This is a genomic window from Buttiauxella izardii, assembly GCF_003601925.1.
Classification (GTDB): Bacteria; Pseudomonadota; Gammaproteobacteria; order Enterobacterales; family Enterobacteriaceae; genus Buttiauxella; species Buttiauxella izardii.
Window position 1 is genome coordinate 115,343 of sequence record NZ_QZWH01000006.1, and the last position, 109,327, is coordinate 224,669.

Sequence of the window (109,327 nt, forward strand, 5' to 3'; positions counted from 1 at the left end):
AATGGGCGTGACGAAAATTCGTTTCCCTGAACATTGCGGTATCGGCATCAAGCCGTGCTCCGAAGAAGGCACCAAACGCCTGGTTCGTGCAGCCATCGAATACGCAATCACCAACGACCGTGATTCCGTGACTCTGGTTCACAAAGGCAACATCATGAAATTCACCGAAGGTGCTTTCAAAGACTGGGGCTACCAACTGGCGCGTGAAGAGTTCGGCGGCGAGCTGATTGATGGCGGCCCATGGGTGAAACTGAAGAACCCAAATACCGGCAAAGAAATCGTTGTTAAAGACGTGATCGCTGATGCGTTCCTGCAACAAATCCTGCTGCGTCCGGCTGAATACGACGTTATCGCCTGTATGAACCTGAACGGTGACTACATTTCCGACGCCCTGGCCGCTCAGGTTGGCGGTATCGGTATCGCACCAGGCGCGAACATCGGTGACGAATGCGCACTGTTCGAAGCCACCCACGGCACCGCACCAAAGTATGCTGGCCAGGATAAAGTGAACCCAGGTTCAATTATTCTCTCCGCTGAAATGATGCTGCGTCATATGGAATGGTTCGAAGCGGCTGACTTAATTGTTAAAGGTATGGAAGGCGCGATTAACGCCAAAACCGTAACTTACGATTTCGAACGCCTGATGGACGGCGCTAAACTACTGAAATGTTCAGAGTTTGGCGACGCAATGATCGAACATATGTAATTAGCGATTTCGCTGATGCTAAAACGGGAGCCTGGTGCTCCCGTTTTTTATGCCTACCTAAAATCTCTTCCCCAAAACCTTCCCCAAAACTCTTCCCCAAAACCCCTGATTTTTTAACCCGTTTTTACCTCAACTATTGCCCAGTCTTTACCTCGGTCATCATTATATTTATCGGTCATTTTTCTTGTTCTGTGGCCAAGCAGTCGTTGTGTATCGATACCCTGATCCCGGTACACCCTTTCCGCTAAAGATCGTTGTTCGTGGAAGGTTGGGGCAGTACCTTCTTCCCAGGTTAATCCGCACTTTTCCCTGGCCTTTTTAAACGTCGTTGTTAGCGAACTAGCTGATACGCGATCCCCGCGAGTTGCCATTGAAGTAGAGTGACGAAAATGCACCAGGTATTTACTGACAACCGCATCACGGCAAACAGCAATGACCTCTCGTAATGTCATATTTATCTTTTCACATTTGATGCTTAAAGGGATCGCTACACGGCTGCCAGTTTTTTCCTGTGTTACATGCAGCATGTCGTCCCAGATATCGCTAAATTTCATATTCGTGATATCGCCAATACGTTGACCAGTTACTAAAGCAAGTAGCATTCCACTAATTAAATAAGGAGGATGGTTTTCTGCTTGTTTAAATATCGCCTGCCATTCTTCAAAGGAAAGGCGCTGGCGTGTGACTTTATTTCTAGGTTGTCTTGTTGCCTGTGCCGGGTTATATCCTGGTGGCACATGCCCCGCGTGCTGAGCCTCTTTGAAAACATCCACCATCACCAACCTCACAATCTGGGCCATTCTGTTGTGACCTTCAGATTTCACATTATCCGTAATTTCAGCGATATCCAGTGCGGTAATGTTTTTTAGGTATTGCATACCTGAATGCTCCCGGAAAAGCCTTACTGGTTTTATTTTTTGCTTATATGAATTTGGTCGAAGTTCATTAAGACTCACTCTCTCTTCCTGAATTTTTAGATATTTATCCAGCCACTCAGTGACAGTGATGCTTGTTCTATCCCCTTTAATTTTAGCAATACGCTCATTTATGCTCAGGATCTGCCGTGTTCTTTGTTCGGCAATGATGGTATTAGCTTCATTCGCTATTTGCTTTGCCTCTTCTTCATCAGTACCCAGGCTATGAAACTTTCCTGATGTTGGATGTTTATACTGCCAGTAAATCCGACCAGTACGTTTGTCGAGTTTGCAGTACAAATTAGGAATAGTAACTTTATGAGTTCTAGGTCTAGCAGCCATCGGCAATAATCCGTAAAAGTCTTGGGTTTGCGTTAGCAGGAACCTGATGCGGGGCCGCTACACCCACAAAACGGGCTTCACGATCTACCATCCAGCAATGACCAACTTTTATTGCTGGTGGGGCAATCATTTTACCCTTGGCGAACTTCTTCAAGATTCGCTCACTGGGCGCCTGCTCGCCAAATTCTTCTTTAGCCCATTCGAGTAAAGGGATCATTCGTGCCATAAGTCCTCCACAACACCCGGCTGCACCCGGGCTGAAATGATTAAATATCGGTACTGATGAGTAAAATATTATTAATTAGGGTCGTATATGGTCTGTAATTGTGAAATTTAATCGGAATGGCTCATGTATAAACCGTTATAAGTGTAATGGCTCACACATGAGCTTATTTGCGTGTAATCTGGTAGTTATGGTTCATTTGTGACACTTTTGGCGTTGATTTTATCGACGTCCACCTCAATGTCTGCTGCGCGAACGGCGTCAATTCCTGCACGCAGCCCAACTACCTTTTGATGCCACCGCTCATACTTGATTCCGTGCACCGCCAATGCCGCCATGACCTTCTCCAGTTGCACAACAACTCCATGCTCGCTGTGGAATTCAGACGGCAATTTAACTACAGAGATGCCCTCTATCTCCATTAGCCGCTCATCGTCTGTTGGGTCATCCGGCACCGTCCCAGCCGGGAGTGGTGGGGCTGCGTAGAGCATGATTTGACGGCGTGGGTCTGTATTTTTGTCCTGATTTTTCATGGATAGCATTGCTGCATAACCATCTCGTTCCAAGTCTCGCAGCTCTTCTGCATCAGTCCATGCCACCGCCTTCTTGCTCGCTTTCCTGTACGCCAGCAACTCACGCGCCATAGCTGCGGCATCACCGCATTGAACGTGGTCGGTGTCCGTGATTACAGTCAGCTCGCCATCACTCAGTGTCTGCTCTAATCCCATGCGATTGGTAGTCATAGATCCTCCGGTCCTTCTGGAATAGGTGCCCAATGGGTAATGTCGAGGTCTGTCATGCCTTCAATCTGGAATGACCATTCCCACTCGCCGGTTTCTACTTGACCAAGACCATACCAAAGAGAACGCCAGCCAATAATCCAGCCTTCCCCATTAGCGTCAAACAACAAAACATGCCGATTAGCAGGAGGAAGGCAATCACGCACGCTGTTACAGCCGCCTTCATCATCAAGCGCAATGACATCCAGCCAGGCCACACGACAGAGACGGCCGCCAAGAATTTCAGTGTGTCCGTTTACTGCCGGCTCTTTCCCGTCTTCAAACTCAACAACAAAAGTTACTTTTCCCATCTCACTCACTCCCTTCAACATTGCCGCCAACAGTCATCAGCCAGTTTCGAATTACCCGCCATTCGTCGTTTCGGTATGCGCTATGGACGTAAATAAACGGCTCGTTAAGGTTGTGTCCATTCTGTCGCAGGTAGTCTTTGCAACCATCTTCGGTGAAGCACGCGGTCACAAAGCGCTTGATAGACTTCATTGCGTAGCGAGAATATCCACGCGTACCCCTGCAACCCTTATGAAGTGCTTCAAGCCTTCTTGCTGTGCGGTCTTCAACTTCACCATCACCGCATTCCCACACCCACGCTATGCGGTCGTGGTCGAATTCCTCACTAACGACCATTTCTTCTTTCTGAAAAATAACAAAAACAGGGTGACTGGTTATTCGGTTATCTTGAGTTCGCAAGTTTTCAGCAATGCGAGCAAATTCATCAGGCAACTCAACACACTTCCGCTTCATCTCTGCTAGTTCATTGGATAGCTGCATCATGCCGTTGTGGTGGGGTGGTGCGTATGCAATATTTGGATGTGCCATTCTCTCGTCTATAGCAGCATCGAATTCGTTAGCATCCAACTCCACCAATCCATCCCATCCAATTAATCCCGGCTCGCTCTCATCACCAAAAGCATCCTTATCCCGTATAAATTGATACCGCATAGCGTTACGCTGCGCCTGCTCCAGCGCCGCTATTAGCGACTTTGCTTCATCCTCTTTCAGCACCACAGTGTCAAAACTTTCAGTCTGCTTTTTGACTCTGGCAATCAGCGCTTCTATTCCCTTATCCATTGCTGGCCTCCACTATCAGTATTTCGCGCTGGTTGCAGGTGCAAAGGCGAAGGTCATCAGCGATCCCGTACCAGCGAAGGAATTTGCGACCGTCACTCGAGATCGCTTTCCACATCTTTCCCGGATAAACCCCGGATGGCACTGAGCCCGAATATTCCGCAAGGGCGCTGAACGTTTGGTTATCCATAACGGCATGCTTACCATCAATAAGAATCCCTTCTGCAGTAGGCTGTTGCCAGTGGCGACCTAGTGGATCGGCCATCGGTGGAATATGCACGTCGATGTTATTGCCCATTGCCGGCACCCCTTGCTTCGCTTTTAAATGCCGCATTATCAACAGCAAGGTTAACTACCTGCAGTTTCAACGCATCGCGCTCTTTCGTGAGAGCTTTACGCAGTTCTAAAGATTCAGTTAGGGCAGTAAAAGTCACACTTAGCCTGGTGGCGACTTCACGCATTAATTTAGCTTCTGCTGGTGGCAGAGTAGGAACCGCGGCATAAGCAGCGGCGACCAAGTCTTTAACTTTCAGATGCTGGTGCATGCGCGAAGCTCCATCAATTCGTTGAAGCGGGTCATGAAGAGGCCATATGCCTGACCCGGGCGAAGTGGGTTAATAGAGAACTGGTCGGTTGGTGAAATCCCTTCCAGAATTGGCCAGGTAGAGCCGTCGTGAATATCGAGTTCGTGGCGTTCGGTTTCCAGCATAATCAGATCCGCATACTTCACTGGCTCACTCATCGCTTCCGGCAAACCGTATTTCTTGCGGATCACCGATTCCACGTAGTTCTCAATCTGGAGGTAGTCGGGCAGCATGCGCTTTAACGGGGAAGGTATGTCACACACATAGGCTTCATGGGCATCGTGAAGCAATGCCTCCAGCGCGAACTCTGGCGACACCAACAGGCTGGTGAGAACCGAATGCTGAGCAACTGAATAGAACTCAGGAAGATGCCCGGCGAATCGGCAGCAGTTAGAGAGCGCTGTTGCAATATCTTCAATGACAATGTCGTCAGGATTGATGTTCAGGAAGTTAATATGCTTCCCGGTTAAGGTCTGGATATAAGACATTAAATTCTCCACTAAATAAGAGCGCCACTGCACCGGCGCTGAATTTTGGTTGCACGAATCCCTTGCCCGGAGGCAATAATTTATTCTTGGGATTAGTTAAACTTCTTCTGGCTGTTCTTCTTTCTCAGGTTCTTTATAGGAAAGAAGCTTGCAAAGCTTATTGATCACACCAGTCATAATGAAGAGATCAATACCTGCCGCCTGGCGCCATACGAACGCTTTATCATCTTCGGCATTTGCATCGGAACTTTTGGTATCAATGCGGCGAAAGTGGAAGTTTTCGGTAAGAACGAAGCTGGCGCCGTCGCTATATAGCTCGATGCTATCAACGCTGAACCCACTATTTAGGCTCTCTTCTATTTCGGAAACCACTGAATGGTGATCTGCTGAATAACGGATAGTTTCTTTAGTCTCGGCCTTGCGTGAAAGCTGCATCACGCTACCAACCTCGAACCCATCAAAAGCTTCACTGTCGCCGGCAATGTAACTCTTGAGTCGAGTGGTCAGGCCGTTCTTCACATCGCTGATATGAATGGTCTTGGTTTCAATCGAGCCGACGACTTTAACCAGCATCGAGCACAGTACATTCGCGTAGTGCTTACTGGTTGTGTTAACCATCAATAGGTTTTCTTCAGCCTGGTACAGCGCATAGATCAGCGAAGTTTTCACGAAAGCTTGTTTGCAGAGGTCCACTTTTACAGTGTCGATAACCTGCTGCTTTTCGATCTTGGAAATGCGCGCACCAAAGCGGCCTTCGATTGAGGCAATGCGTTCCAGCACTGTCTTTTTAATAACTGGCTTTGGAATGATCTTCTCGTCGATACGAAGACAAATAGCGTAACCATTGACGATCGGGGTGACGATTTCGCCAGTAATTGGATTCTCTACAAAGCTGTAGCGAATGAATTCAGTGTCGCCAATTTCTGAGTAGGGCAATTCAGCAAGGTGCTGATTGATATTGTCCACGCCAGGCAATGTAGCTTTGTAGACGATGGCATTTTTCAGTTTTGAAACTTTCACGTTAGTTCTCCAGTAGCGGTTTCTGCACATCCGCGGTTTAGTAACTTCACATCACAGGTGAGAGCACTGAATGAGCCGCCGCCCTCAAACGCATGGATTGGGTTATGGGCCCGTCATGCGCCAGTGCTCTCGCCTGTAGTGTGAAAAAAAGCTGGCGGTCACCGCGACATCAACGGGAAACAAACGGGCCGCCAGAACAGGGATGATTCATATTGTTAGCGCCTGTCTTTTCAACACATCAGGCTCGGTGCATCCTGGTTATTCCCCAACAACAAGGATTCGGTTAATCTGGATATCCCCAACAATAAGAAGAGTTTTCATAGTGATCGCTGAATTTTCTGCGGCTCTTACAGCCCTCAAAGAGACTACTGGTCTCGTAAAAGTAATAAGTGATGCTAAAACGGATGCTGAAATTAAAGCGGCTACCTTTGAGCTACAGAACAAACTATTAGCTATTCAGTCTGACTGTTTCATCCTTGGTGATGCGATTCGATCTCGCGACGAAGAAGTAATGCTTCTCAAAGCAAAAGTTGCTGAGTTTGAAGAGTTTAAATCCCAAACAGAAGGTTATGTTCTTAATAATCTTGAATCTGGTACGTTTGTGTATTCTAAGAAACAGATCGTGGGCGATACTGAAACTACGGTGCATCTTTGCCCACAATGTTTTACCAAAAAGGTAATATCGATTCTTCAGCCAACTGGTGAGCCTGCGTATAACTCCCATACGAATAAGTATTATTTTCAATCTAGGTGCCACAGTTGCACCTCCTTATTTCCAATGAATGTTTCAGCTTACAAACCAGTTTGGTAAGCAGGGATATCCAGATTGTTAAAGAGCTAAGCGTCCAGTAGGGCGCTTTTTTGTTGCTTGCGAATCATCCCCATCTTCATACGCCTGGGGCGGCTACTTCGTGGGCGTCCTGCCTATTCGCTGCTGATGATGTGAATATACAAAATGTATTTTATAAATGCAATACAAATTGTATATTTCAACTTTGACTTGTTAACGTTTTGTATTTTAAGTATTTATTATTTAATATCGATAAGTTTATGGAATAAAAACATCGGAATGGCTAGGAATATGAGGAAGTTGTGAAAGCTGCGGAGTTGGTTAGTACGGGGCAATAAAAACCCGGCTCGGTAGCCGGGTTTTGAAGGGCGAAGGTGTCAACATGACAATTATGGAGTAGGGGTCCCTGTTATAGCTCCATAAATTTTATATATGGTAAATGCGATTGCAGGGATCCCCAACGCCCATTTGATAATGTCTAGTTTTGCATCGCCAAGAGATTTCTCGAACTTATGTTCTTGAATTTGCAGTGCGGCGTTTAATTTTATTTCTTGAGCCCCAAAGTGCTTATCAAGGGAACCTTGTTGAGATTTAATCGCATCTTTTACGTCGCGCAAATCTGAGCGCATTTGCTCGCGCCATTCCGACATTTCGCGACGCATCTCTGCCGCAACGGCACCAACTTCGGCTTTGTTTTGAGCTAGTTTTGCGTCTAGCTCTTCTCTTGAGATTGTCATTACATCCACCTCATGGGTTTCCTGATGCTTATCAATTGGACTTTCCAGTACGGTGTTAGTTCTTACAAACTCCAATATAGCAGCAGTTTCGGATACTGGTGGGATGGAGGCAGTTGTTACTTTTTCATGATAGGCAGGCATGAAAAAAGCGTCAACACTAGAATTTTCCAACTGACTTTCAGATGTAGAAATCCGAACCTTCGAAACGCTGGCTTCCATAACTTATTATTTCTTCTCAGAAGGAGTCAGCAAACTAGCATCTGTTACTGGAGCATTAAGTATCGCTTGCGCCATATTTCGCGCCATAGACATTGGCAAAGTAACACTTTGACCTGCCTCAAGATAAAGACCTGCAACGGCATCACGCGTTCCTGGTTCAGGCATGTTCGTATGAGCTAACATGTGGCGGCAAAAGGTAATTTTGCAATATTCATTGTCTCCAATCTTCATTCCTGCCGTGATGAAAACATCTGCAAAACTATCCACGTAATCTTTGGACTTAATGATATCTGTCATGAATCCCACCTGTGTAAATTTATGTTAGTTAGACAATATGTATTTTAAAACGAAATCAGCCACGATGCCGACACGAAGAAATATTAGGGTCACTGCTAAACCAGTCGCAGCTTGGTTTCCACCGCCACACCAATGGTTTTACAATTTCCGTTAACCGGAACCAGTGGCCAAGCCGGATTCAAACCTTTCAAATACTTCTGTCCACCATCAATGATTAGCTTCTTGAATGTTGCTTCATTGGAATCTGACAACTTCGCTATCACTAGGCTGCCATTTACCGGCTCTCGGCCTGTATCAAACAGAACGAATGTACCTTCTGGCACACTCAGGCCAACTGGAGCTGTCATTGAGTCACCTTCAACTTCCAGCCAGAAGGCATCTCCCTGAATATGGGCATCTGACTCAAGCCACAGGTCAATATCTTTCAGGGTGTACGGTTCACATGCCTCGCTCCAAGAACCGGCCTGTACACTACTGATTACCGGATATTTCTTTCCTGGAGAATAGGGGCCAACATACTCGACATCACCCTTAATGTTTTCATCAATGATCAATCCACCGGCACCAACAGAGAAATTTCGTTTACCAAGAAATTGAAGGATTTTCGATATCTCTCCGAGACTGGGCTCTCTCCGGGCATTCAGCCAATGACTAACTGCACCTTTCGTTATGCCAAGGTGTTCTGCTAATTGTTCCTGATTAACTCCCTGACTTTTCATCAAGGACTTAGCTAAATCGTACCATTTCATAGTCATACCTAAATGATACAAGTTGTATACCTATAATCGAGACACAAAACGTATAACATTCTTGTGCATTAAGAATACAAAATGTATATTTAACTGTGTTTACAGGAGAACAAAATGAATAACCTTCGAGCCATAAGAACCAAGTTAGGAATTACACAAGGTCATTTAGCAAATGCTCTTGGGGTAACAAATGGTGCAATTTGCCACTACGAAAATGGCAAAAGAAGCATGAATATCGATCAGTGTAGAACCATAGTTTTAGCTCTCAATAGTTTTGGAGCGGGTGTCAACATTGACGACGTATTTCCACCAAGCAAGCCTAACGAATCAACAGTAAAACCATAACTACCAAAGGAAAAACGAGATGGTAGACAACATCAACTCAGCAATTACCAGGATGTGCAAAGCATATCCGTCCGGAAGAGTGGGTATGGCAAAAGCCCTGGGTATGTCCATCGATCAGTTTCACAACCACATGTACCAGAAGGTTGGCAGTCGTTTCTTCTCCGTGAGTGAACTGGAACAGATGGAAGACTTATCTGGAACGTCGCTCCTGGCTGACTACTTTGCGAATCGCCGCGGAAAATTGCTGGTGGATATTCCAAAACCAGAGTCCCTCGATAACGTTGACTTGTTTCAGCATGAAATGCAGTTGAACGCAGTGAAAGGAAAATTGGACCAGGCGAAGTTCGCGGCGCTGGAAGACGGCGTAATTGATAGCAAAGAGAAGAAGACTTTATCGCAGATGTTCCACAACAGCATTCGCCATCAAATGCATGGATTCATGGGGTTTATGGCGCTGTATGGGGTGTCTGATGGGGCAGTAGATATGTTTGTTGCGTCGAGAAAAGATGACGCCCGCGAGTGTGCAGCTCCGGGCGTCTTGGCGTGTCGATTCAGTGGAGAACTTTAACGCATGAACAGTTTAACCAGAAACATGGGAACACCGCAAATCCGCTGCCGTTCAATGGCTGGTAGTGATGCAACCCCGTTCCTGTATGAAGCGAATTTACAGGGTGAGTGGGTGGCCATCAACTACCAGTTCGTAGCGTGGTTGGTAGAAGACACGAAGATTCGTCATGAGGCTGAGCAATGCAAGAGCTTGACCGAAAGTACCGAGACTGGCGAGGGAATATCGTCCGGGTTACCGGTTACGACAGGGAAAAGCAGCAAGTCATATTCAGACGTGAAGACTATGAGCATGACTGTATGCAGCCAGTTGAGCAATTCCGCGACAAATTCACAAGGGTTGAAGAATGACTACCAGTAGCCGGATATTCGATGTTGTTCAGGCCATGTCGGGCCAGAAGAACGTAATTATTATTCCGCGCCCATACCTTCAATTTTTTGGTGAAGATCAGCAGGCGTATCAACTCGCTGCTGTGCTGAATCAGCTTGTGTTCTGGTCGGGTTGCGGCGGTCGTGACGATGGTTGGTTCTACAAAACTCATGAGGAACTGGGCGAAGAAGTGGAATTGGGCAGGGACCAGATACGCCGTATCGTAACCAAGCTGGAAAGTAAGTACCTGGCGGGCGTTCTGGATACTGCTAATCGTCGCCTGAACAATGGTGACAAGGTTAAGCACTACCGCCTGGATGGTGACAAGCTTATTGAGCTTATCTTCCCGGTAAAAAAAGATGCGTGTCCGCCGAATGGGAACGGCGAAAGTGCCGAACCGGAACAGCAGAATCGCCACTCCGAAACGGCGGATGTGCCGTTTGATGGGAACGGCGAAGGTGCCGTTCCTATTCTCTATACAGATCTAAACACAGATCCAAACTTACAGATCATAAAACCCTCTTGTCAGCCGGCTTCGCCAGCAGACGGAGAAGAATTTATTGCTAAACGTTTAACCAGAGAAGCGACCGAAGTGGTTGAGCATCTCTCGAAACTGACTGGCGTCACGTTTGAACTGAGCGACAATAACCTGCAACACATTCGTGCCCGTCTTCGCAATGCCACAGCGACCAAGGATGAAATGCTGGTTGTGGTCGATCACCTAGTTGCATGCTGGCTGGGTACTAAGTTTGCACGCGGCTTAAATCCATCAAAGATTTTCTCTTCCGAAAAATTCTCTTCCAACCTGCTGGCGGCAAAAGCCTGGGACACTGCTGGTCGTCCTGCGTGTTCTAGCGAGCCAGCAACCGCCTCGAACGATTCACTGATTGATGTTACCGAACGTGATGCAGCTTATCGCCGATACATGAGTGGGACTATCTCCCAGACCAAACCAAGCGATCTGGAATTACGTGTCTGCAAAGCAGCTGGCGCGGCGAACCTGCGCAAGCAGAACTCAACGTTTGCAATCAGTCGTTGGAACAGTATCTGGAAAGAACAAGCGCAGCGTGGCAACCAAGGGGCAGCAGCATGATCAAAGGAATAACCACAGCAATCATTTGGTACATCGGTGAAAACCCCGGTGTGAGCTCAACAGCTATTTGCCATCAGTTTCCTGAGCAACGGCACTCAGTGACATCGGCACTCGTACGCCTGACTAAAAATGGCACGCTAAAAAGATCAAAGGACAGTATTTATCGCTACACACTGGCACCCGGCGTTGCGACCCCCGCACCTCCTGAAATGGAAGAAGTCATTGCTAATCCGCACAAACCTAATCGTCAGGCTGCGATCGTAAAGGCAATGACACTCGAGAGTAAGTGTCTCTATTATCGCGCAGCTACCGAATGGCAAAAGGCGTGGGACTTGACGGGCAACATGAGTGAACGCACAGAGATAACGAGAAGGATTAATCGATGTAATGCGAAAGCTTTTCATCCTGCTCAATGCAGTTATGCGGGAATTGCTATTGCGAGGTATGTCGGATGAGTAACAAATACAAGCTTATTTATGCTGATCCACCGTGGACTTATCGAGACAAGGCAGCAGATGGAAATCGTGGTGTAGGGTTCAAATACGACACCATGACACAACTGGACATTTGCCGCTTACCGGTATGGGAGTTGGCTGATCCTGAGTCTTGCCTGCTTGCTATGTGGTGGGTGCCAACTCAACCAACCGAGGCGCTTGAAGTTGTTCGGGCTTGGGGCTTTCGTTTCATGACAATGAAAGGGTTTACCTGGCACAAAACCAATAAGCATAAAGGGAATAGCTCTATTGGCATGGGGCATATGACAAGGGCGAATAGCGAAGATTGTTTGTTTGCAGTGCGAGGTAAATTACCGGAAAGATTTGATGCTTCCGTTTGTCAGCATATTACTGCGCCACGTATGGAGCACAGCGCTAAGCCACCAGAGATTCGTGACCTGTTGGTTCGACTGGTTGGTGATGTACCGCGAGTTGAGTTGTTTGCTCGATCAGAGACCTCAGGTTGGCATTCTTGGGGTAATCAATGCAGTAGCTCGTTCGATTTAATCACTGGAGGTATTCGTTGAAGCTAACACTTCCTTTTCCACCAAGCGTGAACACTTACTGGCGCGCGCCGAACAAGGGGCCGCTAATAGGGCGTCATCTTATTAGTGATAAAGGGCGTAAATTCCGAACAGAAGCGTTTGCTGCTGTGATGGAACAGCTACGCCGAAAACCAAAACCTCTTGATGGCGATTTGTCTGTCACCGTCATTCTCTTTCCACCTGATCGCCGCAATCGTGATCTGGATAACTACGGGAAAGCCCTGTTCGATGCTCTGACTCATGCTGGTGTCTGGCATGACGATTGCCAGATGAAGCGAATGCTTGTGGAGTGGGGACCAATAGTGCAGAAGGGAAGTGCTGAAGTAACGATACGAGCATTTATTAATCAGACCGAAACGGGTGCAGCTGTCGGTCAATAGTGGAGAGCGTATGAATCAGTCAATCAGCAGTATTCAGATATGCCATAAACCTCAATTGATGGCTTCTGGACCAACCATGTCCAGTCGGGAGATTTCCATCCTGGTGAAGAGTAAGCATGGAGATGTGAAACGTTCAGCAGAACGGTTAGTTGCTGTGGGAGTTTTAACCGCGCCGTTGGCGCAGTTCGATTTTGACCATAACGGCAACACTTATCAGGAATATCGCTTCAACAAACGTGACTCCCTCGTGCTGGTAGCTCGTCTTTCACCAGAATTTACAGCGGCAGTAGTCGATCGCTGGCAGGAACTGGAACAGGGAAACGCAATACCACAATCCTTGCCTGAGGCTTTGCGTCTTGCTGCGGATTTGGCTGAGCAGAAACTTCACCTAGAAAATCAGTTACTGATAGCTGCTCCCAAAGTTGAGTTTGTTAATCAGTACGTCGAAGCTAGTGGGGCGATCGGTTTTCGTCAGTTGGCAAAGCTGCTAAAGGCAAAGGAATATGAGCTGCGCACCTTCCTCGAGAAGCAAAAGATCATGTATCGATTATCTGGTGGCATGATGCCTTACAGCCAGCATATCGAGGCTGGTCGATTCACCGTGAAAACAGGCACCAGTGAAGTCAGCAATCATGCATTTACCCAGGCACGCTTTACACCAAAGGGCGTTAAGTGGATCGCTGGGTTGTGGGCTGAGCATCTGCAAATGGGTAATAACGGATGAGGGCTCTGTTAAGACCCGTAGTGGTCAAGGAATTGGGATTGGTATTACTCAAGCCAAGTAAAGAACTGCTTCCGTTATTCTCTGGGCGAGTGCTCATCGATTACGCACCCGAATATATGATTGAGTGGCCTTCTGGCGCTTTGCCTACGGCAATGCAGTGTCTCGGTGAGGATCCGGTTCTTGTACCATTCTTTGCTAATGAAAAGGTGATTCAGGCTGCTGGTGGAATTAATGGGTTGAAAGACTGGCTCAAACGTCAGCCAAGCGGATGCCAGTGGCCACACTCTGATTATCACCACAAAGAGCTGGTTGCGACTGAATTCCACCCTGGTGCTATTCGCCTGTGTTGGGGCTGTGATACCCAGCTTCATGATCATCACACCAAGCAGCTATCTGATATCGCCAAAGCAAACATCATCGCCTGGGTGATAGATAAAGCTCGCCAGAATCTTGGGTTCAGTAAAAGCCATGTCCTCACATTGCCTGAAATTTGCTGGTGGGCGACACAAAGGGATCTGGTAAGCGCGCTGCCGGAAGGCATGGCCCGTCGTGCGCTACGTATGCCACAGGATGCCATCCCATCAGTAAGCCGTGAATGCGACATCGTTCCAGAGTTACCGGCCACCAGCATTATCCAGGAAAAAGTGAAGCCGGTTCTCAAGCTGAAGGTTGATCCGGAAAGTCCAGGCACTCTTATGAAGCGCCCAAAACGCATTCGCCTGGAAAAACCAACATACCTTCAATGGGTAAAAACACAGCCATGTGAGGGATGCGGCTCACCAGCGGACGACCCACATCATTTAATAGGTTGGGGGCAGGGTGGGATGGGTACTAAGGCCCATGACGTTTTGTCTATTCCTCTTTGCCGTACATGCCATACAGAACTACATAACGACCCGGTGAAATTTGAGCAAAAGCATGGCTCACAACCGGCAATGATCATTCGAGTTATTGACCGGGCTTGCTCGCTCGGCGTGCTGGCGTAAGGGAGACAGTAAATGATTAATTCAACAGCAACAGGCAAAAGCAGTGAGATGGTTCGTTTACGTACGCTCGAGAGCATCTGGATTCAGGGAAAACTGCGGATGTGGGGGCGCTGGTCATTCATTGGCGGTGGCAGTGGTGGCAACATGTTTAACCAGCTTTTGGCTACAAAGACACTGACTAAAACAGCCATCAACGAAGCGCTACGCCGCATGAAGAAGTCCGGCATTACCAAGCCGGAGTTGGAATTCTTCTTGAAGGATATGCTGAACGGGAAGCACAAAAGCAACTTGGCGTTTTGTACTGACGAGGAAGCCTTAAAGATTGATGGGGTGATTGGCTCAGTGCTTGCCAAGGAAGGGAACTACAAATTACTTCGACTCCTAGAAGATCGCTATCAGCAGCGTAAGAGCAAAAAGGCTATGGCGCGGGAACTTCACTATAAACATCCAGAATGGTGTCTGAGAACATGCGAAACACGAATTGATGTCTGGTTAAATTTGGTCGAATCGATGCTTTACGCCTCAATGTGTGACGTATTCGATACAAATGCCGACAGATTTAGCTTGCAGTCTTGCGCGGAAACTGTTTGAATTGTGTTAAGCTCGGGACGTAAAAACGAACTGAGCACACAGCACACTTTGTCAGCGAAGACGCTATAAGCCGAGCGACAAGAGTGATAAATGAACCCGCCTGGTGCGGGTTCTTGTATTTATAGGCACCTGCTTCCACATACACTCATGATTGACATGGATCACGATTCCTATGAGTTAAACACGTAATTATTCACCGTTTGAATAATTGGGCTGTTGAGCATGAAATTAAAATTGAAGTGGCTTATCCGAAATTATCCTGATTTCGTTTGTAATTTCCCGTGGGCAGTAGGTGCATTCTGGTTTGTCGTTATAGAAGCTTTCCACCTAGGGCCTATTTATTTAAGTAATGGTTTTGAGTATGCCAACACTATTACGGAATCTGATTACAATTTTCATCTTTGGGAGCAGGGGCGCATACCATTTATCCCTTTAGTTGCATTTTGTTTCGTCGCGGTAATGATTCAACGAGAATTCCTTAAGAAGAAACGTGGTTGAATTTTCTTCACTAATTTAAAGGCTCACTTAGGTGGGCCTTTTTTATTCCCCTCATCTGAGAGGATACACAGCAAAGAGGGGGGGCTTGATGGCCGCTGATCCAATATCTAGTACCGGAGCAGCAACTGCATTAACTGGTGTCACATTCTTCGGGATTCTTTCTGGCCTTGATTACGGCGTGGTATTTGGTGCTTTCGCTGGTGCCGTTTACTACGTCGCTACTGCAGCAGACCTGACTACACCACGCCGCGTTGCTTACTTCCTCGTATCTTATATTGCCGGGGTACTTTGCGCGGGGCTGGTGGGTTCAAAGCTTGCAGTTGTGACGGGCTACAGCGACAAACCTCTTGATGCACTGGGTGCAGTAATTATCTCGGCGTTAGCCATTAAGATCCTCACTTTCTTCAACAACCAGGATTTAGCCGGGATGTTCTCGCGATTCAGAGGGGGGACCAATGGTAACAAGTGACCCAATTGCGACAGCAAACGCCCTGATCTGCGTCGTGATAGTTGGCGTGCTGATGCTCTACCGCAAGAAAGGGGCTCGTCATCGCCCCTGGATATCACACCTCGCTTATCTTGCTGTGCTGGTTTACGCCAGTGTTCCCATAGCCTATCTGTGTGGCATATACGCCGAATCACACTGGCTGGTGGCGTTGGTGAATCTCATTATTTGTATCGTGGTGCTGCGTTCCCGAGGGAATGTGGCTCGCCTGGTCGATGCTTTGAGGCTCCTATGACTAAAGACGAAATCTTTGAAGCCATACTCGGCAAAGAGGGCGGTTACGTCGATCACCCAGATGATAAAGGTGGCCCGACCCGCTGGGGTATCACTCAGGCAGTAGCCAGGGCACATGGTTATGCAGGCAGCATGAAAGACTTACCTCGCACGACAGCTTTGGAAATTCTCACTGCTGATTACTGGGCTGGCCCACGCTTCGACCAGGTAGCTTCACTTTCTCCCGCTATTGCCGCTGAGTTATGTGATACCGGCGTGAACATGGGCCCGTCAGTGCAGAGCAAATGGTTTCAGCGCTGGCTCAATGCCTACAACCAGCAGGGGCAGTTATACCCTGACTTAATTGCTGATGGTCAGATAGGCCCGCGAACAATCAGCGCGCTCAAATCATTTCTGGCGGCGCGTGGTAAAGATGGCGAGCAAGTCATGCTTAAGTCGATTAATTGCAGCCAGGGGCAACGTTATCTTGAACTGGCAGAGCAGCGCCCCGCTAACGAGTCGTTTGTTTATGGCTGGATGAGAGAGCGGGTGGGGTTATGACAATTGAAATGATTCTTGGCGCTATCGGGCTGGCGGTTGCAGCTATCGCTGGAGCATTCGGCATTGGTCATTCACGCGGCACCAGTAAAGCGGAAGCGGCAGCCGATAAACAGCGTACTGAAGAGAACGCTGCAGCAGTCGAAGCCGTTTCAAACCGTCGTGTGGAAGCAACAAAGGGGGCAAGTGATGTTCAGCAAGCTGTTAACCATATGCCTGATGACGATGTTGATCGCGAGCTGCGCGAAAACTTTACCCGCAAAACCTGAAGTCATCGACACATCGTGTGACTGGGTGAAGATCATCTACCTGACTGAGCACGATATTGAAGTGATGGGCAGGCAGACAAAGAAAGACATCCTTTCTCATAACAAATCATGGCAGGCGAACTGCCAGCAACAACCTGACAAGGCAAGCCAATGAGTGAAGCAAAACCGCAGGATGGTAGTACCGTAACTGGTTACCGTACTTTGTCCCATGGCGAAGTTGGCAAGATGAATCAGTTTAAGGAAATAAGCCGTCAATTTATTCGTTTGTTACGAGAACATGCGGATGCAACCCATACAGAAACCATGTCTCCAGACGAGCGTTTTGAGGCAATGGAGTGGATTCGCCAGGCTGATATGCTTATGAAGCAGGCTTGCATGGCTGCATGCCGATCTGTAACCAAGCCAGACATTGATTGCTAAGGCATTACAGCAGGCATTCAATGAGTGCCTGTGATAATGTCCTGCAAAATTTTCATGAGGCTACCTATGGAATACTATTTAATCAGACCTTGTAAGGACAACTCTAAGGCTACTAAAGAAGCTATTCTTAGAGGACTTGCGTTGGCAAAGTCAGAAAGTAAAAAGCTGATTTTGGTTGTGAGCGCATATAGCCAAGCGAGAGACTCATCGTGTTTAAGGGTGGCGCTCGGAGCCGCTAATTTTGCTGCGCTCAATAAAAATAGACGTGTGGTGATAGGCTCTGTTGATATTCATTTAATGACGACCAAGTCTATCTCTGAGGTCGGAATGGGCTTCCAGGGCGTCATAGTGTATTTGTGGCCTCAAGATAACATCCTCAGAACAATCACAACTGACCTTCCCAATATCAAGGCCATTTTGGCGCTTGAATGGAATCCTGAGTCTTTAGAGGGTTGGCGACGCGAAATGAATGGAACGCTTATTACCCTAGAGTAGTTATTAGCATCAGTTAGGCTATTCGCAGCCAAAGATCAGATTGATAATCGCTAGCTAAAAATAGTACTTACATGAAGCCACTGGCATTTGCTGGTGGCTTTTTTATTGGAGCTTATATGCCGCCACGCACACCAAAGGCTTGTCGTTCTCGTGGGTGCCGCAACACCACCACAGATTCAGATGGCTATTGTTCTCAGCATAAAGGTGAAAGCTGGAAGTCACACAAACCAGGACAATCGCGACAACAGCGTGGATATGGTCGCCAGTGGGATGTCATACGGCCTCGCATACTGAAGAGAGATAAAGGTTTGTGCCTGAACCACCTCCGGCAGGGCGTGGTGAAGCAGGCGTCATGCGTGGACCACATCATTGCTAAGGCTCATGGTGGCACCGATGATGATGCCAACCTTGAAAGCCTGTGCTGGCCATGCCATGCCGCGAAGACCGCACGGGAACGCCTCAAATGAGATCGGTTATCATCATGGTGCAATGTAGTAACTGTATGAAATCATTATCATTCGAATGATATTCATTCTCATTACCGAGAGGGGGGGGAGGTGAAATCTCTGCGCACGACCGCCTTCCGGACTGCCCGCCTCGTCGTATTTTTACACCCGCGAAAAATGAAATTAAAACTGGAGCGATGTTATGCCCGGAGTATCTGGTCGTTCCGGGCGTCGACCAAAGCCAACTGAACTGAAAAAGCTTGGTGGGAATGCCGGGAAGCGCGCCCTCAATAAAAATGAACCTGCATTTACGCCCATCACGGGAGTTGATCCACCTGAGTGGCTGGATGAGATAGCCAGCACGATGTGGCAGATGGCCGCGAAAGAGTTGTGTGCTCAAAAAGTTCTGTGTGCAACAGACCTTCATAACCTCGAACTTTTCTGTATTGCTTATTCCAACTTTCGGGCCGCGCAGGAAGTGGTGGCAGACAAAGGAATTGTGGTTACTGGCGCAACCGGTGGCCCAATAAAGAACCCTGCACTTACCGTTGTTAGCGAGGCGGGCCGACAGATGGCAACCTTCGGCGGCATGCTGGGACTTGATCCTGGAAGTCGTCAGCGCCTGACCGGGCCGCAAAAGAAAAACTCTGACAATCCGTTCAAAAACCTATGACCCGTAAATCCTATCCGAATGTTAATGCGGCAAATCAGTATGCCCGGGATGTTGTGCGCGGGAAGATTGTCGCCTGTCGGTATGTTATCGACGCCTGTCAGCGCCATATTGATGATCTGGCACAGGAGAAATTAAAGAAATTCCGGTACCGCTTTGATAAAGATATGGCTGAGAAGGCGGCAAAGTTTATTCAGTTGCTCCCTCATACCAAAGGGGAGTGGGCTTATAAGCGAATGCCAATCACGCTGGAGCCCTGGCAATTATTCATCATCTGCTGTGCCTTTGGTTGGGCGAAGAAAGGAACAAAGCTGCGGCGTTTCCGTGAGGTATATACGGAAATACCCCGTAAAAATGGCAAGTCTGCGATTTCAGCTGGCGTGGCGCTTTATTGTTTCGCTTGTGACGATGAGTTCGGCCCTGAGGTTTATTCCGGTGCGACGACTGAAAAGCAGGCCTGGGAGGTTTTCCGTCCTGCGCGCCTGATGTGCAAACGCACTCCGGCGCTCGTAGAAGCATTTGGCATTGAAGTTAACGCCTCGAATATGAACCGTCCGGAAGACGGCGCGCGGTTTGAACCGCTGATTGGTAATCCAGGTGATGGCTCATCCCCAAGCTGTGCCATTGTGGATGAATATCACGAGCATGATACAGACTCGCTCTATACAACGATGCTGACTGGTATGGGCGCGCGCAAGCAGCCGCTAATGTGGGCTATCACTACAGCTGGGTACAACATCGAAGGCCCTTGCTATGACAAGCGGCGCGAAGTTATCGAAATGCTGAATGGTACGGTGCCCAACGAAGAGCTGTTTGGCGTTATCTACACCGTTGATGAGGGTGACGACTGGACAGACCCGAAGGTACTGGCGAAAGCCAATCCGAATATGGGGATCTCGGTTTACAGCGACTTTCTTCTTAGTCAGCAGCAGCGCGCCATCAACAACGCGCGCCAGGCGGGCGTGTTTAAAACCAAGCACCTCAATATCTGGGTATCGGCGAAAGCGGCTTACTTCAACATGGTCAGCTGGCGCAACTGTGAAAATCCTCTTCTGACACTCGAGCAATTTGAGGGGCAGTCCTGCACGCTGGGATTTGACCTTGCACGCAAACTGGACCTTAACAGCCGGGTGAGGCTGTTTACCCGGGAAATTGACGGGAAAAAGCACTACTACTGCATTGCACCGAAATTTTGGGTGCCATATGACACTGTTTATAGCGCTGATACCAATGACCAGCGCACCGCTGAGCGCTTTCAAAAGTGGGTAACAACAGGCCATCTGACCCCAACGGATGGTGCGGAAGTGGATTACCGAGAAATACTTGAAGATACCAAGACGCTTAACAAGTCGAATCCGGTAGACGAAAGCGCGATTGATCCGCACGGGGCCACCGGTTTGTCGCATGAACTGGCAGATGAAGGGCTAAACCCGATAACCATCGTCCAGAACTACACCCACATGAGTGACCCCATGAAGGAACTGGAGGCGGCAATAGAATCAGGCCGCTTTCATCATGATGGTAATCCGATCATGACCTGGTGTATTGGCAACGTGATCGGCAAAACCCTGCCGGGTAACGATGATGTTGTCAGGCCGATTAAAGAAACCGCTGATGCAAAGATTGACGGCGCTGTTGCGCTGATTATGGCTATCGGGCGAGCAATGCTACACGAACCCGGTGACTTCCTATCATCTCTGGATCCTGACGAAGACCTCTTACTTTTATGAAATCACTGCTGACTGATGCCACTGGGCTCGCCGGATTTGGCCTGCTCACGGCAGGGTGTTACCTGCAATTTGGTCTGGCACCAGCGCTGATGTTTTCCGGCAGCCTGTTGCTGGTGGGCGCGCTGACTGCTGCCAGGAGGGGGAAACGTGCTATTTGAAGCCCTGTTTCGTAATGAACCACTGGAAAACCCGGCTACACCGTTGAGCGGTGAAACAGCAGATATGGACAGAATTTTTGGGAGTGATGTTCACGTCACACCGGAAACATCCATGAAACTGGCTGCGGTTTACGCCTGCATTTATGTGCTTTCCTCCAACCTGGCGCAAATGCCTCTGCATGTGATGCGCAAGACAAATAATCTCGTCGAACCGGCACGGGATCACCCGTTGTTTTACCTGATCCATGATGAGCCGAATATCTGGCAGACCAGCTATAAATGGCGTGAGCTGAAACAGCGTCACATTCTCGGCTGGGGTAATGGATATTCCTGGATAAAGCGGGATCGCCGCGGGCAGGTATCCAGTATTGACAGTTGTATGCCATGGGAAACCACGCTTCTGAAAACAGGTGGGCGTTATACCTACGGTGTTTATAACGAAGAAGGGGCGTTTGCAGTCAGCCCGGATGACATGATCCATATCCGTGCGCTGGGGAATAACCAGAAAATGGGACTCAGCCCGATTCTTCAGCATGCAGAAACGATTGGTATGGGGATGAGTGGCCAGAAATACACTGAGAGCTTTTTCGGTGGTAATGCCCGGCCAGCCGGCATTGTTTCAGTAAAAGGTGAGCTTAATAAAGATGGCTGGGCTCGCCTGAAGGAAATGTGGCAGAAAGCATCCCTGGCATTACGCAGCCAGGAAAACAAAACCATGCTTCTGCCTGCTGACCTCGATTACAAGGCGCTCACTGTTTCCCCTGTTGATGCTCAGCTTATCGATATGTTGAAAATCAACCGCTCGATGATTGCAGGTATTTTTAACGTTCCTGCACACATGATTAACGACCTGGAAAAAGCCACCTTCAGCAACATTACCCAACAGGCCATTCAGTTTGTGCGCTACAGCATGATGCCTTGGGTGGCGAACTGGGAGCAGGAGCTAAACCGTCGCTTGTTTACCCGGTCCGAACGCGCCGCCGGCTATTACATTCGCTTTAATCTGGCCGGGTTGTTGCGCGGCACACCGCAGGAACGCGCTCAGTTCTATCACTTCGCCATCACCGATGGCTGGATGAGTCGCAATGAGGCCCGTGCATTTGAAGACATGAACCCGGTTAAAGGTCTGGATGAAATGCTGGTGAGCGTCAATGCAGCCAATCCTGCGAACAGTTTTAACACCGATAAAACCAATGAGGATAAAACCGATGAGTGACCGCGAGACTCGCTGTTACAGCGGAGAAGTCCGTGCCGAGCAGCAGGGCGAACAGCCGACGCGCATTATCGGTTACGGCTCTGTTTTTAACAGCCGTTCAGAACCTCTCTGGGGATTCCGCGAAATCATTAAACCGGGCGCATTTGATGACGTACTGGGTGATGACGTTCGCGGCCTGTTTAACCATGATCCGAACTTTATTCTGGGGCGCAGCTCCTCTGGCACGCTGACAGTTGGCGTGGATGACAAAGGCCTGCGCTACGACATCAACGCACCAGATACCCAGACTATCCGTGATTTAGTGCTGGCACCAATGCTGCGGGGTGACATTAATCAATCGTCTTTCGCCTTTCGTGTCGCTCGTGATGGTGAGCACTGGTTTGAAGACGAAGAGGGGATCGTGATCCGCGAAATCTCTCGCTTCTCTCGTTTGTTTGATGTCAGTCCGGTTACTTACCCCGCGTATCAGGAGGCCGATTCTGGTGTCCGTTCAATGAAAGCCTGGCAGGAGGCGCGCGACAGCGGTGCGCTACAGAACGCCATTAACCAACGAATGGCGCGAGAGCGCCTGCTGACCCTTCTTAATGTGTAAGGAAAATCGATGAAACTGCACGAACTGAAGCAAAAACGAAATACTATCGCCACTGATATGCGCGCACTGCATGACAAAATCGGTGATGTCACCTGGACCGATGAACAGCGCACTGACTGGAACAAAGCTAAAACTGAGCTGGATGCGCTGGACGAGCGTATCGGTCGCGAAGAAGAATTGCGCCGCCAGGATCAGAACTATATTGACGAAAATGAGAAGGAAAATCGTCATCAGCAAATCAAAGATCCAGCCAATCCGAACGCAAAAACTGACGAACGGCGCGCGGCTGCGTTTGACCGCCTTCTGCGCCACGGCTTTTCCGAACTGACATCTGAAGAGCGTCAGGCCGTCAAAGAACTGCGAGCTCAGGGCACGACACCTGACGATAAAGGTGGTTATACAGTACCGACCCAAATGCGTAATACCATCATCGACTCAATGAAAGTCTATGGCGGGATCGCAAGCGTTGCTCAGATTCTGAATACTTCTAATGGTCAGGATATCTCCTGGTCAACTTCAGACGGTACCGCTGAAGAAGGCGAACTGCTCGCAGAAAATGCAGCAGCCTCTGAGGGGGATGTCACGTTCGGTACTGCTATTCTGGGTGCCAAAAAACTGTCATCTAAAATCATTCGAGTGTCCAACGAACTGCTGCAGGACAGCGGCGTTGATATTGAGGCATACCTTGCTGGTCGTATCGCGCAGCGAATCGGGCGTGGTGAAGCTAAATATCTCGTGCAGGGTACGGGTGCCGGGACGCCTCAGCAGCCTAAGGGGCTTGCAGCTTCTGTAACGGGTACAACGTCCAGTTCAGCTGCTGCAGCCTTTAACTGGAAGGATATGAACGCGCTGATTCACTCACTTGATCCGGCATACCGCGGCGGACCATCGTTCCGTTGGGCGTTCAATGACGCAACGCTGGCGAACATTGAGCAAATGGAAGATACACAGGGGCGCCCACTTTGGTTGCCTGATATCACCGGGGGCACGCCAGCGACAGTTCTGGGGATCCCGTATGTTATCGATCAGGCCATCGAGAACGCTGCTGCCAGCAAGAAATTCATCTACCTTGGGGACTTTAACCGCTTCATCGTTCGCCGCGTGGCTTACATGACACTTAAACGCCTGGTAGAGCGTTATGCAGAATACGATCAGACCGCCTTCCTGGCATTCCATCGCTTTGACTGTGTGCTGGAAGATACCGCAGCGATTAAAGCGCTGGTGGGTAAAGCGCCTTAATTACCCTTGATTTGAATCCTGCCGCGAAAGCGGTTTTTTTATGCCCGTCATCTGGCGGGCATGGAGTTCCCCATGCTTGTGACGCTTCAGGAATTAAAAAGACAGCTTAAGCTGGAGGACGATTTTACCGAAGAGGATGAGCTACTGAATCTGCTGGGTGGCGCCGTTCAGACCCGGACGGAAACCTTTCTGAATCGCAAGCTTTATGCAGCTACCGAAGCGGTGCCTGAGGCTGATCCTGACGGTCTTAAGTTACCGGAGGACGTGAAGCTGGGCATGCTGATGTTAGCGACCCACTTTTACGAAAACCGCTCTTCAGTATCAGAGGTTGATCAGCTTGAAATGCCGCTGTCATATAAGTGGCTGGTGGGACCCTACAGGTTTATTCCGCTATGAAACTTCGCCAGGCGCAAACCAGCGCGACCTACATTTTACCCGATCCCGGAGAGCTGGACACGCGGGTAACCATTCGCATGCGGGTAGATCAGCCAGCGGCAGATTTTGGTACCACCCCTGAGTATCCGGTGAAATATCCAGTCTGGGCGAAGGTACGGCAAACGAGCGCCACAACCCTGCAGGAAACGGCGCAGACAGATAATGCCATTACGCATTACATCACTGTCCGCTGGCGCAGGGGAATTACTTCGGATTATGAGGTGGTGATGGGGGCGACGGTATTGCGCGTCAGGCGCTCAAGAGACCTGAATAATAAGCGGCGTTTCTTGTTACTTGAATGTACCGAGCTGGGTGAATTGACGGAAAACGCAGGAGGTGGCAGTAATGGCGACACCCTTTTTTCACGTTGATTTTCAGCAACCCAATGAAATGCGATTCAACCGCGCGCGCGTTCGTCGGGCTTTTATCCGCATAGGACAGGTGCACATGCGTGATGCACGCCGCCTGGTGATGCGGCGTGGCCGTTCAGAGCCCGGTGACAATCCGGGGTTTCAGACTGGTCGACTGGCTCGTTCAATTGGTTTCATGGTGCCGAAGGCCAGTAAGCGACGCCCTGGTTTTATGACACGCATTGCGCCCAACCAACGTAACGGTCAGGGAAACCGGATGATCAACGGCGACTTTTATCCGGCATTTCTGTTCTACGGCGTGCGCGGCGGGGCGAAACGTAAGCGTGGCCACCATCGTGGTGCCTCCGGTGGTAGCGGCTGGCGGCTGACTCCGCGTAATAACTTCATGGTTGAAACGCTGAATAAAAACAGCTCCTGGACCCGCTATTTCCTTGCCCGTGAATTGCGGCAATCACTTAAACCGGAGAAACGGCGTTAATGAAACTCACCCCCATAATTGCCACGCTCCGTACACGTTGCCCGTATTTTCAGAATCGGGTGGCGGGTGCTGCGCAATTCAAAAACCTCCCTGATGCAGGGAAGCTACTTTTACCTGCTGCGTATGTCGTTCCCGGGGATGATGTGCCTGGCGAACAGAAGAGCCAGACCGACTACTGGCAGGATCTGAAAGAAGGTTTTTCAGTCATTGTGATGGTCAGTAATGGGCGTGACGAGCTGGGCCAGTTTGCGGCCTACGATGTTGTTCATGGAGTCAGGCAGATGTTATTTAAAGCACTGCTGGGCTGGAATCCTGAGCCACGTGGAGAGCCTATTTGCTATGACGGCGGAACCCTGCTGGATTTAAACCGACATGAACTTATCTACCAGTTCGATTTTGTGGTCGATAACGAGCTGAGCGAAGACGATACCCGCCAGCAGGATGATTTGGCTGAACTGGACGAGTTCAAATCGCTGTCAATAGATGTTGACTTTATTGAACCTGGTCACGGTCCGGATGGCGTCATTGAGCACCACACAGAGATAAAACTCACCACCTGAGAGGCAACATGCTTGTAAAACCTAAAGACGGGCGATCAGTTCCTGATCCTGCCCGCGGTGACCTTTTGCCTGACTCCGGGCGAAACGTTGAAGAAAGTCAGTACTGGTACCGTCGCGAACAGGACGGAGATATTGAAATTATTCAGCCCGAAAAAAAGGCTGAGTCTGCTAAAGAGGCGAAGGATAAATGACAGTTTCATTTAATGGCATTCCGTCCGATATCCGTGTTCCGCTGTTTTATGCAGAGATGGATAACAGCGCAGCCAACACCGCACAAACCAGTGCACCATCATTGTTGATTGGACACGTTAATGCGGGGGCGGCTATTGCCACCAATCAACTGATTTTGATGCCCAGTCCGGATTATGCAGTCCGCCAATGTGGCGCTGGCAGCCAGCTTGCTCGTATGGTTGAAGCTTACCGACAAACTGACCCATTCGGCGAGTTGTGGGTCATTGCAGTCCCTGATACCGCAGGTACGGCGGCGACGTTCACCCTGACTGTTACCGGGTCAGCTGCGGCTTCGGGTGTCATCAGTCTTTATGTTGGTCGCCGGCGCATTCAGGTCAATGTCACCACTGGCGATGCACTGGCGGTTATCGCAACGAGTATTGCCAGTGCCATCACGGCGGACGGGCAGACGCCATTTACTGCCACTGCGGCCGCAGGTGTGGTGACACTGACCGCGCGCCATAAAGGCACATGGGCAAACGACATCCCCGTTTCGCTGAACTACTACGGTTTCAGTGGCGGTGAAACGTTGCCGGCAGGTGTCAATGTTGTTATTGCCAACGGAACGGCTGGCGCGGGCGCACCTGCGCTGACCGCAACAATTGCCGCAATGGGCGATGAACCATTTGATTACATCGGCCATCCGTATAACGACACCGCATCCGTCAATACTTTCACGCTCGAGATGAATGACTCTTCCGGTCGCTGGAGCTGGCTTCGTCAGATTTACGGCCATGTTTATACGGCAAAAATTGCTGCAGTGTCTGACCTGGTGACAGTGGGCGACATGTTCAACGACCAGCATCTCACTCTGGCGGGCTACGAAAAAACAGTTCAGTCATGTCCGGATGAACTGGCAGCCAGCCGGACAGCTCGCGCGGCGGTATTCCTGCGTATCGATCCGGCGCGTCCCACACAAACGGGCGAACTGGTCGGAATGCTTCCACCACCAACGGGCAAGCGTTTCATTAAAACGGAACAACAAAGCCTGCTGACCCATGGTATTGCGACGGCCTACACCGAAGGTGGTGTGCTACGCGTTCAGCGCGATATCACCACCTATAAAAAGAATGCCTTTGGCGTTGCAGATAACAGTTATCTCGACAGTGAAACGCTTCATACCAGTGCTTATGTGCTGCGCCGTCTGCGTACGGTGATTACCAGCAAATACGGGCGCCATAAACTGGCAAATGACGGTACCCGCTTTGGTCCCGGGCAGGCGATTGTTACGCCAGCAGTGATTAAAGGCGAGTTGCTGGCGACGTATCGCCAGATGGAGCGAGAAGGGATTGTCGAAAACTACGATCTGTTCAAGCAGCATCTTATTGTTGAACGTGATGCGAATAACCCGAGCCGCATCAACGTGCTTTACCCACCGGATTACGTCAACCAGCTGCGTGTGTTCGCGCTGCTTAATCAGTTCCGTCTTCAGTACCAGGAGGAGACAGCATAATGGCTAAGATTGCCGGCACCTGTTATTTCAAAATTGATGGTCTGCAGTTGTCGCTGACCGGTGGGATTGAAGTGCCAATGAACACGAAGATCAACGACGATGTTCTTGGTCTGGATGGCTCAGTGGATCGTAAAGAAACTCATCGCGCGCCATACACCAAAGGCACCTTCAAAGTGCCGAAAGGTTTTCCTGTCAGCAAAATCATTGATTCAGACCAGATGACGATCACCTCAGAACTGGCAAACGGCATGACTTATGTTCTGTCGCAAGCTTGGTTACATGGCGAAGCCAACCATAACGGTGAAGAAGGTACCGTTGATCTGGAATTCCACGGCGAAGAAGGAGATTACCAGTAATGCCAGAACTCGAACTGAAAAAGCCCATCATTGCGCATGGTGAAACGCTGTCTGTACTGGAGTTTGATGAGCCAACCGGGAAGGATGTGCGCGAACTCGGTTATCCCTATCAAATGAACCAGGACGAATCAGTAAAACTGCTGGCGCATGTCATCTCAAAATATATCGTGCGCCTGGCAAAAATCCCACAAAGCTCGGTTGACCAGATGTCTCCTGGTGATCTCAACAGTGCTGCCTGGCTGGTGGCTGGTTTTTTCCTCCAGGCCTGACAGCGGAATATCTCACCGACCGCTTTTTCGATTGCGCCAGATACTGGCGCATCAACCCTTTTGAATTGTTGAACATGCCTGTCAGCGAGATACCTCTGCTGGTTAGTCAGGCAAACAGAATAGAGCAGGAGAAGCACACCAATGGCTGAGTTCGAATTGAAAGCTCTCATAACTGGCGTCGATAAATTATCGCCAGCGCTTTCACGAATGCAGAAAAACATTCGTGGGTTTAAGAAGCAAACCGAAGAGGCGTCAAAAGGGGGGCTTGCATTAGCGGGAGGGCTTGCCGCTGGGCTAACTGTGTCCATGCGTGCGTATGCAGATCAGGAGAATGCGGCAGTTGGTCTTAAAGTCGCCATGATGCAAGCCAATGGCGAAGTGGGAAGTAGTTTTGAAAAGATCAACAAACTTGCTGTTGGACTCGGGAACCAGCTTCCGGGAACAACATCTGATTTCCAGAACATGATGCAAATGCTGGTTCGCCAGGGTATTCCAGCCGAAAGTATTTTGGGTGGCGTGGGCAAAGCAACGGCATATCTTGCCGTTCAGTTGAAGAAAACCCCGGAAGCAGCCGCAGAGTTTGCCGCTAAAATGCAGGATGCAACGGGTACGGCATCTGAAGACATGATGGGACTGTTCGATACCATTCAGAAAGCCTTTTATCTGGGGGTGGATGACACGAATATGCTTTCCTTCTTCTCCAAAACCAGTTCAGTTCTAAAGATGGTTAACGCCGATGGGCTAAAGGCGGCTCAGGGCCTTGCACCGATTGCCGTGATGATGGACCAGATGGGCATGCAGGGGGAGGCGGCTGGCAATGCTTTGCGTAAAGTTATACAAGGTGGTCTTGACCTTAAAAAGGTAAATAGCGCCAATAAACTGATGCAGGGGGCAGGTCTAAAAATTAATCTTGACTTCACTAATGGCAAAGGCTCATTTGGTGGTCTGGATAAATTAATTGCCCAGCTGACTAAGTTGCGGGGATTAAATGATGTTCGACGAACCCGTGTACTGAAAAACATTTTTGGTGATGATGCAGAAACTCTGCAGGTCGTAAATGCCCTGATAGATAAGGGCAAAGATGGCTACGATCAAGTTCAGCAAAAGATGAATAAGCAAGCCACCCTGAATCAACGTGTGGGCGCTCAACTCAATACATTGACCAATCTTTGGGAGGCAATGACAGGAACCGCGACTAATGGACTCGCGGCAATTGGCGGTGCTTTTTCCGGTGATATTAAAGCGATTACCTCATGGCTTGGAGATCTTGCTGAGAGATTTACTGATTTTGCGGAAAGTAATCCAGCAGTAGTTCGCAGTGCTTTTGGGTTAGCAGCAGGTCTGGCAGCGTTAAAACTTGGATTTATGGGCGTTAATTTAGCTCTTGGCCTGGTAAGCAGAACCATGGCAATGTCGCCCATTGGAATGATCGCTACTGGTATCGCTTTGGCAGCGGGCCTTATTATCTCAAACTGGGATACTGTCGGACCGTACTTCAAAGCATTATGGGGATTTGTTCAACCAATATTTTCTGACTGGATGCGCTGGGCAAAAATGGCATTTGACTGGTCTCCGCTTGGAATGGTCATCAATAATTGGGGGCCGATAGTTCAGTGGTTCCAGGATATGTGGACAAAATTAAAGCCGATCATTGAATGGTTCACTGATGGTGCCAGCGACACAGTTAACACTATGAATGCCACGCAGTGGGGGGCGGGAGGTTATGGCGCGTACGGTACTGGTGTGCCAAGTAGTGGTTATAACCCCTATCAGATAAATCAGGATTCATCTGCACATCCTCAGGATCAAGTTGTTAGTGATGATAATCCATACAGAATAAAGCAAATGGCATCGAAACAACCTGAAGCAAAAGTGGTGGTTGAGCTAAACGGTGCGCCTGCTGGTTCTCGTGTAATTGAATCAAAATCCAGTGGTATCAATGTGACTACTGATGTTGGTTATACAAGGATTGGTAGAGTAGGAATGGGAGGTTAAACCCCCCATTAAACTATTTTATAAATTGTACAAATTTGCCATCAGAATCATATTCGGCTTTGGAGACTTGTTTAACCATGCTACCAAATTGATTCTTTCCACGAAATTGCATCATTAAAACGTAATCATCTTTGCGCTGAATAACATTAGTTTCTATACAACTAAAACTTGCAGGTTCGTTCATGGCTTCCTTGACTCTTTTTTTCAAGTCTAATGGGCATCCATCTACTGAATTGCTGAGTCTGGCCATGACTAGCTCTTCTTGTGTCTTTTCCTGTTGAGGTGGAGACATAACGAACGCAGAAATAATGAAAGGGACAAAAAAACCAAATAGAGAAAATAAAATAGCACCAGTTATCTTTCTAGATTTTGTTGATTCCTTTCTATATGCCCATCTTGCAAGCAAGAAAGATAATGTAACGCCAATTATTAACGGTATTAAATACTCCATATTTACCTCAGTCGTTGCTTAAAATTCATATCAATCACCAGTGCATTGCACATTCATGAATACACGCAATATACACCAGAATTAGACAGGTGAAAAAATGGCATGGAAAGACCGATTGCAGAATGCGTCATTCCGCGGCGTACCATTTAAAGTAGAAGAAGAAAGTGCCGTTGTTGGCCGCCGAATGGAAACCCACGAATTTCCCAATCGTGATAAGCCCTACAGCGAAGACCTCGGTAAAGTTACATTTCGTCCTACCATCACAGCGTATGTCATCGGCGATGACTGTTTCGACCAGCGCGACAAGCTGATTGAAGCACTGAATAAACCAGGGCCAGGGGCACTTGTTCACCCCACTTTTGGTGAATTGCAGGTGTGTGTTGATGGTGATATCCGCGTCAGCACGACAAACAACGAAGGCCGCATGGTTCGCTTTGACCTGCGGTTTGTCGAAGCCGGTGAGCTTTCTTATCCAACCTCCGGCGCCGCCACCGCGCAGAACCTGACATCATCTTGCTCTGCTTTGAACAAATGCATTAGCGATGACTTTAATAACTTCAGCATTGATGGCGTGGCTGATTTTATTCAGAACGATGTGATGAAGTCTGCAACAGGGATGATGGGGTATGTATCCGACTCAATGAAGATGGTTGATTCAGCGGTGTCAGATGCGGCCAGACTGATGCAGGGGGATATTTCTGTACTGCTTCCGCCACCATCTTCGGGAAAAACCTTCGTCGACCAGTTACAAACAATGTGGAGGGCAGGTAATCGTCTGTATGGCAATTCAGGTGATCTCTTCGCAATGATTAAATCCTTTTCGGGCATCAGCCTTGGCAGTGACCTGGCGCCAAGAGGTGTCTGGAAAACTGATAGCGCTACAACGAAAACGACGAAAGAGCAGAGCAATTATGTTGCCAGCGCTATCCGGGCGACAGCAATCAGCGAAGCGGCCAACACAGTGGTTGATTTGCCTGTGCCGGGATCACAAATGATGGTGGGCCAGGACACCCCCTCAGGTTGGGCAACGGTATCTCATCCAGCTCTGAATGATGCTCCGCAAATATCAACACCAACTGCGGTTCCATCATGGGACGAATTGGTTGAAATCCGCGACACGCTGAATAGTGCGCTTGATAAAGAAATGAGTCGTACTGGCAACGACCAGATTTTCTCTGCGCTGCGCCGTGTAAAAGCCGACCTGAATACCGATATTAAGCAGCGATTAAAACAGACAGAAAAAAGCGCAACGATAAAGTTGCCTGAAAGTCTGCCTGCCCTGGTGCTAGCGGCGCAGATTTATGATGATGCGAACAGGGCAGATGAACTGATACAGCGAAACAAAATTGCCCACCCTGGCTTTATTCCTGCTCAGTCAATCAGGATTTCCAGCCTTGGAATGCAATTGCCACCTGTCTATTTCTCAATAACTGAGCAGCAAATCGAAGCGACCGCTTCAGACTATTTAAACTGGGCCATTTCTGTTGAAAAAGCAGCTGCCCTTGGATTCTGAGGATACTCATGTCTCAATTTACTAACGCAGACTCCGCCGTTAATCGCCTGAATGCTGCTGTCGAAGCGTTTGAAAAAGTAATGAATTCACCCGAAGGTGAAATGGTTGATGTACCGGGCTCTTTACCTCAACCCAGTCTTGCAGAGCGTGTTAAACGATCTCTCGATGCACTTACAGAGAGCCCTGCAATATCTGCCAGTAAGGCGCTTCAGTCTGAATTAAATGCCAAAGCCAGTGAGTTATCTGCAAAAGCAGAGGCTGACCGCGCCGCAGTCGCCAACCCGGATAACTGGAACGCGCCATATCCTGATGTCTGGATCCCTTTTAATGACAGCTTAAAAATGGAGGCTGGTTTCGGCGCTCAGGACACAATTACCGTTGGCGCCGAAACTATCAAGTTGCCATCGCGCAGCGCGACATTCACTCGCGCCAGTACAGCCACCTATATTGATAAATCAGGTGTGCTGCAAACGGCGGCAATTAACGAACCACGATTCGAGAAAGAAGGTTTATTGATTGAGGGGCAGAGTACGAATCTTATGGCGCAAAGTAACCCGCAGGTTACAGCGGGCGCGTGGACTCGATCCGCAAATCATACGTATGTGAATGAAGGCACCGAGTTTTTACATATCACAGGCACCACAGGGTTAGCGGGAACGTATAACGCATCCCTGGGGACTTTACAGCCCGGCTATTACACTTGCTCATGTTGGGTGAAGGTTATATCTGGTAGTTTCCGTTTTGGCTTTGAAAAAGCGCCAAACGGCGTTGTAGATATTCCCGCCGCAAACGCGCCCGATTTTGTTCGGGTGTCGCAAACTATCAATTTAGCCGCCGCGGCGCAGGGTACGATTATTCTGTATACCAGCCCCCAGCCTACAGGTGGGAGTGAATTTATTGTGGGTCGAGTGCAGATTGAAGCCCTTCCCTTCGCAACGAGCTATATTCCAACGAACGGGGCTGCTGTAACACGCACTCCGGATAATGTACGCCTAGACCCGCAATTAAATTTAATTAATACGGGCAACGAGATGACAATTTCTTCAGAAATTAGTGATGCTAATTCAATGTTTGGGTCATGGCCCCGAATAATTGAAACGTCATCACTTTCACAAAATAAAGGATTTTATTTCACTCGTGGTACTTCTGGCCCACTGTGTTGGGGGAGTAGCAGTTTACCTGTGAACCCAACAGATCGTTATAAAACATATACTGTAAAATTTGTTGAAGGTGTAGGTGCAACCTATTATTTGAACAGCAAGACTGCGCTGATAGCTGACCATATTAAAGGGTCAGGCGGCAGCGGTTCAATTCTCTCAGGCCCCGGTACTATTTCCCGACAATTTTATGGTCATATTCGCAATTTCCGCATATGGCACCGCGCACTCAACGACGCCCAAATTAAGAGCCTCCGCTAATGAAAGACATCTATCTGAAATTCCCTAATGAGGATCAAGCCGGAGCAGCGTTGGTTGGCTTTGGTTTCGAACAGGACGAAAGCGGTGCCTTTTATCATCCAGGCATCTGCATCGATGTCATCGGAGTGATTTACACCACCGATAATCCCGACGCTGAAGAGCCGGAATATTCACCTGAACCAGGCTGGCATATCAATCTGCGTATTGTTGATGAGATTGATACATCGGCGCTGGCTCAGTTCATGGTCAATCCCGATACGCCAGCTCGCGTGTGGGCATGAATATGAACGATATAGTTACCCTCAGAGTCAATGGTCGGGAGTGGGGCGGTTGGACATCTGTACGGATTGGCGCGGGCGTTGAGAGGCTGGCGCGTGATTTCAGTGTCGAAATTACCCGCCAGTGGCCCGGTGAAAATACTGACCAGGCATTCAGTCCTAGAGTGAAAAATGGAGATCGTGTCGAAGTCCTGATCGGCGATGACCTGGTTATTACGGGCTGGGTTGAGGCAACCCCTGTTCGCTACGATGCCCGGTCTGTTAGTGCCGGGATTTCCGGAAGAAGCCTGACAGCTGATCTAATTGATTGTACCGCAGAACCCGCACAGTTTAACGGTCAGTCACTGGTGCAGGTTGCCGCTGCGCTTTCCAAACCGTTTGGTATCGAGGTCGTCAATACCGGAGCACCTTCAACCCCCATTCCTGCAGTGCAACCAGATCACGGCGAAAAAGTGATAGACGTGATTAACAAAATGCTTGGTCAGCAACAGGCCCTCGCATACGACGACCCAGAAGGACGGCTGGTGATTGGCAGTATTGGTGCTACAAAAGCCCACACTGCTTTGGTGCTCGGGCAAAACATTCTTTCCTGTGATTCAGAAAAGAGCATCAGGGAGCGATTTTCAACTTATCAGGTCGCGGGGCAGCGTGCGGGGAATGATGCCGACTTTGGTGTGGCCACCACTACAGCTTTACGGGCAAAAACCACTGATGCCTCCATTTCTCGATACAGGCCGATGTCTATGCAACAGACTGGACAAGCTACTGGTGCCAGTTGCATTGCGCGTGCTGAATTTGAAGCGCGTCAGCGTGCAGCCAGGACCGACGAAACCACATATGTGGTTCAGGGGTGGCGACAGGGGAACGGTAGCCTGTGGCAACCAAACCAGCGCGTGGTTATATCAGATCCTGTCTGCGGTTTTGATAATCGAGAACTTCTGATTGCTGAGGTTAATTTCACAAAAGACAGTAGCGGCACGCTGACGGAGTTGCGAGTCGGCCCTCCGGATGCATACCTGCCTGAACCTGAAGATCCAAAGGCGCGGAAGAAAAAGAAAACATCCACTGAGGTGACATTCTGATGGGAGCTTTAGAGCGAATGCAACGGCAGGTGATAAACCTGATTAGCCGTGCTGTAGTAAAGAGTCTTAATCCAGAGACCAAATGCCAGACCATTGATGTTGAGCTGATAGCCGGCGAGCCGAAAGCAGCTATCGAGCATCTTGAGCCTTATGGCTTCACATCACGAGCCAAAGACGGTTCAGAGGCGATCATACTTTTCCCCGATGGCGACCGTTCACACGGCGTGGCTGTTCTGGTCGCTGACAGGCGCTATCGTCTCAAGGGGCTAAAAACTGGCGAGGTGGCTTTTTATGATGACCAGGGACAGAGTGTGACATTGACACGAGACGGCATCGTTGTGGATGGAGCCGGCAAACTCATCACTTTCAAAAATGCCCCTAAAGCCCGCTTTGAAATGGATATCGAGGTAACCGGCCAGATCAAAGACCAGTGTGACAGTAATGGTCTGACGATGGCGGCAATGCGTCTGGCTTATAACGGTCATACACATCTGGAAAACGGTCAGGGCAAGCAGACTAAAGAAACGGACACAAAAATGGAGGCGTGATGGAACTTATGCTGACGGTAAACGGGCAGCAGATGAAAGCAACAGATCAGCTCGACCCTCTTACCCGTGCTGTTGTTATTTCTCTTTTTACACACCGACGTGCTGAACCTGACGATAATGCCGATGTACCTATGGGGTGGTGGGGTGATACCTGGCCGGCTGTTCAGAATGACCGTTATGGCTCCCGCCTCTGGCTGCTTCAGCGCAGCAAACTGACGAATCAAATCACTAATACCGTACGAACTTACATCAAAGAATGCCTGCAATGGATGCTGGACGACGGCGTGGTATCGAGAATTGATCTGGATATTCAGCGGACCGGTATTACTACCCTGAGCAACAACATCACACTATGGCGACGAACCGGGCCAGTAACCCTTTCTTTTGACGATTTATGGAGCGCAATAAGCCATGGCGGACAGTGAATTCCAGCGCCCTACGCTGGCAGAAAACATCAGTATGCTCCGTTCCGATTTGTTCGCGAGGCTGGATATCAACGATAACTTGCGTCGTATGGATGAGGATGTCCGTGCAAAGGTTTATGCAGCAGCGCTTCATACTTTGTATGGCTACATAGATTACCTGGCGATGAACATGCTACCGGATACGTGTGACGAAATCTGGCTGACTCGTCACGCCGCGATGAAGCGCTGCCCACGCAAAGCTGCGACAACGGCATCAGGTTTTATGCGCTGGGATGGCGTCGCTGACGGTCTGAAAGTTTTGATGGGCAGCGTCATTCAGCGAGATGACCTCCTGCAATACACGGCAACAGCGGATGCAACCAGTGCTGGTGGTGTATTACGTGTTCCTATCATTTGCGATATTTCGGGGGTGACGGGTAATGCTGATGATGGCACAGGCCTCATCCTCGTCACACCTGTCAATGGGCTGCCATCAGGAGGGTTAGCTGACTCGATAAAAGAGGGGTTCGACGTTGAAGATCTGGAAACCTGGCGAGCGCGAGTCATCGAGCGTTATTACTGGACACCAATGGGGGGCGCAGACGGTGATTATATTGTCTGGGCTAAAGAGGTTCCTGGCATTACACGCGCCTGGACTTATCGCCACTGGATGGGGGCGGGTTCTGTTGGCGTCATGGTTGCCAGCAGCGACCCGGTCAACCCGGTACCGGATGCGGGTACAGTTCAGGCTGTAAAAGAACACATTGAACCCCTGTCACCTGTCGCCGGCTCTTCTCTTTATGTTTTCGCACCCGTTCCTAAGGTTGTAGATTTTCATATCAAATTGACGCCGGATACCGCCGCTGTACGCGCCTCTGTCACCGCAGAACTTCGGTCTTTCCTGCTCCGGGACGGGTATCCAGAGGGGGAGCTAACACTTTCACGTATTAACGAGGCGGTGTCTATTGCGACCGGGGAATACAGTCATCAGCTCATTGCGCCGGCAGCACCTGTAACAATCGCAAAAAATGAGCTGGCTGTTCTGGGGGTATTGACGTGGACCTGATAGAAGATGATTACACCAACCTGCTGTCTGCGCTGCTTCCCCCTGGCCCTGCGTGGTCAGTAGATGATCCAGGGATTGCGGGGGCCGCCCCGTCTCTGCTGAGAGTTCATCAGCGTGGTAATGATTTGATGCTGGAACTCGACCCACGCACGACGACAGAACTTATTGACCGCTGGGAATTGTGCTGTGGTTTGCCGGATGAATGTATTCCCAGAGGCACTCAGACTTTGCAGCAGCGGCAGCAGCGCCTGGATGCAAAGGTTAACCTGGCGGGTGGGATTAACGAGGCATTTTATCTGGCACAACTTGCAGCACTGGGAAAGCCTGATGCCACGATCACCCGTTACGATAAGTCACCCTTTAAATGTATTTCAGACTGCAATGAGCAGGTTTTCTCTATCGACTGGCGTTACTACTGGGAAGTGAACATGCCTTCCTCGACCGATGCCATCAGTATGACCTGCATAAGCACTTGTGATTCTTCCCTTCGTATCTGGGGCGATACCGTTGCTGAGTGTGTGCTCAGTAAACTTTGTCCTTCCCATACCTATCTCATCTTCAAATATCCGTAATCCGGAGAAAAAATGGCACATCGTATTGATACAGCTACTGCGCAGAAAGATAAATTCGGCGCGGGAAAGAATGGTTTTACCCGTGGCAATCCACAAACCGGTGAGCAGGCAACTGCACTGGATGATGATTATTTTGACATGATTCAGGAAGAACTTATTGGCATTGTTGAAGCGGCAAATATCACGCCGAACAAAGCAAAGCACGATCAGCTCTTAACAGCATTAAAAGCTCTGTTCCTGGATGCGTCGTTAAATGGCTCTGATATTGCAGACAAAGCGGCGTTTCTCTCAAATCTTGGTCTGAAAGCTGCCGCGTCCCGTGATGTGGGTACTGGTGCGAACCAGATACCGGACATGGGCAGTTTTACTTTTTCGAATGCAACGCAGGGATTTAAGAAAGACCCAACGGGTGCTATGGAACAGTGGTTTTCCGCAACCATTCCAATAGCCCCATCAGCTACGGTCAACGGCACCATTGATGTGTTGTTCCCGAACCCATTCCCTAACAAATGTTATGGAGTACATGTTACTTACGCGGGTGTTAGTGCAACACGTGACGGTACACCGTTTGTATCCGGGCTGCCGGTGGATAAGTTTACCTGCCGTCTGGCATCAACCTACCTGAACTCTGGTCTTGATGTCTTTGTCCGTGCGGTGGGGTACTGATATGAAATATTTATGGTCTGCTTTACATAACGCATTTTTCCCCGAGGTACTGACTGATGATTATGAATCAGCAGGCTGGGATTTGAGTGATGTCGTTGAAGTCGAGACTGCTGTTTTTACTGAGTTCTCAGCATCAAGAATTGGCAAGGTGCGCATCGCCGGTAAGGACAAAATGCCAGCATGGGCAGATATACCACCTCCGACGCAGCAAGAGCTAATTATTACCGCGACTGCAAAAGTCCAATCATTGATTAGTGAAGCCAATGGCGTCATTGCCCCTTTGAAGGATGCGCTGGACGGTGGCTACATTGATGATGCTGACAAGCCAAAGTTAATTGCCTGGCAGAAGTATCGCTATGCACTGACGAAAGTTGACCCAGCCAACCCTGTATGGCCCGTCAAACCAGAATAGGAACCTTTGATAGAAGCGTTAGTTCTGAAAATTTACACAACGCGTAATTCCTTCATCATTAAAGCCCTTTACCACCTTTCGACATTTCAGTGCCAGAGAAACGATCCAGATCGCTTGATCTCCCTTTTAATGAATTTATACTGTATGCATATACAGTAATGATGAAAGGGTAAATTATGCCTCGTAAATCCGATATTGAATCTGCATTTCACCATGCAATCAGGCTTGAACAGAGCGGACGACGGACGGTTACGACCGCTGATTTTGTTCGGGAACTGGAGAAAGTGAACTGGTACTGGAGTCAGAAGGAAGCCAATAAGTGGATTGAATTCTACGTTACTACTTTTAAAGACGTATCAACGCAGGAAGGGGACGCTCGTACCTTTATGCTCTACAACCCAAATGGAGGGCTTTAACTATGGGCTTCCCCTCTCCAGCGGCTGATTACGTCAGTAAGCCATTAGACCTCAACGATATACTCGGCGTCACGCCTGGTGATACCGTTCTGGTGACGAATGATGAAGGCTACGTTTTACTCAGCAAATCCGCGAGGCTGAAGCAGGGTGACACGATGCTGATTCAGTTCTGTGGAAGCACACAATTCGCGAAGTTACAGGGCTCATCATTCATTACCGCGGATGGTGAAGCTATTGAAGGTGAGGCACTTGATGACGCGGTTGTGATCGGAAAAGTAGTGAATATTATTCTAGCTACCAGGCAGGATGATTTGCCGGTCATGTAATAAGTTTGTTTTCCCGAAAAGGTGGCAACAAAAAACCCGCCTAGGCGGGTTTCTGTTGGGAGAAGGAGCCGCGTATCTTTTGCGTATCCTTTTTAGTCCCGTTTGTGTCTCGACAGTGTCCGGTCTGGAGCCGTAACATCATGTTTATCAAGGTGTTGTCCTTGCACTGTCCTATCCTAAGTGGTGGAGCTGGGGGGAGTTGAACCCACCGCCATTATTTGGGTGGGTAATTCGCCGGATAAGATAGAAAATCATTCCCCAAAACTATCGTAATAGTTCGCTATAACAATAAGTTAGATAAAGCCCTTTTTAGTGAAAACCTCATCGTTATTTATCTTCTTTGCATTTTATATCAATGAGTTAGTCACGAACCGCTAATGTAATGCTGCGTCATATGGAATGGTTCGAAGCGGCAGACTTAATTGTTAAAGGTATGGAAGGCGCGATTAACGCCAAAACCGTAACTTACGATTTCGAACGCCTGATGGAAGGCGCTAAGCTGCTGAAATGTTCAGAGTTTGGCGACGCGATGATCGAACATATGTAATTAGCGATTTTGCTGATGCTAAAACGGGAGCCTGGTGCTCCCGTTTTTTATTATTATTTTACTGAAATCGTGAGCTACCACCCTTTACGAAAACGCTGGGCGTGATTAATAGATGAATTCATTAGAGTTCATGTTCAGCCAAAGAGGATGTGGTATGGAAAATTACTCCAACAAAAGCGGCGATTCACAGGTTGTCAGTTTCCAGATTGATGCAAACTCAATGAAAGTCCGGTTCAAGAATAATCACGTGTATCTCTACGATATCCGTCATCCAGGGCCCGAGCATCTGGAAAAAATGAAAGAACTGGCGCGTGCCGGATGGGGTTTGAACACTTATATAGAAAGCGAAGTCAAAAACGATTTCTCATCAAAAGTGTTTTAAATCGCCGTAACCGGTTTATGAGAAGTGCGATTTTTACACAAAATACAGATTTTTCGCTCGTGACTGGTTGATTTTATAACAATAAGTTGAATTTTTAAGCGAACAGTTCGCAAGGAATTGCATCGTAGATCGAGTTTATGTACTATGCATTCCACGCCGACTTAGCTCAGTAGGTAGAGCAACTGACTTGTAATCAGTAGGTCACCAGTTCGATTCCGGTAGTCGGCACCATATTTAAGAAAACCACCTTTCAGGTGGTTTTTTTTCGTCTGTATGAAATCAAAATCGAAGGAAGGCTTACTATCGCAAGCGCTTCCTTCGTGGTTCGTTAAATCCAACCCTGCTGGCTTGCAAGCCAGACCAGAATGGCGACAACGATTAATACTATGGTTGTTTTTCTCATTGTTGTTCGACCTGTTTTTAGTCTTCGCTAACCAGCCAGAAATCCGCTTCGTCAAACATCTCTTCAACCAGGCGGTTGATCTTTTCTTTCTCATTTTTCGTGCAATCGCTGTGAACCGCGTTCATCTGCATGGGTTTCACTCGGACATCGGCATCCGGAAAAATGCACTGAACTCGTCGGGTTAGCTCTGCAAGAATCTTTTCATTTGCACCGGGAAGGCCCGCTACATTTCGTTTGTCGTAAACCAGTTCTACGAACATCAATATGTTCCTTTTAAGGCTGTGTTTATATACAGTAATAAATCTCGACATTCAAGGCAAGGGATGTTACTGAAAAAGAGTGCTGGAGTTTTAAAACGGCAGGGCTATTCAGCCGCGCTGGCGTCCGCAGGTAATTCTGATTTGCGGGCTTTTATTTGTTCTGTGATGAGCTGGTAAGCAACGTAATACTTAAAGATATTGCTGACATATTGTACTGTTTCATTGCCGATACGTTTTTGCGCAATGCGTTCAACATTGTTAAACCATATGTTGGGATCAAGGTCATTGGCTGTGGCTTCTTTGCGAAGCCGGGCAATTTTTGCTGGGCCTGCGTTATAGGAAGCGAAAGTAAAAAGCATTTTGTTCATTTCAGTCATGGGTTCATCGGCAAAATAACGATCGCGCATAAAGCGGATGTACTTCACACCGGCATTAATATTGGGGTCGATTAATTTAATGTCTCCAACGTTTAACTCCTTGCCTGTGCCAGGGAGAACCTGCATCACCCCTATGGCACCGCTTTTGCTGCGCACCGTCTGGTCAAGACGAGACTCCTGGTAGCCTTGTGCCGCCATTAATAGCCAGTCGACATTATATTGTTCACCGTATTTACGGAAGATCTCAGTGACTTGATTAAACTTCTCTATTTCCGCTTCTGAGCGCGCATCTTTCACCCATTTGGTATTGCGTAAGTACTTATAAACCTGCTGGTTACCAAACGATGTACCAATTTTATGGCTTGTGGTGAATTCATCGAGCTGCGCTTTAAGTAAAGGGGAGTTTTTCCGCATCGCAAGAGCAATTGAACCGTCATCCCGCAGCGTAATGTTTTCATAAACAACTATGTTGGGATAAATCTGTTTCCACAAAACTGCCAGATATCTGTCCACAACGGTGTAATCCGCAAGATTCGCATTCACCATTTCCAGAATATCTTCAGGTTCAAAATTGCCAGGCGCTTTTATCACTTTTGCCAGAGGAAGATTTTTATCTTTCAACGTCTTATTAAGCGTATCGATACTTGAGATGTAGCTTGTGGAAGGGTTAACAAACAGTGATTTTCCGGACAAGGATTCTGCTGTTGTGAGTTCCGGTGCCTTGCTGCTGGCGATGACGACTTCGTGAACATTTTTAGCCAGGGGGGCGCTGAAAACGACGAGTTTTTCTCGTTCTGGCGTAATCGTCAAATTAGCCGCGATGATATCGCCTCGGCCAGCGATAAGTTGAGGGATAAGCTGATCTCGCGCAGTCGGAATAAACAGGAGATGGGTTTTTTGCGAAGGCTTAAGACCTTTATTAATTTGCTTATCAAACTGTTGCATCAACTCAACCATGATGCCGCGCTGTGTAGCCCGGTTATCAAGAAAGTAGAAGGTTTTGCTGTAAGGGATTAAAACGCGTATCACGCGCCGATCTTTCATCACATCAAAATCACCCAAAACAGTGTTGACCGTGGTGTCGAATTTCAAAGGCTGCTCGTCGGTGGCTGCATGCGTCATCGGCAAAAACGGAGACATCAAGAGTAATACCAGCAACAAATGGGCCATCGCTACACCATCTACACATTCCAGCAGGCTACCGTTTAACTATAGCTCGCACGCAAATGCTTTGATTAAAAAATGCACACTGATATTTCGGAAAGTAATAGGGGAGCGGGGAAATCCCGCAGTTGATGAGAAAATTATTATTTGAAAATAATTCTTGCTTCCAAAGCTCAGGCATGAGTAAATGCGTCATCGGTTTGGAAGACAGACCTTATGAAAGCAGTTTTAGTAAAGCAGTCCTCAGTTCAAGCGCTATCAAGTCATCAGATACCCTTCTTCGTGAGTCTCCTCCTAAGTGCCTAAATAAGAAACGTTCTGCAATACAGACCACGTTCGCCATAGTAAATGGCTATAAAATAATGAGGAAGTATCTATGTCTAAAATGACTGGTTTAGTAAAATGGTTTAACCCAGAAAAAGGTTTCGGTTTCATCACTCCTGACAATGGTAGCAAAGACGTGTTCGTTCACTTCTCTGCCATTCAGAGCAATGATTTCAAAACTCTGGACGAAGGCCAGAAAGTTGAGTTCTCTGTTGAGAACGGCGCTAAAGGTCCTTCAGCAACTAACGTTGTTGCTCTGTAAGACTGCTAACGCATACTGAGACTGACGCATGCGAAGACGGTGAATAACCCGAGCCGTTAAGTCAAAGTGAATAAACCCGCCAATGTGCGGGTTTTTTGTTATCCAAATTCCGCAAACTCCCATCTTTTCTTCCTTGAAATCAATCACATATAATTGATGTGGTTACCGCTGCTATTTACATTAAATCACGATACACCGTCTGTAGGTTTACGCTCAGTAGACTATGCTTGTAGTGAAATATGCTTTTTTCAGCATAGATAGTATTAATAACTGGAGTTTTTTTATGGGCTTTTGGCGTATTGTTTTTACGATTATTTTACCCCCACTGGGTGTACTGCTAGGAAAGGGATTTGGCTGGGCATTTCTTCTGAACATCGTGCTGACGCTGTTGGGCTATATCCCGGGTTTAATTCATGCGTTCTGGGTACAAACCCGCGATTAATAAAAAAAATCTTCTCGCTGGTTTTGATACTCGCTAAGTAAGCTTTAAATTTGCACGGCGTGAAGTTGGAACGGTGACTTGACGCAACAGGCTGCGGGGTAAAATCCGTGGCCTGTTTACATTTTCATCTAAGAATGTTCTGATATAGTCAATTTTTTAAAGTGCTACAGAGTCATCTTATGTTTCAGTTAAAACCGGGAATGCTGGCAATGATTATCGGCTCCCGTACCGCCGCAGGGCGTGTGAATGTTGGAAAATCAGTCGAGCTTTTTGGTCTGTGTGAGCCGGGGGAAAGCTTTATAAACCCGGTCACTGGCGTTGTGACGCAGCTTCCGCATGATGCAAATCATCCGCTGTGGTTAGTCACCGGCAATGTCGTCGCCTTCGATGGCCGTGAAGGTTATACCTTTGTTCGCGCTGAATATTTGATGCCGCTGGATAAAACTTTATTGCCAGAAGTTGATGAAGCACTGTCGGTTCTTTAATGCGCTGCGGGTAATAATTAAAGACTTATTACCCGTCTAATTCTGCAACTCGAGCCATTAAAGCGGCAAGCTCACTTTCTGCGTAAACTTCAATACCATGTTGGCGCAGTAACGCCGCCGCAACACCCATCCCAGGCTGCGTCCTTCCTTGAAATGTCCCGTCGTAAATCTTCAGACTGCCGCAGGTTGGGCTACCGTCGGTCATCAACGCCAGGCGACATCCGGACTGTTGGGCGGTTTTTAGTGCCAGCCACGCTGCCAGCAAGTAGCTTTCACTGACATCTGTACCATCACTTTCCAAAATGCTTGCTTCGCCGTTCAGTGCATCCAACCCGCTACCACCGACCAGTTCAGCAGGCAAACGAGGTGTGGCGAGACCAGCAGCCAGTTCCGGGCAATGAATCACCAGTCGCTGCTCTTGATGCCAGCGCTCAAGCACATCAGCCATCAGAGGCTTATCTTGCCCGTTATAGCGCACTTTAAAACCCATCAAACAAGCGCTAACCAGAATTTTCGTTTTCATTGCACCACATCAAGTCAGGAGAAAGAGATACGCTACACCAGTGTGTCATCGCTTTGCTACCCTGCTAATTTTGGGCGTTGCAAGGCAAAAAATAACGGCCTATCCTATCATTCCTTATGTATCAGAAGCTCTTAAACATAAGGATAATCAATTAAATGCCTCCGTTACCCCTCAAGCAAATCCTTCGTATTGCCCTGGTTGGTGATTTTAATCCTGCTGTTATCGCGCACCAGGCTATTCCTCTCGCTTTAGATAATGCCGCTGAATATGTCGGTGTTACGGCTGACTATGACTGGTTACCAACGCCAGAAGTGACAAGCCCGGAAGACTTAGTGGGTTATGACGCCCTCTGGTGCGTCCCTGCAAGCCCATATCAAAACGAGGATGGGGCTTTTCTCGCTATCCGTTTTGCCCGCGAAAACCAAATCCCATTTCTTGGAACCTGTGGAGGATTCCAGCACGCAGTCATTGAGTTCGCCCGTAATGTTCTCGGTTGGAATGATGCCAGGCATGCTGAAACGGAATGCGAAGGTAGGTTAGTTATTGCGCCATTGAGTTGCTCGCTGGTGGAGAAATCTGACGCCATAATTTTAAAAAGCGGTTCTCTAATTGCTGAGGCTTATGGTCGGACACAAATTGAAGAGGGCTATCACTGCAATTATGGCATTGCCGACATTTTTGCAGACCAGATTCGCCAATCAGAATTGCAAATGACAGGGTGGGACAGTGAAGGTGAAATTCGCGCTGTGGAGCTTAGCGGGCATCCATTTTTTGTCGCGACACTATTCCAGCATGAACGTAATGCACTGAAAGATAAACCTGCGCCGCTAGTTGAAGCGTTACTGAAAGCGGCGCAGCGTTAATCAGGAGGAGTGGTGGGAGCGTGCCGGGCTTATTTCTGCATTTCGCCCCGCGAAACCACCGAAGATCGCCATAATACAGGCCAACACTGCGCAACCGATTAGTGGAAGGCTCCACTGGCCTGAAATATCATGCACTTTACCCATCACCGGTGGCCCAAAGGCCGCCAATAAATAGCCGACACATTGCGCCATGCCCGAAAGTGCTGCCGCTTGATGCGCGCTATTGGCACGCAAGCCGATGAACGTAAGCCCAAGAATCATCGTCGCCCCTGTACCAAAGCCAAATATCACCACCCAAACGCTGGCGAGATCCGGAATAAACAGCAAGCCAATGGCGCTGACGGCGCACAGCAATGCCATCAGAATGGCGATCCCACGTTGATCTTTCAGGCGGCTTAAAATCAAACCAATGAGCAAGCCAGGAATGGCGGTCGCTAGCTGCATTAACCCGTGCAGGGAACCTGCCTGCGCTTCGCTGTAACCATGGCTGATCAGTATCGAGGGCAACCAACCAATCACAACGTAGTAAATCAGCGAGTTAATACCGAGGAATAACGTCACTTGCCAGGCAAGTGCTGAAGTCCAGATGCCCCGGCTATGCAGAGCTTTGCTACTGCTGAGTGTTGATGGGGTGTGGTTTGAGAGTTGCGGGAACCAGACGAGCATCGCCACCACCGGGAAAACCATCAAAGCTAGTAATGCGCCTGGCCAGCCATAACCCTGCTGGGCAACAGGCACCACAAGCATCGAGCCAATAGCTGCGGCAACCCCCATTGTTAGTGAATATGCGCCAGTGAGACGCGCGACTTGGCCCGGAAAATCTCGCTTTATTAGCCCGGGTAAAAGCACATTCCCTATGGCAATACCGCAGCCAATTATCGCCGTGCCAAAGTACAACAATGCGGTATTCCCCGCAGAACGTAGTGCAATCCCTGCGCAAATAATCAACATGGCAGCAAACAGGCTGCGTTCAATTCCAAACCGACGAGCAATGCCTGCGGCTAACGGAGAAATCACCGCAAACGCTAATAATGGCAACGTGGTGAGTATGCCTGTTTGCGCTGTTGTCAGGCGGAATGTCTCGCGGATCATATCTAATAATGGAGCGGCGCCGGTAAACGTCACGCGTAGTGTGGTGGCAATCATTAAAATGCCGGCCAGCAGTAAGCCATGTTTTTTAAAGCTGGCAGTAGTCATTGAAGTCATAAAAAGATCCCTTGAAACGATGCGCTCAAGATACACGCTTTAGGGATCGATGAAATCAACGTAAAATGACAGATTATCCCTAAAACCGGACAAGTTTATGGAACGTGGTTTAGCCCTGGAAGGATTCAATCCTGATAGCAATTGCCAGCCAGCTCAGGCTTTCCGCATTCTGGTATCCGAAAGCGAAAACGAAATCGCTTTCCATCAGCATAGAAAGGGGCAACTGATTCTTGCTCTACATGGTGGGATTACCTGTGAAGTGGAGCAGGCGTTGTGGATGGTGCCGACTCAGCATGCCGTCTGGATCCCAGGGGAAATGCCACACAGCAACCGTGCCACTGCCAATGCGCGGCTGTGTTTTCTGTTTATTGAGCCGGGTGCGGTAGAGATGCCCGCGCAATGCTGCACATTAAGAATTTCACCGTTGGTTCGCGAGCTTATCGTTCATCTGACTGAGCAAAATGAAGGGGATTTGTCTCAACCGTCGACGCAAAGGCTGGTTCAGGTATTGTTCGATGAACTGCCGTGCCAGGCCGTAGAACAGCTCAATTTGCCAATGTCCAGGCACCCTAAGATTCGTTTTATTGCTGACCAACTGGTGCAACATCCGCAGCAGCGTCTGACTCTGGAACAATGGGCTTCTCAACTGGCGATGAGCGAGCGCAATCTCGCTCGCCTGGTAGTAAAAGAAACGGGGATGAATTTTCGTCGCTGGCGTCAGCAGTTGCAGTTAATCATCGCGTTGCAACTGCTGATTGGCGGCATGTCAGTACAACAAATTGCGGGCGAACTGGGATATGACTCGACCAACGCGTTTATCACGATGTTCAAAAAAGCGCTCGGCAATACGCCGGGGCGTTATTTAGCCTCGCTCGAGCCTTAAGTTTTTCCAACAATTAATGACACCAGCCCGGCGGCAATCAGTGGCCCGACGGGGACTCCACGGAACAACGCTACGCCCAAAACGGTTCCCACCAACAAACCGGCCACTAAACTTGGCTGGCTGCTCATTAATGTCACTCCGCGCCCACCGAGCCATGAAACAAACACGCCGACCACGATGGCAACCAGGGATTTCCAGTGAGTAAACGAATGTAGCAGGGTGCTTGCAGGCAGGGTGCCGCTGGCAATGGGTGCCATTACGCCAATCGTAAGAATGATTATGCCCACCGTTAAACCTTGCTTTTCAATCCATGGAAAAAAATGGCTCAGAGGCGTAACGCGGACGATGATAAGCACCAGAATGGATACTGCAACGGTGGTGTTATGGCTGACAAAACCGAGTCCAGCCAATGCCAGAAGGATTAATAACGTAGAGTCGATGACCATGGTTTTTCCTTGCGAAAAATAAAGTAGCGGCTTTTTTAATTGTTAATAACCACTTTACTCGCAGGCAGGGATAAGCGTCAGCTTTTTTAAATCTAATCATGATTTTTCAGGCAGTTGCATAATAAACCTTAGAAATTAAATTGCTTTTAACGATCAATTCGATAGATTTGATCTATAAAAACTATTTGAATCCCTCAAGTATACTCTCGTATTCTTTTCCCAATTATTGGGGGAGTTGACTCCTTGTTCTAAGCACAATTATAGATTTTTCTGAGTCACTCATCCTATTTTTTGATCAGCAGAGAAACCTTAACGTGAAAGCAATTTCTCCTCATTTTTACCAACACGATTTTTCTTGTCCTTGCGGCTGTGGTTTTGCTGATGTCAGTAAAGAACTCGTCGCACTTCTTGAGTCAATTCATCAACATTTTGAGCAGCCAGTCCAGGTACAGCAGGGATGCTGTTGTGCGGACTTTAACAAATCTCACGGTGGCGAATACGCCTCTCAGCATTTATTGGGTACGGCGGCGGATATTACCGTGAATGCGATTGCTGCAGATGTGGTGGCTGATTACCTGGAATCTACCTATCCCCAGAAATACGGAATTGGGCGCAGTGCAAGTTATACACATATAGATGTGCGTCCAGTTGCTGCTCGGTGGAGGGAATAAAAAAGTCAGCCAGAATAAATCTGGCTGACTTTGCGTCTGTATCAGGAATTAACTGTAAGAGTGATTAGCCTGCTTCTGGAACAGCTCACGGAATACCGGATAGATATCATCCTGGTCGCGAATATGCTGCATCGCGAAGTTTTCAAACGTTGACTGTAAATCTTCATATTCACGCCACAGCGTTTGATGAGCGCGGCGTGTTATTTCGATATAGCTGTAATAACGCACCATTGGCAGTATTTTTTTCGCCAGCAGTTCATGACACAACGGCGAATCATCTGCCCAGTTATCGCCATCAGAGGCTTGTGCGGCGTAGATATTCCACAGCGCCGGGTCATAGCGTTCTTTTACCACTTCATCCATCAGTTTCAGGGCGCTGGAGACAATGGTGCCGCCGGTTTCCTGGGAGTAAAAGAACTCATGCTCGTCTACTTCTTTGGCCTGGGTGTGGTGGCGAATATAAACCACCTCCACATTTTTGTACGTCCGACTCAGGAACAGATACAGCAAGATATAAAAGCGTTTTGCCATATCCTTGGTGGCCTGGTCCATCGAACCGGAAACGTCCATCAAACAGAACATCACCGCCTGGCTTGAAGGCTCAGGGCGTTTTTCGTAATTTTTGTAGCGTAAGTCAAAAGTGTCGATAAACGGCACGCGGGCAATTTTCTCGCGCAGTTCAGCGATTTCTTTGCGCAAGCGTTCTTCTTCAAGCAACTGCGCGGGTTCGCTGTTGCTCACGGTTTCAAGACTGTCTTCCAGCTCATGCAACTGGCGACGTTTCCCGGCAGTCATCGCGGTACGACGAGCCAGGGAGTTTTGCAGCGAACGAACCACACTGATATTCGCCGGGACACCATTTGAGGTGTAACCCGCACGATGCGATTTAAACTCGGTTATTTGGCGATGCTGATTCTTTTTCAGATTCGGCAAGGCCAGGTCTTCAAACAATAAGTCGAGATATTCGTCTTTCGAGATTTGGAAAACGAATTCGTCCTGGCCTTCGCCATCCTGACTCGCCTGACCCTGGCCGCCACCTGAACCCCCGCCGCCGCCCTGTGGGCGCTCGATACGGTCATTCTGCACAAAGTGATCGTTACCTGGATGAACGCGATGACGCAGCCCGCCACGCCCCTGATGAAACATCGGTTCGCTGATGTCTTCACTGGGGATAGAGACGGACTCGCCGCTGTCCACATCGGTTACCGAACGCTTGTTGATGGCCTCGGAAATCGACTGTTTGATCTGTGCCTTATAACGACGCAAAAAGCGCTGGCGATTCACCGCGCTTTTGTTTTTGCCGTTCAGTCGCCTGTCTATAAAATAGGCCATATTTCCCCCAAACTTCTTTGCCAACTGCGCAGGGGGGCCACAGCGCGTGGCCCCATCTTTGACTCAGCCGTTATGAAGATTTGCGCACTCGCAGATACCATTCGCACAGCAGGCGAACTTGTTTGCGGGTGTAGCCTTTCTCCATCATACGATCAACAAAGTCATCGTGTTTTTTCTGCTCGTCGGTCGAGGTTTTGGCATTGAACGAGATAACGGGCAGCAGCTCTTCAGTATTCGAGAACATTTTCTTCTCGATGACGGTGCGCAGCTTCTCGTAGCTGGTCCAGTTAGGGTTACGACCATTATTGTTGGCGCGAGCACGCAGCACGAAATTGACGATTTCATTACGGAAATCTTTCGGGTTGCTGATGCCTGCCGGTTTTTCAATTTTTTCCAGTTCCGCATTCAGGGATTCACGGTCAAACAACTGGCCGGTATCCGGGTCGCGGTATTCCTGATCCTGAATCCAGAAATCAGCGTAGGTTACATAACGGTCGAAAATGTTTTGCCCGTACTCTGAGTAAGATTCGAGATATGCCGTCTGAATCTCTTTACCGATAAATTCAGCATATTTCGGGATCAGGTAGCCTTTCAGGTGCTCGAGATATTTCTCCGCCACATCTTGCGGGAATTGCTCGCGCTCGATTTGCTGTTCCAGAACGTAGAACAAATGCACCGGGTTGGCGGCCACTTCTACGTGGTCAAAGTTGAACACGCGGGAGAGGATTTTGAACGCAAAACGCGTCGACAGGCCATTCATGCCTTCATCCACGCCAGCGTAATCTCGATACTCCTGGTAAGATTTCGCTTTCGGATCGGTGTCTTTCAAACTCTCGCCGTCATACACCCGCATTTTGGAGTAAATACTGGAGTTTTCTGGCTCTTTCAGGCGTGACAGAATTGAGAAGCGCGACAGTGTTTCCAGCGTGCCAGGAGCACATGGCGCGTGCATCAATTCAGAGTGAGTCAGCAGTTTCTCGTAGATTTTGATCTCTTCGGAAATCCGCAGGCAATAAGGCACTTTGACGATGTAAACACGGTCAAGGAACGCCTCATTGTTTTTGTTATTACGGAACGTCACCCACTCAGATTCGTTGGAGTGCGCCAGAATAATGCCGTTAAACGGCAGGGCGGAGATACCTTCAGTCCCGTTATAGTTCCCCTCCTGAGTTGCGGTCAGCAACGGGTGGAGCACTTTAATTGGGGCTTTGAACATCTCAACGAATTCCATGATGCCCTGGTTTGCGCGGCACAGTGCACCGGAATAACCATAAGCATCAGGATCGTTTTGCGCGTGGTTTTCCAGTTTACGGATATCCACTTTACCGACCAGCGCCGAAATATCCTGGTTGTTTTCGTCACCTGGTTCGGTTTTAGCAATGGCAATTTGCGCCAGAATCGACGGCCAGACTTTTACCACGCGGAATTTGGTGATGTCGCCGCCAAACTCGTGCAGACGTTTTGCCGCCCACGGCGACATAATCGTGCCGAGATAGCGGTTTGGGACGCCGTACTCTTTTTCAAGAATCGAGGCATCTTCTTGCGGATTGAACAGACACAGCGGGTGGTCATTCACCGGGCTGCGTTCGCCATTGGCACTGAGCGTATAAATTGGCACGCGCTGCATTAACGCTTTAAGGCGTTCAGCGAGTGAGGATTTACCGCCACCAACCGGCCCTAGTAAGTAGAGAATTTGTTTCTTCTCTTCCAGACCCTGGGCCGCATGTTTGAGATAGGCAACAATTTGTTCAATGGCTTCTTCCATGCCATAGAACTCTTCAAACGCCGGGTAGCGGGAAATTACCCGGTTCGAAAAGAGACGGGACAGCCGTGGCTCTGTGGCAGTATCCACCATTACGGGTTCACCAATGGCCATCAATAGCCTTTCTGCCGCATTAGCATAGGCACTGCGATCTTGCTTACAAACAGCAAGAAACTCCTGCAGTGTGAACTCTTCGTCCTTGGCAGCTTCATAACGCTGGCGATAGTGATCGAATATATTCATGGCATGCCGTCCTTTCGTTTTTAGCACAGGTTAGAGAGCCGTTCGTATGAGTAATGGAGGCTCCCGGAAGACGTCTCCTGAATCTTGAGCAACCCTTATGCCAACTTGCAGCGTGGCATTTTCAGTGCTGCGTTCAGCGTATTTCATCTTCCTAAAATAAAGCGTAGATGGCATTTGCAAAACTTGCATACGGCCACAAGCCAATTTCAATGACATATCAATAACTCATCCATTTATTTCTCCTTTTGTTGTAAAGAGAAGGCGTTGGCTTCATCTAAGATTCATATAAACGAAACGTCGCTGAAACCCGTTTGAGAGAGTTTGAACGGTTAATCAGAGGTTTCTGAAACGTAAAAAATTTGGGGTGAAAGGAAAGGGGGGTTACACTCTCGTCGCTGATTATTTGATTAAAGGACTTAAAAGATTGTGAGCAAATTCAAAATTATTACTTTGGGGGCGCTAATTGCCTCTTCTTTTTCTGCTGTTCATGCCGCAGATGGCCCATGGTCTTTAGGGGCGGCAGCCCTGGTTACACCGAACTTGTATAAAGGCGATCAGGACCGTGTGTATCCGGTACCGATGATCGGTTACGAAGGTGACAGTTTCTACTTGCGTGGACTGACTGCGGGTTACTACTTGTGGAATGATCAGACCGATAAGCTGTCTATTACTGCCTATTATTCGCCACTGTTTTTCCGCGCCAAAGACAGCGACCGTCACGATATGCGTCAGTTGAATAACCGGTACGCGACGCTGATGGCGGGGCTTTCATACGCTCATTACACCCAATATGGGTTCCTGCGTACGGTGTTGGCTGGTGACACGCTGGACAACAGCAACGGTATTACGTGGGACACGGCGTGGTTGTATCGCTACACCACCGACCGCCTGACCCTCACACCGGGTATCGGGATCACGTGGAGCAGCGAAAACCAGAACGAATACTATTATGGCGTGAGTAAAAATGAATCCGCGCGCAGTGGCATGAGTTCTTATGATCCCAATGATAGTTGGGCGCCGTATGTTGAGTTGTCTGTGAACTACAAGCTGACAGATAACTGGAATGTGTTCGGCATGGGTCGCTATGTTCGCCTGGCGGATGAAGTCACCAGCAGCCCGATGGTAGATAAAGAGTGGACCGGCATTTTAATGACGGGTATCACGTATAGTTTCTGATAGTGCAGTTAATGTCTTGATGCGGGGCGCTTGCGCCCCGTTTGCATTATTGTGGTGCAACAGTTCTGGAGGGATGTCATGGCAAAACAAATTCTCTTTTCTGATTCAAAACCAATACCGGCCATCGGGCAGGGCACCTGGTACATGGGCGAAAACTCAGCCCAGCATGTTGACGAAGTCAATGCATTGCGAGCAGGACTCGATCTTGGTTTAACGCTTATCGACACCGCCGAAATGTATGCCAATGGCGAAGCTGAAAAAGTAGTGGGTGAAGCTATCTCTGGCCGACGTGACGAGGTTTTCCTCGTCTCGAAAGTGTATCCGTGGAATGCCGCGGGGCAGAGCGCTATTACCGCCTGCGAAAATAGTCTTAAGCGGCTGAAAACCGATTATCTCGATCTCTATTTGCTGCACTGGCGCGGAGATATTCCTCTGGAAGAAACCGTCAGCGTGATGCAACACCTTATTACACAGGGGAAAATTCGCCGTTGGGGGGTATCCAATCTTGACTACAGCGACATGCAGGAATTATGGAATGTAGCGGGAGGGCGAGAATGCGCCACCAATCAGGTGCTTTACCATCTGGCTTCACGCGGCATTGAGTATGATTTACTGCCGTGGTGCCAGCAGCAAAATATGCCGTTAATGGCCTACTGCCCATTGGCGCAAGCAGGACGTTTGCGTAGTGGATTGATGAATGATCCGGCTCTTAACCATCTCGCTCAGCAAAAAGGCGCGACTGTTGCACAACTATTGTTAGCCTGGGTTATTCATCACGATGGTGTGATAGCGATCCCGAAGGCGGGAAGTGTGGCGCATGTAAAAGAAAATGCCGCAGCGCTGGAAATTGAGTTGAGCCAGGAAGAGATTGAACTGATGGAAAAGGCGTTTCCGGCACCGGGCCGTAAAACGCCTTTAGATATGGTTTAAGCTTTTTTCGCTACACGCAGTGTTGCCGCTAAACGCGCTGGTTTGTCAGCCGTTGCTTTTTGCGGTGCGCTGGCACACGCCGTTTCTACGCAAACAAAAGTCTTATAACCCTCGTCTGGCATATCCGCCATAGAGGCTGACAGTGCCGGGCCTGGGTTCCAGCCAACGACGTTGATGTGGTGATGGTGAACCACATCGATAGTGCGATTCAGGCTGGCATCATGAATAACGCTGCACTCTTCTGGTTCCAGATACACACGGTCAGTGCGATCCGGGAAGGTCTGCACGCCATCGGTTAACTCGCCGAGAGAAGCGTTCAGCACTTTATCAATATATTTGTTGCCCAGCCCACTCACTTTCACATCGGCGATATCGCCAACATTGAAGTAAGTATGCAGTGCAGAGTTCACTTCAAACTCGCCGTGTGCTTCCAGTTCCATCTCACAGGTTTTACCCAGTTTGTAACGTGCGTACAGGGTAAAGTCATGTGGCCAATATTTGCGAGTCGCATCGCTGCTTGGCAATTCGAAAGTCAGTGAAACACCGCTTTCATCTTCATTGTGTGCAGTCAGTGTCCACGGCAGGTTACGGGCAAAACCGTGCGCTGGCAGATTGGCTTGTGCGCCTGGGCCAAACCATGGCCAGCAGATTGGCACGCCGCCACGAATCGCTTTACCGTCCTGGAATGGAGTGTTGTCGCTCAACCACAGCACTTCTTCTTCACCAGCCGGTTTCCACGACAGCAAATGTGCACCTTGCAAAGTAAAGGAACCGCGAGCTTGTGGATGGTCAACTACGATAGCTTCCAGTTCATCAATCTGGCGACGAGACACGGAAGGGGTGATTTGTTCAATAACCGGAAGGGCAAAAATTTTATTAATCATTGGTTCAACCTATCGATCAAAGGCGAAAAAAAAGGGCGACCGTAGTCACCCTTCAGGATTAATTACTCATCTCAACTTATTTAGAGATGTGAGCAATCAGATCCAGTACTTTGTTTGAGTAGCCAGTTTCGTTGTCGTACCAGGAAACCAGTTTCACAAAGTGGTCGTTCAGTGCGATACCTGCTTTAGCATCGAACACAGAAGTACAGATTTCGCCGTTGAAATCAGTAGATACAACGTCGTCTTCGGTGTAACCCAGAACGCCTTTCATTGGGCCTTCAGAAGCCGCTTTGATTGCTTTCTTGATTTCTTCGTAAGACGCAGCTTTTTCCAGACGAACGGTCAGGTCAACTACAGACACGTTTGGAGTTGGAACGCGGAACGCCATACCAGTGATTTTACCGTTCAGCTCTGGCAGTACAACGCCTACAGCTTTAGCAGCACCGGTAGAAGATGGGATGATGTTCTGAGCTGCGCCACGACCGCCGCGCCAGTCTTTGTGAGACGGGCCATCAACAGTTTTCTGAGTAGCGGTAGTTGCGTGAACAGTTGTCATCAGACCTTCGATGATACCGAAGTTGTCGTTGATAACTTTAGCCAGTGGAGCCAGGCAGTTAGTGGTGCAAGATGCGTTAGAAACGATATCCTGGCCAGCATACTTCTCGAAGTTAGCACCTTTAACGAACATAGGAGTGCTGTCTTTAGAAGGACCAGTCAGAACAACCTTTTTAGCGCCAGCAGTGATGTGCTTACGAGCAGTTTCGTCAGTCAGGAACAGACCAGTTGCTTCAGCAACTACGTCAACGTTGACTTCGTTCCACTTCAGGTTAGCCGGGTCACGTTCTGCGGTAACACGGATAGTTTTGCCGTTAACAACCAAATGGCCGTCTTTGACTTCTACAGTGCCGTTGAAACGACCGTGAGTTGAGTCGTACTTCAGCATGTAAGCCATGTATTCAGCGTCTAACAGGTCGTTGATTGCAACGATCTCGATGTCAGAACGTTCCTGAGCAGCACGGAAAACAATACGGCCGATACGGCCAAAACCGTTGATACCTACTTTGATAGTCATATATTCCACCAGCTATTTGTTAGTGAATAAAAGGTTGCCTGTAAAATTACAAAAACCTTACTCAGCGTCAAGCGGAATCGTGTCAATCATTGCGACAAATCAATCCTATGGACATCATTTGAACGACTGAACCGCCTCGCGCTTCCCTTTTGGCTCTTTAGCCATATGGGGACGATGCGAGGAATTTTAAAGATCAATTCCAACAAGAATGTGACGGTGATCACAATTGACGCTGCGTTAGAAATTCAGGGCTAAGTTTAGAACAAAAAAGAGCACGGCGTTGTTAATTTTTTGTTAGAATCATGCTGTTATCAGTTACAGTACCCACGGCACGAGATGTACGCATATGGCAAATCAATTACCTCCTGATTCATCTAAAAAAAACCTGTCTGAGATGCAGTTTTATGTCACCCAGAAGCATGGCACCGAGCCTCCGTTTTCAGGGCGTTTACTGCATAACAAACGTGATGGTGTTTATCACTGCCTGGTCTGTGATGCGCCGCTGTTTATGTCCGACTCTAAGTACGACTCAGGCTGCGGCTGGCCTAGCTTCTACGAGCCGGTCAGCGACAATGCCATCACCTATATCAAAGACTTCACACATGGCATGGAACGGGTAGAAATCCGTTGCAGCAATTGTGAAGCGCATTTAGGTCATGTTTTCCCGGATGGCCCGCAGCCAACCGGTGAGCGTTACTGCGTAAATTCAGCGTCGTTAAACTTCACCGATGATAAAAACGGTGAACAAACTGAAGGCTGAAAAATCGATTCAGCAAATTATTCCACAGGAACTTGCCGCATGATGAACCTGGATGAAATGTTAGACACAATGACACCGGAAGTTTATCAACGCCTGGTGACTGCCGTTGAGCTGGGAAAATGGCCTGACGGTGTGGCGCTGACGCCTGATCAAAAAGAGAACAGTTTGCAATTGGTGATGATGTGGCAGACGCGTCATAACACCGATCCGCAGCATATGACCATCGGCACTGATGGCAATATCGTGATGAAGAGTAAGCAGCAGCTCAAAGCCGAGTTCGGTATTGAACCTGCGCCGATTTTGACGGTGAAGCTGTAGGTTTTAAAATTGGGTGGCGCAAAGGCCACCCAACTTAACTTGCTATTAATGCTCGGTTTTAATACCCAAATCTTTGGCTAATTCTTTCGCCAATTTATTGTTGTCATCCGCTCCATACTCCCAGAACATCGCACCGCCCAAACCTTTCGCTTTGATGTACTCCGCTTTGATTGCCACAGAACGCGGGTTCTCATACGAAATCGCGAACAGATCTTTTCCTTCAGCCGACTTAATCGTCAGGTACGGCACATGCGCATCGTCATCCCAGTTTTCCGTAAAGCGCTTTTGCGGATCGTTAAGCATCTTGCTGACGATATCGTTGTATTTCATGTAGCTGTCTTTCGTCAGATCAACGCCCAAAGACATAAACAACGCTTTTTCGGTATCGCCAAAATAGGGTTGAGTGACCGGGTTTTTCGCCGCGTCTGGCTTATCCCAGTCAATACCTGGCTCGGTTGCGCGCTTAGGGATTCGCCCGTAGAAGCCAATGCCGAGGTTCATTTGTTCAGGTTTCAAACCGGCTTTAATGTAGTTATCGACGACATAATTGACATTGTATTTATCAGCCGCAGCCACCGTCGGCCAGGTTTTTGAATCATAAAGATTGGCGTTAAAATATTGCGTGCCGTACGCCATGTCGTAGGTCATCAGATTGATGTAATCCAGCGCTGGCGCGATGGCTTTCACATCCACCCATTCGGTTGGGCTTTTCACATTCGCGCCCACGGCAATGGTCAGGAGCTTGTCTTTGCCGATAGCGGCACGTAGCTCATTAAGCAAAGTCGTAAAATTAGCGCGGTCTTCCGGCAGACTCGCAACCAAACCCCACGCGCCGTTCACCGGATACTCCCAGTCAAGATCGATGCCGTCCAGCCCGTAACGTTTCATCACTTCCTGGGCTGAGCGGATAAACACCGCACGGTTTTCAGCGGTAGCTGCCGCACCGGAGAAGCCACGAGCCCCCCAGCCGCCAACGGATAACAATACTTTTAGCGATGGGTTTTGTTTACGTAAGGCGGGGATCTTTTCAAGGTCGGCCATCACTTTTGGTGACAGCCAAATTTGATGCAGTTTCGACGAGTCTTTCAGTGCGGGATTTGTTTCGTCCTTTTCATCGTTATAAATCAGGCCGAAGGAATAGTTGAGGTGAGTTATCTGGCGCACATCGAGTTTATCAATATCACCGCCAGGCCCGGCAGTCACATCACCACCGCCGTTGAAATAACCTACTGAAAGATAATTGCTTGCCTGAGCCGCTCCGGCACAGGCGATTTGTATCACTGCCAGCAATGGCAGCAGTTTACGCGTGAAAACCATTGTGTCGTTCCTCTTTGACGGGCAAATAAAAGTAAAGCTAAGTTGCTGCATTAATAAACAAATTGATTATGAGAGCGCTCTCAAAAATGAGCGAGCATTAAAAGTTGAGAATGAGAGCGGAATCGAATAAAGAAAGGAGGGCGCTTTCACGCCCCGGGGATTGGGTCAGCGAAATTTAGTAAGTGAAATCAGCCAGTGTCATCAACGTCGCACCGGCCGCCGACATATCCTGGAATGCTCGCAGGCCATCTTGTGGATGCAGATTCACCGCCCGGCAGCCATCCGTCACCACCGTGACTTCATAACCCAGCGACAGGGCGTCGAGCACAGTGAACTTCACGCAATAGTCTGTCGCCAGCCCCATCACCACCAGCTGTTTTATCTCGTTGCGATATAACCAGTCATCAAGCTGCGTTTTCTGGCGATGGCCGTTATCGAAAAACGCGCTGTAGCTATCAATCAAAGGGTTTTCACCCTTTTGAATAACAGCGTCTATCTCCGGCGTATTTAACAACGGATGGAGTTGTGCGCCTTCGCTGTTCTGCACGCAATGATCCGGCCACCAGGTTTGTCGCAATCCGTCGAGTTTACCTTGTGAAAAAGGCTCGGTTCCCTGAACGCTGGCAAAACTCCCGTGATTGCTTGGATGCCAGTCCTGGGTCGCAACTACGGCATCCCCCTTCGCCTTGCAATAGCTTATCAACGCATTTGCGACATCAATCGTGCTATCGCCTTCCTGCACGGCAAGTGCGCCACCCGCACAAAAATCATTCTGTAAATCAACCAATAACAAGGCACGTTTCATGGTTCTTCCTTATTCGTCCGGAGTCAGCTCGCCACGTAAATTGCGCGACATTGCTTCGCGAATGGCCTGCACGTCCAGATTCTGGCTGAGCAAATAATGAAGTTTAGTCAGTGTGGCTTCTACCGTCATATCAGAACCACTGATTACGCCCGCCTGAGCCAACGCATTGCCGGTCGCATAGCCGCCCATATTCACTTTACCGGACATACATTGCGTCAGATTGACCACCACAATGCCGCGCGAGGAGGCTTCTTGTAGCTCTTTGAGGAACGCTCCGTTTTGTGGAGCGTTGCCCACACCGTAAGAGCGCAGAATCAGTGCTTTCACCGGCTGGCGTAAAAAGTTGCTGACCACATCCGCAGAAATCCCCGGATAAATCGTTACCACGCCAATCGGCTGTGGCGTGATGGGGTGAACGATAAGCTCACCGTCACCGTGTGGGGCAGGCGGTGTATTCAGGCGGCGAATGTGAATCCCAGCTTCCAGTAACGGCGCAAGATTTGGCGAAGCGAACGCATCGAAACCATCAGCATGGGCTTTGGTGGTGCGGTTGCCGCGATACAAACGATTATTGAAGAACAACGTCACTTCGTTAATCGGGAAATTTGCCGCCACATATAACGAGTTCAGCAGGTTAATCTGGCCGTCAGAACGCAATTCAGCTAACGGAATCTGCGAGCCGGTCACGATAACGGGCTTGCTAAGATTTTCCAGCATGAACGACAGCGCGGAAGCCGTGAACGCCATGGTGTCAGTGCCGTGCAGAATCACGAAACCGTCGTATTCGTCGTAATGCGCTTTGATGTCATCAGCGATGTGTTGCCAGTCTTCTGGCGTCATATCCGAGGAATCCATTAGCGGCTGATATTCGTGAATCGTGAAATCAGGCATTTCCTGACGGTGGAATTCTGGCATTAACGCCAACTGGCGCTGGAGATGACCGGAAACGGGGATATAACCGTGTTCAGAGCGTTGCATACCGATAGTACCGCCGGTGTAGGCAACGTAGATGGATTTCTTTTGCATGAGAGAACTCAGGGAGTTGGCGTAATGGGGCGCAGTATATACCCGTCATACTTCAAACTGTATCATTGTTGGCTGCGTTTACTTACCCGAATCACTTACTTATGTAAGCTCATCGGAATGCGTTCACTTGCCGCCTCGATGCATTTTGAATTATTGAGGGTATAGGTGGATCGAGGCAAAAAAATCAGCCCGGTAAATACCGGGCTGGATTCAGATTATCGCACATCACCACAGGTGAGGCAGAAAGCGTAGCGGTTCTGCGGGTCGTTCATGGTGCCAAACTTATCGTTTTGCGCTTTAACAGCCAGCGCTGCGTCAGCCAACGGCGCAGGTAAATAAGCCTGCAACGCTTGTGGCAACATGGCGCGCACCGAGCCGCTCATGCTATCGAACACCATATCCAGGAAGCTTGGCTCATCCTGCCAGAAATCCAGATGCCAGGTTTTCACCTTCGCCAGTTCCGCCGCTTTCGCTACCGCATCGTCGAAATCACCGAGGCTATCGACCAGACCGTTCGCTTTCGCATCCTGGCCGGTCCAGACATGGCCTTGCGCGATGGCATCAATTTGCTCTGGTGTCTTCTTACGCGAATCCGCCACCAGGTTCACAAAGCGCTTATAGCCATTTTCGATGGTCAACTGCATCATTTGCTGCACTTCTGGTGGCAATGATTTCGTCACCGCGACATCCGCCAATGGCGAAGTTGCCACGCCATCGGTATGCACGCCAATGGAATCAAGGCTATTTTCAACCGTGTTAATCACGCCAAAAATACCAATCGAGCCGGTCAAAGTATTCGGGCTGGCGACGATATAATCCGCCGGAGTCGAAATCCAGTAACCGCCAGAGGCTGCCATGCCACCCATCGAAACGACAATCGGTTTGCCCGCAGTTCGCGCCGCTTCCAGTTCGTCACGAATTACTTCTGACGCCGTCACGCTGCCGCCAGGGCTGTTGACGCGCAGCACAATCGCTTTCACTTTCGGATCAAGACGCGCTTCGCGAATTTGCATTGCGGTGGTATCGCCGCCGACTTGTCCTGGAGTTTCTTCGCCATCCATAATCGCGCCATTGGCGATAATAACGGCAATCGCATCACCGGTATCAGCCGGTTTTTTCACTACATAGTCGTACATGCTGGTGTAGCTGAAATCTTTGCTCTCTTTATTCCAGCCAAATTGCTTAATCATCGCTTTATCAACGGTCGCGCTGCTGGCGAGTTCATCCACCAGTTTATTGTCCAGCGCGTATTTCGCTGTGTCGCCACCGAGTTTTTGCAGGCTATCCAGCAAACCTTGCGCGCCTGGGAACACTTGCTGCGCAGTTATCTGACGGTTAGCCGCGATAGTGCCCAGGTAGTTTTGCCACAGCTCGCCAATCCAGCGGCTATCAGCTTCACGCGCGGCAGGAGACATATCGTCACGAATAAACGGCTCAACGGCAGATTTGTAAGTGCCGACGCGGAAGATATGCGTCGAGACTTTCAGCTTGTCGAGCAGCGTTTTGTAATAAAGGGAATTGGTCGCAAAACCGTGTAAATCCACCATGCCTTGCGGAGAAAGCCAGATTTTATTGGCAAAACTTGCCAGGTAATATTGCCCCTGGTTGTAGCTATCACCCACGGCGTAAACCGGTTTGCCACTGTCGCGGAACTCGCGTAGCGCTTTACCGATATATTGCATAGAAGGCTGATCGCCACCGGCAAACTCTTTCAAGTCCAGCACAATCCCGGTGATATTGCGGTCGTCTTTCGCCTGGCGAATAGTATCGACCACATCAAACAGCGAGTTTTCCTGTAGGCGATCCGAACTGGCACCCAGTAACTGGCGGCCAATCACGCCCAGTTTATTGCTTACCGAAGGTTTATCGACAACCACCCCGGTGATATCCAGCAATAACGCGCCACGCGCAGGCTCTGCTGGCGCGCTGTTAAGCTGCATCCAGATACCGACGCCCACCAGAACTAAAAGCACTAAAAACAGGTTGAGAATAAACTCTCGAATAAAGTTAAGCAGACGCCAGGTCCACTTAAAAAAACCGCCAATAAATCGCCCAATGGTGCGCATGAATACTCCGTTATTTCTGGCAAGCTGTGTGTGACAGCCAAAGTTACCGCTATCCTAAATACCTCAAGGGCGAAAGTCAGTAGGAAATCTGCCCTGCGCTGTAACAAAATTTACGGCTGTGTTAATTTCGCCGTTAAACCTCATTTCAGGAGTTTTCAAATGGATGCACTCGAACTACTACTTAACCGTCGTAGCGCTTCCCGCCTGGCAGAACCCGCTCCGGCAGGCGACGTGCTGGAAAACATCATTCGTGCCGGTATGCGCGCACCGGATCACGGCACCTTGCAGCCGTGGCGTTTCATTGTGATTGAAGGCGAAGGCCGCGAGCGCTTTAGCAAAGTGATGGTACAAGCCGCCATCGCTGAAGAACAAGACGAAAAGGGTATTGAAAAGGCGCGTACCGCTCCTTTCCGTGCGCCAATGATTATCGCGGTCGTGGCGCATTGCGATGACAACCATAAAGTCCCGGTTTGGGAACAAGTGGTTTCTGCCGGTTGTGCGGTGATGGCGATGCAAATGGCGGCGGTGGCTCAGGGCTATAACGGCATCTGGCGCACCGGGATCTGGACGGAAAGCGAAGCCGTTCGCGATGCGCTCCAGTGCCGTGAACAAGACGAAGTGGTCGGATTCTTGTATCTGGGAACGCCACAACTGAAAGCATCAACGACAGTTAGCGTGCCGGACACCACGCCGTTTGTGCGCAGATTCTAAGCAATCACGCAAAAGCTGTCTGGATTGTGACCAGCAATGGCGCAATTCAGACACTGATACTTACTACTCCCAGGCGTTAGAGTTACCATAGCGGCATTGCCAATGACAGGAGTAGTCCATGAGTGAGCAAACCGTTCGTCTAACCCAGTACAGCCACGGCGCTGGTTGCGGTTGTAAAATTTCCCCGAAAGTCCTGCAAACTATCCTGCAATCCGAGCAGGCTAAATTTGTCGATCCCAATTTGCTGGTCGGCAACGAAACCAGTGATGACGCGGCGGTTTACGATCTGGGCAACGGCACTTGTGTCATCAGCACCACCGACTTCTTTATGCCGATCGTCGACGATCCTTTCGACTTTGGGCGTATTGCCGCCACCAACGCGATTAGCGATATCTACGCGATGGGCGGCAAACCGATTATGGCTATCGCGATTCTCGGCTGGCCGATTAATACACTTGCACCTGAAATCGCTCGCAAAGTGATCGAAGGCGGGCGTTTCGTTTGCCAGCAAGCCGGTATTTCCCTGGCGGGTGGTCACTCCATCGACGCACCAGAACCTATCTTTGGCCTTGCCGTCACCGGGATTGTGCCAACCGACCGCGTGAAGAAAAACAGCTCCGCCACCGCAGGCTGCAAACTGTTCCTCACCAAGCCGCTCGGAATTGGCGTGCTGACTACCGCCGAGAAAAAATCCCTGCTCAAACCTGAACATTACGGCCTTGCCGCCGAAGTGATGTGCCAGCTTAACAAGCCAGGTGCGGAATTTGCCGACATCGAAGGCGTCACCGCCATGACGGACGTCACCGGTTTTGGCCTGCTCGGTCACCTTAGCGAAATGTGCCAGGGCGCAGGCATTCAGGCCGAAGTTTGGTTCGATAAAGTGCCGAAACTGCCGGATGTCGAAGACTATATCGCCCAGGGCTGTGTGCCAGGCGGCACCTCCCGCAACTTCGCCAGCTACGGCTACTTGATGGGTGAAATGACCCAGGCGCAACGCGATTTACTGTGCGACCCACAAACTTCCGGCGGTTTGCTGCTTGCGGTTGAAGCGGGCGCAGAAGACGCGGTTGCCGCCGTAGCTGAAAAAAATGGCATCAAATTGACCGCCATTGGCGAGCTGAAAACCGCCCGTGCAGGCCGCCCGATGATTGAGATTCGTTAGTCTGATGCGTCTGTTTATTGCCGAAAAACCCAGCCTCGCTCGCGCTATTGCTGATGTGCTCCCAAAACCCCATCGCCGTGGTGATGGGTTCATTGAATGTGGGAATGGGCAAGTGGTGACCTGGTGTATCGGTCACCTGCTGGAACAGGCTCAGCCAGATGCTTACGACGCAAAATACGCGCGCTGGAAGCTCGCCGACCTCCCAATCGTGCCTGAAAAATGGCAGTTGCAGCCGCGTCCGTCCGTCACCAAACAGCTTAACGCCATCAAAAAATTGCTCGTTCAGGCCGATGAAGTGGTTCACGCAGGTGACCCGGATCGCGAAGGGCAACTGCTGGTGGACGAAGTGCTCGACTATCTTGAACTCGTGCCGGAAAAGCGTAAACAGGTGCAACGCTGCCTGATAAACGACCTCAACCCACAGGCCGTTGAACGTGCGATTAGCCGCCTGCGATCCAACAGCGAATTTATCCCGCTGTGTGTTTCAGCACTCGCCCGCGCCCGAGCCGACTGGCTTTATGGCATCAACATGACTCGCGCGTACACCATTCTTGGGCGTAACGCCGGTTATCAGGGCGTGCTGTCCGTTGGGCGCGTACAAACGCCAGTCCTGGGATTGGTGGTGCGTCGCGATGAAGAAATTGAAAACTTCGTCGCCAAAGATTTCTTTGAAGTGAAAGCGCATATCGTCACCCCAGCTGATGAACGTTTTGTCGCGACCTGGATCCCCAGTGAATCTTGCGAACCGTATCAGGACGAAGAAGGGCGCTTGTTGCATCGCCCGTTGGCTGAACATGTCGTCGGGCGCATCGGCGGGCAACCGGCCATCGTCACTGCGTATAATGATAAACGGGAATCAGAAGTCGCTCCGCTGCCATTCTCGCTCTCCAGCCTGCAAATTGAAGCGGCGAAGCGCTTTGGTTTAAGCGCGCAGAACGTGCTGGATATCTGCCAGAAGTTATACGAAACCCACAAACTGATTACTTACCCGCGTTCGGATAGCCGTTATCTACCGGATGAGCACTTTGCCGGGCGTCATGCGGTACTGAATGCGATTAGCATTCACCAGCCCGATTTATTCCCCCAGCCTGCGCTGAATACCGATCTGCGTAACCGCTGCTGGGATGACAAAAAAGTCGATGCGCACCACGCGATAATCCCGACCGCGCGTAGCTCCAAAATTTCGCTATCTGAAAATGAATCTAAAGTTTACAACCTGATCGCCCGACAATACTTAATGCAGTTCTGTGCCGATGCGGTGTTCCGCAAATGCACTATCGATCTCGATATCGCCGGCGGCAAATTTAACGCCAAAGCCCGTTTCCTGGCCGAAGCAGGCTGGCGCACGTTGCTTGGCGGTAAAGAACGCGATGAAGAGAACGACGGCACGCCGCTGCCGGTAGTCGCCAAAGGTGATGAGTTGCTGTGTGAAAAAGGTGAGGTGAATGAACGCCAGACCCAACCGCCGCGCCATTTCACCGATGCCACATTACTTTCGGCAATGACCGGAATCGCCCGCTTCGTGCAGGATAAAGATCTGAAAAAGATCCTGCGCGCCACGGACGGATTAGGTACGGAAGCGACACGCGCCGGAATTATCGAACTGCTGTTTAAGCGAACGTTTCTGGTGAAAAAAGGGCGCTACATTCACTCGTCCGATGCAGGGCGCGCGCTGATTCACTCGCTGCCAGAACTGGCTGCAAGGCCGGATATGACGGCGCAGTGGGAATCAACGCTGACGCAAATCAGTGAAAAGCAGTGTCGTTATCAGGATTTCATGCAGCCGCTGGTTAATACGTTGTATGAGCTGATTCACCAGGCGCGAACTAAGCCGGTTCATCATGCGTTCAAAGGCGTTAAAGCGCCTGATGAGCCGAAGAAATCCCGCAAACAATGGGCGAAAAAAGAGGGAAGTGATGATGCAACTAAAAAGCCTGCTCGCCGCCGCCGTGGTGCTGATGGTGAGCCTGCCGGGGATGGCGCAGCGTCTTGATCCGCAGGTCGATATTTCGGTGCCGCCGGAGGTGTTTAACACTCAAGGGCAACGTGCCGCACCGTGCAATCAATGCTGTATCTATCAGGATCAAAACTACTCTGAAGGGGCGGTCGTGAAAGCCGATGGCGGCGTTTTACTGCAATGCCAGCGCGATGAAAAAACGCTTAGCACGACCCCTTTAGTCTGGCGGCGCGTAAAGCCATAAACGCTTCAAGTAATGGAATATCTGCCGGGGCAAGCTCGTAGCCAAATGCCTCGGCAGGTAAACACCACACCAGTTCACTATGGCAAAGCGCCGTTAACTCCCCGCTAAATTCGCTGACATGCCACGCATGCAGGCGAATAATGCGCGCTGAAACTTCCCGCTCATGGCTGGCAACGTAATCGCCCACCACCGCGTTAATCGCCAGTTCTTCTTCTAACTCACGCGTCAGGGCTTGCGGTTGAGATTCACCCGCATCGACTTTGCCACCGGGAAACTCCCACAAACCCGCCTGATCGCCACCTTGCGGACGACGAGCGAGTAAAATCTTATCATTGCGCTCAATGATTGCCGCCACAACATCAATGGTTTTCATGATACTCATCCGTTCTTTCGCTTTGGGCGTGGCATAATACGCGCCATTAAAGATTATCTGAAGATCTTCCCCAATGACGAACAAAACCCCATGGGTGGCACCGCTCGAAAAATTACCCGTCAGTTTAAGGCCCATTGTTTCGATGCAACAAAAGCATTTCGGCTCAGTGCTAAACCCAACGCGCTGGTGGGGGCGCTTTCCGTTTTTGTTCTGGCTGGTGGCGCTGTTTGTCGGTTTTCTGGAACGCAAAAAATCAGGTATTGACCCGGTGGTGCGTTCGCTGGTGATGACGCGTGTTTCCCAACAATGTTGTTGCGAATTTTGCATAGATGCCAATAGCTTACGCCTGGCTGAACGCAGCGGTTCGATGGACAAAGTGTTGGCGGTAGCGAACTGGCGGGAAGAAACGCTGTTTTCCGCTAAAGAACAAGCGGCTCTGGCCTACGCCGATGCGATGACCGCCACGCCGCCGCTTATCAGCGATGCCATTAAAGCCGAATTGAAAACTCATTATGACAATAAATCCATCACCGAATTAACCGCGCTGATCGCTTTCCAGAATCTCTCTGCTCGCTTCAATGCCGCGCTGGAGATTCCGGCACAAGGGCTTTGCGTCACGCCTGCGGAGAAACCGCATGTTTGATAGTTACCTTCACCCACGTATTAAGCCGTCCCTCGAACGAATCGCAGCTGCGTTAGATAAACCGTCAATTACACCCGATGGGCTGACGCTGATTGGCTTTGCTATTGGCGTGCTGGCGCTGCCATTTTTAGCACTGCAATGGTATGGCGCGGCGCTGGTGGCGATTATCCTGAACCGTCTGTTTGATGGTTTAGACGGCGCACTGGCGCGGCGACGTGGGCTAACCGACGCCGGTGGCTTTCTCGATATTTCACTGGATTTCCTGTTTTACGCGCTGGTGCCGTTTGGATTTATTCTTGCCGAGCCCACACAAAACGCGCTGGCCGGTGGCTGGTTACTTTTTGCGTTTATCGGCACTGGCAGCAGTTTCCTGGCGTTTGCGGCGGTGGCGCAAAAGCACCAACTGGATAATCCGGGCTATGCGCACAAGTCGTTTTACTATTTGGGCGGGCTGACGGAAGGCACGGAAACCATCGCGCTGTTTGTTTTGAGCTGCCTGTTTCCGCAGTGGTTTGTCTGGTTTGCGTGGGTGTTTGGTGCGTTGTGCTGGATGACGACGTTTACGCGGGTGTGGAGTGGGTATGAGACGTTGCGGCGGGTGGGGCAGTGATGGTATTGCCCTCACCCCGGCCCTCTCCCCAGGGAGAAGGGGAAAACAGAGCAATCCCCTCTCCCGTGGGAGAGGGTTAGGGTGAGGGAAAAAGATTAATCCGGCTTCCGCTCCCCACTCACCACTGGGTTGTCAGGATTGCTACTCCACTCGTACCAGCCGCCGTCGTACACGCCAACATTCTGCCAGCCCATCGCGCGGGCATACATAAACGTCTCGGACGCGCGCCAGCCGGTGCCGCAGTAAAATGCCACATGCTGATCCGGGGTAATATTCCAGCTTTTCCACATCGCGGCGATATCATCAGCCGAACGCATGGTGCCATCTGGATTGTGGAAATCTTCCATATGTGTGGAGTCGGAACCCGCATGCCCCCAGCGCGCACCGGCAATTTCGCCTTTTGGCTTGATGTAGCTATATCCGCTCGTTATGCCGATAAACTCCGGCCAGGAACGGATACTCACCAAAGATGCGTCTTTACGGCCTAACAGACCGCGCGCCTGTTCGGTGTCGAGCATCAGTTGCGGCTGACCCGGAATGGGCGCACCGAAATCTGGTGCTGGTTTCACATCATTTGGCAAACCGCGCTCAACGGGCAGTTGGGCGTCAGACCAACTCTGCCAGCCGCCATCCAGCAGGCGCACATCTTTCACGCCCGCATACAGCATGATTTGTGCGACACGCGCCGCAGCGTAGACATCACGTCCGTACAGAACCACGGTGGTGTCGTGACGAATCCCGTGTTTTGCCAGCAACGCTTTCAGCTTGTCGTCGGAAACTTTGTTCCACAACGGCTCGCTTTCCACCTCGTTGGTGTCGATGTAATCCGCGCCGGGAATATGGCTCAGCAAATATTGTTTTGGCGCGCCCCATGCGGCTTCGATGATTTTCACTTCACCGGCTGGCTTCGCCGCAACAGGTTTGTTCTGCATCAGGTTATGCAGCCATTGCGGGTAAACGAGCTGCTCGAAATGGGCCATTTTCTGCAAACGCGCAGGCTGTTGCAGAGCGTCGGATAGCAGCGCGATATGCGAATAGCCCAGCTTAGACAGGCGTTCTTTAACCGCTTTTGTCTCAGCGCTTTGGCCGTACAACGCAATCAGGCTGTCCGCTGCGATGTTGTGTTGCTTCGCCCAGACTTGCAGTTGCTCGTCATTCATCATGCCCAACCAACTGGCCGACAAATTCTGTGCCGCAGGTTCATGCCCGCCGACGCCGTGAACGGTTTGCGGCCAGCCGTTATAAAAGGCACTTGGACGGGTATCAATCACCACGCCGTGCTGCGCCTGAAGGTTGGATAAAGTCATCTGCGAAGGCATCTGGGCGGCAAAAGTCATGTGCGCCAACCCGGATAACATCAAGGCGGCGGTTAGTTGAGAAACACGTTTCATCTTATAACCTGAAATGAGGGGAAAAAAGAGCCGCCATTTTGCTCGCATAACGGCGGTGAATCTTTGCGGTAACGCATATTTGGTTCAGAGATTAATAATCTGCCCGGCTGCGGGAATATCTTGCGGATCGTGCGTCACCAGCACCACCGGAATAGCCTGCTGTTGCACTTGCTGCCAGACGAACTGGCGAAACTGTTCGCGCAAAGTCTGATCCAGACGTGAAAAGGGTTCGTCGAGCAATAAGGCTTCCGGTTTTGCCAACAACGCTCGCAACACGCTAATACGTGCTCGCTCGCCGCCAGAAAGCGTTGCCGGGTCGCGGCGGGAAAAATGGGCAAGATGGGCATTTTCTAGCGCCTGTTCAACGCAATGCTGGCGCTGTTCACGGCCTTTAACCGAGGCGGGAAGCGCCATTGCCAGGTTTTGCCCGACATTCAAATGGGCAAACAACAGCGCGTCCTGAAACAGAATGCCGATATTTCGCCGCTCGGTGGGCAGATTATCGCGCCGCTGATGGTTCAGCCACAGCTCGCCTTTGACGCTAAACTCTGGCGATAACGCCCCAATCATCCAGCTTAAAAATGTCGACTTTCCCGCGCCAGACGGCCCCATCAGCGTTAATACTTCGCCGGGGGAAACGGTGAAATTCAGCTTATTAATCAGCGAATGCGAGGCGTTGGAAATCGAGCAATCCTGAACTTTTAGCATCAGCTTAATCCTTGTCGATAATGGCCCATCACTCTGCCCGCCTGAAGTGTGACAATAAACATGATTGCCGGGAGCAACATTTGCAGCAGCGCCTGAATCGCCAGCTGTTGCGGGTCGCCGCCGCTACTGAGCGCCACAGTTTCAGTGGTGACGGTAGAAAAACGCCCGGCCCCGGCATACAGCGTCGGTAAATATTGTGCGACGCTTACCGAAAACCCAACCGCCAGCGTCGCCAGCATCGGGCGCATCAGCAAGGGCAATTTCACCCGACACAAAATCTTCCACGCCGACCAGCCAAAAGTCCGCGCGGTAACCACCAACCGCGCATCAAACTGCTGCCATGCAGGGCGCGCCACCAACAGCATATACGGCACCACCCACAGCAAATGGCTCCAGATCACCCCGAGCCAGCCGCCGTCTTGATTTAGCATTAGCAACAATTGGTATTGCCCGGCGACCAGCGGCAGAGCGGGTAAAAACAGCGGTAGTGCCAGCCAGAGATCAAAACGAGAATCGCCGCCTTCCAGCCACAAAACAATCACCAGTAAACCGGTCAGGCTACTTGCCAGCGCCAGCAAAAGCGTAGTGACTAAAGGCGAAAATTCAGCAGATTGCCAGCCGGAAAACGCGAGCGCATCGGGGAAAAGAGAAGGGTAAAACCAGCCGTCAGAAAACGACCACATCAGCAGCATCGCTATTGCCGCAATGCCTGTCGCGGTCATTAAAAAGCCGATGCCGGAAGCTAGCGGCTGAATATCAACCTGATGGCGTCTACCGGAAAACTTCCCTGACGCGCGGCTGAATAATTTCCACAACGTCCATCCAGTAACGATAAATATTCCCAGTAACACCAGCAATAAAAGCGAGGTCAACATGCCCATTAACACGCGCTGCGGATCGGCGTCGTTCAGCCACTGCCAGGCTAAAACCGCGAGCGTTGGCGGGTTTGCCGGGCCAAGAATAATCGCCACATCTACTACCGAGAGGCTGTAAGCCACGACGGCCATTAATGCCCATTTCAGGCGCGGCAAAAGCTGCGGAACCAACACCCGAACACGACATTGCAGTGGGCCATAACCCAGGCTTTGCGCCACGGTAAGCTGTTGGGAAAGGGTTTGCTGGTTAAGCTGCGAGCTGGCAATCCATAACAAAAACCAGCTCTCTTTGAGTGCCAGTAAAAACCCCAGCCCCACGCCAAATTCATCAAGATGGAAGGAGACACCGCACAATCGCGCCAGCCAGCCATTATCGGCGAATAACAGCAGAAAACCGCTGGCGAAGGCAACATGTGGCAACGCTAAAAGGAGTGGAAGTTGCGCGGTATAACGCTGCCAGCGCGCACCGGGCCACAAGCCGCAAAGAATCAATAAACAGAATGCCAACGCGCCTGCGACGCTGATAACCGTGGAATTCAGCGTCGCCAGCAGCGCGAGCGGCCATTGGTTGTCAGCCCATAACGCCTGCCAGATTTCTGGCAGCAGCGCTGGTTTTGCCATCATCATCAAACCCGGCAACAGCGGGGCGAAAACGCAACCCACCGCCAGCCAGGCTAACAAACGACGACTCATTTCGCCCCGTAACGTTGCAACCACTCTTTTTCCAGAGCATCAACCCAGGCAGCGTGCGGTTCGGGCAAATACGGCACCGCTTGCTGGTGGGCCGGTTTTTGCGCGTCGAGTTGTTCTTTTAACGTTGACGGCAGCGTGGCGCTATCGAGCACCGTGGCATCGCCCCAGATTGCCGGAGTCGCCTTGCGGATTTGTGCTTCTGGTGACATCAGGAAGTTTGCCAGCACCTGCGCGCCAGCCTGCGCATTTGCATTCGCCGGGATCGTCACAAAATGGACGTTGCCCAACATGCCTTGCTCAAAGCCAAAGGCCTGCGCCGTTTTCGGCAGTTGCTTGCGGTCGATTAAGTTATCGACGTGCGCGGGATTGAACGTCACGGAGAACAGCAACTCGCCATCGGCCAGCATTCTGTCCATACGCGCAGGGGATGGCGGGAAGGTTTTGCCCTCGCGCCATAGCAGCGGGTGCAGCTTGTCCAGATAATTCCACAGTGGAGCGGTCACCTGTTGGAACGTTGCAGGATTTGGTGCGCTGCGCAGCGCTTGCGGATCCGCTGTCAGCACAATCAACAATTGTTCGATAAACGCGGTGCCGGTGAAATCAGGCGGGCGAGGGTAGCTGAGTTTGCCGGGGTTTTCTTTGGCAAATGCCAGTAATTCTGCGGCATTACGCGGGAATTTCACATCAGGTTGAATCTTACCAATCAACATCAATTGCGCGCTGCCCCACGGCGCTTCGGCACCGTCAGTCGGCTGCGAGAAATCTTCGCGCACCGGTTTTTTCTGGTCAACGTAGCGCCAGTTCGGTAGTTCCCACGCCCAGCCTTCTTTCAGTAATCCGGCTTGTTTGAGCGTGCGGAAGTTCTCGCCGTTCACCCAAAGTAAATCCACGGAACCATTGGTTTTACGCCCGGCAGCCGCTTCGCTTTGAATGCGTTTTACCGCATCGCTGGCATCAGCCAGGCGCACGACTTTTACCGTCACGCCGTATTGCTGTTTCATCTCGCCCGCTACCCAGTCGAGATAGCTGTTGACCGCCGGGTCGCCGCCCCAGGCGTTGAAATACACCGTCTGACCTTCGGCCTGCTGGCGCAAAGTTTGCCAGTCGCTGCTGGCCGCAAACGAAGTTGTGCTGAGCAGTAGTGAGAATAAAACGGTGTAAACCAGGCAAATTAAGCCGCGCAAGAAAGACTCCTTAAAAAAAACGGGCGACAAGCCGACGCGAAACCAGCGGCAACAACCCCAGCAAAATAAACATCAGCATCATACCTGGCGAAAGAATATCGCCCAGTGACCGAAGCTGGCTCAGTTCGCGCCCGGCGTTAAGATAAACCACAATCGCCGGGAGCATCCCGACAAGGCTAACGGCAAAGTAACGCCAGGTGTTGACCGAAGTCAGACCCATTAGCAAATTGATCAAAAAGAACGGGAACACGGGCGTCAGGCGCAAAGCAAAAAGATAGTACAAACCTTCGCGTTCCATGCCGCGATTGATGGCCGACATCGGCGTGGCAAAGCGTTTTTGTACCCAGTTACGCAGCAGGTAGCGGCTGATTAACATGGCAAAAGTTGCGCCGCTGGTCGCCGCCAGCGCCACCAGAACGGTGCCCTGAATCAAGCCAAATTGCGAGCCAGCCAGCAGCGTTAACAGCGTGGCGCCGGGAATCGAAAGGGTAGTGACCAGCACATAAATGGCGAAGAACAACACCGCCGTTTGTAGCGGATGTTGCTGATGCCAGGCGGAGAATTGCGCTTGATAGTGTTGCAGCGCCGCCAGGCTTCCCGGCGGCAAATAGACGATTAGCAGAACGAAAACCACAACCAGCGTGGCGAACAGTAACTTACGCATCGGATGTGGTGTTTACCTTTAAAGCTTAAATTCTGCCCAAACCGGCGCATGGTCAGAAGGCTTTTCCATGCTACGAATCTCGTAATCAATGCCGGTTGCGACACAGCGTTCAGCCAGTGGTTGGCTTGCCAGCAGCAAATCGATACGCAGGCCACGGTTGTCATCAAAGCCTTTCGAGCGGTAATCAAACCATGAGAATTTGTCTTGCGCTTCCGGGTTAGCGTGGCGGAAAGTATCGACCAGGCCCCAGCTAATCAGGCGGTCCATCCACTCACGTTCTTCCGGCAGGAACGAACACTTGCCGGTGCGCAACCAACGCTTGCGGTTATCTTCACCAATGCCGATGTCCAAATCCGTTGGGCTGATATTCACATCACCCATAATCAGCACCGGATTGTCTTTCTTAAGTTCAGTGTCCAGAAAGTTTTGCAGATCCTGGTAGAACTTCATTTTGGCCGGGAATTTGGTCGGATGGTCGCGGCTTTCGCCCTGCGGGAAGTAACCGTTAATCACCGTAAGGTTGCCTAATGGCGAAGGAATTTCCGCCATAATAAGGCGGCGCTGCGCTTCTTCATCGTCGCCGGGGAAACCACGACGCACCGAAATCGGCGTCTCTTTTGTTAATAACGCCACACCGTAATGGCCTTTCTGGCCATGATAAAAGACGTTGTAGCCCAGTTTCGCCACATCTTCGAGCGGGAACATATCATCGTGGACTTTCGTTTCCTGCAAACCGATAACGTCGGGCTGATGCTGTTCAACAATAGCTTGAAGTTGGTGCGGACGGGCGCGCAGGCCGTTGATATTAAAAGAGACGAATTTCATAAGTCGCTGCCGTGGTTACTTAACAATGTTGCAGGATGTTAGCAGAAAAAGCGCGGAAGTGCTGCGGCCGGTTTGTCGGATGGCTCTAACGCTTATCCAACCAACGCTTCCCACGTTTAACCCTATACAAAATCTGCACCAAAACACGCCGTACCGCCCCGTTTTGGTGCGTAAACACTGCGCAAATCCCATCATCGATCACAAATCCAGTATTAAATTTTACCACTGCATAATATTTCTTGTTTTCGTGCGGCGATCCATACGCCACCGTAAAACTATGCACTATTTATTCACAATAAGTGAATAGCGTAGATTTGTAACTCATTGAATTTCCTTTCTTAACCCTCCGCTATTCATTTATATCGCTGGCTGGCACGAACCCTGCAATCTACATTTACAGCGCAAACACTCAATTATTTAACATATGAGTAACTTTTAATTTACCCGGAGAGGTTTCTATGTCGCAGTCTATTACCCGCCAAAATTTCGACGAATGGATGATGCCCGTTTATGCCCCAGCTTCTTTTATTCCGGTGCGCGGTGAAGGGTCGACATTGTGGGACCAGCAGGGCAAAGACTATATCGACTTTGCCGGTGGGATTGCGGTGAACGCCCTCGGGCACGCCAACCCGGAATTGCGCCAGGCACTGGAAGAGCAGGCGGGCAAATTCTGGCATACCGGCAACGGCTACACTAACGAGCCGATTTTGCGTCTGGCAAAACAGCTGATTGATGCCACCTTTGCCGACAAAGTGTTTTTCTGCAACTCAGGTGCGGAAGCTAACGAAGCTGCGCTAAAACTGGCGCGTAAATACGCTCACGATAACTTTGGCCCAGAGAAAAGCGGCATCGTTGCCTTCAAGAATGCGTTTCATGGCCGCACGTTATTTACCGTTTCGGCGGGCGGGCAACCGGCTTACTCGCAAGATTTCGCACCGCTGCCACCGCAAATCAGCCACGCCATTTATAACGATCTGCAATCTGCCAGCGAACTGATTAACGAAAATACCTGCGCGGTAATTGTTGAGCCAATGCAAGGCGAAGGCGGCGTGGTGCCAGCTGACCCAACCTTCCTGCAAGGTTTGCGCGAACTGTGCGACCGCCATAATGCGGTGCTGATTTTCGACGAAGTGCAAACCGGCGTGGGTCGTACAGGCGAGTTGTACGCCTACATGCATTACGGCATCACGCCGGACGTGCTTTCCACCGCTAAAGCGTTGGGCGGCGGCTTCCCGATTGGCGCGATGCTGACCACCGATAAATTCTCCAAAGTGATGGTCGTCGGCACCCACGGCACCACTTACGGCGGCAATCCATTAGCGGGCGCGGTTGCCGGGCGCGTAATGGAAATTATTAATACCCCGGAAGTGCTTAACGGCGTGAAACAGCGTCACCAATGGTTCGTCGAGCGCCTTAACAACATTAACCAGAAGCACCAACTGTTCAGCGAAGTGCGCGGTTTAGGGCTGTTAATTGGCTGTGTTTTACAGCCGCAATACGGCGGAAAAGCTAAACTTATCTTACAGGCCGCCGCTCAGGAAGGCTTGATGATGCTTATCGCCGGGGCCAATGTGGTTCGTTTCGCCCCTGCGTTAATCGTCAGCGAAGCGGAAGTGCAAAAAGGGATGGATCGTTTTGAGCGCGCCTGTGAACGCTTCTTAGCGGGAGAGCAATCATGATGATTATCCGTCCGGTTGAGCGCGGGGATTTATCCGGGCTGCTGGCGATGGCGGGTAAAACGGGCGGCGGGCTAACCTCGCTGCCTGCGGATGAAAAAACGCTGTCGGCTCGTATCGAACGCTCCATTCAAACCTGGCAGGGCGACCTGCCCGAAGGCGAACAGGGCTATGTTTTTGTGCTCGAAGATACGTCCATCGAGCGCATTGTCGGCATTTGCGCCATCGAAGTGGCGGTCGGCTTAAACGATCCCTGGTACAACTATCACGTTGGCACGCACGTTCATGCTTCTAAAGAGCTGAATATTTACAACGCGTTACCGACGCTATTCCTCAGCCACGATCACACCGGCAGCAGCGAACTTTGCACGCTTTTCCTCGATGCCGACTGGCGTAAAGAGGGCAACGGTTATCTGCTTTCCAAATCGCGCTTTCTATTTATGGCGGCGTTTCGCGAGCGCTTTAACGAAAAAGTCGTCGCTGAAATGCGCGGCGTGATTGACGAACACGGCCATTCGCCATTCTGGGAAAGCCTCGGCAATCGCTTCTTCTCGATGGAATTTAGCCGCGCCGATTACCTGTGCGGCACCGGGCAAAAAGCGTTTATCGCCGAACTGATGCCGAAGCACCCGATTTATACCGATTTCCTGTCGGAAGAAGCGAAGGCGGTGATCGGCAAAGTCCATCCGCAAACTGCGCCAGCGCGGGCGGTGCTTGAGGCGGAAGGTTTCCGCTATCGCAATTACGTCGATATTTTCGACGGCGGCCCGACGCTGGAATGCGACATTGACCGCGTGCGCGCGATTCGCAAAAGCCGCCTGGTGGAAGTGGCGATTGGCCAACCGGCAACCGAAGAGCTGCCGATGTGCCTGGTCGCCAATGAAAAATATAACGATTTCCGCGCCATGCTGGTGAAGGCGAATCCAAAAGGTGACAGGCTGATTATTGATGCCGTTACCGCCGACGCCCTGAAATGCAGCACTGGCGATAAAGTACGACTGGTGCGTTTGTGCCCCGAGGAGAAAAAAGTATGACCCAGTGGATTAATGGACAATGGCTTTACGGCCTGGGCGAAACGCTGCAAAAGCACAATCCGGTGAATGGCGATTTGCTGTGGGCAGGCGCTGCCGCCGATGCGCAGCAGGTCGAACAGGCGTGTTTTGCGGCACGTGCCGCATTTCCGGCGTGGGCGAAACGCCCGTTTGCTGAGCGCCAGGCGATCGTTGAAAAATTTGCCGCTTTGCTTGAAGCCAATAAAGAAGCGCTGACCGCGACCATTTCCCAGGAAACCGGCAAACCGCGCTGGGAAGCGACGACGGAAATCACCGCGATGATCAATAAAATCGCCATCTCGATTAAGGCGTACCACACGCGTACTGGCGAAACCCACACTGAAATGCCAGACGGCGCGGCAACACTACGTCACCGTCCGCACGGCGTATTAGCGGTCTTTGGCCCGTATAACTTCCCCGGACATTTGCCGAATGGGCATATCGTTCCGGGTTTGTTGGCGGGCAACACGCTGGTGTTTAAACCCAGCGAACTGACGCCGCTGATTGGCGAGCAGGTGATGAAACTCTGGCAGCAGGCGGGCATTCCCGATGGCGTGCTGAACCTGGTTCAGGGCGGCCGTGAAAGCGGTCAGGCGCTGGCGCAACAGCCGTCGCTCGATGGTTTGCTGTTCACTGGCAGCGCGGGTACGGGCTATCAACTTCACCGCCAGTTTGCCGGGCAACCAGAAAAAATCCTTGCGCTGGAAATGGGCGGCAATAACCCGCTGATCGTCGAAGATCCGCAGGATATCGACGGTGCCGTGCATCTGGTGATCCAGTCAGCGTTTGTCACCGCCGGGCAGCGTTGCACTTGCGCCCGCCGTTTGTTGGTCAAAAAAGGCGCGCAGGGCGATGCGTTTTTACAACGCCTGGTGGAAGTGGCGGGGCGCATTCGCCCGGATGCATGGGATGCACAACCGCAGCCGTTTATTGGCGGGCTGATTTCAGCGCAGGCCGCAGAACGCGTGCTGACCGGCTTCCAGGAACATATCGCTCGTGGCGGTAAAGCGCTGCTTGAGCCAAAACTGCTCAAAGCGGGAACGTCGTTATTAACGCCGGGGATCGTTGAACTCAGCGGCGTGGCAAATGTGCCGGACGAAGAAGTGTTCGGGCCGTTGCTGACCGTTTATCGCTACAGCGATTTTGATGAAGCCATCGCCATGGCAAACGACACGCGCTATGGCCTGGCAAGCGGGCTGATTTCCCCGCATCGCGAGCAGTTCGACCAGTTGTTACTCGAAGCGCGTGCCGGGATTGTTAACTGGAATAAGCCGTTAACGGGCGCATCGAGTGCGGCTCCGTTCGGCGGTGTGGGAGCTTCCGGCAACCATCGCGCCAGTGCGTGGTATGCGGCAGATTATTGCGCGTGGCCGATGGCGACGCTGGAAAGTCCGTCATTCCCACTGCCTGCAACCCTGAGTCCAGGGCTTGATTTCAGCCGAGAGGAATAATCATGAAAGCGCGTGAAGTCAATTTTGATGGACTGGTGGGCCTGACCCACCATTACGCCGGGCTTTCTTTCGGCAATGAAGCGTCAACTAAACACCAGTTCCGCGTCTCGAATCCTAAGCTTGCCGCCAAACAAGGCTTGCTGAAGATGAAAGCACTGGCGGATGCGGGTTTTGCGCAGGGCGTGATCCCGCCGCAAGAACGGCCGAATGTTCCTTTATTGCGCCAGCTTGGGTTTAGTGGCAGCGACGAGCAGGTTGTTGAGCGCGCGGCAAAACAAGCACCACAACTGCTTTCGGCGGTCAGTTCGGCTTCATCTATGTGGGTGGCGAATGCGGCGACGGTTTGCCCTTCGGCGGACAGCCTTGACGGCAAAACTCACTTCACGGTGGCGAATCTTAACAACAAATTCCACCGGGCCAGTGAAGCGCCAACCACCGAAAACTTACTGCGCGCTATTTTCCGCGACCAGCAGGTTTTCTCGGTACATGGCGCATTGCCGCAGGTGGCGATGTTTGGTGATGAAGGCGCGGCAAACCATAACCGCCTCGGCGGTGCTTATGGCGAGCCATCCACACAACTGTTTATTTACGGGCGCGAAGAGGCGAAAGCGGGGCTGGTTCCGGCGCGTTATCCCGCTCGCCAGACATTAGAAGCCAGCCAGGCCGTGGCGCGACTTAACCAGGTCAACCCGGATTTGCTGGTGTTTGCGCAGCAAAACCCGACGGTTATCGACCAGGGCGTTTTCCATAATGACGTGATTGCGGTGTCCAACCGCCAGGTGCTGTTCTGCCACGAGCAGGCGTTTCTCCATCAACATGATCTTTATGCGCAACTGCGTGAAAAAGTTTCTGGTTTTACTGCCATTGAAGTGCCTGCGGATAAAGTGAGCGTCGCGGATGCCGTCGGAACCTATTTGTTTAACAGCCAGTTACTGAGCCGTGAAGATGGTAGTATGACGCTGGTCTTGCCCGAAGAGTCACGCCAGCACGCGGGAGTCTGGCGCTATCTCAATGAAGTTTTGGCGGCGGATAACCCAATCAGCGATTTGCAGGTGTACGACCTGCGAGAAAGTATGGCGAACGGCGGCGGCCCGGCGTGTTTACGCTTGCGCGTGGTGCTCAACGAAGCAGAACAAAAAGCGGTAAACCCGGCAGTGATGATGAACGATAAGTTGTTCATCACGCTCAATAATTGGGTGGATCGTTGGTATCGCGACCAGTTAACTCAGGCTGATTTAGCCGACCCACAACTGTTGCGCGAAGGGCGCGAGGCGCTCGATGAACTAACGCATATACTAGACTTAGGTTCTGTTTATCCGTTTCAACGCTAAGAGCCTGCTTCGGCAGGCTGTATCTGGAGGCTCAATGTTGGATTTTTTGGCGCAAACCCTGGCGGGTAAAGTGCCAACGCAGACCGCAGGGAAAAATCGTCATCTTCGCTGGCAGTGGTGGGACGAGGGGATTTTGACGCTCACGCCCCCGCAAACTGTTGAAAAGACGCTGGTGTTGTCGGCTGGCGTCCACGGTAACGAAACCGCACCGGTAGAAATTCTGGCGCAGCTGGTGGATAGCCTGCTGGCCGGAGAGTTTAAGTTAGAGTGGCGAGTGCTGGTGATTCTCGGCAATCCGGCGGCATTGCGTAGCAATCAACGTTACCAGCATAGCGACATGAACCGCATGTTTAGCGGCGGCTGGCAGCAATTCCCGGAAAGCATTGAAACTCAGCGTGCCTGTCGTCTGGAGCACGCGCTGGATTTGTTCCTCGCAGAAAGCGAAGAGACGGTTTGCTGGCATCTCGATATGCACACCGCGATTCGGAGTTCGTACCATCCGCGCTTTGGCGTTTTACCTTCACGCCCGACGCCCTACGATGAGAGTTTCCTCTCGTGGCTCGGTTGCGCGGGCTTACAGGCGCTGGTGTTCCATCAATCGCCAGGCGGCACTTTTACCCATTTCAGCAGTGAACATTTCAATGCGTTGAGTTGCACGCTGGAATTAGGCAAAGCGCAGCCCTTTGGCGAGAACGATCTCAGCCAGTTTGAACAAACTAAGCAGGCGTTGCAGGCTTTACTGAGCGGCGAAACTGCGCCGCAAGCGCAAGGTGAACCGCTGCGTTACAAAGTCGCGCAACAAATCACGCGCCTTAGCGATGATTTTGTGTTGCATATGTCGGCTCAAACGCAGAACTTCACCGCCTTCCCGAAAGACACATTATTAGCGGAAGACGGGGATACGCGTTATGTGGTGAAAGAAGACGTCGAATATGTGTTATTCCCGAATCCTAATGTCGCGACAGGTTTGCGTGCGGGATTAATGCTGCGAGAAATATAATATCCGCTGGCCTCAGAAGTTGAGGCCAATAAATAATCACCATGCAAACAACAATATACAGATAAATCTTAATCAGCGGCTTTATCCCGTCGGCGTCTTACTATATACTCTCTACATAATTCCTTTAAAATCATCGCGTTGTTATATCTTGTTGCAATTATCCTACGCTTTATCCTTATTCTCTTCATAATTGCTGCAAATTTGTTTTTTCCCCTTTCAATGCTTTACCGATGCGCACTATTCCTTGACGCTTAACCCCGTACACTTAATTTCGTCAACGCGGCAAACCCTGTCGTAATTATAAAATTATTGCCCTAGAGATTTTCTGTTATAGCAAGGCGGCGAGCAGAAGAGGCCTGGGAGCTTAGTGAACTAAGTGACCAGACGATGATGTGAAGCCAACGATGCTAGAGCAGAAAAGATGACGGGCAAAAGAGGAAATACAACATGCGTAAACTAACTGCTCTATTTGTTGCTTCAACTCTGGCTCTGGGCGCGGCGAACCTGGCTCATGCAGCTGACACCACCACGACCACAGCGGCAAAAACCGACGCGCCGATGATGCACCATAAAGGCATGCGCGGCGGCCATCACGATATGATGTTTAAAGATTTGAATTTGACGGATGCGCAGAAACAGCAAGTGCGCGACATCATGAAAGAGCAGCGCGGTAAAATGGAGCGCCCATCAGTAGAAGAACGCCGTGCGGCCCATAACATTATCGCCAGCGACAGCTTCGATAAAGCCAAAGCCCAGGCGCAAGTGGATAAAATGGCCGAGCAGAACAAAGCTCGCATGATGGCTCATATGGAAACGCAGAATAAGATCTACAACATTCTGACGCCTGAGCAGAAAAAACAATTTAATGCCAATTTTGAGAAGCGTCTGACAGAACGTCCTCAGCATGAAGGTAAAATGCCTGCTGATCAGGAATAACTGATCGACTGACTTAAGACCGCCGGTCCTGTCCACAAAGCGTTATCGTTGTGGACAGGACCGGCGGTTTTCTTTTTACCCGTCATACTTCGAGCTGCAGGTGTGTTGGCTGCACTCACAAACCCCAGTCACTTACTTTAGTAAGCTCCTGGGGATTTGCTCCCTTGCCGCCTTCCTGCAACTCGAATTATTTAGGGTAAAATGTTGTTGATATTCGGGTTTTGTAGGGGGGATAAGCCGCAGGCGTCATCCACCAGTTTTCGCTCAGGCTATCTGCTGCGCACTGCTCAACATTGCGCGGATAAGCTGCTCCAGCAAGGGTTGTAACTGCGGGGCGTGCTTTTCCCGCCATGCAAACGGCGGTTGCTCATCCATATAATTACATTGAGCTAACTCTAGTTGTACCGCGTGAACCCCTTGCGACGGTTGCCCATAAGCGCGAGTGATATACCCGCCTTTAAAGCGCCCGTTTGCCACCCAGCTAAATTGCTTTTGCGACGCCGCACACGCCACCAGATGTTCCTCAATCAGCTCGTCACAGCTTTTACCGCCGTTGGTGCCGAAGTTAAGATCCGGCAGTTTCCCTTCAAACAAACGTGGAATATGGCTGGCGATAGAATGCGCATCGAACAGCAGCGCGTAACCGTGTTCGGCTTTCAATCTTTCTAGTTCGCTCTGCAATTGCTGGTGGTAGGGCTGCCAGATATTATCCAGCGCCGCTTTGCGCTGCTCTGCGTTCGGTTCTTTGCCCGGGGTAAACAACGGAGTGCCATCAAATAACGTATCGGGATACAGCCCCGTGGTGGCAGTGGTATAGAGCGGTTTGTCGTCGGCGGGGCGATTTAAATCAATCACCATCCGCGAATAGTTCCCGACGATCACGCTTGCGCCGAGCGCGTTAGCAAAATCGTAAAGTTTTGGGATATGCCAGTCGGTATCTGGCAATGGGCGGGCCGCATCGCTCAGGGCCGACTCCACTTCCGGCGTAAGCGCGGTGCCTGCGTGGGGAATGCTGATCAGAAGCGGCAGTTTTCCACGGTTGAAATTAAAAGGTGCTGTCACGTTTCTCTCCCTGATAAATCACGGTGCAGGGCAATTGCCCCCCTAACCAATAGACCAGTTCCGCAGGGCGCGCCACGGGCCAGTGCACAAAGTTGGCAACTTTCCCGCATTCAAGGCTGCCGTGGCTTTCACGAATGCCCAGCGCTTGTGCGGCGTTGAGCGTGACGCCAGCCAGCGCTTCTTCAGGCGTCAGCCCAAACAACGTACACGCCATATTCAACATTAAGCGCAACGACAACGCAGGCGAGGTGCCAGGGTTAGCATCGCTGGCAACCGCCATTGCCACGCCATATTTGCGGAAAGCAGCAACCGGCGGCTGTTGCTTTTCGCGCAGCAGATAAAAGGCTCCGGGCAGCAACACGGCTACGGTATCGGCAGCAGCCATCGCTTGTGCGTCGGCATCCGTAGCGTATTCAAGATGATCGGCAGATAACGCCTGGTAACGCGCCGCCAGGCTGCTGCCACCAAGGGCAGAAAGCTGTTCGGCATGGAGTTTTACCGGTAATCCTAAATCGCGGGCGGCGGCAAAAACCTTTTCGGTTTGCGCCGGGCTAAACGCCAGATGTTCGCAAAACGCGTCCACGGCATCGGCGAGCTTTTCTTGCACCACTCGCGGCAGCAACTGCTCGCAAACCACTTCAACCCATTTATCGCCATCGCCGCTAAATTCTGGCGGAATAGCATGAGCCGCCAGGCAGGTAGAATAAACCTCAACCGGAAGCGTTTCGCCAAGCTGGCGAATCACGCGCAGCATTTTGATTTCGTTGTCGATATCCAGGCCGTAACCCGATTTAATTTCAACCGTGGTGACACCTTCTTTCAGCAGGTGATTTAAACGCTGGCGGGCGGAGTTCAGCAGTTCGTTTTCGTCGGCTTCGCGGGTGTGGCGAACGGTGGAAATAATCCCGCCGCCTTGTGCAGCAATGTCCGCGTAGCTCACGCCGTTTAAGCGCATTTCAAATTCGGCACTGCGATCGCCGCCAAAAACCAGATGCGTATGACAGTCGATAAAACCCGGCGTGACAATCCCGCCGTCAAAATGGTGGTGTTCCGTGGCGTTGATGTCGGGAAGTTCATCGCGCCCCCCAAGCCAGACGATTTTCCCCTGATGCACTGCGATAACGCCATCTTCAATCAGGTGGTAAAGACCGTCCTTCATGGTGACAAGGGTTGCGCCACTCCACAGGCTGTCGCAGGCGCGAGGATAAGTCATGACATTCTCCACATCAGGTTGTATAGACAATTGACTACAAGCTAGCGCAGCGTAGTTTATTCAGCAAGCCATCTGGCTGGAAGTTTGACGCGTATAGACAAGTTTAAAATTTGGTTTGCGTAAATTCGTTTTAGTCGCTAAATCATTGGCATCGCAAAAGAAGGAATCAAAATTATGCCAGCATTTTTTGCACCGGTTGTGATGCTCCCGCAGGGCTGGGGACACAATGTGCGCATTACCGTCAATGAACAAGGGACAATCACTCATGTTGAGGCTGGCGCCACCGGCGAGGATGCCACGCTGCTGCCTGGCGTTGTGATTCCTTCCATCTCGAATTTGCACTCTCACGCCTTCCAGCGGGTGATGGCGGGGCTGACGGAAGTGGCGGGTAACCCGCAAGACAGCTTCTGGACGTGGCGCGACATGATGTACCGCATGGTGCAAAAGCTATCGCCTGAACAAGTCGGTGCCATTGCGACCCGTTTGTATATCGACATGCTCAAGGGCGGCTACACCCAGGTCGCAGAATTTCACTATTTACATCATGACGTTAACGGAAAACCGTATGCGTCCGGTGATTTGATGCTACAGCAATTGGTGATGGCTGCCGATAACAGCGGAATAGGGCAAACGCTGTTGCCCGTGCTCTATAGCCATGCGGGATTTGGCGCGCAACCACCTGACGCCGGGCAAAAAAGATTTATTCAGGATGTCGACCGTTACTTGCGCCAGCAACACGCGCTGGCAACGGCGCTGAGGCGTTATCCGTTGATTAATCACGGCTTGTGTTTCCACTCGTTAAGAGCGGTGACGCAGGAGCAAATGGAAGATGTGCTGGAGGCGAGTGATTACCGCTTGCCGGTGCATATTCATATTGCTGAGCAGGAAAAAGAAGTCGATGACTGTGTGGCCTGGAGCGGTGAACGCCCGGTGGAATGGTTGTATAACCGCTTTGCAGTGGATGACCGCTGGTGCCTGGTTCACGCCACGCATTTGTCGCCGGAAGAGTTAACCCAAATTGTCGAAAGCCGCACCGTGGCGGGGCTGTGCCCGACTACCGAGGCGAATCTCGGCGACGGTATTTTCCCAGCCACCAATTTCATCGCGCAGGGCGGGCACTGGGGAATTGGCTCCGACAGCCATGTGTCGGTGAATGCGCTGGAAGAGTTACGCTGGCTGGAATACGCTCAGCGCCTGCGCGACAAACGCCGCAACCGCATTGTGCTGCCGGAACTTCCGCAGGTTGGCGAGGTGTTATGGCGCCAGGCGGCAGTGGGCGGTGCGCAAGCCTGTGGCGTCAACATGGGCATGATAGCGCCGGGGCAACGTGCCGACTGGCTGGTGCTCGAACGTGATTCATGGCTTGCGCATATTGAAGATTACGCGTTGCTCAACCGCTGGATATTTGGCGGCAACCGCGAACAAATTAGAGACGTGTGGGTGGCTGGAAAGCAGGTGATATCTGACAGGCAGCACCCGCTCGATGAACAAAGCAATACACAGTTTGCGCAGGTGATGCGTACCCTTCAGGAGTGGTGATGGAATTTTTTGATATACGGAAAGTGCCTGTCAGCTTGTGGCGTAACGGGGCCGGAGAAACCCGAGAAATTTGCTGCTTTCCGCCTGCAACACGTGATTTTAACTGGCGTGCCAGTATCGCTTCAATCGCCAGTAGCGGCGAATTTTCGGCCTTCCCGCAGGTTGACCGCGTCATCACGTTACTCGAAGGGGGCGAAGTGGTGCTGGATGCGGGAAAGGCGTTTCGTCATACCTTAAAGCACTTTCAGCCGTTTGCTTTTGCCGGTGATTACACGGTGAAAGCGGAGCTGAAACAGGGGATGTCGATGGATTTTAATATCATGACGCACCGTGACCGTTGCCGAGCCAAAGTGCGCGTTGCTGACCGCACATTCACCACCTTCGCACCGCGTGGCGGCATTATTTACGTGCTCAGCGGCGAATGGCAACTCGGCGACAAACTGCTGAAGCCGGAGCAGGGCGCATGGTGGCAAGAGGGTCGCCACACTTTGCGCCTGCTGAAAACAGAAGGGAAACTGCTGTTTAGCGAAATTACCTACTTGTAATTACTTTCCAGTAAAACTGCCCACTAACTGATAACGCGAGCCTGGATACAACAGCCGGGCTACCGTCACCACCTGCGAATGGTGCCAGGTGCGGCGTTGAATCAACAAACAAGGCTGACTGGCAGTCACTTCCAGTAAACCTTGTTGCGTTTCATCAGCCAGCACCGCTTCCACAACATGTTCACCAGAGGTTAACGGCGCGACTTTGCTCAGATAATGGTGCGGCGTGAACAAGCGAAAATCCTGCTGTAAATAGTCTGCGGCGAGCGCGGGATTCACGTAGCGCGTTTCCAGTTGCACCGCCATATCGTTATCGTAATGAACCAGTTGTGAGTAAAACAGCGGTTCGCCAACATTCACCGAAAAGGCATGCGCCAGTTTTTCATCGGCGTTGATTTGGGTGAGCGCCACAACCTGATTGCGGTAATGATGGCCGCGCGCGGTAATTTCTTCGGCAATGCTCCCAACTTCCAGCATCGCGGTATGGCCTTTTTGCTCCGCAACAAATGTTCCCACGCCCTGCATCCGCACCAGCCAGCCTTCGCCTGTCAATTCGCGCAGCGCACGGTTAATCGTCATTCTGCTGACATTCAACTCATTCACCAGCTCAGTTTCTGAAGGGATGCGCTGGTGGGCGAGCCAGTTGCCGCTGCGGATTTGGCTGATAATTCCCTGCTTAACCCGTAAATAAATCGGCGCGGGCAAATCGCTGATTGCGGCGCGTAGCTGAGCCAGTGTGTCAGACATAAGCTTGTTCCTTCATGGTTTCATTTTGCGCACAAAGCGCGATCCCGCTCACTGTTCAATAAAAATTACCTATGACGTACTGGCGGTCATTTGGGTTTATTAGTTAGGTTGTCTATACAACCATATACGTTCATATGAATTGATGCCATCAGGAACTCCTTATGTCGATGCAAAAAGGGTCGCTGCAAAAGAAGCTTTGCTGTCTCACTCCAGGGCGCGTAACGCTCGCCACACTGCGTGAAATCTATCATGGAACCGTGACGCTGAGTCTGGATCCCCAGGCCATTGACGCGGTTGAAAAAGCGCAACAAACCGTTGAAGCCATCGTCAAACATGGCGATGTGGTTTACGGCATTAATACCGGGTTTGGCAAACTGGCGCAAACCACTATCGCCAATGACCATCTGGCTGAATTGCAACGCAATCTGGTGCTTTCGCATAGCGTCGGCCTGGGTAAACCGCTGCCGGATGACGTGGTGCGCCTGGTGATGGCGAGCAAAATTATCAGCCTCGCGCGCGGTCATTCTGGCGTGCGCATGAACGTTATCGACAGTTTGTTGAACCTGTTTAACGCCGGAGTGATGCCGGTAATTCCAGAAAAAGGTTCGGTAGGCGCATCGGGGGATTTAGCGCCGCTGGCGCATCTTTCCTTGATGCTGTTAGGCGAAGGCAATGTACGGATCAATGGCGAAGAAATTCCTGCGATTGCCGGGCTGAAAATTGCTGGCGTTGAGCCGTTGGTGCTGGGGCCAAAAGAAGGGCTGGCGTTATTAAACGGCACCCAGGTTTCTACCGCACTGGCGCTGCGCGGCCTGTTTGAAGGCGAAAAAGTCTTTGGCGCGGGGCTGGTGGCGGGGGCGTTGTCCCTTGAGGCCATTCAGGGTTCGGTGAAACCGTTCGACGCCCGTATTCACGAAGCGCGTGGGCAAATCGGGCAAATTGACGTTGCGGCAGCGGTCAGAACCCTGCTGGAAGGCAGCGAAATCGTCAATTCCCATCAGCATTGCGGGCGCGTGCAAGACCCGTATTCCATTCGTTGCGTGCCACAGGTAATGGGCGCATGTCTCGATAACCTGCGCCACGCGGCGCGTGTGCTGCAAATCGAAGCCAACGCCGCTTCCGATAATCCGCTGGTGTTTAGCGAAACCGGTGAAGTGATTTCTGGCGGTAACTTCCATGCGGAACCGGTGGCGTTCGCCGCCGATATTCTGGCGCTGGCGATTGCCGAAATTGGCGCGATTTCCGAACGCCGTCTGGCGTTACTGCTCGATACCGGGCTTTCCGGCCTGCCGCCATTCCTGGTGAAAGAGGGCGGGATCAACTCCGGCTTTATGATTGCTCAAGTGACCGCCGCCGCTTTGGCCTCAGAGAACAAATCGCTGGCGCACCCAGGAAGTGTGGATAGCCTGCCAACTTCTGCCAACCAGGAAGATCACGTTTCTATGGCGACCTACGCCGCTCGCCGCCTGGGCGACATGTGCTTTAACACCGCAGCGGTTGTGGGCATCGAAGCGATGGCTGCCGCTCAGGGTATTGAGTTTTCCCGCCCGTTACGCAGTTCGGCGCTGATGGAACAGGTGTTTAGTGGCGTGCGCGAGCGCGTGGCCTTCCTCGATAAAGACCGTTTACTGGCACCCGATATTGAAAGTATGCGCCAGTGGGGTTGTAGCGGCGATTTGCCAGCAGCGATTACTCAACTCTTTCCTTCTACATCGGCCTGATGCCGGGAGCCACGACAATGACTGAATCTGTAAAACAGGCGGTAGCCCGCACGGTACGTGCTCCACATGGCAGCACGTTGCATTGTGAAAACTGGCTGATCGAAGCAGCTTACCGCATGATCCAGAATAACCTCGACCCGGATGTTGCCGAGCGCCCGGAAGATCTGGTGGTGTACGGTGGGATCGGCAAAGCTGCGCGTAACTGGGAATGCTTCGAGCAGATCCTTTCCTCACTTCGTTCGCTTAAAGCGGACGAAACGTTGCTGGTGCAGTCCGGTAAACCAGTGGGCATTTTCCGCACCCACGCTGACGCACCGCGCGTCTTAATCGCTAACTCCAACCTCGTTCCACACTGGGCTAACTGGGATCATTTCCACGAACTCGATAAAGCCGGGTTGATGATGTACGGCCAGATGACCGCCGGTTCGTGGATTTACATCGGCGCGCAGGGCATTGTGCAGGGCACGTTTGAAACCTTCGCCGAAGCGGGACGCCAGCACTACAACGGCGATCTACGTGGCAAGTGGATCCTTACGGCGGGCTTAGGTGGAATGGGCGGTGCGCAGCCGTTGGCAGGCGTGCTTGCAGGCGCTTCGGTGCTGGCAATTGAATGCCAGGAATCACGCATTGATTTCCGTCTGCGTACCCGTTACCTCGATTACAAAGCGACAAGTCTCGATGAAGCGCTGGCGATGATCGAACAGGCGAATGCAGAGAAAAAAGCCATCTCCGTAGGCCTGCTGGGGAACGCCGCCGAGTTGTTGCCGGAACTGGTAAAACGCGCCAAAGCGGGCGGAATCAAGCCTGATATTGTCACCGACCAAACCTCCGCGCACGATCCGGTGAACGGTTACTTGCCGTTGGGCTGGAGCGTGGAGCGCTGGCAGAGTGAACGCACAACACAGCCGAAAGCGGTAGAAAAAGCGGCGCGTGAGTCAATGGCGGTGCATGTTCAGGCGATGCTCGATTTCTGGGAAATGGGCGTGCCGACGGTGGATTACGGCAACAATATTCGCCAGGTCGCATTTGATGAAGGCGTGGAAAATGCCTTTGATTTCCCGGGCTTTGTTCCGGCCTATATTCGCCCGTTATTCTGCGAAGGCAAAGGGCCATTCCGCTGGGTGGCGCTGTCTGGCGACCCGGAAGATATCGCCAAAACCGACGCCAAACTCAAAGAACTCTTCCCGGATAACCATAACCTGCATCGCTGGCTGGATATGGCGCAAGAACGCATTGCGTTCCAGGGATTACCGGCGCGTATTTGCTGGCTGGGACTCGGCGAGCGTCATCTTGCCGGGCTGGCATTTAACGAAATGGTGCGCAACGGCGAGCTGAAAGCACCGATTGTTATCGGGCGCGATCATCTGGACTGCGGTTCGGTGGCGTCACCCAACCGTGAAACGGAATCCATGAAAGATGGTTCGGACGCGGTTTCTGACTGGCCGCTGCTTAACGCGCTGTTAAATACCGCGGGCGGCGCGACGTGGGTGAGTTTGCATCACGGCGGCGGCGTTGGAATGGGCTTCTCACAACACGCGGGCGTGGTGATTGTGGCGGATGGTACGCCAGAAGCGGCGGTGCGCTTGGGTCGCGTATTGTGGAATGACCCGGCAACGGGCGTGATGCGCCACGCCGATGCGGGTTATGAAAGTGCCGTGGAATGCGCGAAAGAACATGAATTAAAACTGCCGATGATCAAATAACGCGTTAACTGTAGCGGCGGGTTGCAAACCAACATAAAAGCGATCCGCCGACTACCATCGCAACACCCTGCCAGAAACCCCAGCCCGGATGTAAACCCAACCACAAACTCGCAATCAACGCCGAAAGCACCGGCGTAAAGTACGAGGCCGTCGCCAGCAACGTCATATTCCCGCGCTGAATGCCATGGTTCCAGGCCGAATAGGCTATCGCCGTGGAAGCGCCCATAAACAACAATTGCAGCGTTGAAGGCAGCGTGAAGTGAATCGGTGCTTCGCTAACAAAGGCAAATTTCACCCATAACACGGCTGCGGTGGCGCAGAAGAACAGCGAAACGCCATTTGTGCCTGCGCTCCAGCGGCGGGTGATATTGCAATAAAGCGCCCAAATGAGGGCGGCGGCAAACGCCAGGCCGTAAGCTAATGGGTTATCGAGAATGTTGTGCCACATCTGCAACGGCGACCATTCACCGTCGCCTTTCATCACTTGAACGATCCCCGCCAGAGAAAGCGCCAGCCCCGGCCAGAGCCATAAATTGCTGCGTTGCTGGTTGATAAACAGCGCCAGCAGAATGGTCAAACTCGGCCACAGGTAATTAATCATCCCCAGTTCTAATGACTGGCTGCGGCTATGGGCAAGGCCAATGGCTAAGGCGAGAAATATTTCGTAAGTGACAAATAACGCCCCGCCCACCCACAGATAGCGCGGCGGTATTTCACGGATTTTCGGTAAACCCCGCGCAACGCACAAGCAAATTGCGCTGACGGTGTAAATCAGTGCGGCACCGCCCACCGGGCCAAAATGCTCGCTGATACTGCGCAGTAAACCGACCGAGGTGCTCCAGAGGAGAATTGCCAGCAGGCCAAAAGCCGTGGCGCGTTTTGCAGAGGTGTCCATGTATTTCCAGAGCGGTATTGTCGGATGACGCTGTTGTACGACCTACACGCGAGAACGGGTTTTCGTAGGTCGGATAAGCGCAGCGTCATCCGACGCTATTTTCAGAAAGGGTTATTTCCAGAAATCATCAAACACGGTAATCGGCGTGCGACGTTTGTGTTCGGTTTTCAGATACCAGCCTTCGATGATTTTGCTGGTGCCTTCATCAAGGGTTTTGCCTTCAAGGTAATCGTCAATCTGCTCGTAAGTCACACCCAGCGCGGCTTCGTCCGGCAGAGAAGGGCGATCGTCTTCAAGATCCGCCGTCGGCGCTTTCTGGTACAAATGCTCCGGGCAGCCCAACGTTTTCAGCAGCGCTTTGCCCTGGCGCTTGTTCAGGCGAAAGATTGGGTTGATGTCGGTGCCGCCATCGCCGTATTTGGTGAAGAAGCCGGTTACTGCCTCTGCGCCGTGGTCAGTTCCGACCACCACGCCTTTAGTCATTCCGGCAATGCTGTATTGCGCTTTCATACGTTCGCGGGCTTTTTCGTTGCCGCGAATAAAATCGCTCAGTTCAATTCCCGCTTCGCGCAGCGCTTGCTCGCTCGCCAATACCGCACCTTTGATATTCACGGTTAATACGCGGTCGGGTTGGATAAAGGTGATGGCGTCCTGGCAGTCTTGCTCATCGGCCTGCACGCCAAACGGTAAGCGCACGGCAATAAACTGGTAGCTGCTATCGCCGGTTTCTTCGCGCAGTTCGTTTATCGCAGTCTGGCAAAGTTTGCCGGTCAAAGTGGAGTCCTGGCCGCCGCTGATGCCCAGCACCAGAGACTTAATGAAGGGATATTTTTGTAGGTACGACTTTAAAAAATCGACGCTGACACGAATCTCGTGTGCCGGTTCGATCTGTGGTTTAACCCCCAAAGCCTGAATAATCTCTTGTTGCAGAGCCATTTAACCCCTCCGATTGAAATTCACCTGCGCGCGCAGGCATATAGATTAAAACTAACCTTTTGTAGGTAAAACGACAAGACTCATGCGGGAACATGGGAACCATTTGGCGCGATTTAGAGCGATTCGACGCTAACCTGGTGTTTTGTATAATAATCCTAAAATTTGTTCATTTGGTCTGCTTAGTTGAAAAAAGCGCTTTTATATTCCAGGCTTATCTAACACGCATGAGCAATACCCTGAAAAACGAGGATAAAATATGAACAAGACTTTCGCAGGAATTTTAGGTGCAGCAGCGGTAATGACTATGTTGGCGGGTTGTACGGCCTATGATCGCACAAAAGATCAGGTTGCGACCCCAGTTGTAAAAGACGTGAAAAAAGGCATGAGCCGTGAGCAAGTGCAGCAAGTTGCCGGTAAGCCTTCTTCTGAAATCACCATGGTTCACGCACGCGGCACTTGCCAGACTTATATTCTTGGCCAGCGTGATGGCAAAACCGAAACTTATTTCGTCGCCCTTGATGAAACCGGTCATGTGATGAATTCCGGTTATCAGACTTGTGCCGAGTACGACACTGATCCACAAACCAAAAAATAAATTCCCGTTATAAATAAAAAAGCCGTCACAGATGTGACGGCTTTTTTGTGGGTTACGCCGGGATATGCGCGATTTTGTTATGTCGCGACCAGACGCGGTGAGCGGCTAACAGTTTCAGGAAATCATCGGTAAATGCTGTTGTGACAGTGTCACCTTCAACAATGCCTTCCTCGCCTTGTGCATCAATGCCCAGTTTAGATTTGAACTGTCGGGCATCGCCAGACAGGCCAATAACTTTCAAATGTTTATAAGCTTCCAGTAAATAATAAGCGGCATCGCCATTATCAAGAATGGAACTCAAGTCGCCGCCAGGCACAATGACCGCATCCACCGTTACGGAAGGTGAACCCGCAAAGGTGGCGGCAACAGGAAGTTGCGAACCATCGTTGGCGGTAATTTCCCCGAGTCGGGCAAACAGCAGTTTGGTATGCACGCCCTGAGCCTTCAGCGCTTTCATGGTCACCAGCACATCTGCCGCATTGGCTTTTTCACTAAGCAAAATCGCCACCACGCGACCTTTCACGGTGCCGCTCGGCACGGCATACAGACTCAGGCTTGGATCTTTCTTCAGGCCGTTGACGTCTTTCGGTGGCGCGATATGCATTTGCTCATCAGAAAGCTCAATTCCGAGATTTTCTGCCACCGGATTGGCGAGAGAAATATCAATATGAATCAGATGATCCACCACTCTTTCGCGGATATAAGGCCGTGCGACCTTCGATAATTCAAAACTAAAAGCGCTGATAATGTGCTGCTGTTCAACTGGCGTCTGGCTCTGCCAGAACAGGCGCGGTTGCGAGTAATATTCGCCAAACGATGGGCTACGCTCGCGGACTTTATGCCCTTCGATGCGTTCCTGATAACTTTCAAAACCGCCGCGTTTCGGGCCGGGCGGTGTTTCACGCGGCCAGTTATCGTTAATGGAATTCGGCTCGTAGTTCGCCGGATTATTGTCGATATCCATGCGGTGCATGCCGTCGCGCTGGAAGTTGTGATACGGGCAAGTTGGGCGATTAATCGGGATTTCGTGGAAGTTTGGCCCACCCAGACGACTGATTTGCGTGTCGGTATACGAGAACAAACGCCCCTGCAACAGCGGATCGTTACTGAAATCCAGCCCTGGAACGATATGGCCGGGGTGGAATGCCGCCTGTTCGTTTTCGGCAAAGAAGTTATCCGGGTTGCGATTGAGCGTCATTTTGCCCACCAGATGAACCGGCACCAGCTCTTCCGGGATCAGCTTGGTCGGGTCGAGCAGGTCAAAGTCATACTTAAATTCGTCCTCTTCTGGAATTAATTGCAGCCCCAGTTCGTATTCCGGGAAGTCACCGGCTTCAATAGATTCCCAAAGGTCACGGCGGTGGAAATCCGGGTCACGGCCCGTCAGTTTTTGCGATTCGTCCCAGATTAGCGAGGCTTTACCGGCGACAGGTTTCCAGTGGAAGCGCACGAACGTCGCTTTGCCTTCGGCATTAATCAGGCGGAAGGTGTGAATGCCAAAACCTTCCATGGTGCGATAACTGCGCGGCAGGCCACGGTCAGACATCGCCCACATGACGTTGTGCAGGGTTTCGGGCTGGAGCGAAACATAGTCCCAGAAGGTGTCATGCGCGCTGCCGCCTTGTGGAATCGCCCAGTGTGGCTCGGGTTTGACGGCGTGGACAAAGTCCGGGAATTTATGCGCGTCCTGAATGAAGAACACCGGCGTATTGTTGCCGACTAAATCGAAAATCCCTTCTTCGGTATAAAACTTCGTCGCAAAACCGCGGATGTCACGCACCGTGTCGGCAGACCCCGCGCCGCCTTGCACGGTAGAGAATCGTACAAATACCGGAGTGATTTTGTCCGGGTCAGACAAGAAGTCGGCTTTGGTCACATCGGACATATTTTTGTACGGCTGGAAATAGCCATGAGCCGCAGAACCACGGGCATGGACGATACGCTCGGGAATACGCTCATGGTCAAAATGGGTGATTTTTTCCCGCAGGATAAAATCTTCCAGGAGTGTAGGCCCGCGCGTACCGGCGCGTAACGAGTTTTGGTCATCGGCAATGCGCACGCCCTGATTGGTGGTGAGTGGGAAGTTTTCACCATCTTTGCGATGCACATCGAGGGATTTCAGTTTTTCGTTGGAGGTATCCGGGCTTTTAACGCTGCCAGGGGCGGTGGGTTGTGCGCCGGGTGGAGTGGGTTCAGCAGAAGGGCGGTGTGAGCCATCCTCGGGTGCCAGTGAGTCCATTCCGGGTTTAGATTCATTGGCGTCATGTATCGGTGCGTTGTGGCTTAGCGGATGTTTATCGTTCGTCGACATTGAACTCATCTCCTGATTTAGTCTTGTTATAAGGGTGCTTTGTATGATCAAAACACCTTTAACTATAGAACAAGGTCATCTCAACGCGAGACGAGGAGGGCAGTTCTCCGCTATCATAGTGAAGTTGTTCATCAATTTAGTTTCGATTCCATAGCCTATGAAACCTTTGCGCCAACCCAATACTCGTCCCGTTCTTACATACCAACCGCGTGTTGAACCCGCGCCACCGGCCCATGCATGGCGTGTCGAAGGGTTCAAGGATGTGTGGATGCTACGCAATCGCTATGTGGCATTTGTGCTGGTGGGGAATGCGTTCCGCCAGTCGCCGCCGTTTACGTTACCGGAGGCCGCGCAACGTTGGGCGACGCAGGTCAGAAATGAAAATGAGATTTCCTGAAGGGAACGGCGGTTTACCCGCCGTTACTGATTCGTTCGAACTCTTCGCAGCCGGTATCAAAACCTTCTGTGCAGCTTAAATTTAGCCACTGCAACGCGCGTTGTTTGTTGGCGGTAATAAATCCTTTCTCACCATTCAAAAACAGCATGCCCGCCCAGTACTCGGCGTAACCGGTGCGGGACAGTGTCGAGCTGCGTTTGAACCAGAATGTTGCTTTGTCATCATCCTGGGCGATGCCGACGCCGTTGGCGTACAGCAAGCCTAAGAACATTTGTGCATCTACCGCTGAGTCACTTTCTATATCTTGCGAAGCGCTTTCCAGTAATTTCACGGCGGCCGGGTAATCCGGATTGCCCGCCTGGGTATTCACCAGAATCCGCGCCAGCGTGACTTCGCCTGTTTTACTTCCGCGCTGAACGGCCTGTTCAGCTAATGATTTGGCTTTTTGGTAATCAGCTGCGTCCGGGTTTTGAATTTTTAATTGCGCCAAAAGGGCGAGCGCATCAGCATCTCCCTGAGCCGCTGATTTCGCCGCCCACTCTTCGGCTTGCTGATATTCGCCTGCGCTAAAAAGGGTATCGGCCAGGTAAAACTGGGCACGGCTGTCACCCGTTTGCGCTTGTTTCAGGTAAGGGCTATCGGGCGTTTCGGCCCAGGCGGTGGATATACACAACAAAAGCAGAATGCAGAATCGTGTCATGACTGTAGTGGTCCGTAGAATGCGAGAATGTTTTGGGGCCCTGTCGCGGGCTCTAAGTTATCAATAAAAAACGGCTCCCTGTTACAGGAGCCGTTTTATTGTCGCAGATAATACAGTCGTTTTGCTAATGTTTAGCGATGCGCCAGTTCCGCTTCTTCGTCGCTATTAAGCACTTCTTTATCGGTCTGTTTCATCAACTGGCTGGTGATAGTACCGGCAGTCATGGAGCCGCTAACGTTCAGAGCGGTACGGCCCATGTCGATAAGCGGTTCAACAGAAATCAGCAGCGCGACCAGAGTCACCGGCAAGCCCATGGCTGGCAGAACAATCAGCGCGGCGAATGTGGCACCGCCACCGACACCGGCAACGCCTGCGGAGCTAACGGTCACGATTCCGACCAGAGTAGCAATCCATACCGGGTCAAGCGGGTTAATGCCGACAGTAGGAGCGACCATCACCGCCAGCATGGCAGGGTACAGACCCGCACAACCGTTCTGGCCGATGGTGGCACCGAAGGACGCCGCAAAGCTGGCGATGGACTCAGGCACGCCCAGACGACGCGTTTGCGCTTCCACGTTCAATGGAATACTTGCAGCGCTGGAGCGGCTGGTGAAGGCAAAGGTCAGTACCGGCCATACTTTGCGGAAGTATTTCAGCGGGCTAACGCCGTTGACTGTCAGCAGGATGGCGTGCACGCCGAACATAATTGCCAGGCCCAGGTAAGAAGCAACCACGAAGCTGCCCAATTTGATGATGTCTTGCAAGTTAGAACCGGCAACGACTTTGGTCATCAGAGCCAGCACGCCGTATGGCGTCAGTTGCATCACCAGACGAACCAGTTTCATCACCCAGCTTTGCAGGGTATCAATGGCAACCAGAACGCGTTCACCTTTTGGTGCATCGTCTTTCAACAATTTCAGGGCAGCGACACCGAGGAAGGCCGCGAAAATCACCACGCTGATGATTGACGTTGGGTTGGCACCGGTCAGGTCGGCAAACGGGTTTTTCGGCACGAAGGAGAGAATCAGCTGCGGCACGTTCAGGTCAGCCACTTTACCCACGTAGGTGGATTGGATGGTGCTCAGACGTGCAGTTTCCGCAGTCCCTTGCACCAGGCCTTCGGCAGTCAAACCAAACAGGTTGGTGACTAATACGCCGACGAGGGCTGAAATCAAAGTGGTGAACAGCAAGGTGCCGATGGTCAGCACGCTGATTTTACCCAACGATGATGCATTATGCAGTCGGGCAACCGCGCTCAGAATTGAGGCGAAGACCAATGGCATGACGATCATTTGCAGCAGTTGAACATAGCCGTTACCGACGATGTTGAACCATTGAATAGATTGCTTCAGTACCGGGCTGTCTTCACCGTAAATGGTATGCAGAGCAAGACCAAATACCACGCCGATAACCAAACCAAGCAGCACTTTTTTCGCCAGACTCCACTGTTTATGGCGAGTTTGCGCCAGTAACAGCAGCAGAATAACGAACACAATAACGTTCGCTATAAGTGGAAAATTCATCCCGTATCTCCTGAGTGTTTTGTAAGCAGGTAGACTTAATTGCTACCTTTATTCGGTAAATCGTACCAGAAGCTTATAGCGAGGCTTATATTCAAAAGGAATTGATTATTACAAAATGATTAGTTTTGTACGATTATTGTACCCGGTGGTTATTTAAAAAACGATCGAAGGACGTTTGCAGCGAAATTATCATGTGCGATGACCACCGCACTGCACTGTTTTCGGGCACACCCTGCGGCATCCACACCGCCAGACCAAAAAACACCATGCATAAAGCACGCTCAAGTTGGTTACCTTTTTGCGGTCTGATGATCGGGAAACGAAAACGCCAGCGGCATGGCCACAGCAGCGGAACGCCAGCCGGGGTCAGCATATCTGCCAGAATATGACTCAAATAACCCAGCACCATTCCCTGCAACGCATCGGCGGGAATCAGCCAGGTTTCTGGCACCTTGAGGTAGAACAGCGCGAGACTGGCGAACACGGCAAATAAGCTATGGGTAAAGCCCCGATGGCCGCAGGCGCGGGCAATGGGTTTAGAAATCCACGGCAAACGCTGGCCGAGAAAAGACTTAGGATGGTCAATATCCGGTAATAAGCAGGTCAGAATGGCTGAAGGCACGATATGCCACCAGTCGCCCTGAGCGAGCACTGGCGTCAGTTCGGCATTTTTAGCAAAAACTGCACAGGCAATGGAAAAAAGAAGGTGGCCTTCCGCCGTCATGATACTACCTGGATGAAAACTGTCGATTCATACAGTATAGGGTTTTTATACAGTGGACGGAAGAGGTGACGGCGTAACATTTTGCAACCGCCAGTTGCCCGGCGGCGGCGTGTTTAGCGGGCTAGCCAGCCGCCATCGACGGCAACGGTGTAACCGTTGACGTAATCAGAAGCGCTCGAAGCGAGAAAGACAATCGGCCCTTGCAGATCGGACGGCAGCCCCCAACGACCCGCCGGAATGCGGTCGAGGATTTCCTGACTGCGCTGTTCGTCATCCCGGAGTTGCTGCGTGTTATTTGTCGCCATGTATCCCGGCGCGATAGCATTCACATTGATGTTGTGTTGCGCCCATTCGTTCGCCAGCAGGCGGGTGACGCCGAGTACTGCACTTTTCGATGCCGTATAAGAAGGGACGCGAATGCCGCCCTGGAACGAAAGCATCGAGGCGATGTTGATAATTTTGCCGCCGCTTCCTTGCTTGATGAACTGCTTTGCCACCGCCTGTGACAGAAAGAACACGGATTTAATATTCAGGTTCATCACGTCGTCCCAATTCTTCTCGCTGAATTCCAGGGCATCTTCGCGGCGAATGGTTCCGGCGTTGTTCACCAGGATGTCGATTTTCCCCATCCCGGCGACGGCTTGATCCACGATGCTGGCGATGGCGTCCTGCTGGCTTAAATCTGCCTGAATCGCCATAAAGCGCCGCCCAAGCGCCTGCACTTTTTGCGCTGTCTCTTGCGGAACTTTGCGGTTCACGCTGACGATGTCACAGCCAGCTTCCGCCAGGCCAATCGCCATTCCCTGACCCAATCCAGTGTCACAACCCGTGACGATAGCGACTTTGCCATGCAGATTAAAAGCATCGAGAATCATAGTTACCCCGGTATCCGGAAATGCGCACTTGCGCGTGTGAATAAAGGATAGGTAGGGGATGAGGTAAATTCAAACTTAATTGAAATGACGTTTCAATAAATTTGACGCAGGTAGGGTTTTGAGAAAGATGCGGGGAACCCCGCATCTTAAAATATTAGCCAATCAGGTGTTCAGGACGTAACTCAGTGAGCGAAGCGAGTTTCACATTCGCCAGGCACCAGCGTTCGTCGTGACGGTTTTCTTCTGCCGGAACCACAATCGAACGCATACGCGCGGCTTTGGTAGCAATCATGCCGTTCACCGAATCTTCAAGGGTTACGCAGGTGAGTGGATCAACACCCAGTTTGGCGGCGGCATCGAGATAAACTTGCGGATGCGGTTTGCTGTACGGCAGGCGTTCTGCGGAAGCAATGGCGTCAAACTGGTCGCGCAGGTCAAACATTTCCAGCACGCGCTCAAGCATATGCAAAGGTGAGGCTGATGCCAGACCGACTTTCAGACCCTGTGCTTTACATAATGCCACGGCCTCGCGAACACCCGGTAAAATAGGGCGTTTCTCTTCTACCAGCGTAATGGCGCGAGTGATAACGCGCTGGGTGACTTCTTCACGCGATGGGCCATTCCAGGGTTGCTGGGCAAACCATAAATCCACCACCAGGTCGATACGCAGACCGAGCGTGTCAGGCAGTTCGGAGCGGCGCGAAATATCCACTCCCAGGCTTGCCATGACTTCCAGCTCGGCCTCGTCCCATAATGGTTCTGAATCAATCAGCAAACCGTCCATATCAAAAATTGCAGCTAAAATCTGGCGAGTTACAGCCATTTATCGACTCCTGTCTGTGTGCATTACCAATAAGATGCCTTATGAATAGCTGGAATCGGCGCATGTTGCCACCGCTTTGTGAAAATCGCCCGCAAAGCTCAGGCGAAATCACATCAGACGAGGTAAACTTTGTGCCAACAAGTTACGTCTCAACCAAAGGGGAACGAATGACGTATCAACAAGCTGGACGCATTGCCGTGCTCAAACGTGTGGCTGGCTGGGTGATTTTCATCCCGGCGGTGATTTCAACACTGATTTCAATTTTGAAGTTCATGTACGAACATAGCGAAAAACAAGCGGGCATTAATGCCGTGATGCTGGATTTCGCGCACGTGATGATTGAGATGATGCGTTTTAATACGCCGTTTTTAAATTTCTTTTGGTACAACTCGCCGCAACCTGAATTCCATCAACAAGCTAACGTGCTGTTTTGGGTGATCTACGCGCTGATATTTATTGGTTTAGCTTTACAAGCTTCGGGCGCACGCATGAGTCGCCAGGCAAAGTTTCTGCGCGAAGGTGTGCAGGATCAATTGATTCTGGAGCAGGCAAAGGGGCCGGAAGGGTTAACGAAAGAACAAATCGACGCGAAGATTGTGGTGCCGCGACATACCATTTTCCTGCAAATTTTCCCGCTCTATATTTTACCCGTCATTATTATCGTTATCGGTTACTTCTTCTTTTCACTTTTGGGTTTTATCTAGAAAAACGCCACTCCGGTTTGGGAGTGGCGAGGTTTTTACGCGGCTAAAACTCTATCAAGCGCTTTCTGCGCGACCACTAAGTGCTGGCCGCCAAATAAAATGGCGCGGTTGAGCAGGGTGTAGAGTTGATAAATCGGCTGACGTAACAGGAAATCGGCGGGGAGCGGGGAAACTGACTGGTATCCGTCATAAATTTGCGGTGGTTGATCCGGATGTAATGGCAGCATGGCTAAATCGCACTCTCTGTCTCCCCAGTAACAGGCCGGATCGTAAATGAACGGCCCGTCCGGCCCCATCGCGCAATTCCCTGACCACAAATCGCCATGTAATAAAGAAGGTTGCGGCTGGTGAGAGGCGAGGGCTTGATGGACAAACTCGACGATTAAGTCGATGTCACCAAACTGAATACCCTTTTCAGCGGCAAGTTCCAGTTGCCAGCCGATGCGTTGTTCGGCAAAGAAGGTTGACCAGCGCCGTTGCCAGGCGTTGGGCTGCGGCGTAGTAGAAAGGTCGTTATCAAAATCGAGCCCGAACTGCGGCTGGTCGCTCCACTCATGCAAACGCGCTAGCTGCTGCCCGAGCAAAAAGGCATTGTGCGCATCCAGCGGTTTCGCAGGCAGGTATTCGAGTAGCAGGAAGCTGTAATCACGATCGCTACCGAGCGCCCAAACTTTTGGGACGCGCACCGTATGACTGCGCGAGAGCAATTCAAGTTGATCGGCTTCGGCGGTGAAAATGGGCAACATCTCGCGAGCATCGCTTTTGACAAAAATCTCATGACCGGCATAGTGAATACGCCAGGCGGCGTGGATTTCTCCACCGGGTAATTCCGTGCGTTGTTCAATTTCTGCTGTGCCGAGTTGTTCACTTAACAGACGACTAATGGCTTGCCACATGATACTTCTCCCCAGGTTTTCTGGTAGATCATTAGCTTATCGCTGTTAACCGGGTCAAACTTCGAACTAACGCACATCCCCGGTCATGATATTTGAAACAATGCTATTTACTGTCTTGCTGCCAGGTGTCCCAGGTGGTGACTGAAACTTCTGGTTCGGTTCCCAGGGCTAGAGTGCCAAGGCTGCGGGCGAGTTCTTCAACTTCCTGCGGGCTGAGGGGGCTTATCAAGCCGAAAGTGTTAATACCCAATTCATGGATTTTCCCTTCTTCGTCGGACATCGTCAGTAAAAAACCGCCGCGCGTCAGATGGTTATTTAACTCGTTCAGCTCCGTGAGGTTGTGTTCCTGAAATTTTAATGTGACGACATAGCGCTCGATGTCTCCGTTACTCATGATTCACCTCGTTGTTATCCCGAAGGTTTTAGCATAGTCCTTCTGCGAAAAATGGCGACTTTTGGCGAAACGATAGTGTGGCTTGCAAACGCACGTTGCAGAATCTTCTTGTTCAAACGTCCGGCAACAATCATCTAAAGTCACTCTCTCTTGTGTAGTTTATTTTTAAATTTGATAAACTGCGCGTCGTTAAATGGTCGGGTCTAACCACAAACCCGCGACACGTACTTTAGAGAATTGAAATGAATTTTGTTAAGACAGTACCGGCTGCAATTTTGCTGACCGGAAGTGCGCTTTTAAGTCACTTTGCAATTGCAGATAATTCGGTTTTCACTGTCATGGATGACCCAGCTACTGCTAAAAAGCCTTTCGAAGGTAACCTGAATGCGGGCTATTTGGCTCAATCAGGTAACACCACGAGTTCCTCGCTGACGGCGAACACCAACATGACCTGGTATAACACCTCTACCGCATGGTCAATATGGGGTAATGCGAACAACACTTCTGCGAACGATCAGCGCTCTTCTGAGACTTACGCAGCGGGTGGTCGTAGCCGTTACAATATGACAGACAGTGATTATCTGTTTGGCCAGGCAAGCTGGTTGACTGACCGCTTCAACGGCTATCAAGCTCGTGACGTACTCACCGCGGGTTATGGTCGCCAGTTCCTGAGCGGGCCGGTGCACAGTCTGCGTGTGGAATTTGGTCCGGGTGTTCGTTATGACGAGTACACTGACGGTGAGCATAAAACTCAGGCTCTGGGTTATGCGTCCGGTATCTACAACTGGCAGTTGACTGATAACGCCAAATTTATCCAGGGCGTTTCTGTGCTGGGTAGTGAAGATACAACCGTGAACTCCGAAACGGCGCTCGAAGTGGCAATTAATGAGCACTTTGGTTTACGTGTTGGCTATAACGTCACCTGGAACTCCAATCCGCCAGATTCTGCTCCGGAACATACAGACCGCCGTACCGCGATTACTCTTGGCTATAAGATGTAATTGGCTAAGCCGGGGAATACCCGGCTTTATTGTTTTATATTACCATTACGTGCTAATATAATTATGGCCCGCGGTTTTATTTTAATTAAAAATGAAATCCAAAACACTTTCTCCATAATTTCTCCTTAATCAGTGTTTTAGTCATATCTTCTGTATATTTGACACGAATTGATAAATAAACACCCTTGTCAAAAGTGTGATCTGGATCTACTCTTGTTTTGTGGCGAGTTAATAACTTGCTGGTCCACTAAATAAGAGAATAAAGAATATGAAAAATATTAAATATGCTACTATAGCCGTTGCCCTTTCGGTGCTTTCATTTGGTGCATTTGCTGCAGCACCTACAGCTACCACTACAACAGAAACTGCTCCATCCTCCGTATGGCATGCGGCAGATATCGAAGCCGGCTCAAATATTCAGCCTGGCGCGCAATCTACAGGTCAATCTATGGATGATGCGTTCAATGTCCATACCCTGGTAGCAGGTGATTGGTCATAATTGCACTAAATTTTATTATCCTCGTATGCGGTAAAGATAATTGATCGCTCAATTTAAGTGACGCATAAAATAAAAAGCCGAGCATGAAGCCCGGCTTTTTTACGTCTTATTATTTGTGCCACTATCCAGATTGGTATTTAGTTGAAACTTTAGGGGAGCTTATTAATAGTGACTATTGTGTCAGCGTTTTAATTAATAAGGATGACTAACCAGTGCTATTAAAGTAGTGATAAAACAGGTGGTTATTCTTATTGTCAGATAATGCATTGCCATTGCAAGGCGCGACAATCCCTCCCGAAAGTGATAGTATTCTCAACCGTCGCGAAGCAGTGAACGACACGCTCGCGCATAAATTGTGCAATCGGCCTTGCAATTGTAGGTGAGATGACTGCACAACCAATTGAAACTAAAGCAAAATAAACGTTGCATGTGATCTTACGTGTGGGTCACCACTGCAAATAAGGACTTATAATGCCTGTTATTACTCTTCCTGATGGCAGCCAACGCCATTACGACCACGCTGTTAGCCCGCTCGATGTAGCACTGGATATCGGTCCAGGCCTCGCAAAAGCGTGTATCGCTGGCCGTGTTGATGGTGAACTGGTTGATGCATCCGATGTTATTGAGCACGATGCTAAACTCGCGATTATCACTGTTAAAGATGAAGCTGGTCTGGAGATTCTCCGCCACTCATGCGCCCACTTATTGGGTCATGCCATCAAACAGCTGTGGCCGCACACCAAAATGGCGATTGGCCCGGTGATCGACAACGGATTTTACTATGACGTTGATATCGACCACACGCTGACGCAGGAAGATCTTGAGCTGCTCGAGAAGCGTATGCACGAGCTGGCTGAGAAAGATTACGATGTCATCAAGAAGAATGTGAGCTGGCATGAAGCCCGCGAAACATTCGTGAACCGTGGCGAAAGCTACAAAGTTGCGATTCTTGATGAAAACATCAGCCATGACGATAAGCCTGGTCTTTATCATCATGAAGAATATGTTGATATGTGTCGTGGCCCGCACGTACCGAATATGCGTTTCTGCCATCATTTCAAACTGCAGAAAACTTCCGGTGCTTACTGGCGTGGCGATAGCAACAACAAGATGCTGCAACGTATCTACGGCACTGCATGGGCAGATAAAAAACAACTGAACGCCTATCTGCAACGCCTGGAAGAAGCATCCAAACGTGACCACCGTAAAATTGGTAAGCAACTCGACCTGTATCATATGCAGGAAGAAGCACCTGGTATGGTGTTCTGGCACAACGACGGTTGGACTATCTTCCGTGAGTTGGAAGTGTTTGTGCGCTCCAAACTCAAAGAGTACCAGTATCAGGAAGTGAAAGGCCCGTTCATGATGGACCGTGTGCTGTGGGAAAAAACCGGCCACTGGGACAACTATAAAGACGCAATGTTTACCACTTCTTCCGAGAACCGTGAATATTGCATCAAACCAATGAACTGCCCAGGTCACGTTCAGATCTTCAACCAGGGCTTGAAATCCTACCGTGACCTGCCATTGCGTATGGCTGAGTTTGGTAGCTGCCACCGTAACGAACCGTCAGGCGCGTTGCATGGTCTGATGCGTGTTCGCGGCTTTACTCAAGACGATGCGCACATTTTCTGTACCGAAGAACAAGTTCGTGATGAAGTAAACAGCTGTATCCGCATGGTTTATGACATGTACAGCACCTTCGGTTTTGAAAAAATCGTTGTGAAACTGTCTACTCGTCCTGAAAAACGCATCGGTACTGATGAAATGTGGGACCGTGCAGAGGCCGATTTGGCTGTTGCGCTGCAAGAAAATAATATTCCGTTTGATTATCAACCGGGTGAGGGTGCATTCTATGGCCCTAAAATTGAATTTACCCTGTACGACTGCCTGGACCGTGCATGGCAGTGTGGTACTGTACAGCTAGACTTCTCATTACCATCACGTTTGAACGCTTCGTTTATCGGCGAAAGTAACGAACGCCTGGTTCCGGTAATGATTCACCGTGCAATTCTCGGGTCAATGGAACGTTTCATTGGTATCCTGACCGAAGAATTCGCGGGTTTCTTCCCAACCTGGCTTGCGCCGGTACAAGCAGTGATCATGAATATCACTGATGGACAGTCTGAATACGTTAGCGAATTGACCCGTAAACTGCAAAATGCTGGCATTCGTGTAAAAGCAGACTTGAGAAATGAGAAGATTGGCTTTAAAATCCGTGAACACACGTTGCGTCGTGTCCCCTACATGTTAGTTTGTGGCGATAAAGAGGTCGAAGCAGGCAAAGTAGCCGTTCGCACCCGTCGTGGCAAAGATTTGGGGAGCATGGACGTAAACGAACTGATTGAAAAACTGCAATTAGAAATTCGCAGTCGCAATCTTAATCAACTAGAGGAATAGAGTTATTAAAGGCGGAAAAAGAGTTCAACCGGCGCGTCCTAATCGCATAAACAAAGAAATTCGTGCCACAGAAGTTCGTCTGACAGGCTTAGAAGGCGAACCTATTGGTATTGTCAGTCTGAATGAAGCTTTGGAAAAAGCCGAAGAGGCAGGAGTTGATTTAGTCGAAATCAGTCCTAATGCTGAACCGCCTGTTTGCCGCATTATGGACTACGGCAAGTTTCTCTATGAAAAAAGCAAATCTTCTAAGGAACAGAAGAAGAAGCAAAAAGTTATTCAGGTCAAGGAAATCAAATTCCGACCTGGTACCGATGATGGCGACTATCAGGTAAAACTCCGCAGCCTGGTTCGCTTTCTGGAAGAGGGTGATAAAGCTAAAATCACACTGCGTTTCCGCGGTCGTGAGATGGCTCACCAACAGATTGGTATGGAAGTGCTTAACCGCGTCCGTGACGATCTGAGTGAACTGGCAGTTGTCGAATCCTTCCCATCGAAGATCGAAGGCCGCCAGATGATCATGGTGCTCGCTCCGAAGAAGAAACAGTAAGGCCTTCCAAGTAACAGCTCTCGCGAGGTTTCGGCCTCGTGAGATTTGTTCGCCTTCTGGTTCGTTTTATTAACAATGCGAAGTGGAAAGTTATTAAATGCCAAAGATTAAAACTGTACGCGGCGCCGCAAAGCGCTTCAAAAAGACCGCCGGTGGTGGTTTTAAGCGTAAGCACGCTAACCTGCGTCATATTCTGACTAAAAAGTCTACTAAGCGTAAACGTCACCTGCGTCCGAAAGGTATGGTCTCCAAAGGGGATCTGGGCCTGGTCATCGCTTGCCTGCCGTACGCATAAGTAGCACTTTTTTAATTAATTCAGAATATAGAACAGGAGAGCTAATATGGCTCGCGTAAAACGTGGTGTTATCGCACGTGCTCGTCACAAAAAAATCCTTAAACAAGCCAAAGGCTACTACGGTGCGCGTTCACGCGTTTACCGCGTTGCTTTCCAGGCTGTTATCAAAGCTGGCCAATACGCTTACCGTGACCGTCGTCAACGTAAACGTCAATTCCGTCAGCTGTGGATTGCACGTATCAACGCTGCAGCTCGTCAGAATGGGATCTCTTACAGCAAATTCATCAACGGCTTGAAAAAAGCTTCTGTTGAAATCGACCGTAAGATCCTGGCTGACATCGCCGTATTCGACAAAGTGGCATTTACTGCACTGGTTGAGAAAGCGAAAGCAGCTCTGGCGTAAGCCAGTTATGAGAGGGAGCTTGTCTCCCTCTTTTAATTTCTAACGGCAATGTTTAACACTGATCAATAAGGTAACTGCAAGCATGAATGCTGCTATTTTCCGTTTCTTTTTTTACTTTAGCACCTGAATCAGGGGGCTTTGCGCGTAAGAAAAGAAACGAAAAATAGCGCCGAAAGCCTCCATTATGGAGGCTTTTTTTTTGCTTTTGTATACGGATCAACTACCCCGGCAATTGTGCCGGCATAAGAGGAATACCATGCCACATCTCGCAGAGCTGGTTGCCAATGCAACGGCCGCCATAAACGAGGCCCATGATGTTGCCGCGTTAGACAACGTACGCGTCGAGTATTTAGGGAAGAAAGGGCATCTGACCCTCCAGATGACAACCCTGCGTGAATTGCCACCAGAAGAGCGTCCAGCCGCTGGTGCGGTAATCAACGAAGCGAAAGAGAAAGTGCAGGAAGCTTTGAATGCACGCAAAAACGCCCTGGAAAGTGCAGCGCTGAATGCGCGTCTGGCAGAAGAGACTATCGATATATCCCTGCCGGGTCGTCGTATTGAAAACGGCGGCTTGCACCCGGTGACGCGCACCATTGATCGCATTGAAAGCTTCTTTGGTGAACTTGGCTTTACCGTGGCAACTGGCCCGGAAATCGAAGACGATTATCACAACTTTGATGCGCTGAATATTCCTGGGCACCACCCAGCGCGTGCCGATCACGATACTTTCTGGTTCGATGCCACTCGCCTGCTGCGTACCCAAACATCTGGCGTGCAGATTCGTACCATGAAAGACAAGCAGCCGCCGATTCGCATTATCGCGCCGGGCCGTGTTTATCGTAACGACTACGATCAGACTCACACCCCAATGTTCCACCAGATGGAAGGTTTGATTGTTGATACCAACATCAACTTCACCAACCTGAAAGGCACTATTCACGATTTCCTGAATAACTTCTTCGAAGCGGATCTGCAGATTCGTTTCCGTCCGTCTTATTTCCCGTTCACTGAGCCGTCCGCAGAAGTTGATGTGATGGGTAAAAACGGCAAATGGCTGGAAGTTTTAGGCTGCGGCATGGTTCACCCGAACGTTCTGCGTAACGTGGGTATCGACCCAGAAGTGTATTCAGGCTTCGCATTCGGCATGGGCATGGAGCGTTTGACTATGTTGCGCTACGGCGTGACCGATCTGCGTGCATTCTTCGAAAATGATTTACGTTTCCTCAAACAGTTCAAATAAGGGCGGGATATCCAATGAAATTCAGTGAACTCTGGTTACGCGAATGGGTAAATCCAGCCAACAGCAGTGAAGAGCTTTCCAGCCAAATCACTATGGCTGGTCTGGAAGTTGATGGTGTTGATGCCGTTGCCGGTGCCTTCAATGGCGTCGTGGTGGGTGAAGTGGTTGAGTGCGGCCAACATCCAAATGCAGACAAACTGCGTGTAACGAAGGTCAATGTCGGTGGCGATCGTCTGTTAGACATCGTTTGTGGCGCACCAAACTGCCGTCAAGGCCTGAAAGTTGCTGTGGCAACGGTTGGCGCTGTACTGCCAGGTGATTTTAAAATTAAAGCGGCGAAACTGCGTGGCGAACCTTCTGAAGGCATGCTGTGCTCTTTCTCAGAGCTGGGCATTTCCGACGATCACAACGGTATTATCGAGCTGCCGCTGGATGCGCCAATTGGCACTGACATCCGTGAATACCTGAAGCTTGACGACAACACTATCGAAATCAGCGTCACACCAAACCGTGCCGACTGCCTCGGAATTATCGGTGTTGCCCGCGATGTTGCGGTAGTGAACCAGTTGCCGTTGCACGAGCCAGAAATGCCAGCCGTGGCCGCGACAATTAACGATACGCTGCCAATTCGCGTTGATGCGCCAGAAGCGTGCCCACGTTACCTGGGCCGTGTGGTTAAAGGCATCAATGTTAAAGCGCCAACTCCGCTGTGGATGAAAGAGAAACTGCGTCGCTGCGGTATTCGTTCTATCGATGCTGTGGTTGATGTCACGAACTACGTTCTGCTTGAGTTGGGCCAGCCGATGCACGCGTTCGATCTGAACCGCATCGAAGGTGGCATCGTGGTACGCATGGCGGAAGAGGGCGAAACCCTGACGCTGCTGGACGG

General features: G+C 50.6%; 131 protein-coding genes, 1 tRNA gene, 3 pseudogenes and 1 other annotated feature (2 of these 136 cut by a window edge). Of the genes and pseudogenes, 89 read left to right on the plus strand and 46 right to left on the minus strand.

The genetic code is table 11. From position 1 onward, the window contains the following. On the plus strand, positions 1–706 hold the 3' portion of the coding sequence (gene icd, locus D6029_RS03570) for an NADP-dependent isocitrate dehydrogenase (protein ID WP_064547705.1). 545 nt of this gene lie to the left of the window's left edge; 706 of the gene's 1,251 nt are visible here — the last part of the coding sequence; the start codon falls outside the window, past its left edge; its stop codon occupies positions 704–706. Positions 707–819: 113 nt separating this feature from the next. On the opposite strand, the gene D6029_RS03575 is transcribed toward icd, so the two are convergent. From D6029_RS03575 to rdgC, 9 genes are all read right to left on the minus strand, one after another. Further along, a complete protein-coding gene (locus D6029_RS03575) occupies positions 820–1,962 on the minus strand; it encodes a phage integrase Arm DNA-binding domain-containing protein (RefSeq protein WP_120063450.1) in 1,143 nt (380 codons plus the stop codon). Then, positions 1,952–2,188, minus strand: coding sequence for an excisionase (locus tag D6029_RS03580; RefSeq protein ID WP_064518030.1), 237 nt, complete (start codon positions 2,186–2,188; stop codon positions 1,952–1,954). Before D6029_RS03580 ends, D6029_RS03575 begins: the two co-directional genes overlap by 11 nt. 185 nt (positions 2,189–2,373) lie before the next feature. Further along, complete coding sequence (locus D6029_RS03585; RefSeq protein WP_120063451.1) at positions 2,374–2,928, minus strand: hypothetical protein; 555 nt, start codon at positions 2,926–2,928, stop codon at positions 2,374–2,376. After that, entirely contained in the window at positions 2,925–3,275 is a 351-nt protein-coding gene (locus D6029_RS03590; RefSeq protein WP_120063452.1) for a DUF551 domain-containing protein, read from the minus strand. The genes D6029_RS03585 and D6029_RS03590 overlap by 4 nt, the downstream gene beginning before the upstream one ends. Position 3,276: 1 nt before the next feature. After that, positions 3,277–4,053 (minus strand): ead/Ea22-like family protein, encoded by a 777-nt coding sequence (locus D6029_RS03595; protein ID WP_120063453.1) that lies wholly within the window; start codon positions 4,051–4,053, stop codon positions 3,277–3,279. Further along, complete coding sequence (locus D6029_RS03600; protein WP_120063454.1) at positions 4,046–4,348, minus strand: hypothetical protein; 303 nt, start codon at positions 4,346–4,348, stop codon at positions 4,046–4,048. Before D6029_RS03600 ends, D6029_RS03595 begins: the two co-directional genes overlap by 8 nt. Then, positions 4,338–4,595: a hypothetical protein gene (locus D6029_RS03605; protein ID WP_120063455.1), complete on the minus strand. Its 258-nt coding sequence runs from the start codon at positions 4,593–4,595 to the stop codon at positions 4,338–4,340. The genes D6029_RS03600 and D6029_RS03605 overlap by 11 nt, the downstream gene beginning before the upstream one ends. Beyond that, positions 4,580–5,122 carry an HD family hydrolase gene (locus tag D6029_RS03610; protein ID WP_120063456.1) on the minus strand — a complete coding sequence of 181 codons (543 nt, stop codon included), beginning with the start codon at positions 5,120–5,122 and terminating at the stop codon, positions 4,580–4,582. Before D6029_RS03610 ends, D6029_RS03605 begins: the two co-directional genes overlap by 16 nt. A gap of 96 nt (positions 5,123–5,218) precedes the next feature. Next, complete coding sequence (gene rdgC, locus D6029_RS03615; RefSeq protein WP_120063457.1) at positions 5,219–6,142, minus strand: recombination-associated protein RdgC; 924 nt, start codon at positions 6,140–6,142, stop codon at positions 5,219–5,221. 322 nt (positions 6,143–6,464) lie between these two features. Between rdgC and D6029_RS03620 the strand changes: the two genes are divergently transcribed. Next, positions 6,465–6,953 (plus strand): hypothetical protein, encoded by a 489-nt coding sequence (locus D6029_RS03620; protein ID WP_120063458.1) that lies wholly within the window; start codon positions 6,465–6,467, stop codon positions 6,951–6,953. A gap of 368 nt (positions 6,954–7,321) precedes the next feature. Here D6029_RS03620 and D6029_RS03625 read toward each other — a convergent pair whose 3' ends face one another. The 3 genes from D6029_RS03625 to D6029_RS03635 all read right to left on the minus strand — a co-directional run bounded on the left by D6029_RS03625 (position 7,322) and on the right by D6029_RS03635 (position 8,940). Then, positions 7,322–7,888, minus strand: coding sequence for a hypothetical protein (locus D6029_RS03625; RefSeq protein ID WP_120063459.1), 567 nt, complete (start codon positions 7,886–7,888; stop codon positions 7,322–7,324). 6 nt (positions 7,889–7,894) lie between these two features. Next, positions 7,895–8,185 (minus strand): hypothetical protein, encoded by a 291-nt coding sequence (locus tag D6029_RS03630; RefSeq protein ID WP_120063460.1) that lies wholly within the window; start codon positions 8,183–8,185, stop codon positions 7,895–7,897. 95 nt (positions 8,186–8,280) lie between these two features. After that, a complete protein-coding gene (locus D6029_RS03635) occupies positions 8,281–8,940 on the minus strand; it encodes a LexA family protein (protein WP_120063461.1) in 660 nt (219 codons plus the stop codon). A 108-nt stretch (positions 8,941–9,048) separates the two neighbouring features. On the opposite strand from D6029_RS03635, the gene D6029_RS03640 reads away from it, so the two are divergent. The 34 genes and pseudogenes from D6029_RS03640 to D6029_RS03805 all read left to right on the plus strand — a co-directional run. Beyond that, positions 9,049–9,279, plus strand: coding sequence for a helix-turn-helix transcriptional regulator (locus D6029_RS03640; protein ID WP_120063462.1), 231 nt, complete (start codon positions 9,049–9,051; stop codon positions 9,277–9,279). 19 nt (positions 9,280–9,298) lie between these two features. Then, on the plus strand, positions 9,299–9,847 hold the full coding sequence (locus D6029_RS03645) for a YmfL family putative regulatory protein (protein ID WP_120063463.1): 549 nt from the start codon (positions 9,299–9,301) through the stop codon (positions 9,845–9,847). A gap of 179 nt (positions 9,848–10,026) precedes the next feature. Then, the gene (locus tag D6029_RS03650) at positions 10,027–10,194 is read left to right on the plus strand and encodes a DUF4222 domain-containing protein (RefSeq protein WP_120063750.1); all 168 of its coding nucleotides are present in this window, start codon (positions 10,027–10,029) and stop codon (positions 10,192–10,194) included. Continuing rightward, entirely contained in the window at positions 10,191–11,306 is a 1,116-nt protein-coding gene (locus D6029_RS03655; protein WP_120063464.1) for a conserved phage C-terminal domain-containing protein, read from the plus strand. The genes D6029_RS03650 and D6029_RS03655 overlap by 4 nt, the downstream gene beginning before the upstream one ends. Then, entirely contained in the window at positions 11,303–11,761 is a 459-nt protein-coding gene (locus tag D6029_RS03660; protein WP_120063465.1) for a hypothetical protein, read from the plus strand. Before D6029_RS03655 ends, D6029_RS03660 begins: the two co-directional genes overlap by 4 nt. Beyond that, on the plus strand, positions 11,758–12,327 hold the full coding sequence (locus tag D6029_RS03665) for an MT-A70 family methyltransferase (protein ID WP_120063466.1): 570 nt from the start codon (positions 11,758–11,760) through the stop codon (positions 12,325–12,327). Before D6029_RS03660 ends, D6029_RS03665 begins: the two co-directional genes overlap by 4 nt. Then, positions 12,324–12,725, plus strand: coding sequence for a RusA family crossover junction endodeoxyribonuclease (locus tag D6029_RS03670; RefSeq protein ID WP_120063467.1), 402 nt, complete (start codon positions 12,324–12,326; stop codon positions 12,723–12,725). Before D6029_RS03665 ends, D6029_RS03670 begins: the two co-directional genes overlap by 4 nt. Positions 12,726–12,735: 10 nt before the next feature. Continuing rightward, the gene (locus D6029_RS03675; protein ID WP_418230240.1) at positions 12,736–13,449 is read left to right on the plus strand and encodes a phage antirepressor KilAC domain-containing protein; all 714 of its coding nucleotides are present in this window, start codon (positions 12,736–12,738) and stop codon (positions 13,447–13,449) included. Continuing rightward, positions 13,446–14,435 carry a DUF968 domain-containing protein gene (locus D6029_RS03680; protein WP_120063468.1) on the plus strand — a complete coding sequence of 330 codons (990 nt, stop codon included), beginning with the start codon at positions 13,446–13,448 and terminating at the stop codon, positions 14,433–14,435. Before D6029_RS03675 ends, D6029_RS03680 begins: the two co-directional genes overlap by 4 nt. Positions 14,436–14,447: 12 nt before the next feature. Then, entirely contained in the window at positions 14,448–15,026 is a 579-nt protein-coding gene (locus D6029_RS03685; protein WP_120063469.1) for a DUF1133 family protein, read from the plus strand. A gap of 222 nt (positions 15,027–15,248) precedes the next feature. Then, positions 15,249–15,524, plus strand: a complete 276-nt coding sequence (locus D6029_RS22480) for a hypothetical protein (RefSeq protein ID WP_120063470.1) — start codon at positions 15,249–15,251, stop codon at positions 15,522–15,524. 88 nt (positions 15,525–15,612) lie between these two features. Further along, positions 15,613–15,993, plus strand: coding sequence for a phage holin family protein (locus D6029_RS03695; protein WP_120063471.1), 381 nt, complete (start codon positions 15,613–15,615; stop codon positions 15,991–15,993). Further along, positions 15,980–16,264 carry a phage holin family protein gene (locus D6029_RS03700; protein ID WP_120063472.1) on the plus strand — a complete coding sequence of 95 codons (285 nt, stop codon included), beginning with the start codon at positions 15,980–15,982 and terminating at the stop codon, positions 16,262–16,264. Before D6029_RS03695 ends, D6029_RS03700 begins: the two co-directional genes overlap by 14 nt. Then, the gene (locus D6029_RS03705; RefSeq protein ID WP_120063473.1) at positions 16,261–16,803 is read left to right on the plus strand and encodes a glycoside hydrolase family 108 protein; all 543 of its coding nucleotides are present in this window, start codon (positions 16,261–16,263) and stop codon (positions 16,801–16,803) included. The genes D6029_RS03700 and D6029_RS03705 overlap by 4 nt, the downstream gene beginning before the upstream one ends. Continuing rightward, positions 16,800–17,069 carry a hypothetical protein gene (locus D6029_RS03710; RefSeq protein WP_120063474.1) on the plus strand — a complete coding sequence of 90 codons (270 nt, stop codon included), beginning with the start codon at positions 16,800–16,802 and terminating at the stop codon, positions 17,067–17,069. Before D6029_RS03705 ends, D6029_RS03710 begins: the two co-directional genes overlap by 4 nt. Before the next feature lie 150 nt (positions 17,070–17,219). Next, positions 17,220–17,489, plus strand: a complete 270-nt coding sequence (locus D6029_RS03720) for an Acb2/Tad1 domain-containing protein (protein ID WP_120063476.1) — start codon at positions 17,220–17,222, stop codon at positions 17,487–17,489. A gap of 66 nt (positions 17,490–17,555) precedes the next feature. Further along, entirely contained in the window at positions 17,556–17,984 is a 429-nt protein-coding gene (locus D6029_RS03725; RefSeq protein WP_120063477.1) for a hypothetical protein, read from the plus strand. Positions 17,985–18,100: 116 nt separating this feature from the next. Continuing rightward, entirely contained in the window at positions 18,101–18,451 is a 351-nt protein-coding gene (locus D6029_RS03730; RefSeq protein ID WP_120063478.1) for an HNH endonuclease, read from the plus strand. A 181-nt stretch (positions 18,452–18,632) separates the two neighbouring features. Further along, entirely contained in the window at positions 18,633–19,103 is a 471-nt protein-coding gene (locus D6029_RS03735; RefSeq protein WP_120063479.1) for a phage terminase small subunit P27 family, read from the plus strand. Then, on the plus strand, positions 19,100–20,830 hold the full coding sequence (locus D6029_RS03740) for a terminase large subunit (RefSeq protein ID WP_120063480.1): 1,731 nt from the start codon (positions 19,100–19,102) through the stop codon (positions 20,828–20,830). Before D6029_RS03735 ends, D6029_RS03740 begins: the two co-directional genes overlap by 4 nt. Continuing rightward, on the plus strand, positions 20,827–20,988 hold the full coding sequence (locus tag D6029_RS22485) for a hypothetical protein (protein WP_167455963.1): 162 nt from the start codon (positions 20,827–20,829) through the stop codon (positions 20,986–20,988). Before D6029_RS03740 ends, D6029_RS22485 begins: the two co-directional genes overlap by 4 nt. Then, complete coding sequence (locus tag D6029_RS03745) at positions 20,978–22,204, plus strand: phage portal protein (protein WP_120063481.1); 1,227 nt, start codon at positions 20,978–20,980, stop codon at positions 22,202–22,204. Before D6029_RS22485 ends, D6029_RS03745 begins: the two co-directional genes overlap by 11 nt. Continuing rightward, positions 22,197–22,796, plus strand: a complete 600-nt coding sequence (locus D6029_RS03750) for an HK97 family phage prohead protease (protein WP_120063482.1) — start codon at positions 22,197–22,199, stop codon at positions 22,794–22,796. The genes D6029_RS03745 and D6029_RS03750 overlap by 8 nt, the downstream gene beginning before the upstream one ends. 9 nt (positions 22,797–22,805) lie before the next feature. Beyond that, positions 22,806–24,035, plus strand: coding sequence for a phage major capsid protein (locus D6029_RS03755; protein WP_120063483.1), 1,230 nt, complete (start codon positions 22,806–22,808; stop codon positions 24,033–24,035). 72 nt (positions 24,036–24,107) lie between these two features. Further along, a complete protein-coding gene (locus D6029_RS03760; protein WP_120063484.1) occupies positions 24,108–24,431 on the plus strand; it encodes a head-tail connector protein in 324 nt (107 codons plus the stop codon). Next, the gene (locus tag D6029_RS03765; protein ID WP_120063485.1) at positions 24,428–24,841 is read left to right on the plus strand and encodes a phage head closure protein; all 414 of its coding nucleotides are present in this window, start codon (positions 24,428–24,430) and stop codon (positions 24,839–24,841) included. Before D6029_RS03760 ends, D6029_RS03765 begins: the two co-directional genes overlap by 4 nt. Then, positions 24,816–25,319 carry a hypothetical protein gene (locus D6029_RS03770; protein ID WP_120063486.1) on the plus strand — a complete coding sequence of 168 codons (504 nt, stop codon included), beginning with the start codon at positions 24,816–24,818 and terminating at the stop codon, positions 25,317–25,319. Before D6029_RS03765 ends, D6029_RS03770 begins: the two co-directional genes overlap by 26 nt. Next, the gene (locus D6029_RS03775; protein ID WP_120063487.1) at positions 25,319–25,879 is read left to right on the plus strand and encodes a phage tail terminator protein; all 561 of its coding nucleotides are present in this window, start codon (positions 25,319–25,321) and stop codon (positions 25,877–25,879) included. The genes D6029_RS03770 and D6029_RS03775 overlap by 1 nt, the downstream gene beginning before the upstream one ends. An 8-nt stretch (positions 25,880–25,887) precedes the next feature. After that, positions 25,888–26,070, plus strand: a complete 183-nt coding sequence (locus D6029_RS03780) for a DUF2635 domain-containing protein (protein ID WP_120063488.1) — start codon at positions 25,888–25,890, stop codon at positions 26,068–26,070. Beyond that, positions 26,067–27,563 carry a phage tail sheath subtilisin-like domain-containing protein gene (locus D6029_RS03785; RefSeq protein WP_120063489.1) on the plus strand — a complete coding sequence of 499 codons (1,497 nt, stop codon included), beginning with the start codon at positions 26,067–26,069 and terminating at the stop codon, positions 27,561–27,563. Before D6029_RS03780 ends, D6029_RS03785 begins: the two co-directional genes overlap by 4 nt. Further along, complete coding sequence (locus tag D6029_RS03790; protein ID WP_120063490.1) at positions 27,563–27,919, plus strand: phage tail tube protein; 357 nt, start codon at positions 27,563–27,565, stop codon at positions 27,917–27,919. Before D6029_RS03785 ends, D6029_RS03790 begins: the two co-directional genes overlap by 1 nt. Beyond that, positions 27,919–28,188, plus strand: coding sequence for a phage tail assembly protein (locus tag D6029_RS03795; protein ID WP_120063491.1), 270 nt, complete (start codon positions 27,919–27,921; stop codon positions 28,186–28,188). The genes D6029_RS03790 and D6029_RS03795 overlap by 1 nt, the downstream gene beginning before the upstream one ends. Then, positions 28,155–28,337: a hypothetical protein gene (locus tag D6029_RS22790; RefSeq protein WP_120063492.1), complete on the plus strand. Its 183-nt coding sequence runs from the start codon at positions 28,155–28,157 to the stop codon at positions 28,335–28,337. Before D6029_RS03795 ends, D6029_RS22790 begins: the two co-directional genes overlap by 34 nt. Next, positions 28,330–29,968 (plus strand): annotated as a pseudogene (locus D6029_RS03805) (phage tail tape measure protein); the annotation flags it as partial. The gene D6029_RS22790 and the pseudogene D6029_RS03805, both read left to right, overlap by 8 nt. Positions 29,969–30,196: 228 nt before the next feature. On the opposite strand, the gene D6029_RS03810 reads toward D6029_RS03805, so the two are convergent. After that, a complete protein-coding gene (locus D6029_RS03810) occupies positions 30,197–30,634 on the minus strand; it encodes a hypothetical protein (RefSeq protein WP_120063494.1) in 438 nt (145 codons plus the stop codon). A gap of 97 nt (positions 30,635–30,731) precedes the next feature. Between D6029_RS03810 and D6029_RS03815 the strand changes: the two are divergent. The 15 genes and pseudogenes from D6029_RS03815 to D6029_RS03885 form a co-directional block, all read left to right on the plus strand. Further along, a pseudogene (locus D6029_RS03815) lies at positions 30,732–32,021 on the plus strand (DNA circularization protein); the annotation flags it as partial. A 134-nt stretch (positions 32,022–32,155) separates the two neighbouring features. After that, positions 32,156–33,565, plus strand: coding sequence for a phage head spike fiber domain-containing protein (locus D6029_RS03820; protein ID WP_120063496.1), 1,410 nt, complete (start codon positions 32,156–32,158; stop codon positions 33,563–33,565). Continuing rightward, positions 33,565–33,846, plus strand: coding sequence for a hypothetical protein (locus D6029_RS03825; protein ID WP_120063497.1), 282 nt, complete (start codon positions 33,565–33,567; stop codon positions 33,844–33,846). The genes D6029_RS03820 and D6029_RS03825 overlap by 1 nt, the downstream gene beginning before the upstream one ends. Before the next feature lie 2 nt (positions 33,847–33,848). Continuing rightward, positions 33,849–34,925, plus strand: a complete 1,077-nt coding sequence (locus tag D6029_RS03830) for a phage baseplate assembly protein (RefSeq protein WP_120063498.1) — start codon at positions 33,849–33,851, stop codon at positions 34,923–34,925. After that, on the plus strand, positions 34,925–35,473 hold the full coding sequence (locus D6029_RS03835; protein WP_120063499.1) for a phage baseplate assembly protein V: 549 nt from the start codon (positions 34,925–34,927) through the stop codon (positions 35,471–35,473). Before D6029_RS03830 ends, D6029_RS03835 begins: the two co-directional genes overlap by 1 nt. Continuing rightward, entirely contained in the window at positions 35,473–35,898 is a 426-nt protein-coding gene (locus D6029_RS03840) for a phage GP46 family protein (protein ID WP_147365218.1), read from the plus strand. Before D6029_RS03835 ends, D6029_RS03840 begins: the two co-directional genes overlap by 1 nt. Then, on the plus strand, positions 35,885–36,943 hold the full coding sequence (locus D6029_RS03845) for a baseplate J/gp47 family protein (RefSeq protein WP_120063501.1): 1,059 nt from the start codon (positions 35,885–35,887) through the stop codon (positions 36,941–36,943). The genes D6029_RS03840 and D6029_RS03845 overlap by 14 nt, the downstream gene beginning before the upstream one ends. Beyond that, positions 36,934–37,515 carry a YmfQ family protein gene (locus D6029_RS03850; protein ID WP_120063502.1) on the plus strand — a complete coding sequence of 194 codons (582 nt, stop codon included), beginning with the start codon at positions 36,934–36,936 and terminating at the stop codon, positions 37,513–37,515. The genes D6029_RS03845 and D6029_RS03850 overlap by 10 nt, the downstream gene beginning before the upstream one ends. Before the next feature lie 12 nt (positions 37,516–37,527). Further along, positions 37,528–38,181, plus strand: coding sequence for a gp53-like domain-containing protein (locus tag D6029_RS22580; protein ID WP_208642660.1), 654 nt, complete (start codon positions 37,528–37,530; stop codon positions 38,179–38,181). Position 38,182: 1 nt separating this feature from the next. Further along, positions 38,183–38,593: a tail fiber assembly protein gene (locus tag D6029_RS03860; RefSeq protein WP_167455964.1), complete on the plus strand. Its 411-nt coding sequence runs from the start codon at positions 38,183–38,185 to the stop codon at positions 38,591–38,593. 176 nt (positions 38,594–38,769) lie between these two features. Then, complete coding sequence (locus tag D6029_RS03865) at positions 38,770–39,009, plus strand: DNA polymerase V (RefSeq protein ID WP_120063504.1); 240 nt, start codon at positions 38,770–38,772, stop codon at positions 39,007–39,009. A gap of 2 nt (positions 39,010–39,011) precedes the next feature. After that, positions 39,012–39,335: a S24/S26 family peptidase gene (locus D6029_RS03870; RefSeq protein WP_120063505.1), complete on the plus strand. Its 324-nt coding sequence runs from the start codon at positions 39,012–39,014 to the stop codon at positions 39,333–39,335. Between the two features lie 370 nt (positions 39,336–39,705). Further along, a pseudogene (locus D6029_RS03875) lies at positions 39,706–39,882 on the plus strand (isocitrate/isopropylmalate family dehydrogenase); the annotation flags it as partial. Positions 39,883–40,036: 154 nt separating this feature from the next. Further along, positions 40,037–40,264, plus strand: coding sequence for a hypothetical protein (locus tag D6029_RS03880; protein WP_034494696.1), 228 nt, complete (start codon positions 40,037–40,039; stop codon positions 40,262–40,264). 155 nt (positions 40,265–40,419) lie between these two features. Beyond that, positions 40,420–40,495 (plus strand) — tRNA-Thr (locus D6029_RS03885). Between the two features lie 189 nt (positions 40,496–40,684). Here D6029_RS03885 and D6029_RS03890 read toward each other — a convergent pair. Further along, the gene (locus tag D6029_RS03890; RefSeq protein ID WP_120063506.1) at positions 40,685–40,927 is read right to left on the minus strand and encodes a DinI-like family protein; all 243 of its coding nucleotides are present in this window, start codon (positions 40,925–40,927) and stop codon (positions 40,685–40,687) included. 104 nt (positions 40,928–41,031) lie between these two features. Further along, entirely contained in the window at positions 41,032–42,474 is a 1,443-nt protein-coding gene (locus D6029_RS03895; protein WP_244212368.1) for an MltF family protein, read from the minus strand. A 370-nt stretch (positions 42,475–42,844) separates the two neighbouring features. Here D6029_RS03895 and cspE point away from each other — a divergent pair, with 370 nt between their 5' ends. The 3 genes from cspE to D6029_RS03915 all read left to right on the plus strand — a co-directional run bounded on the left by cspE (position 42,845) and on the right by D6029_RS03915 (position 43,981). Further along, positions 42,845–43,054, plus strand: coding sequence for a transcription antiterminator/RNA stability regulator CspE (gene cspE / locus D6029_RS03905; RefSeq protein WP_034456078.1), 210 nt, complete (start codon positions 42,845–42,847; stop codon positions 43,052–43,054). Between the two features lie 283 nt (positions 43,055–43,337). After that, positions 43,338–43,496 (plus strand): YqaE/Pmp3 family membrane protein, encoded by a 159-nt coding sequence (locus D6029_RS03910; RefSeq protein ID WP_120063508.1) that lies wholly within the window; start codon positions 43,338–43,340, stop codon positions 43,494–43,496. 179 nt (positions 43,497–43,675) lie between these two features. Further along, positions 43,676–43,981, plus strand: coding sequence for a hypothetical protein (locus D6029_RS03915; protein WP_120063509.1), 306 nt, complete (start codon positions 43,676–43,678; stop codon positions 43,979–43,981). 28 nt (positions 43,982–44,009) lie between these two features. On the opposite strand, the gene D6029_RS03920 is transcribed toward D6029_RS03915, so the two are convergent. After that, positions 44,010–44,504: a 2-thiouracil desulfurase family protein gene (locus D6029_RS03920; RefSeq protein WP_120063510.1), complete on the minus strand. Its 495-nt coding sequence runs from the start codon at positions 44,502–44,504 to the stop codon at positions 44,010–44,012. A 155-nt stretch (positions 44,505–44,659) separates the two neighbouring features. Between D6029_RS03920 and D6029_RS03925 the strand changes: the two genes are divergently transcribed. Continuing rightward, complete coding sequence (locus D6029_RS03925) at positions 44,660–45,367, plus strand: CTP synthase C-terminal region-related (seleno)protein (RefSeq protein WP_120063511.1); 708 nt, start codon at positions 44,660–44,662, stop codon at positions 45,365–45,367. Here D6029_RS03925 and D6029_RS03930 read toward each other — a convergent pair whose 3' ends face one another. After that, on the minus strand, positions 45,368–46,573 hold the full coding sequence (locus tag D6029_RS03930) for a CynX/NimT family MFS transporter (RefSeq protein WP_120063512.1): 1,206 nt from the start codon (positions 46,571–46,573) through the stop codon (positions 45,368–45,370). 97 nt (positions 46,574–46,670) lie between these two features. On the opposite strand from D6029_RS03930, the gene D6029_RS03935 reads away from it, so the two are divergent. Further along, the gene (locus D6029_RS03935; protein ID WP_120063513.1) at positions 46,671–47,456 is read left to right on the plus strand and encodes an AraC family transcriptional regulator; all 786 of its coding nucleotides are present in this window, start codon (positions 46,671–46,673) and stop codon (positions 47,454–47,456) included. Here the strand turns inward: D6029_RS03935 and D6029_RS03940 are convergent. After that, positions 47,453–47,902: a DUF441 domain-containing protein gene (locus D6029_RS03940; protein WP_120063514.1), complete on the minus strand. Its 450-nt coding sequence runs from the start codon at positions 47,900–47,902 to the stop codon at positions 47,453–47,455. The two genes, D6029_RS03935 and D6029_RS03940, sit on opposite strands and share 4 nt — an antisense overlap. Positions 47,903–48,216: 314 nt before the next feature. On the opposite strand from D6029_RS03940, the gene D6029_RS03945 reads away from it, so the two are divergent. Next, positions 48,217–48,573, plus strand: coding sequence for a D-Ala-D-Ala carboxypeptidase family metallohydrolase (locus tag D6029_RS03945; protein ID WP_120063515.1), 357 nt, complete (start codon positions 48,217–48,219; stop codon positions 48,571–48,573). A 48-nt stretch (positions 48,574–48,621) separates the two neighbouring features. Here the strand turns inward: D6029_RS03945 and D6029_RS03950 are convergent, their stop codons facing one another. Together D6029_RS03950 and yeaG are read right to left on the minus strand one after the other, a co-directional pair. Beyond that, a complete protein-coding gene (locus D6029_RS03950) occupies positions 48,622–49,905 on the minus strand; it encodes a YeaH/YhbH family protein (protein WP_120063516.1) in 1,284 nt (427 codons plus the stop codon). A 70-nt stretch (positions 49,906–49,975) separates the two neighbouring features. Beyond that, entirely contained in the window at positions 49,976–51,910 is a 1,935-nt protein-coding gene (gene yeaG / locus D6029_RS03955) for a protein kinase YeaG (RefSeq protein ID WP_120063517.1), read from the minus strand. 426 nt (positions 51,911–52,336) lie between these two features. On the opposite strand from yeaG, the gene D6029_RS03965 reads away from it, so the two are divergent. Then, positions 52,337–53,086 (plus strand): MipA/OmpV family protein, encoded by a 750-nt coding sequence (locus D6029_RS03965; RefSeq protein ID WP_120063519.1) that lies wholly within the window; start codon positions 52,337–52,339, stop codon positions 53,084–53,086. A 78-nt stretch (positions 53,087–53,164) separates the two neighbouring features. Continuing rightward, positions 53,165–54,016 carry an aldo/keto reductase gene (locus D6029_RS03970; RefSeq protein WP_120063520.1) on the plus strand — a complete coding sequence of 284 codons (852 nt, stop codon included), beginning with the start codon at positions 53,165–53,167 and terminating at the stop codon, positions 54,014–54,016. On the opposite strand, the gene D6029_RS03975 is transcribed toward D6029_RS03970, so the two are convergent. Both D6029_RS03975 and gapA read right to left on the minus strand, forming a co-directional pair. After that, complete coding sequence (locus D6029_RS03975) at positions 54,013–54,900, minus strand: D-hexose-6-phosphate mutarotase (protein WP_120063521.1); 888 nt, start codon at positions 54,898–54,900, stop codon at positions 54,013–54,015. The genes D6029_RS03970 and D6029_RS03975 overlap by 4 nt on opposite strands. Positions 54,901–54,976: 76 nt before the next feature. Then, positions 54,977–55,972, minus strand: a complete 996-nt coding sequence (gapA, locus tag D6029_RS03980) for a glyceraldehyde-3-phosphate dehydrogenase (protein ID WP_120063522.1) — start codon at positions 55,970–55,972, stop codon at positions 54,977–54,979. A gap of 346 nt (positions 55,973–56,318) precedes the next feature. Between gapA and msrB the strand changes: the two genes are divergently transcribed. Further along, positions 56,319–56,732 (plus strand): peptide-methionine (R)-S-oxide reductase MsrB, encoded by a 414-nt coding sequence (gene msrB, locus D6029_RS03985; RefSeq protein WP_120063523.1) that lies wholly within the window; start codon positions 56,319–56,321, stop codon positions 56,730–56,732. A gap of 42 nt (positions 56,733–56,774) precedes the next feature. Continuing rightward, complete coding sequence (locus D6029_RS03990; protein ID WP_115631853.1) at positions 56,775–57,050, plus strand: YeaC family protein; 276 nt, start codon at positions 56,775–56,777, stop codon at positions 57,048–57,050. 45 nt (positions 57,051–57,095) lie between these two features. On the opposite strand, the gene chiD is transcribed toward D6029_RS03990, so the two are convergent. The 4 genes from chiD to sppA form a co-directional block, all read right to left on the minus strand. Next, entirely contained in the window at positions 57,096–58,367 is a 1,272-nt protein-coding gene (gene chiD, locus D6029_RS03995) for a chitinase ChiD (protein ID WP_120063524.1), read from the minus strand. A gap of 175 nt (positions 58,368–58,542) precedes the next feature. Further along, positions 58,543–59,172 carry a bifunctional nicotinamidase/pyrazinamidase gene (pncA, locus tag D6029_RS04000; RefSeq protein ID WP_120063525.1) on the minus strand — a complete coding sequence of 210 codons (630 nt, stop codon included), beginning with the start codon at positions 59,170–59,172 and terminating at the stop codon, positions 58,543–58,545. Between the two features lie 9 nt (positions 59,173–59,181). Beyond that, complete coding sequence (ansA, locus tag D6029_RS04005; protein WP_120063526.1) at positions 59,182–60,198, minus strand: asparaginase; 1,017 nt, start codon at positions 60,196–60,198, stop codon at positions 59,182–59,184. Positions 60,199–60,413: 215 nt separating this feature from the next. Next, entirely contained in the window at positions 60,414–62,264 is a 1,851-nt protein-coding gene (gene sppA / locus D6029_RS04010) for a signal peptide peptidase SppA (protein WP_120063527.1), read from the minus strand. A 159-nt stretch (positions 62,265–62,423) separates the two neighbouring features. Here sppA and D6029_RS04015 point away from each other — a divergent pair, with 159 nt between their 5' ends. The 4 genes from D6029_RS04015 (at position 62,424) to D6029_RS04030 (ending at position 66,338) form a co-directional block, all read left to right on the plus strand. After that, the gene (locus D6029_RS04015) at positions 62,424–62,975 is read left to right on the plus strand and encodes an NAD(P)H nitroreductase (RefSeq protein ID WP_120063528.1); all 552 of its coding nucleotides are present in this window, start codon (positions 62,424–62,426) and stop codon (positions 62,973–62,975) included. A gap of 118 nt (positions 62,976–63,093) precedes the next feature. Further along, positions 63,094–64,137 (plus strand): selenide, water dikinase SelD, encoded by a 1,044-nt coding sequence (selD, locus tag D6029_RS04020; protein WP_120063529.1) that lies wholly within the window; start codon positions 63,094–63,096, stop codon positions 64,135–64,137. Positions 64,138–64,141: 4 nt separating this feature from the next. Continuing rightward, positions 64,142–66,130 (plus strand): DNA topoisomerase III, encoded by a 1,989-nt coding sequence (locus D6029_RS04025; protein ID WP_120063530.1) that lies wholly within the window; start codon positions 64,142–64,144, stop codon positions 66,128–66,130. Continuing rightward, a complete protein-coding gene (locus D6029_RS04030; protein WP_120063531.1) occupies positions 66,057–66,338 on the plus strand; it encodes a DUF1496 domain-containing protein in 282 nt (93 codons plus the stop codon). The genes D6029_RS04025 and D6029_RS04030 overlap by 74 nt, the downstream gene beginning before the upstream one ends. Here the strand turns inward: D6029_RS04030 and D6029_RS04035 are convergent. Next, positions 66,298–66,720 carry a pyrimidine (deoxy)nucleoside triphosphate diphosphatase gene (locus D6029_RS04035; RefSeq protein ID WP_120063753.1) on the minus strand — a complete coding sequence of 141 codons (423 nt, stop codon included), beginning with the start codon at positions 66,718–66,720 and terminating at the stop codon, positions 66,298–66,300. The two genes, D6029_RS04030 and D6029_RS04035, sit on opposite strands and share 41 nt — an antisense overlap. Before the next feature lie 64 nt (positions 66,721–66,784). Here D6029_RS04035 and D6029_RS04040 point away from each other — a divergent pair, with 64 nt between their 5' ends. Next, on the plus strand, positions 66,785–67,354 hold the full coding sequence (locus tag D6029_RS04040; RefSeq protein WP_120063532.1) for a carboxymuconolactone decarboxylase family protein: 570 nt from the start codon (positions 66,785–66,787) through the stop codon (positions 67,352–67,354). Further along, on the plus strand, positions 67,347–67,964 hold the full coding sequence (locus D6029_RS04045) for a CDP-alcohol phosphatidyltransferase family protein (RefSeq protein ID WP_120063533.1): 618 nt from the start codon (positions 67,347–67,349) through the stop codon (positions 67,962–67,964). Before D6029_RS04040 ends, D6029_RS04045 begins: the two co-directional genes overlap by 8 nt. Positions 67,965–68,059: 95 nt before the next feature. On the opposite strand, the gene D6029_RS04050 is transcribed toward D6029_RS04045, so the two are convergent. The 6 genes from D6029_RS04050 to xthA all read right to left on the minus strand — a co-directional run bounded on the left by D6029_RS04050 (position 68,060) and on the right by xthA (position 74,304). Beyond that, positions 68,060–69,355 (minus strand): rhodanese-like domain-containing protein, encoded by a 1,296-nt coding sequence (locus tag D6029_RS04050; protein WP_120063534.1) that lies wholly within the window; start codon positions 69,353–69,355, stop codon positions 68,060–68,062. Between the two features lie 84 nt (positions 69,356–69,439). Beyond that, complete coding sequence (locus D6029_RS04055) at positions 69,440–70,063, minus strand: ATP-binding cassette domain-containing protein (RefSeq protein ID WP_120063535.1); 624 nt, start codon at positions 70,061–70,063, stop codon at positions 69,440–69,442. Continuing rightward, positions 70,063–71,631 (minus strand): ABC transporter permease, encoded by a 1,569-nt coding sequence (locus D6029_RS04060; RefSeq protein ID WP_120063536.1) that lies wholly within the window; start codon positions 71,629–71,631, stop codon positions 70,063–70,065. Before D6029_RS04060 ends, D6029_RS04055 begins: the two co-directional genes overlap by 1 nt. After that, on the minus strand, positions 71,628–72,797 hold the full coding sequence (locus tag D6029_RS04065) for an ABC transporter substrate-binding protein (RefSeq protein WP_120063754.1): 1,170 nt from the start codon (positions 72,795–72,797) through the stop codon (positions 71,628–71,630). Before D6029_RS04065 ends, D6029_RS04060 begins: the two co-directional genes overlap by 4 nt. A 28-nt stretch (positions 72,798–72,825) precedes the next feature. Beyond that, on the minus strand, positions 72,826–73,479 hold the full coding sequence (locus D6029_RS04070) for a TVP38/TMEM64 family protein (protein WP_120063537.1): 654 nt from the start codon (positions 73,477–73,479) through the stop codon (positions 72,826–72,828). Positions 73,480–73,497: 18 nt separating this feature from the next. Then, positions 73,498–74,304 (minus strand): exodeoxyribonuclease III, encoded by an 807-nt coding sequence (xthA, locus tag D6029_RS04075; protein ID WP_120063538.1) that lies wholly within the window; start codon positions 74,302–74,304, stop codon positions 73,498–73,500. Positions 74,305–74,762: 458 nt separating this feature from the next. Between xthA and astC the strand changes: the two genes are divergently transcribed. The 6 genes from astC to spy all read left to right on the plus strand — a co-directional run bounded on the left by astC (position 74,763) and on the right by spy (position 81,750). Further along, positions 74,763–75,983, plus strand: a complete 1,221-nt coding sequence (gene astC, locus D6029_RS04080) for a succinylornithine/acetylornithine transaminase (RefSeq protein WP_120063539.1) — start codon at positions 74,763–74,765, stop codon at positions 75,981–75,983. After that, positions 75,980–77,014: an arginine N-succinyltransferase gene (astA, locus tag D6029_RS04085; RefSeq protein WP_120063540.1), complete on the plus strand. Its 1,035-nt coding sequence runs from the start codon at positions 75,980–75,982 to the stop codon at positions 77,012–77,014. Before astC ends, astA begins: the two co-directional genes overlap by 4 nt. Further along, entirely contained in the window at positions 77,011–78,483 is a 1,473-nt protein-coding gene (gene astD / locus D6029_RS04090; protein ID WP_120063541.1) for a succinylglutamate-semialdehyde dehydrogenase, read from the plus strand. Before astA ends, astD begins: the two co-directional genes overlap by 4 nt. 2 nt (positions 78,484–78,485) lie before the next feature. Further along, positions 78,486–79,814 (plus strand): N-succinylarginine dihydrolase, encoded by a 1,329-nt coding sequence (astB, locus tag D6029_RS04095; protein WP_120063542.1) that lies wholly within the window; start codon positions 78,486–78,488, stop codon positions 79,812–79,814. A 34-nt stretch (positions 79,815–79,848) separates the two neighbouring features. Further along, on the plus strand, positions 79,849–80,814 hold the full coding sequence (astE, locus tag D6029_RS04100) for a succinylglutamate desuccinylase (RefSeq protein ID WP_120063543.1): 966 nt from the start codon (positions 79,849–79,851) through the stop codon (positions 80,812–80,814). Between the two features lie 447 nt (positions 80,815–81,261). Then, on the plus strand, positions 81,262–81,750 hold the full coding sequence (spy, locus tag D6029_RS04105; RefSeq protein ID WP_120063544.1) for an ATP-independent periplasmic protein-refolding chaperone Spy: 489 nt from the start codon (positions 81,262–81,264) through the stop codon (positions 81,748–81,750). A gap of 264 nt (positions 81,751–82,014) precedes the next feature. Here the strand turns inward: spy and hutG are convergent, their stop codons facing one another. Together hutG and hutI are read right to left on the minus strand one after the other, a co-directional pair. Further along, entirely contained in the window at positions 82,015–82,812 is a 798-nt protein-coding gene (gene hutG / locus D6029_RS04110) for an N-formylglutamate deformylase (protein WP_120063545.1), read from the minus strand. Further along, positions 82,796–84,025, minus strand: a complete 1,230-nt coding sequence (gene hutI / locus D6029_RS04115) for an imidazolonepropionase (protein ID WP_120063546.1) — start codon at positions 84,023–84,025, stop codon at positions 82,796–82,798. Before hutI ends, hutG begins: the two co-directional genes overlap by 17 nt. A gap of 174 nt (positions 84,026–84,199) precedes the next feature. Between hutI and D6029_RS04120 the strand changes: the two genes are divergently transcribed. Both D6029_RS04120 and ves read left to right on the plus strand, forming a co-directional pair. After that, entirely contained in the window at positions 84,200–85,564 is a 1,365-nt protein-coding gene (locus tag D6029_RS04120; protein ID WP_120063547.1) for a formimidoylglutamate deiminase, read from the plus strand. After that, positions 85,564–86,109: an environmental stress-induced protein Ves gene (gene ves, locus D6029_RS04125; RefSeq protein ID WP_120063548.1), complete on the plus strand. Its 546-nt coding sequence runs from the start codon at positions 85,564–85,566 to the stop codon at positions 86,107–86,109. The genes D6029_RS04120 and ves overlap by 1 nt, the downstream gene beginning before the upstream one ends. On the opposite strand, the gene hutC is transcribed toward ves, so the two are convergent. Then, the gene (hutC, locus tag D6029_RS04130) at positions 86,110–86,856 is read right to left on the minus strand and encodes a histidine utilization repressor (protein ID WP_120063549.1); all 747 of its coding nucleotides are present in this window, start codon (positions 86,854–86,856) and stop codon (positions 86,110–86,112) included. A gap of 161 nt (positions 86,857–87,017) precedes the next feature. Between hutC and hutH the strand changes: the two genes are divergently transcribed. Further along, the gene (gene hutH / locus D6029_RS04135) at positions 87,018–88,577 is read left to right on the plus strand and encodes a histidine ammonia-lyase (protein WP_244212369.1); all 1,560 of its coding nucleotides are present in this window, start codon (positions 87,018–87,020) and stop codon (positions 88,575–88,577) included. 17 nt (positions 88,578–88,594) lie between these two features. Next, positions 88,595–90,280 carry a urocanate hydratase gene (hutU, locus tag D6029_RS04140; RefSeq protein ID WP_120063550.1) on the plus strand — a complete coding sequence of 562 codons (1,686 nt, stop codon included), beginning with the start codon at positions 88,595–88,597 and terminating at the stop codon, positions 90,278–90,280. A 4-nt stretch (positions 90,281–90,284) separates the two neighbouring features. On the opposite strand, the gene yddG is transcribed toward hutU, so the two are convergent. Then, positions 90,285–91,175, minus strand: a complete 891-nt coding sequence (gene yddG, locus D6029_RS04145; protein ID WP_120063551.1) for an aromatic amino acid DMT transporter YddG — start codon at positions 91,173–91,175, stop codon at positions 90,285–90,287. Between the two features lie 111 nt (positions 91,176–91,286). After that, on the minus strand, positions 91,287–92,111 hold the full coding sequence (gene nadE / locus D6029_RS04150; protein ID WP_120063552.1) for an ammonia-dependent NAD(+) synthetase: 825 nt from the start codon (positions 92,109–92,111) through the stop codon (positions 91,287–91,289). A gap of 256 nt (positions 92,112–92,367) precedes the next feature. Between nadE and osmE the strand changes: the two genes are divergently transcribed. Further along, positions 92,368–92,706: an osmotically-inducible lipoprotein OsmE gene (gene osmE, locus D6029_RS04155; RefSeq protein ID WP_120063553.1), complete on the plus strand. Its 339-nt coding sequence runs from the start codon at positions 92,368–92,370 to the stop codon at positions 92,704–92,706. Positions 92,707–92,758: 52 nt separating this feature from the next. Here osmE and katE read toward each other — a convergent pair whose 3' ends face one another. After that, positions 92,759–95,017, minus strand: a complete 2,259-nt coding sequence (gene katE, locus D6029_RS04160; RefSeq protein WP_120063554.1) for a catalase HPII — start codon at positions 95,015–95,017, stop codon at positions 92,759–92,761. A 157-nt stretch (positions 95,018–95,174) separates the two neighbouring features. Here katE and cedA point away from each other — a divergent pair, with 157 nt between their 5' ends. Next, positions 95,175–95,414 carry a cell division activator CedA gene (gene cedA, locus D6029_RS04165; protein WP_120063555.1) on the plus strand — a complete coding sequence of 80 codons (240 nt, stop codon included), beginning with the start codon at positions 95,175–95,177 and terminating at the stop codon, positions 95,412–95,414. 13 nt (positions 95,415–95,427) lie between these two features. Here cedA and D6029_RS04170 read toward each other — a convergent pair whose 3' ends face one another. The 5 genes from D6029_RS04170 to hxpB all read right to left on the minus strand — a co-directional run bounded on the left by D6029_RS04170 (position 95,428) and on the right by hxpB (position 100,059). Next, positions 95,428–96,114: a tetratricopeptide repeat protein gene (locus D6029_RS04170; RefSeq protein ID WP_120063556.1), complete on the minus strand. Its 687-nt coding sequence runs from the start codon at positions 96,112–96,114 to the stop codon at positions 95,428–95,430. A gap of 131 nt (positions 96,115–96,245) precedes the next feature. Next, positions 96,246–97,637: an L-cystine transporter gene (locus D6029_RS04175; RefSeq protein WP_120063557.1), complete on the minus strand. Its 1,392-nt coding sequence runs from the start codon at positions 97,635–97,637 to the stop codon at positions 96,246–96,248. A gap of 133 nt (positions 97,638–97,770) precedes the next feature. Beyond that, the gene (locus tag D6029_RS04180) at positions 97,771–98,361 is read right to left on the minus strand and encodes a metal-dependent hydrolase (protein ID WP_120063558.1); all 591 of its coding nucleotides are present in this window, start codon (positions 98,359–98,361) and stop codon (positions 97,771–97,773) included. A gap of 113 nt (positions 98,362–98,474) precedes the next feature. Then, positions 98,475–99,236 (minus strand): 2-dehydro-3-deoxy-D-gluconate 5-dehydrogenase KduD, encoded by a 762-nt coding sequence (gene kduD, locus D6029_RS04185; RefSeq protein WP_120063559.1) that lies wholly within the window; start codon positions 99,234–99,236, stop codon positions 98,475–98,477. A gap of 154 nt (positions 99,237–99,390) precedes the next feature. Next, on the minus strand, positions 99,391–100,059 hold the full coding sequence (hxpB, locus tag D6029_RS04190) for a hexitol phosphatase HxpB (protein WP_120063560.1): 669 nt from the start codon (positions 100,057–100,059) through the stop codon (positions 99,391–99,393). A gap of 167 nt (positions 100,060–100,226) precedes the next feature. Here hxpB and D6029_RS04195 point away from each other — a divergent pair, with 167 nt between their 5' ends. Further along, positions 100,227–100,763 (plus strand): YniB family protein, encoded by a 537-nt coding sequence (locus D6029_RS04195; protein WP_120063756.1) that lies wholly within the window; start codon positions 100,227–100,229, stop codon positions 100,761–100,763. A gap of 35 nt (positions 100,764–100,798) precedes the next feature. On the opposite strand, the gene D6029_RS04200 is transcribed toward D6029_RS04195, so the two are convergent. Beyond that, positions 100,799–101,659 carry a fructosamine kinase family protein gene (locus D6029_RS04200; protein ID WP_120063561.1) on the minus strand — a complete coding sequence of 287 codons (861 nt, stop codon included), beginning with the start codon at positions 101,657–101,659 and terminating at the stop codon, positions 100,799–100,801. A 103-nt stretch (positions 101,660–101,762) separates the two neighbouring features. Next, positions 101,763–102,053, minus strand: a complete 291-nt coding sequence (gene ghoS / locus D6029_RS04205) for a type V toxin-antitoxin system endoribonuclease antitoxin GhoS (protein WP_120063562.1) — start codon at positions 102,051–102,053, stop codon at positions 101,763–101,765. Between the two features lie 242 nt (positions 102,054–102,295). Here ghoS and D6029_RS04210 point away from each other — a divergent pair, with 242 nt between their 5' ends. The 9 genes from D6029_RS04210 to pheT all read left to right on the plus strand — a co-directional run. Next, entirely contained in the window at positions 102,296–103,054 is a 759-nt protein-coding gene (locus D6029_RS04210) for a DUF481 domain-containing protein (RefSeq protein ID WP_120063563.1), read from the plus strand. Between the two features lie 268 nt (positions 103,055–103,322). Further along, positions 103,323–103,553, plus strand: coding sequence for a hypothetical protein (locus tag D6029_RS04215; RefSeq protein ID WP_120063564.1), 231 nt, complete (start codon positions 103,323–103,325; stop codon positions 103,551–103,553). Positions 103,554–104,024: 471 nt separating this feature from the next. Next, a complete protein-coding gene (thrS, locus tag D6029_RS04220; RefSeq protein WP_120063565.1) occupies positions 104,025–105,953 on the plus strand; it encodes a threonine--tRNA ligase in 1,929 nt (642 codons plus the stop codon). Positions 105,954–105,957: 4 nt separating this feature from the next. Beyond that, a complete protein-coding gene (infC, locus tag D6029_RS04225) occupies positions 105,958–106,500 on the plus strand; it encodes a translation initiation factor IF-3 (RefSeq protein ID WP_072011152.1) in 543 nt (180 codons plus the stop codon). Between the two features lie 97 nt (positions 106,501–106,597). Continuing rightward, positions 106,598–106,795 (plus strand): 50S ribosomal protein L35, encoded by a 198-nt coding sequence (gene rpmI, locus D6029_RS04230; protein WP_005968897.1) that lies wholly within the window; start codon positions 106,598–106,600, stop codon positions 106,793–106,795. A gap of 46 nt (positions 106,796–106,841) precedes the next feature. Continuing rightward, positions 106,842–107,198 (plus strand): 50S ribosomal protein L20, encoded by a 357-nt coding sequence (gene rplT, locus D6029_RS04235; RefSeq protein WP_000124850.1) that lies wholly within the window; start codon positions 106,842–106,844, stop codon positions 107,196–107,198. A gap of 77 nt (positions 107,199–107,275) precedes the next feature. Continuing rightward, positions 107,276–107,399, plus strand: a sequence feature (Phe leader region). Further along, on the plus strand, positions 107,281–107,325 hold the full coding sequence (pheM, locus tag D6029_RS04240) for a pheST operon leader peptide PheM (RefSeq protein ID WP_001386830.1): 45 nt from the start codon (positions 107,281–107,283) through the stop codon (positions 107,323–107,325). It overlaps the preceding feature by 45 nt. A gap of 55 nt (positions 107,400–107,454) precedes the next feature. Continuing rightward, positions 107,455–108,438 carry a phenylalanine--tRNA ligase subunit alpha gene (pheS, locus tag D6029_RS04245; protein ID WP_120063566.1) on the plus strand — a complete coding sequence of 328 codons (984 nt, stop codon included), beginning with the start codon at positions 107,455–107,457 and terminating at the stop codon, positions 108,436–108,438. 14 nt (positions 108,439–108,452) lie between these two features. Continuing rightward, positions 108,453–109,327, plus strand: the 5' portion of a protein-coding gene (gene pheT, locus D6029_RS04250) for a phenylalanine--tRNA ligase subunit beta (protein WP_120063567.1). The gene runs 1,513 nt beyond the window's last position; the window shows 875 of its 2,388 coding nt (coding positions 1–875); the start codon lies at positions 108,453–108,455; the stop codon falls past the right edge of the window.

What these genes read in the sequence shown, in the direction of transcription:
- D6029_RS03575 (WP_120063450.1), bottom strand. Translation starts at nt 1,962, where the DNA reads ATGGCTGCTAGACCTAGAACTCATAAAGTTACTATTCCTAATTTGTAC.
- D6029_RS03580 (WP_064518030.1), bottom strand. Translation starts at nt 2,188, where the DNA reads ATGGCACGAATGATCCCTTTACTCGAATGGGCTAAAGAAGAATTTGGC.
- D6029_RS03585 (WP_120063451.1), bottom strand. Translation starts at nt 2,928, where the DNA reads ATGACTACCAATCGCATGGGATTAGAGCAGACACTGAGTGATGGCGAG.
- D6029_RS03590 (WP_120063452.1), bottom strand. Translation starts at nt 3,275, where the DNA reads ATGGGAAAAGTAACTTTTGTTGTTGAGTTTGAAGACGGGAAAGAGCCG.
- D6029_RS03595 (WP_120063453.1), bottom strand. Translation starts at nt 4,053, where the DNA reads ATGGATAAGGGAATAGAAGCGCTGATTGCCAGAGTCAAAAAGCAGACT.
- D6029_RS03600 (WP_120063454.1), bottom strand. Translation starts at nt 4,348, where the DNA reads ATGGGCAATAACATCGACGTGCATATTCCACCGATGGCCGATCCACTA.
- D6029_RS03605 (WP_120063455.1), bottom strand. Translation starts at nt 4,595, where the DNA reads ATGCACCAGCATCTGAAAGTTAAAGACTTGGTCGCCGCTGCTTATGCC.
- D6029_RS03610 (WP_120063456.1), bottom strand. Translation starts at nt 5,122, where the DNA reads ATGTCTTATATCCAGACCTTAACCGGGAAGCATATTAACTTCCTGAAC.
- D6029_RS03625 (WP_120063459.1), bottom strand. Translation starts at nt 7,888, where the DNA reads ATGGAAGCCAGCGTTTCGAAGGTTCGGATTTCTACATCTGAAAGTCAG.
- D6029_RS03630 (WP_120063460.1), bottom strand. Translation starts at nt 8,185, where the DNA reads ATGACAGATATCATTAAGTCCAAAGATTACGTGGATAGTTTTGCAGAT.
- D6029_RS03635 (WP_120063461.1), bottom strand. Translation starts at nt 8,940, where the DNA reads ATGACTATGAAATGGTACGATTTAGCTAAGTCCTTGATGAAAAGTCAG.
- D6029_RS03640 (WP_120063462.1), top strand. Translation starts at nt 9,049, where the DNA reads ATGAATAACCTTCGAGCCATAAGAACCAAGTTAGGAATTACACAAGGT.
- D6029_RS03645 (WP_120063463.1), top strand. Translation starts at nt 9,299, where the DNA reads ATGGTAGACAACATCAACTCAGCAATTACCAGGATGTGCAAAGCATAT.
- D6029_RS03650 (WP_120063750.1), top strand. Translation starts at nt 10,027, where the DNA reads ATGCAAGAGCTTGACCGAAAGTACCGAGACTGGCGAGGGAATATCGTC.
- D6029_RS03655 (WP_120063464.1), top strand. Translation starts at nt 10,191, where the DNA reads ATGACTACCAGTAGCCGGATATTCGATGTTGTTCAGGCCATGTCGGGC.
- D6029_RS03660 (WP_120063465.1), top strand. Translation starts at nt 11,303, where the DNA reads ATGATCAAAGGAATAACCACAGCAATCATTTGGTACATCGGTGAAAAC.
- D6029_RS03665 (WP_120063466.1), top strand. Translation starts at nt 11,758, where the DNA reads ATGAGTAACAAATACAAGCTTATTTATGCTGATCCACCGTGGACTTAT.
- D6029_RS03675 (WP_418230240.1), top strand. Translation starts at nt 12,736, where the DNA reads ATGAATCAGTCAATCAGCAGTATTCAGATATGCCATAAACCTCAATTG.
- D6029_RS03680 (WP_120063468.1), top strand. Translation starts at nt 13,446, where the DNA reads ATGAGGGCTCTGTTAAGACCCGTAGTGGTCAAGGAATTGGGATTGGTA.
- D6029_RS03685 (WP_120063469.1), top strand. Translation starts at nt 14,448, where the DNA reads ATGATTAATTCAACAGCAACAGGCAAAAGCAGTGAGATGGTTCGTTTA.
- D6029_RS22480 (WP_120063470.1), top strand. Translation starts at nt 15,249, where the DNA reads ATGAAATTAAAATTGAAGTGGCTTATCCGAAATTATCCTGATTTCGTT.
- D6029_RS03695 (WP_120063471.1), top strand. Translation starts at nt 15,613, where the DNA reads ATGGCCGCTGATCCAATATCTAGTACCGGAGCAGCAACTGCATTAACT.
- D6029_RS03700 (WP_120063472.1), top strand. Translation starts at nt 15,980, where the DNA reads ATGGTAACAAGTGACCCAATTGCGACAGCAAACGCCCTGATCTGCGTC.
- D6029_RS03705 (WP_120063473.1), top strand. Translation starts at nt 16,261, where the DNA reads ATGACTAAAGACGAAATCTTTGAAGCCATACTCGGCAAAGAGGGCGGT.
- D6029_RS03710 (WP_120063474.1), top strand. Translation starts at nt 16,800, where the DNA reads ATGACAATTGAAATGATTCTTGGCGCTATCGGGCTGGCGGTTGCAGCT.
- D6029_RS03720 (WP_120063476.1), top strand. Translation starts at nt 17,220, where the DNA reads ATGAGTGAAGCAAAACCGCAGGATGGTAGTACCGTAACTGGTTACCGT.
- D6029_RS03725 (WP_120063477.1), top strand. Translation starts at nt 17,556, where the DNA reads ATGGAATACTATTTAATCAGACCTTGTAAGGACAACTCTAAGGCTACT.
- D6029_RS03730 (WP_120063478.1), top strand. Translation starts at nt 18,101, where the DNA reads ATGCCGCCACGCACACCAAAGGCTTGTCGTTCTCGTGGGTGCCGCAAC.
- D6029_RS03735 (WP_120063479.1), top strand. Translation starts at nt 18,633, where the DNA reads ATGCCCGGAGTATCTGGTCGTTCCGGGCGTCGACCAAAGCCAACTGAA.
- D6029_RS03740 (WP_120063480.1), top strand. Translation starts at nt 19,100, where the DNA reads ATGACCCGTAAATCCTATCCGAATGTTAATGCGGCAAATCAGTATGCC.
- D6029_RS22485 (WP_167455963.1), top strand. Translation starts at nt 20,827, where the DNA reads ATGAAATCACTGCTGACTGATGCCACTGGGCTCGCCGGATTTGGCCTG.
- D6029_RS03750 (WP_120063482.1), top strand. Translation starts at nt 22,197, where the DNA reads ATGAGTGACCGCGAGACTCGCTGTTACAGCGGAGAAGTCCGTGCCGAG.
- D6029_RS03755 (WP_120063483.1), top strand. Translation starts at nt 22,806, where the DNA reads ATGAAACTGCACGAACTGAAGCAAAAACGAAATACTATCGCCACTGAT.
- D6029_RS03760 (WP_120063484.1), top strand. Translation starts at nt 24,108, where the DNA reads ATGCTTGTGACGCTTCAGGAATTAAAAAGACAGCTTAAGCTGGAGGAC.
- D6029_RS03765 (WP_120063485.1), top strand. Translation starts at nt 24,428, where the DNA reads ATGAAACTTCGCCAGGCGCAAACCAGCGCGACCTACATTTTACCCGAT.
- D6029_RS03770 (WP_120063486.1), top strand. Translation starts at nt 24,816, where the DNA reads ATGGCGACACCCTTTTTTCACGTTGATTTTCAGCAACCCAATGAAATG.
- D6029_RS03775 (WP_120063487.1), top strand. Translation starts at nt 25,319, where the DNA reads ATGAAACTCACCCCCATAATTGCCACGCTCCGTACACGTTGCCCGTAT.
- D6029_RS03780 (WP_120063488.1), top strand. Translation starts at nt 25,888, where the DNA reads ATGCTTGTAAAACCTAAAGACGGGCGATCAGTTCCTGATCCTGCCCGC.
- D6029_RS03785 (WP_120063489.1), top strand. Translation starts at nt 26,067, where the DNA reads ATGACAGTTTCATTTAATGGCATTCCGTCCGATATCCGTGTTCCGCTG.
- D6029_RS03790 (WP_120063490.1), top strand. Translation starts at nt 27,563, where the DNA reads ATGGCTAAGATTGCCGGCACCTGTTATTTCAAAATTGATGGTCTGCAG.
- D6029_RS03795 (WP_120063491.1), top strand. Translation starts at nt 27,919, where the DNA reads ATGCCAGAACTCGAACTGAAAAAGCCCATCATTGCGCATGGTGAAACG.
- D6029_RS03810 (WP_120063494.1), bottom strand. Translation starts at nt 30,634, where the DNA reads ATGGAGTATTTAATACCGTTAATAATTGGCGTTACATTATCTTTCTTG.
- D6029_RS03820 (WP_120063496.1), top strand. Translation starts at nt 32,156, where the DNA reads ATGTCTCAATTTACTAACGCAGACTCCGCCGTTAATCGCCTGAATGCT.
- D6029_RS03825 (WP_120063497.1), top strand. Translation starts at nt 33,565, where the DNA reads ATGAAAGACATCTATCTGAAATTCCCTAATGAGGATCAAGCCGGAGCA.
- D6029_RS03830 (WP_120063498.1), top strand. Translation starts at nt 33,849, where the DNA reads ATGAACGATATAGTTACCCTCAGAGTCAATGGTCGGGAGTGGGGCGGT.
- D6029_RS03835 (WP_120063499.1), top strand. Translation starts at nt 34,925, where the DNA reads ATGGGAGCTTTAGAGCGAATGCAACGGCAGGTGATAAACCTGATTAGC.
- D6029_RS03840 (WP_147365218.1), top strand. Translation starts at nt 35,473, where the DNA reads ATGGAACTTATGCTGACGGTAAACGGGCAGCAGATGAAAGCAACAGAT.
- D6029_RS03845 (WP_120063501.1), top strand. Translation starts at nt 35,885, where the DNA reads ATGGCGGACAGTGAATTCCAGCGCCCTACGCTGGCAGAAAACATCAGT.
- D6029_RS22580 (WP_208642660.1), top strand. Translation starts at nt 37,528, where the DNA reads ATGGCACATCGTATTGATACAGCTACTGCGCAGAAAGATAAATTCGGC.
- D6029_RS03860 (WP_167455964.1), top strand. Translation starts at nt 38,183, where the DNA reads ATGAAATATTTATGGTCTGCTTTACATAACGCATTTTTCCCCGAGGTA.
- D6029_RS03865 (WP_120063504.1), top strand. Translation starts at nt 38,770, where the DNA reads ATGCCTCGTAAATCCGATATTGAATCTGCATTTCACCATGCAATCAGG.
- D6029_RS03870 (WP_120063505.1), top strand. Translation starts at nt 39,012, where the DNA reads ATGGGCTTCCCCTCTCCAGCGGCTGATTACGTCAGTAAGCCATTAGAC.
- D6029_RS03880 (WP_034494696.1), top strand. Translation starts at nt 40,037, where the DNA reads ATGGAAAATTACTCCAACAAAAGCGGCGATTCACAGGTTGTCAGTTTC.
- D6029_RS03890 (WP_120063506.1), bottom strand. Translation starts at nt 40,927, where the DNA reads ATGTTCGTAGAACTGGTTTACGACAAACGAAATGTAGCGGGCCTTCCC.
- D6029_RS03895 (WP_244212368.1), bottom strand. Translation starts at nt 42,474, where the DNA reads ATGGCCCATTTGTTGCTGGTATTACTCTTGATGTCTCCGTTTTTGCCG.
- cspE (WP_034456078.1), top strand. Translation starts at nt 42,845, where the DNA reads ATGTCTAAAATGACTGGTTTAGTAAAATGGTTTAACCCAGAAAAAGGT.
- D6029_RS03910 (WP_120063508.1), top strand. Translation starts at nt 43,338, where the DNA reads ATGGGCTTTTGGCGTATTGTTTTTACGATTATTTTACCCCCACTGGGT.
- D6029_RS03915 (WP_120063509.1), top strand. Translation starts at nt 43,676, where the DNA reads ATGTTTCAGTTAAAACCGGGAATGCTGGCAATGATTATCGGCTCCCGT.
- D6029_RS03920 (WP_120063510.1), bottom strand. Translation starts at nt 44,504, where the DNA reads ATGAAAACGAAAATTCTGGTTAGCGCTTGTTTGATGGGTTTTAAAGTG.
- D6029_RS03925 (WP_120063511.1), top strand. Translation starts at nt 44,660, where the DNA reads ATGCCTCCGTTACCCCTCAAGCAAATCCTTCGTATTGCCCTGGTTGGT.
- D6029_RS03930 (WP_120063512.1), bottom strand. Translation starts at nt 46,573, where the DNA reads ATGACTTCAATGACTACTGCCAGCTTTAAAAAACATGGCTTACTGCTG.
- D6029_RS03935 (WP_120063513.1), top strand. Translation starts at nt 46,671, where the DNA reads ATGGAACGTGGTTTAGCCCTGGAAGGATTCAATCCTGATAGCAATTGC.
- D6029_RS03940 (WP_120063514.1), bottom strand. Translation starts at nt 47,902, where the DNA reads ATGGTCATCGACTCTACGTTATTAATCCTTCTGGCATTGGCTGGACTC.
- D6029_RS03950 (WP_120063516.1), bottom strand. Translation starts at nt 49,905, where the DNA reads ATGGCCTATTTTATAGACAGGCGACTGAACGGCAAAAACAAAAGCGCG.
- yeaG (WP_120063517.1), bottom strand. Translation starts at nt 51,910, where the DNA reads ATGAATATATTCGATCACTATCGCCAGCGTTATGAAGCTGCCAAGGAC.
- D6029_RS03970 (WP_120063520.1), top strand. Translation starts at nt 53,165, where the DNA reads ATGGCAAAACAAATTCTCTTTTCTGATTCAAAACCAATACCGGCCATC.
- D6029_RS03975 (WP_120063521.1), bottom strand. Translation starts at nt 54,900, where the DNA reads ATGATTAATAAAATTTTTGCCCTTCCGGTTATTGAACAAATCACCCCT.
- gapA (WP_120063522.1), bottom strand. Translation starts at nt 55,972, where the DNA reads ATGACTATCAAAGTAGGTATCAACGGTTTTGGCCGTATCGGCCGTATT.
- msrB (WP_120063523.1), top strand. Translation starts at nt 56,319, where the DNA reads ATGGCAAATCAATTACCTCCTGATTCATCTAAAAAAAACCTGTCTGAG.
- D6029_RS03990 (WP_115631853.1), top strand. Translation starts at nt 56,775, where the DNA reads ATGAACCTGGATGAAATGTTAGACACAATGACACCGGAAGTTTATCAA.
- chiD (WP_120063524.1), bottom strand. Translation starts at nt 58,367, where the DNA reads ATGGTTTTCACGCGTAAACTGCTGCCATTGCTGGCAGTGATACAAATC.
- pncA (WP_120063525.1), bottom strand. Translation starts at nt 59,172, where the DNA reads ATGAAACGTGCCTTGTTATTGGTTGATTTACAGAATGATTTTTGTGCG.
- ansA (WP_120063526.1), bottom strand. Translation starts at nt 60,198, where the DNA reads ATGCAAAAGAAATCCATCTACGTTGCCTACACCGGCGGTACTATCGGT.
- sppA (WP_120063527.1), bottom strand. Translation starts at nt 62,264, where the DNA reads ATGCGCACCATTGGGCGATTTATTGGCGGTTTTTTTAAGTGGACCTGG.
- D6029_RS04015 (WP_120063528.1), top strand. Translation starts at nt 62,424, where the DNA reads ATGGATGCACTCGAACTACTACTTAACCGTCGTAGCGCTTCCCGCCTG.
- selD (WP_120063529.1), top strand. Translation starts at nt 63,094, where the DNA reads ATGAGTGAGCAAACCGTTCGTCTAACCCAGTACAGCCACGGCGCTGGT.
- D6029_RS04025 (WP_120063530.1), top strand. Translation starts at nt 64,142, where the DNA reads ATGCGTCTGTTTATTGCCGAAAAACCCAGCCTCGCTCGCGCTATTGCT.
- D6029_RS04030 (WP_120063531.1), top strand. Translation starts at nt 66,057, where the DNA reads ATGCAACTAAAAAGCCTGCTCGCCGCCGCCGTGGTGCTGATGGTGAGC.
- D6029_RS04035 (WP_120063753.1), bottom strand. Translation starts at nt 66,720, where the DNA reads ATGAGTATCATGAAAACCATTGATGTTGTGGCGGCAATCATTGAGCGC.
- D6029_RS04040 (WP_120063532.1), top strand. Translation starts at nt 66,785, where the DNA reads ATGACGAACAAAACCCCATGGGTGGCACCGCTCGAAAAATTACCCGTC.
- D6029_RS04045 (WP_120063533.1), top strand. Translation starts at nt 67,347, where the DNA reads ATGTTTGATAGTTACCTTCACCCACGTATTAAGCCGTCCCTCGAACGA.
- D6029_RS04050 (WP_120063534.1), bottom strand. Translation starts at nt 69,355, where the DNA reads ATGAAACGTGTTTCTCAACTAACCGCCGCCTTGATGTTATCCGGGTTG.
- D6029_RS04055 (WP_120063535.1), bottom strand. Translation starts at nt 70,063, where the DNA reads ATGCTAAAAGTTCAGGATTGCTCGATTTCCAACGCCTCGCATTCGCTG.
- D6029_RS04060 (WP_120063536.1), bottom strand. Translation starts at nt 71,631, where the DNA reads ATGAGTCGTCGTTTGTTAGCCTGGCTGGCGGTGGGTTGCGTTTTCGCC.
- D6029_RS04070 (WP_120063537.1), bottom strand. Translation starts at nt 73,479, where the DNA reads ATGCGTAAGTTACTGTTCGCCACGCTGGTTGTGGTTTTCGTTCTGCTA.
- xthA (WP_120063538.1), bottom strand. Translation starts at nt 74,304, where the DNA reads ATGAAATTCGTCTCTTTTAATATCAACGGCCTGCGCGCCCGTCCGCAC.
- astC (WP_120063539.1), top strand. Translation starts at nt 74,763, where the DNA reads ATGTCGCAGTCTATTACCCGCCAAAATTTCGACGAATGGATGATGCCC.
- astA (WP_120063540.1), top strand. Translation starts at nt 75,980, where the DNA reads ATGATGATTATCCGTCCGGTTGAGCGCGGGGATTTATCCGGGCTGCTG.
- astD (WP_120063541.1), top strand. Translation starts at nt 77,011, where the DNA reads ATGACCCAGTGGATTAATGGACAATGGCTTTACGGCCTGGGCGAAACG.
- astB (WP_120063542.1), top strand. Translation starts at nt 78,486, where the DNA reads ATGAAAGCGCGTGAAGTCAATTTTGATGGACTGGTGGGCCTGACCCAC.
- astE (WP_120063543.1), top strand. Translation starts at nt 79,849, where the DNA reads ATGTTGGATTTTTTGGCGCAAACCCTGGCGGGTAAAGTGCCAACGCAG.
- spy (WP_120063544.1), top strand. Translation starts at nt 81,262, where the DNA reads ATGCGTAAACTAACTGCTCTATTTGTTGCTTCAACTCTGGCTCTGGGC.
- hutI (WP_120063546.1), bottom strand. Translation starts at nt 84,025, where the DNA reads ATGACTTATCCTCGCGCCTGCGACAGCCTGTGGAGTGGCGCAACCCTT.
- D6029_RS04120 (WP_120063547.1), top strand. Translation starts at nt 84,200, where the DNA reads ATGCCAGCATTTTTTGCACCGGTTGTGATGCTCCCGCAGGGCTGGGGA.
- ves (WP_120063548.1), top strand. Translation starts at nt 85,564, where the DNA reads ATGGAATTTTTTGATATACGGAAAGTGCCTGTCAGCTTGTGGCGTAAC.
- hutC (WP_120063549.1), bottom strand. Translation starts at nt 86,856, where the DNA reads ATGTCTGACACACTGGCTCAGCTACGCGCCGCAATCAGCGATTTGCCC.
- hutH (WP_244212369.1), top strand. Translation starts at nt 87,018, where the DNA reads ATGTCGATGCAAAAAGGGTCGCTGCAAAAGAAGCTTTGCTGTCTCACT.
- hutU (WP_120063550.1), top strand. Translation starts at nt 88,595, where the DNA reads ATGACTGAATCTGTAAAACAGGCGGTAGCCCGCACGGTACGTGCTCCA.
- yddG (WP_120063551.1), bottom strand. Translation starts at nt 91,175, where the DNA reads ATGGACACCTCTGCAAAACGCGCCACGGCTTTTGGCCTGCTGGCAATT.
- nadE (WP_120063552.1), bottom strand. Translation starts at nt 92,111, where the DNA reads ATGGCTCTGCAACAAGAGATTATTCAGGCTTTGGGGGTTAAACCACAG.
- osmE (WP_120063553.1), top strand. Translation starts at nt 92,368, where the DNA reads ATGAACAAGACTTTCGCAGGAATTTTAGGTGCAGCAGCGGTAATGACT.
- katE (WP_120063554.1), bottom strand. Translation starts at nt 95,017, where the DNA reads ATGTCGACGAACGATAAACATCCGCTAAGCCACAACGCACCGATACAT.
- cedA (WP_120063555.1), top strand. Translation starts at nt 95,175, where the DNA reads ATGAAACCTTTGCGCCAACCCAATACTCGTCCCGTTCTTACATACCAA.
- D6029_RS04170 (WP_120063556.1), bottom strand. Translation starts at nt 96,114, where the DNA reads ATGACACGATTCTGCATTCTGCTTTTGTTGTGTATATCCACCGCCTGG.
- D6029_RS04175 (WP_120063557.1), bottom strand. Translation starts at nt 97,637, where the DNA reads ATGAATTTTCCACTTATAGCGAACGTTATTGTGTTCGTTATTCTGCTG.
- D6029_RS04180 (WP_120063558.1), bottom strand. Translation starts at nt 98,361, where the DNA reads ATGACGGCGGAAGGCCACCTTCTTTTTTCCATTGCCTGTGCAGTTTTT.
- kduD (WP_120063559.1), bottom strand. Translation starts at nt 99,236, where the DNA reads ATGATTCTCGATGCTTTTAATCTGCATGGCAAAGTCGCTATCGTCACG.
- hxpB (WP_120063560.1), bottom strand. Translation starts at nt 100,059, where the DNA reads ATGGCTGTAACTCGCCAGATTTTAGCTGCAATTTTTGATATGGACGGT.
- D6029_RS04195 (WP_120063756.1), top strand. Translation starts at nt 100,227, where the DNA reads ATGACGTATCAACAAGCTGGACGCATTGCCGTGCTCAAACGTGTGGCT.
- D6029_RS04200 (WP_120063561.1), bottom strand. Translation starts at nt 101,659, where the DNA reads ATGTGGCAAGCCATTAGTCGTCTGTTAAGTGAACAACTCGGCACAGCA.
- ghoS (WP_120063562.1), bottom strand. Translation starts at nt 102,053, where the DNA reads ATGAGTAACGGAGACATCGAGCGCTATGTCGTCACATTAAAATTTCAG.
- D6029_RS04210 (WP_120063563.1), top strand. Translation starts at nt 102,296, where the DNA reads ATGAATTTTGTTAAGACAGTACCGGCTGCAATTTTGCTGACCGGAAGT.
- D6029_RS04215 (WP_120063564.1), top strand. Translation starts at nt 103,323, where the DNA reads ATGAAAAATATTAAATATGCTACTATAGCCGTTGCCCTTTCGGTGCTT.
- thrS (WP_120063565.1), top strand. Translation starts at nt 104,025, where the DNA reads ATGCCTGTTATTACTCTTCCTGATGGCAGCCAACGCCATTACGACCAC.
- rpmI (WP_005968897.1), top strand. Translation starts at nt 106,598, where the DNA reads ATGCCAAAGATTAAAACTGTACGCGGCGCCGCAAAGCGCTTCAAAAAG.
- rplT (WP_000124850.1), top strand. Translation starts at nt 106,842, where the DNA reads ATGGCTCGCGTAAAACGTGGTGTTATCGCACGTGCTCGTCACAAAAAA.
- pheS (WP_120063566.1), top strand. Translation starts at nt 107,455, where the DNA reads ATGCCACATCTCGCAGAGCTGGTTGCCAATGCAACGGCCGCCATAAAC.